Origin of the sequence: Pseudomonas sp. JUb42 (assembly GCF_024807945.1) — a bacterium.
In the GTDB taxonomy this organism is placed as follows: domain Bacteria; phylum Pseudomonadota; class Gammaproteobacteria; order Pseudomonadales; family Pseudomonadaceae; genus Aquipseudomonas.
In genome coordinates, this window is sequence record NZ_JANUFD010000018.1 from 1 (window position 1) to 113,491 (window position 113,491).

The 113,491-nt window shown below is 61.9% G+C and carries 109 protein-coding genes and 2 pseudogenes (1 of these 111 cut by a window edge); 45 read left to right on the plus strand and 66 right to left on the minus strand.

Annotated features, from left to right (window positions below; translation table 11 throughout):
• Positions 1-201 precede the first annotated feature (201 nt).
• On the minus strand, positions 202-1,101 hold the full coding sequence (locus tag M2401_RS28680) for a polysaccharide deacetylase family protein (protein ID WP_259108945.1): 900 nt from the start codon (positions 1,099-1,101) through the stop codon (positions 202-204).
• A 278-nt stretch (positions 1,102-1,379) separates the two neighbouring features.
• On the opposite strand from M2401_RS28680, the gene M2401_RS28685 reads away from it, so the two are divergent.
• Together M2401_RS28685 and M2401_RS28690 are read left to right on the plus strand one after the other, a co-directional pair.
• Positions 1,380-2,573: a GAF domain-containing sensor histidine kinase gene (locus M2401_RS28685; protein WP_259108947.1), complete on the plus strand. Its 1,194-nt coding sequence runs from the start codon at positions 1,380-1,382 to the stop codon at positions 2,571-2,573.
• A 129-nt stretch (positions 2,574-2,702) separates the two neighbouring features.
• Complete coding sequence (locus M2401_RS28690) at positions 2,703-4,406, plus strand: amidase (protein ID WP_259108948.1); 1,704 nt, start codon at positions 2,703-2,705, stop codon at positions 4,404-4,406.
• A 137-nt stretch (positions 4,407-4,543) separates the two neighbouring features.
• Here M2401_RS28690 and M2401_RS28695 read toward each other — a convergent pair whose 3' ends face one another.
• A complete protein-coding gene (locus M2401_RS28695) occupies positions 4,544-5,407 on the minus strand; it encodes an aldo/keto reductase family oxidoreductase (RefSeq protein WP_259108950.1) in 864 nt (287 codons plus the stop codon).
• Between the two features lie 98 nt (positions 5,408-5,505).
• On the opposite strand from M2401_RS28695, the gene M2401_RS28700 reads away from it, so the two are divergent.
• A complete protein-coding gene (locus M2401_RS28700) occupies positions 5,506-6,426 on the plus strand; it encodes a LysR family transcriptional regulator (protein WP_259108952.1) in 921 nt (306 codons plus the stop codon).
• A gap of 92 nt (positions 6,427-6,518) precedes the next feature.
• Here M2401_RS28700 and M2401_RS28705 read toward each other — a convergent pair whose 3' ends face one another.
• On the minus strand, positions 6,519-7,445 hold the full coding sequence (locus tag M2401_RS28705) for a LysR family transcriptional regulator (RefSeq protein WP_259108954.1): 927 nt from the start codon (positions 7,443-7,445) through the stop codon (positions 6,519-6,521).
• 131 nt (positions 7,446-7,576) lie between these two features.
• On the opposite strand from M2401_RS28705, the gene M2401_RS28710 reads away from it, so the two are divergent.
• Positions 7,577-7,981, plus strand: a complete 405-nt coding sequence (locus M2401_RS28710) for a RidA family protein (protein ID WP_259108956.1) — start codon at positions 7,577-7,579, stop codon at positions 7,979-7,981.
• 3 nt (positions 7,982-7,984) lie between these two features.
• Here M2401_RS28710 and M2401_RS28715 read toward each other — a convergent pair whose 3' ends face one another.
• A complete protein-coding gene (locus M2401_RS28715) occupies positions 7,985-8,878 on the minus strand; it encodes a LysR family transcriptional regulator (RefSeq protein ID WP_259108958.1) in 894 nt (297 codons plus the stop codon).
• A 100-nt stretch (positions 8,879-8,978) separates the two neighbouring features.
• Here M2401_RS28715 and M2401_RS28720 point away from each other — a divergent pair, with 100 nt between their 5' ends.
• Both M2401_RS28720 and M2401_RS28725 read left to right on the plus strand, forming a co-directional pair.
• Entirely contained in the window at positions 8,979-9,419 is a 441-nt protein-coding gene (locus tag M2401_RS28720) for a GFA family protein (RefSeq protein ID WP_259108959.1), read from the plus strand.
• Positions 9,420-9,442: 23 nt separating this feature from the next.
• Complete coding sequence (locus M2401_RS28725) at positions 9,443-9,895, plus strand: GFA family protein (RefSeq protein ID WP_259108961.1); 453 nt, start codon at positions 9,443-9,445, stop codon at positions 9,893-9,895.
• Here M2401_RS28725 and M2401_RS28730 read toward each other — a convergent pair.
• Together M2401_RS28730 and M2401_RS28735 are read right to left on the minus strand one after the other, a co-directional pair.
• A complete protein-coding gene (locus M2401_RS28730) occupies positions 9,887-10,195 on the minus strand; it encodes a hypothetical protein (RefSeq protein WP_259108963.1) in 309 nt (102 codons plus the stop codon). The two genes, M2401_RS28725 and M2401_RS28730, sit on opposite strands and share 9 nt — an antisense overlap.
• A gap of 117 nt (positions 10,196-10,312) precedes the next feature.
• A complete protein-coding gene (locus M2401_RS28735; protein ID WP_259108965.1) occupies positions 10,313-10,753 on the minus strand; it encodes a hotdog fold domain-containing protein in 441 nt (146 codons plus the stop codon).
• A 144-nt stretch (positions 10,754-10,897) separates the two neighbouring features.
• Between M2401_RS28735 and M2401_RS28740 the strand changes: the two genes are divergently transcribed.
• Complete coding sequence (locus M2401_RS28740; protein WP_259108967.1) at positions 10,898-11,515, plus strand: TetR/AcrR family transcriptional regulator; 618 nt, start codon at positions 10,898-10,900, stop codon at positions 11,513-11,515.
• 131 nt (positions 11,516-11,646) lie between these two features.
• Here M2401_RS28740 and M2401_RS28745 read toward each other — a convergent pair whose 3' ends face one another.
• Positions 11,647-13,089 (minus strand): amidase, encoded by a 1,443-nt coding sequence (locus M2401_RS28745; protein ID WP_259108969.1) that lies wholly within the window; start codon positions 13,087-13,089, stop codon positions 11,647-11,649.
• A gap of 101 nt (positions 13,090-13,190) precedes the next feature.
• On the opposite strand from M2401_RS28745, the gene M2401_RS28750 reads away from it, so the two are divergent.
• Positions 13,191-13,769, plus strand: a complete 579-nt coding sequence (locus M2401_RS28750) for a TetR/AcrR family transcriptional regulator (protein ID WP_259108971.1) — start codon at positions 13,191-13,193, stop codon at positions 13,767-13,769.
• 3 nt (positions 13,770-13,772) lie between these two features.
• Here the strand turns inward: M2401_RS28750 and M2401_RS28755 are convergent, their stop codons facing one another.
• From M2401_RS28755 to urtA, 11 genes are all read right to left on the minus strand, one after another.
• Complete coding sequence (locus M2401_RS28755; RefSeq protein ID WP_259108973.1) at positions 13,773-14,636, minus strand: urease accessory protein UreD; 864 nt, start codon at positions 14,634-14,636, stop codon at positions 13,773-13,775.
• The gene (gene ureG / locus M2401_RS28760) at positions 14,633-15,286 is read right to left on the minus strand and encodes an urease accessory protein UreG (RefSeq protein WP_259108975.1); all 654 of its coding nucleotides are present in this window, start codon (positions 15,284-15,286) and stop codon (positions 14,633-14,635) included. The genes M2401_RS28755 and ureG overlap by 4 nt, the downstream gene beginning before the upstream one ends.
• A gap of 24 nt (positions 15,287-15,310) precedes the next feature.
• Positions 15,311-17,023 (minus strand): urease subunit alpha, encoded by a 1,713-nt coding sequence (gene ureC, locus M2401_RS28765; protein ID WP_259108976.1) that lies wholly within the window; start codon positions 17,021-17,023, stop codon positions 15,311-15,313.
• Between the two features lie 2 nt (positions 17,024-17,025).
• On the minus strand, positions 17,026-17,721 hold the full coding sequence (locus M2401_RS28770) for an urease subunit beta (RefSeq protein WP_259108985.1): 696 nt from the start codon (positions 17,719-17,721) through the stop codon (positions 17,026-17,028).
• A 30-nt stretch (positions 17,722-17,751) separates the two neighbouring features.
• Positions 17,752-18,477 (minus strand): urease accessory protein UreF, encoded by a 726-nt coding sequence (locus M2401_RS28775; RefSeq protein ID WP_259109327.1) that lies wholly within the window; start codon positions 18,475-18,477, stop codon positions 17,752-17,754.
• Entirely contained in the window at positions 18,471-18,917 is a 447-nt protein-coding gene (ureE, locus tag M2401_RS28780) for an urease accessory protein UreE (protein WP_259108986.1), read from the minus strand. Before ureE ends, M2401_RS28775 begins: the two co-directional genes overlap by 7 nt.
• Positions 18,918-18,927: 10 nt before the next feature.
• Positions 18,928-19,617 carry an urea ABC transporter ATP-binding subunit UrtE gene (urtE, locus tag M2401_RS28785; RefSeq protein ID WP_259108987.1) on the minus strand — a complete coding sequence of 230 codons (690 nt, stop codon included), beginning with the start codon at positions 19,615-19,617 and terminating at the stop codon, positions 18,928-18,930.
• Between the two features lie 2 nt (positions 19,618-19,619).
• Entirely contained in the window at positions 19,620-20,357 is a 738-nt protein-coding gene (gene urtD / locus M2401_RS28790; RefSeq protein ID WP_259108988.1) for an urea ABC transporter ATP-binding protein UrtD, read from the minus strand.
• The gene (gene urtC, locus M2401_RS28795; RefSeq protein ID WP_310504161.1) at positions 20,354-21,487 is read right to left on the minus strand and encodes an urea ABC transporter permease subunit UrtC; all 1,134 of its coding nucleotides are present in this window, start codon (positions 21,485-21,487) and stop codon (positions 20,354-20,356) included. Before urtC ends, urtD begins: the two co-directional genes overlap by 4 nt.
• 1 nt (position 21,488) lies before the next feature.
• Complete coding sequence (gene urtB / locus M2401_RS28800; protein WP_259108998.1) at positions 21,489-22,391, minus strand: urea ABC transporter permease subunit UrtB; 903 nt, start codon at positions 22,389-22,391, stop codon at positions 21,489-21,491.
• Positions 22,392-22,460: 69 nt separating this feature from the next.
• Positions 22,461-23,639 (minus strand): urea ABC transporter substrate-binding protein, encoded by a 1,179-nt coding sequence (gene urtA / locus M2401_RS28805; RefSeq protein WP_259109000.1) that lies wholly within the window; start codon positions 23,637-23,639, stop codon positions 22,461-22,463.
• A gap of 898 nt (positions 23,640-24,537) precedes the next feature.
• Between urtA and M2401_RS28810 the strand changes: the two genes are divergently transcribed.
• From M2401_RS28810 to M2401_RS28825, 4 genes are all read left to right on the plus strand, one after another.
• Positions 24,538-25,683, plus strand: a complete 1,146-nt coding sequence (locus M2401_RS28810; protein ID WP_259109002.1) for a transporter substrate-binding domain-containing protein — start codon at positions 24,538-24,540, stop codon at positions 25,681-25,683.
• On the plus strand, positions 25,680-26,309 hold the full coding sequence (locus M2401_RS28815) for an ANTAR domain-containing response regulator (protein ID WP_259109003.1): 630 nt from the start codon (positions 25,680-25,682) through the stop codon (positions 26,307-26,309). Before M2401_RS28810 ends, M2401_RS28815 begins: the two co-directional genes overlap by 4 nt.
• Positions 26,310-26,491: 182 nt before the next feature.
• On the plus strand, positions 26,492-28,030 hold the full coding sequence (locus M2401_RS28820) for an amidase (protein ID WP_259109005.1): 1,539 nt from the start codon (positions 26,492-26,494) through the stop codon (positions 28,028-28,030).
• A 60-nt stretch (positions 28,031-28,090) separates the two neighbouring features.
• Entirely contained in the window at positions 28,091-28,669 is a 579-nt protein-coding gene (locus M2401_RS28825) for a HupE/UreJ family protein (RefSeq protein WP_259109007.1), read from the plus strand.
• Between the two features lie 146 nt (positions 28,670-28,815).
• Here M2401_RS28825 and M2401_RS28830 read toward each other — a convergent pair whose 3' ends face one another.
• Positions 28,816-29,511: a DUF4214 domain-containing protein gene (locus tag M2401_RS28830; protein WP_259109009.1), complete on the minus strand. Its 696-nt coding sequence runs from the start codon at positions 29,509-29,511 to the stop codon at positions 28,816-28,818.
• 170 nt (positions 29,512-29,681) lie between these two features.
• On the opposite strand from M2401_RS28830, the gene M2401_RS28835 reads away from it, so the two are divergent.
• Positions 29,682-30,113 carry a GFA family protein gene (locus tag M2401_RS28835; RefSeq protein WP_259109010.1) on the plus strand — a complete coding sequence of 144 codons (432 nt, stop codon included), beginning with the start codon at positions 29,682-29,684 and terminating at the stop codon, positions 30,111-30,113.
• 86 nt (positions 30,114-30,199) lie between these two features.
• Here the strand turns inward: M2401_RS28835 and M2401_RS28840 are convergent, their stop codons facing one another.
• Positions 30,200-31,561 carry a tetratricopeptide repeat protein gene (locus M2401_RS28840; RefSeq protein ID WP_259109012.1) on the minus strand — a complete coding sequence of 454 codons (1,362 nt, stop codon included), beginning with the start codon at positions 31,559-31,561 and terminating at the stop codon, positions 30,200-30,202.
• A gap of 97 nt (positions 31,562-31,658) precedes the next feature.
• Between M2401_RS28840 and M2401_RS28845 the strand changes: the two genes are divergently transcribed.
• A complete protein-coding gene (locus M2401_RS28845) occupies positions 31,659-32,573 on the plus strand; it encodes a LysR family transcriptional regulator (protein WP_259109014.1) in 915 nt (304 codons plus the stop codon).
• Between the two features lie 9 nt (positions 32,574-32,582).
• Here the strand turns inward: M2401_RS28845 and M2401_RS28850 are convergent, their stop codons facing one another.
• Entirely contained in the window at positions 32,583-33,026 is a 444-nt protein-coding gene (locus M2401_RS28850; protein ID WP_259109017.1) for a helix-turn-helix domain-containing protein, read from the minus strand.
• Positions 33,027-33,134: 108 nt separating this feature from the next.
• Between M2401_RS28850 and M2401_RS28855 the strand changes: the two genes are divergently transcribed.
• Entirely contained in the window at positions 33,135-34,358 is a 1,224-nt protein-coding gene (locus M2401_RS28855) for an MFS transporter (protein ID WP_259109019.1), read from the plus strand.
• 112 nt (positions 34,359-34,470) lie between these two features.
• Here M2401_RS28855 and M2401_RS28860 read toward each other — a convergent pair whose 3' ends face one another.
• Entirely contained in the window at positions 34,471-35,292 is an 822-nt protein-coding gene (locus M2401_RS28860) for an AraC family transcriptional regulator (protein ID WP_259109021.1), read from the minus strand.
• Positions 35,293-35,416: 124 nt separating this feature from the next.
• Between M2401_RS28860 and M2401_RS28865 the strand changes: the two genes are divergently transcribed.
• Positions 35,417-36,145 (plus strand): cysteine hydrolase family protein, encoded by a 729-nt coding sequence (locus M2401_RS28865; protein WP_259109022.1) that lies wholly within the window; start codon positions 35,417-35,419, stop codon positions 36,143-36,145.
• A 123-nt stretch (positions 36,146-36,268) separates the two neighbouring features.
• Here M2401_RS28865 and M2401_RS28870 read toward each other — a convergent pair whose 3' ends face one another.
• Positions 36,269-37,132: a LysR family transcriptional regulator gene (locus M2401_RS28870; RefSeq protein ID WP_259109024.1), complete on the minus strand. Its 864-nt coding sequence runs from the start codon at positions 37,130-37,132 to the stop codon at positions 36,269-36,271.
• Between the two features lie 70 nt (positions 37,133-37,202).
• Here M2401_RS28870 and M2401_RS28875 point away from each other — a divergent pair, with 70 nt between their 5' ends.
• From M2401_RS28875 to M2401_RS28885, 3 genes are all read left to right on the plus strand, one after another.
• Positions 37,203-37,346, plus strand: coding sequence for a hypothetical protein (locus tag M2401_RS28875; protein ID WP_259109025.1), 144 nt, complete (start codon positions 37,203-37,205; stop codon positions 37,344-37,346).
• 13 nt (positions 37,347-37,359) lie between these two features.
• On the plus strand, positions 37,360-38,355 hold the full coding sequence (locus tag M2401_RS28880; protein WP_259109027.1) for a quinone oxidoreductase: 996 nt from the start codon (positions 37,360-37,362) through the stop codon (positions 38,353-38,355).
• Between the two features lie 289 nt (positions 38,356-38,644).
• On the plus strand, positions 38,645-40,024 hold the full coding sequence (locus tag M2401_RS28885) for an NAD-dependent succinate-semialdehyde dehydrogenase (RefSeq protein WP_259109029.1): 1,380 nt from the start codon (positions 38,645-38,647) through the stop codon (positions 40,022-40,024).
• Positions 40,025-40,036: 12 nt separating this feature from the next.
• Here M2401_RS28885 and M2401_RS28890 read toward each other — a convergent pair whose 3' ends face one another.
• Positions 40,037-40,951 (minus strand): LysR family transcriptional regulator, encoded by a 915-nt coding sequence (locus M2401_RS28890; protein WP_259109030.1) that lies wholly within the window; start codon positions 40,949-40,951, stop codon positions 40,037-40,039.
• A gap of 28 nt (positions 40,952-40,979) precedes the next feature.
• On the minus strand, positions 40,980-41,177 hold the full coding sequence (locus M2401_RS28895) for a DNA-binding protein (protein ID WP_259109032.1): 198 nt from the start codon (positions 41,175-41,177) through the stop codon (positions 40,980-40,982).
• 296 nt (positions 41,178-41,473) lie between these two features.
• Here M2401_RS28895 and M2401_RS28900 point away from each other — a divergent pair, with 296 nt between their 5' ends.
• From M2401_RS28900 to M2401_RS28915, 4 genes are all read left to right on the plus strand, one after another.
• Positions 41,474-42,475 (plus strand): aliphatic sulfonate ABC transporter substrate-binding protein, encoded by a 1,002-nt coding sequence (locus M2401_RS28900; RefSeq protein WP_259109033.1) that lies wholly within the window; start codon positions 41,474-41,476, stop codon positions 42,473-42,475.
• Positions 42,476-42,480: 5 nt separating this feature from the next.
• Entirely contained in the window at positions 42,481-43,314 is an 834-nt protein-coding gene (locus M2401_RS28905; protein ID WP_259109035.1) for an ABC transporter permease, read from the plus strand.
• Positions 43,311-44,024 (plus strand): ABC transporter ATP-binding protein, encoded by a 714-nt coding sequence (locus M2401_RS28910; protein ID WP_259109037.1) that lies wholly within the window; start codon positions 43,311-43,313, stop codon positions 44,022-44,024. The genes M2401_RS28905 and M2401_RS28910 overlap by 4 nt, the downstream gene beginning before the upstream one ends.
• A 340-nt stretch (positions 44,025-44,364) precedes the next feature.
• The gene (locus M2401_RS28915) at positions 44,365-44,592 is read left to right on the plus strand and encodes a DUF6124 family protein (RefSeq protein ID WP_259109040.1); all 228 of its coding nucleotides are present in this window, start codon (positions 44,365-44,367) and stop codon (positions 44,590-44,592) included.
• A 156-nt stretch (positions 44,593-44,748) separates the two neighbouring features.
• On the opposite strand, the gene M2401_RS28920 is transcribed toward M2401_RS28915, so the two are convergent.
• The 7 genes and pseudogenes from M2401_RS28920 to M2401_RS28945 form a co-directional block, all read right to left on the minus strand.
• Positions 44,749-45,459 carry an alpha/beta fold hydrolase gene (locus M2401_RS28920; RefSeq protein ID WP_259109042.1) on the minus strand — a complete coding sequence of 237 codons (711 nt, stop codon included), beginning with the start codon at positions 45,457-45,459 and terminating at the stop codon, positions 44,749-44,751.
• 213 nt (positions 45,460-45,672) lie between these two features.
• Complete coding sequence (locus tag M2401_RS28925; protein ID WP_259109044.1) at positions 45,673-46,293, minus strand: response regulator transcription factor; 621 nt, start codon at positions 46,291-46,293, stop codon at positions 45,673-45,675.
• The gene (locus M2401_RS28930; RefSeq protein ID WP_259109046.1) at positions 46,290-47,357 is read right to left on the minus strand and encodes a sensor histidine kinase; all 1,068 of its coding nucleotides are present in this window, start codon (positions 47,355-47,357) and stop codon (positions 46,290-46,292) included. Before M2401_RS28930 ends, M2401_RS28925 begins: the two co-directional genes overlap by 4 nt.
• 223 nt (positions 47,358-47,580) lie before the next feature.
• Positions 47,581-48,885 (minus strand): AAA-associated domain-containing protein, encoded by a 1,305-nt coding sequence (locus tag M2401_RS28935; RefSeq protein ID WP_259109055.1) that lies wholly within the window; start codon positions 48,883-48,885, stop codon positions 47,581-47,583.
• A 24-nt stretch (positions 48,886-48,909) separates the two neighbouring features.
• Positions 48,910-49,644: pseudogene (locus M2401_RS34815) on the minus strand (ABC transporter permease subunit); the annotation flags it as partial.
• A 71-nt stretch (positions 49,645-49,715) separates the two neighbouring features.
• Positions 49,716-50,511, minus strand: a pseudogene (locus tag M2401_RS34820) (ABC transporter permease subunit); the annotation flags it as partial.
• A 441-nt stretch (positions 50,512-50,952) separates the two neighbouring features.
• On the minus strand, positions 50,953-52,047 hold the full coding sequence (locus M2401_RS28945) for a DUF1615 domain-containing protein (RefSeq protein WP_409034002.1): 1,095 nt from the start codon (positions 52,045-52,047) through the stop codon (positions 50,953-50,955).
• Positions 52,048-52,559: 512 nt separating this feature from the next.
• On the opposite strand from M2401_RS28945, the gene M2401_RS28950 reads away from it, so the two are divergent.
• Together M2401_RS28950 and moaA are read left to right on the plus strand one after the other, a co-directional pair.
• Entirely contained in the window at positions 52,560-53,372 is an 813-nt protein-coding gene (locus tag M2401_RS28950) for a formate/nitrite transporter family protein (protein WP_259109059.1), read from the plus strand.
• Between the two features lie 21 nt (positions 53,373-53,393).
• Positions 53,394-54,392 carry a GTP 3',8-cyclase MoaA gene (gene moaA, locus M2401_RS28955; protein WP_259109061.1) on the plus strand — a complete coding sequence of 333 codons (999 nt, stop codon included), beginning with the start codon at positions 53,394-53,396 and terminating at the stop codon, positions 54,390-54,392.
• A 164-nt stretch (positions 54,393-54,556) separates the two neighbouring features.
• Here the strand turns inward: moaA and M2401_RS28960 are convergent, their stop codons facing one another.
• Positions 54,557-55,927, minus strand: coding sequence for a hybrid sensor histidine kinase/response regulator (locus M2401_RS28960; RefSeq protein WP_259109063.1), 1,371 nt, complete (start codon positions 55,925-55,927; stop codon positions 54,557-54,559).
• Complete coding sequence (gene ercA, locus M2401_RS28965) at positions 55,911-57,062, minus strand: alcohol dehydrogenase-like regulatory protein ErcA (RefSeq protein ID WP_259109071.1); 1,152 nt, start codon at positions 57,060-57,062, stop codon at positions 55,911-55,913. The genes M2401_RS28960 and ercA overlap by 17 nt, the downstream gene beginning before the upstream one ends.
• Before the next feature lie 181 nt (positions 57,063-57,243).
• Between ercA and M2401_RS28970 the strand changes: the two genes are divergently transcribed.
• Complete coding sequence (locus M2401_RS28970; RefSeq protein ID WP_259109073.1) at positions 57,244-57,909, plus strand: response regulator transcription factor; 666 nt, start codon at positions 57,244-57,246, stop codon at positions 57,907-57,909.
• A gap of 132 nt (positions 57,910-58,041) precedes the next feature.
• Here the strand turns inward: M2401_RS28970 and M2401_RS28975 are convergent, their stop codons facing one another.
• Positions 58,042-58,383, minus strand: a complete 342-nt coding sequence (locus M2401_RS28975; RefSeq protein WP_259109075.1) for a thioredoxin family protein — start codon at positions 58,381-58,383, stop codon at positions 58,042-58,044.
• A 147-nt stretch (positions 58,384-58,530) separates the two neighbouring features.
• On the opposite strand from M2401_RS28975, the gene M2401_RS28980 reads away from it, so the two are divergent.
• From M2401_RS28980 to M2401_RS28995, 4 genes are all read left to right on the plus strand, one after another.
• Positions 58,531-59,079, plus strand: a complete 549-nt coding sequence (locus M2401_RS28980) for a helix-turn-helix domain-containing protein (RefSeq protein ID WP_259109077.1) — start codon at positions 58,531-58,533, stop codon at positions 59,077-59,079.
• On the plus strand, positions 59,079-60,221 hold the full coding sequence (locus tag M2401_RS28985) for an HlyD family secretion protein (RefSeq protein ID WP_259109079.1): 1,143 nt from the start codon (positions 59,079-59,081) through the stop codon (positions 60,219-60,221). The genes M2401_RS28980 and M2401_RS28985 overlap by 1 nt, the downstream gene beginning before the upstream one ends.
• The gene (locus M2401_RS28990; protein WP_259109081.1) at positions 60,218-61,822 is read left to right on the plus strand and encodes a DHA2 family efflux MFS transporter permease subunit; all 1,605 of its coding nucleotides are present in this window, start codon (positions 60,218-60,220) and stop codon (positions 61,820-61,822) included. The genes M2401_RS28985 and M2401_RS28990 overlap by 4 nt, the downstream gene beginning before the upstream one ends.
• 106 nt (positions 61,823-61,928) lie before the next feature.
• Entirely contained in the window at positions 61,929-63,446 is a 1,518-nt protein-coding gene (locus tag M2401_RS28995; protein WP_259109084.1) for an efflux transporter outer membrane subunit, read from the plus strand.
• A 45-nt stretch (positions 63,447-63,491) separates the two neighbouring features.
• Here M2401_RS28995 and M2401_RS29000 read toward each other — a convergent pair whose 3' ends face one another.
• Entirely contained in the window at positions 63,492-64,313 is an 822-nt protein-coding gene (locus M2401_RS29000; protein WP_259109086.1) for an alpha/beta fold hydrolase, read from the minus strand.
• 277 nt (positions 64,314-64,590) lie between these two features.
• Here M2401_RS29000 and M2401_RS29005 point away from each other — a divergent pair, with 277 nt between their 5' ends.
• Positions 64,591-65,157, plus strand: coding sequence for a DUF4865 family protein (locus tag M2401_RS29005; RefSeq protein ID WP_259109088.1), 567 nt, complete (start codon positions 64,591-64,593; stop codon positions 65,155-65,157).
• Positions 65,158-65,241: 84 nt separating this feature from the next.
• Here the strand turns inward: M2401_RS29005 and M2401_RS29010 are convergent, their stop codons facing one another.
• The 6 genes from M2401_RS29010 to M2401_RS29035 all read right to left on the minus strand — a co-directional run bounded on the left by M2401_RS29010 (position 65,242) and on the right by M2401_RS29035 (position 70,029).
• Entirely contained in the window at positions 65,242-66,093 is an 852-nt protein-coding gene (locus M2401_RS29010; protein WP_259109106.1) for a LysR family transcriptional regulator, read from the minus strand.
• 63 nt (positions 66,094-66,156) lie between these two features.
• Positions 66,157-67,065 carry a glutaminase B gene (glsB, locus tag M2401_RS29015; protein ID WP_259109108.1) on the minus strand — a complete coding sequence of 303 codons (909 nt, stop codon included), beginning with the start codon at positions 67,063-67,065 and terminating at the stop codon, positions 66,157-66,159.
• 184 nt (positions 67,066-67,249) lie between these two features.
• Positions 67,250-67,738, minus strand: coding sequence for an Lrp/AsnC family transcriptional regulator (locus M2401_RS29020; RefSeq protein WP_259109110.1), 489 nt, complete (start codon positions 67,736-67,738; stop codon positions 67,250-67,252).
• A 52-nt stretch (positions 67,739-67,790) separates the two neighbouring features.
• On the minus strand, positions 67,791-68,447 hold the full coding sequence (locus M2401_RS29025; RefSeq protein ID WP_259109112.1) for an HAD family hydrolase: 657 nt from the start codon (positions 68,445-68,447) through the stop codon (positions 67,791-67,793).
• Between the two features lie 75 nt (positions 68,448-68,522).
• Entirely contained in the window at positions 68,523-69,818 is a 1,296-nt protein-coding gene (gabT, locus tag M2401_RS29030) for a 4-aminobutyrate--2-oxoglutarate transaminase (RefSeq protein ID WP_259109114.1), read from the minus strand.
• A gap of 64 nt (positions 69,819-69,882) precedes the next feature.
• Positions 69,883-70,029 (minus strand): hypothetical protein, encoded by a 147-nt coding sequence (locus tag M2401_RS29035; protein WP_259109336.1) that lies wholly within the window; start codon positions 70,027-70,029, stop codon positions 69,883-69,885.
• On the opposite strand from M2401_RS29035, the gene M2401_RS29040 reads away from it, so the two are divergent.
• Positions 70,028-70,954 carry a 2-hydroxyacid dehydrogenase gene (locus M2401_RS29040; RefSeq protein WP_409034003.1) on the plus strand — a complete coding sequence of 309 codons (927 nt, stop codon included), beginning with the start codon at positions 70,028-70,030 and terminating at the stop codon, positions 70,952-70,954. The genes M2401_RS29035 and M2401_RS29040 overlap by 2 nt on opposite strands.
• Before the next feature lie 163 nt (positions 70,955-71,117).
• Here the strand turns inward: M2401_RS29040 and M2401_RS29045 are convergent, their stop codons facing one another.
• The 13 genes from M2401_RS29045 to M2401_RS29105 form a co-directional block, all read right to left on the minus strand.
• Positions 71,118-72,197, minus strand: coding sequence for a tartrate dehydrogenase (locus M2401_RS29045; protein WP_259109116.1), 1,080 nt, complete (start codon positions 72,195-72,197; stop codon positions 71,118-71,120).
• 29 nt (positions 72,198-72,226) lie between these two features.
• The gene (locus M2401_RS29050) at positions 72,227-73,684 is read right to left on the minus strand and encodes an NAD-dependent succinate-semialdehyde dehydrogenase (protein WP_259109117.1); all 1,458 of its coding nucleotides are present in this window, start codon (positions 73,682-73,684) and stop codon (positions 72,227-72,229) included.
• A 121-nt stretch (positions 73,685-73,805) separates the two neighbouring features.
• Complete coding sequence (gene argE / locus M2401_RS29055) at positions 73,806-74,963, minus strand: acetylornithine deacetylase (protein WP_259109119.1); 1,158 nt, start codon at positions 74,961-74,963, stop codon at positions 73,806-73,808.
• Entirely contained in the window at positions 74,960-76,144 is a 1,185-nt protein-coding gene (locus M2401_RS29060; protein ID WP_259109121.1) for an FAD-binding oxidoreductase, read from the minus strand. Before M2401_RS29060 ends, argE begins: the two co-directional genes overlap by 4 nt.
• Entirely contained in the window at positions 76,141-77,517 is a 1,377-nt protein-coding gene (locus M2401_RS29065; protein WP_259109122.1) for an NAD(P)/FAD-dependent oxidoreductase, read from the minus strand. Before M2401_RS29065 ends, M2401_RS29060 begins: the two co-directional genes overlap by 4 nt.
• Positions 77,499-77,807, minus strand: a complete 309-nt coding sequence (locus M2401_RS29070; protein WP_259109123.1) for a (2Fe-2S)-binding protein — start codon at positions 77,805-77,807, stop codon at positions 77,499-77,501. Before M2401_RS29070 ends, M2401_RS29065 begins: the two co-directional genes overlap by 19 nt.
• Complete coding sequence (locus M2401_RS29075) at positions 77,804-79,645, minus strand: ABC transporter ATP-binding protein (RefSeq protein ID WP_259109125.1); 1,842 nt, start codon at positions 79,643-79,645, stop codon at positions 77,804-77,806. The genes M2401_RS29070 and M2401_RS29075 overlap by 4 nt, the downstream gene beginning before the upstream one ends.
• Position 79,646: 1 nt before the next feature.
• Positions 79,647-80,522, minus strand: coding sequence for an ABC transporter permease (locus tag M2401_RS29080; protein WP_259109127.1), 876 nt, complete (start codon positions 80,520-80,522; stop codon positions 79,647-79,649).
• Positions 80,519-81,475 carry an ABC transporter permease gene (locus M2401_RS29085; protein WP_259109129.1) on the minus strand — a complete coding sequence of 319 codons (957 nt, stop codon included), beginning with the start codon at positions 81,473-81,475 and terminating at the stop codon, positions 80,519-80,521. Before M2401_RS29085 ends, M2401_RS29080 begins: the two co-directional genes overlap by 4 nt.
• Before the next feature lie 34 nt (positions 81,476-81,509).
• Entirely contained in the window at positions 81,510-83,147 is a 1,638-nt protein-coding gene (locus M2401_RS29090; protein ID WP_259109137.1) for an ABC transporter substrate-binding protein, read from the minus strand.
• 82 nt (positions 83,148-83,229) lie between these two features.
• Positions 83,230-84,504, minus strand: a complete 1,275-nt coding sequence (locus M2401_RS29095; protein WP_259109139.1) for an FAD-binding oxidoreductase — start codon at positions 84,502-84,504, stop codon at positions 83,230-83,232.
• Positions 84,505-84,559: 55 nt separating this feature from the next.
• On the minus strand, positions 84,560-85,228 hold the full coding sequence (locus tag M2401_RS29100) for a haloacid dehalogenase type II (protein ID WP_259109141.1): 669 nt from the start codon (positions 85,226-85,228) through the stop codon (positions 84,560-84,562).
• A 440-nt stretch (positions 85,229-85,668) separates the two neighbouring features.
• A complete protein-coding gene (locus M2401_RS29105) occupies positions 85,669-87,141 on the minus strand; it encodes an aldehyde dehydrogenase (protein ID WP_259109149.1) in 1,473 nt (490 codons plus the stop codon).
• Positions 87,142-87,369: 228 nt separating this feature from the next.
• Between M2401_RS29105 and M2401_RS29110 the strand changes: the two genes are divergently transcribed.
• Together M2401_RS29110 and M2401_RS29115 are read left to right on the plus strand one after the other, a co-directional pair.
• On the plus strand, positions 87,370-88,227 hold the full coding sequence (locus tag M2401_RS29110; RefSeq protein WP_259109151.1) for a GNAT family N-acetyltransferase: 858 nt from the start codon (positions 87,370-87,372) through the stop codon (positions 88,225-88,227).
• 24 nt (positions 88,228-88,251) lie between these two features.
• Complete coding sequence (locus M2401_RS29115) at positions 88,252-88,965, plus strand: cupin domain-containing protein (protein WP_259109153.1); 714 nt, start codon at positions 88,252-88,254, stop codon at positions 88,963-88,965.
• A 360-nt stretch (positions 88,966-89,325) separates the two neighbouring features.
• Here M2401_RS29115 and M2401_RS29120 read toward each other — a convergent pair whose 3' ends face one another.
• Both M2401_RS29120 and M2401_RS29125 read right to left on the minus strand, forming a co-directional pair.
• Positions 89,326-90,831 (minus strand): HAMP domain-containing sensor histidine kinase, encoded by a 1,506-nt coding sequence (locus tag M2401_RS29120; protein WP_259109155.1) that lies wholly within the window; start codon positions 90,829-90,831, stop codon positions 89,326-89,328.
• Entirely contained in the window at positions 90,828-91,544 is a 717-nt protein-coding gene (locus M2401_RS29125) for a response regulator transcription factor (RefSeq protein ID WP_259109157.1), read from the minus strand. Before M2401_RS29125 ends, M2401_RS29120 begins: the two co-directional genes overlap by 4 nt.
• 319 nt (positions 91,545-91,863) lie before the next feature.
• Here M2401_RS29125 and msrB point away from each other — a divergent pair, with 319 nt between their 5' ends.
• Genes msrB through msrA form a run of 3 tightly spaced genes read left to right on the plus strand, consistent with a single transcriptional unit; the run spans position 91,864 to position 95,040 of the window.
• The gene (gene msrB, locus M2401_RS29130; RefSeq protein ID WP_259109159.1) at positions 91,864-92,379 is read left to right on the plus strand and encodes a peptide-methionine (R)-S-oxide reductase MsrB; all 516 of its coding nucleotides are present in this window, start codon (positions 91,864-91,866) and stop codon (positions 92,377-92,379) included.
• A gap of 36 nt (positions 92,380-92,415) precedes the next feature.
• Positions 92,416-94,254: a cytochrome c biogenesis protein DipZ gene (locus M2401_RS29135; protein ID WP_259109161.1), complete on the plus strand. Its 1,839-nt coding sequence runs from the start codon at positions 92,416-92,418 to the stop codon at positions 94,252-94,254.
• Positions 94,255-94,314: 60 nt separating this feature from the next.
• On the plus strand, positions 94,315-95,040 hold the full coding sequence (msrA, locus tag M2401_RS29140) for a peptide-methionine (S)-S-oxide reductase MsrA (protein ID WP_259109163.1): 726 nt from the start codon (positions 94,315-94,317) through the stop codon (positions 95,038-95,040).
• A 92-nt stretch (positions 95,041-95,132) separates the two neighbouring features.
• Here the strand turns inward: msrA and M2401_RS29145 are convergent, their stop codons facing one another.
• A complete protein-coding gene (locus tag M2401_RS29145) occupies positions 95,133-95,429 on the minus strand; it encodes a hypothetical protein (RefSeq protein ID WP_259109165.1) in 297 nt (98 codons plus the stop codon).
• Positions 95,430-95,585: 156 nt separating this feature from the next.
• Positions 95,586-96,893 carry an Nramp family divalent metal transporter gene (locus tag M2401_RS29150; RefSeq protein WP_259109334.1) on the minus strand — a complete coding sequence of 436 codons (1,308 nt, stop codon included), beginning with the start codon at positions 96,891-96,893 and terminating at the stop codon, positions 95,586-95,588.
• A 361-nt stretch (positions 96,894-97,254) separates the two neighbouring features.
• Between M2401_RS29150 and M2401_RS29155 the strand changes: the two genes are divergently transcribed.
• Entirely contained in the window at positions 97,255-98,667 is a 1,413-nt protein-coding gene (locus M2401_RS29155) for an MFS transporter (protein ID WP_259109167.1), read from the plus strand.
• Between the two features lie 3 nt (positions 98,668-98,670).
• Here M2401_RS29155 and M2401_RS29160 read toward each other — a convergent pair whose 3' ends face one another.
• On the minus strand, positions 98,671-98,895 hold the full coding sequence (locus tag M2401_RS29160; RefSeq protein WP_259109169.1) for a DUF6555 family protein: 225 nt from the start codon (positions 98,893-98,895) through the stop codon (positions 98,671-98,673).
• 121 nt (positions 98,896-99,016) lie between these two features.
• Complete coding sequence (norR, locus tag M2401_RS29165; RefSeq protein ID WP_259109171.1) at positions 99,017-100,570, minus strand: nitric oxide reductase transcriptional regulator NorR; 1,554 nt, start codon at positions 100,568-100,570, stop codon at positions 99,017-99,019.
• A gap of 250 nt (positions 100,571-100,820) precedes the next feature.
• Here norR and M2401_RS29170 point away from each other — a divergent pair, with 250 nt between their 5' ends.
• From M2401_RS29170 to M2401_RS29195, 6 genes are all read left to right on the plus strand, one after another.
• Positions 100,821-102,272: a UbiA family prenyltransferase gene (locus M2401_RS29170; protein ID WP_259109173.1), complete on the plus strand. Its 1,452-nt coding sequence runs from the start codon at positions 100,821-100,823 to the stop codon at positions 102,270-102,272.
• A complete protein-coding gene (locus M2401_RS29175) occupies positions 102,269-103,585 on the plus strand; it encodes an FAD-binding oxidoreductase (RefSeq protein ID WP_259109175.1) in 1,317 nt (438 codons plus the stop codon). The genes M2401_RS29170 and M2401_RS29175 overlap by 4 nt, the downstream gene beginning before the upstream one ends.
• A complete protein-coding gene (locus tag M2401_RS29180; RefSeq protein WP_259109177.1) occupies positions 103,582-104,322 on the plus strand; it encodes an SDR family oxidoreductase in 741 nt (246 codons plus the stop codon). The genes M2401_RS29175 and M2401_RS29180 overlap by 4 nt, the downstream gene beginning before the upstream one ends.
• Positions 104,323-104,333: 11 nt before the next feature.
• Positions 104,334-105,299 carry a lysylphosphatidylglycerol synthase transmembrane domain-containing protein gene (locus tag M2401_RS29185; RefSeq protein ID WP_259109180.1) on the plus strand — a complete coding sequence of 322 codons (966 nt, stop codon included), beginning with the start codon at positions 104,334-104,336 and terminating at the stop codon, positions 105,297-105,299.
• A 56-nt stretch (positions 105,300-105,355) separates the two neighbouring features.
• Positions 105,356-106,771 (plus strand): protein O-mannosyl-transferase family, encoded by a 1,416-nt coding sequence (locus M2401_RS29190; protein WP_259109181.1) that lies wholly within the window; start codon positions 105,356-105,358, stop codon positions 106,769-106,771.
• A 207-nt stretch (positions 106,772-106,978) separates the two neighbouring features.
• Positions 106,979-107,911, plus strand: coding sequence for a LysR family transcriptional regulator (locus M2401_RS29195; RefSeq protein ID WP_259109183.1), 933 nt, complete (start codon positions 106,979-106,981; stop codon positions 107,909-107,911).
• 3 nt (positions 107,912-107,914) lie between these two features.
• Here M2401_RS29195 and pstB read toward each other — a convergent pair whose 3' ends face one another.
• From pstB to pstS, 4 genes are all read right to left on the minus strand, one after another.
• A complete protein-coding gene (gene pstB, locus M2401_RS29200; protein ID WP_259109185.1) occupies positions 107,915-108,694 on the minus strand; it encodes a phosphate ABC transporter ATP-binding protein PstB in 780 nt (259 codons plus the stop codon).
• Entirely contained in the window at positions 108,694-109,572 is an 879-nt protein-coding gene (gene pstA / locus M2401_RS29205; RefSeq protein ID WP_259109187.1) for a phosphate ABC transporter permease PstA, read from the minus strand. The genes pstB and pstA overlap by 1 nt, the downstream gene beginning before the upstream one ends.
• Positions 109,569-110,564 carry a phosphate ABC transporter permease subunit PstC gene (gene pstC, locus M2401_RS29210; RefSeq protein WP_259109188.1) on the minus strand — a complete coding sequence of 332 codons (996 nt, stop codon included), beginning with the start codon at positions 110,562-110,564 and terminating at the stop codon, positions 109,569-109,571. Before pstC ends, pstA begins: the two co-directional genes overlap by 4 nt.
• Positions 110,565-110,636: 72 nt before the next feature.
• Positions 110,637-111,656, minus strand: a complete 1,020-nt coding sequence (gene pstS, locus M2401_RS29215) for a phosphate ABC transporter substrate-binding protein PstS (protein ID WP_259109190.1) — start codon at positions 111,654-111,656, stop codon at positions 110,637-110,639.
• Positions 111,657-112,093: 437 nt separating this feature from the next.
• Here pstS and M2401_RS29220 point away from each other — a divergent pair, with 437 nt between their 5' ends.
• Positions 112,094-112,513, plus strand: a complete 420-nt coding sequence (locus M2401_RS29220) for a cupin domain-containing protein (RefSeq protein WP_259109192.1) — start codon at positions 112,094-112,096, stop codon at positions 112,511-112,513.
• Here the strand turns inward: M2401_RS29220 and M2401_RS29225 are convergent, their stop codons facing one another.
• Positions 112,514-113,491, minus strand: the 3' portion of a protein-coding gene (locus M2401_RS29225) for a VRR-NUC domain-containing protein (RefSeq protein WP_259109194.1). 672 nt of this gene lie beyond the right edge of the window; 978 of the gene's 1,650 nt are visible here — the last part of the coding sequence; its start codon lies off the right edge, out of view; its stop codon occupies positions 112,514-112,516. It lies immediately after the preceding gene.

Genomic DNA, 113,491 nt, shown 5'->3' on the forward strand with positions numbered 1-113,491 from the left:
ACGTGTGACATGACGATGCTCCGAATAGTGACTCCTGTGAAAGTCTAGAGCCGTTCACAGGAGTCGAGCCGGGGGAACCATTTCATTAGATTTGCCCTCTGCCTCGGTTAGTGTTTACTGCGTGACAGCGCGGCGTCGCAGACGGCGCGGGATCTCCCACAGACTCACCTCCCACTCTGAGGATTACTGTGGCACCGAATCTCAATGCGAATCCCCATCCCACCACCAGCCCCAGAAGCCCGGTAACTCCACGGGCTGGGCACTGCTCTGCACCGTTCGCACCATGGCCGCGCGCAGCAGCGCGTCGCTGTCGTCGTAGAACGGCTTGTCGGCGGTCTTCACCCCTGTCTCTCGCGCACTGTCCATGAGGATCTGCAGATACTCCTGCATATGCCGGGCGCTGTAGCGATTGAGATCGTGAAAGGTCACCACCACCGGAATCACCCCGTCGACCACCGGCATCTCCCCCGCCGCAATTCGTTCGCGCACTTCAGCCAGGTGTTTGAGCAGATTGGCCCGTCGTTGCGGGCTGGCGTTGAAGCCCCAGATCTTGCCGTCATTGGCGCTCAGGTCGGTCAGCAGTACGTGCATGCCATGGCGTTGATAAGCCGCGAACGTCGCCTTGTCGTAGTTCCAGAACGGCGGACGCAACAGCACCGGCGGCGCCCCGGTAATGGCCGCAATATCGCCGCTGCCGTCGATCAGTGACTGCTCCAGCACTTGCGGGCTCAGCGAGCGGTGATTGGTGTGCCAGGGCGTGGCAGTATGGAAGCCGAGGATATGGCCTTCGGCATGTTCGCGCCGCATGACGCTGCGGCCGATATCACTGTTGCCGGCTCTCGGCGCACGGGTCTGCACAAAGAATACGGCCTTGATTCCCGGCAGTATCGGGTTATGGGCCAGGTCATCGAGTACCGACAGCGACGGGTTCCAGAAACTCGAAGCACTGGGGCCATCGTCAAAGGTCAGCAAGAAACGAATTGGCGGCTGCGCCTGCAGGCGTTGCGCAGTCTGTGGCGTCAGGGCCAATGGCGGCCCGATGCAACCGCTCAGGCTCGCGGCAAAGGCGAGCCCGGATAGAAAAGTCAGAATGGATTTCAAGGGTCTGGATAAGTCTGGAAGGGCAAAACAGGACCAAGATGAATTCAAGCCGCCGGGCAACTGGCAGGCATTGAGTCAGCATCTCATCAATGGAGTGGCACTTGCTCCTTGCCCCTGCCGTTCAGCCGGGGACCACTGCGGCAGGGAATGTAACAGAAAGTTTCAGTCACAGGGCATACCCACCGGCCATCCACGCGTTTGCTGTATGGCGCCTGTCTATTAGCCAAACCCGGCAATTAGCGATAGCCTCTGCTGCACTTCAACAGAACCGTGCTGCCATGAGCCCCACAGACTTTTCACCCGATATCGAAGCGGTCCACCGCATCGAGGCTGTACCGGTCATTCTGAGCATGGTCAAGCACCTGACCGGCATGCGTTTCGCGGCGGTGGCCAGGGTTACCGAAAAAAACTGGGTGGCCTGCGCCGTCGATGACTCCATCGATTTCGGCCTCAAGCCTGGCGGCGAGCTGGTACTGGAATCAACCATCTGTCACGAAATCCGCCAACACCGCCAGCCGGTGATTTTCGGCCATGCCAGCCGGCACCCGCTGTTTTCGGCCCATCACACCCCCAAGACCTATGGTCTGGAGAGCTATATCTCCATTCCCATAGTCACCGCCAATGGCGCGTTTTTCGGTACCCTGTGTGCGATCGATTCGGTCCCGGCCAACCTCGATGATCCGGCCATTGCCAAGACGCTGACGCTGTTTGCCCAGTTGATCGCCATGAGCCTGGACACCCAGAACAACCTGGAGTTGACCCAGGCCGCACTGGTCAGCGCCAATGAACATGGGCGCCTGCGCGAGCAGTTTGTCGCGGTGCTGGGCCATGATCTGCGTACGCCGCTGAGCGCTATCCGCATGAGTGCGGACCTGCTGGAAAGCAAGACCAGCGACAAGCGTTCACTTAGCCTGATCTCGGCTATCCGCAGCAGCTCGACGCGCATGGGCCTGCTGATTGAAAACGTCCTGGACTTTGCCCGTGGCCGCCTGGGCGGTGGTATTCCCAGCAAGCGCCAACTGGTCGATGACCTGGAACAGACCCTGCGCCAGACCCTCGACGAAGTTCAGGCATCCCATCCCCAAGCGTCATTCAGCCATTCGCTGACGCTGCCTTCGGGTATCCATTGCGATCCGCTGCGCATGGGCCAACTGCTGTCCAATCTGCTGGGCAACGCCGTCACCCATGGCTCGGTGTCGACGCCAATCGTGGTGCAGGCCTATGCCGAGGCCAACGAGATCGTCATTTCGGTGACCAACCAGGGGCCGCCGATCCCCGCCGAACTCATGCCGCTGCTGTTCGAGCCCTTCACCCGCTCGGAAGCCGGGTATCGCGGTGAAGGCCTGGGATTGGGCTTGTACATTGCCGCGCAGATTGCCAACGCCCACCACGGCAGCTTGAGCGTGACCTCCACACTGGAGTCCGGCACCTGTTTTGTTGCAAGATTTCCGGCTCAATTCAAATGGTTGTGAACCCTTTACGTTAAACAGAGCGACAGGGCCATCGACCCGGCCCGTGGTGTCGCACAATGCAACGAGAATCGCTATGAACCGCCATTTCAACAACCATGACGCCCTCCTCCTGCTGACGGGAGTACGCGCATGATCGAAGTCACCGAAGTCTCCATCGCCCAATTGCGCGCGGCGCTGGAATCCGGCCAGACCACGGCGGTGGAGCTGGTCCAGGCCTATCAGGCGCGGATCGCCGCCTACGATGGCGCCGACACGGCCACTGCGTTGAATGCCCTCGTCGTCGCCAATCCCGAAGCGCTCAACGAAGCCCGCGCCTCCGATGCCCGCCGGGCCAGGGGCGAAACGCTGGGGCCACTCGACGGTATACCCTACACGGCCAAAGACAGTTATCTGGTCAAGGGCCTGACCGCTGCTTCGGGCAGCCCGGCGTTTGCCAACCTCGTCGCCCATCGCGATGCCTTCACCATCGAACGCCTGCGCGGCGCCGGGGCGATCTGCCTGGGCAAGACCAATATGCCGCCCATGGCCAACGGCGGCATGCAACGCGGCGTCTACGGCCGGGCCGAAAGCCCGTATAACGCCGCCTACCTCACGGCGCCCTTCGCCTCCGGCTCGTCCAATGGCGCGGGTACGGCGACGGCTGCCAGCTTCGCTGCCTTCGGTCTGGCCGAGGAGACCTGGTCGAGCGGTCGCGGCCCGGCGTCGAACAACGGTTTGTGCGCCTACACGCCTTCGCGCGGTGTGATCTCGGTGCGCGGCAACTGGCCGCTGACCCCGACCATGGACGTGGTCGTGCCCTTCGCCCGGACCATGGCCGACCTGCTGGAAGTACTGGATGTCGTCGTCGCCGAAGACCCGGACACCCGTGGCGACCTGTGGCGCATGCAGCCCTGGGTGCCGATTCCCAGCGTCGCTTCGGTACGCCCGGAGTCCTACGCCTCACTTGCGGTGAGCGCCGAATCATTGGCCGGTAAACGCCTGGGCGTGCCACGCATGTATATCAATGCCGACCCCGATGCAGGCACCTCCGACAGCCCTGGCATCGGCGGGCCGACGGGCCAGCGCATCAATACTCGCCCATCGGTGATTGACCTGTGGAAAGCCGCACGCCAGGCCCTGGAAGCCGCGGGTGCCGAAGTGATCGAGGTGGATTTCCCCTTGGTCTCCAACTGCGAAGGCGATCGCCCCGGCGCACCGACCGTATTCAATCGCGGCCTGGTGTCCAAGGAGTTCCTGCATCATGAGCTATGGGACCTGACCGCTTGGGCCTTCGATGACTTCCTCCAGGCCAATGGCGACCCGGCCCTTAACCGCCTGGTCGACGTCGATGGCGCACTGATTTTCCCCCACGACCCCGGCACACTGCCTAACCGTGAAGGTGATCTGGCGGCGGGCATGGACGAATACGTACGCATGGCCGAACGCGGCATTACGCCTTGGGATCAGATCAGCACAGTGCCCGACGGCCTGCGCGGTCTGGAGCAGACCCGGCGTATCGATCTGGAAGAGTGGATGGACAGGCTGGGGCTCGATGCGGTGCTGTTCCCGACCGTCGCCGATGTTGGCCCGGCCAATAGCGATGTTGATCCGCAGTCAGCGGATATCGCCTGGAGCAACGGCGTCTGGGTGGCCAACGGCAACCTCGCCATCCGCCACCTGGGCGTCCCCACCGTCACCGTGCCCATGGGCGTGATGGCCGATATCGGCATGCCGGTAGGCCTGACCTTTGCCGGGCGCGCCTATGACGACTCGACCCTGCTACGCCTGGCCTCGGCCTTTGAAGCGAGCGGATCGAAACGGCAGATTCCGCCGCGGACGCCACCGTTGGCATAACCGCTGTTATTGGAATTGGCTTTTGTGGGACCGGCTTTAGCCGGGAAGAGGTCAGTGAAGTCGATATTTCTCTATCGTATGCACGGCCCCCTTCCCGGCTAAAGCCGGTCCCACCTATTCAAAACCTCACGGGTTATTTAAGCCAACGCATCCAGCTCAGCCAGCAACTCGGGTGCAATCACCAGCTCGCTGGCACTGAGGTTTTCCTGCAAATGTGCCACCGAGGAAGTCCCCGGGATCAACAGCATATTCGGTGCCCGTTGTAGCAGCCACGCCAATGCCACACGCAGCGTTGAGGCTCCCAACTGCGCCGCGACTTTGGACAGCACGTCCGATTGCAGCGGCGTAAAGCCACCCAGCGGGAAGAACGGTACATAGGCAATGCCCTGGCGTCCCAGATCGGCGATCAGCGCTTCGTCTGCCCGGTGAGACAGGTTGTAGTGGTTCTGCACGCAAACGACTTCGGCAATGCCCTGGGCTTCCTTGACCTGGGCTGCAGTGACGTTACTCACCCCCAGATGACGGATCAGGCCTTGGCGCTGCAACTCGGCCAAGTGACTGAACGGCGCTTCGATGGACTCCTCGCCCGGCGAATGCATATTGCCCCACGCCCGAAAATTCACCACTTCCAGCACATCCAGACCGAGATTGCGCAGGTTGTCATGCACGGCCTGGGTCAGCTCGGCCGGGCTTGACGCAGGACTCCACGAAGCATCTGCGCCGCGCTTGGCACCGATCTTGGTCACGATCACCAAGTCATCCTGATACGGGTGCAGGGCTTCGCGGATCAACTGGTTGGTGACATGAGGGCCGTAGAAGTCGGAAGTGTCGATATGGTTGACCCCATTGGCCACCGCTTCACGCAGTACGGCAAGCGCGGCCTGGGCATCTTTCGGCGGCCCGAAGACACCGGGACCTGCCAGTTGCATGGCGCCGTACCCCATGCGATTGACGGTGCGACCGCCCAGTTGAAACGTACCTGCCTGGCTGGCGTTGCTCATTTGCTGTACCCCAATCATGTGTGTAGGCCCACTATAGGCCTTGACCATTGTCTTGATAATCGAGTGCAATCGGCACAGGTCGTACGGGAAATCGAACAATGGCGACAGATATTCAGGATTTGCTGGCCTTCGTGGCCGTGGTCAATGCCGGTGGTTTTCGCGAAGGCGCGCGCCTGAGCGGCAAATCGGCGTCCAGCCTCAGTGATGCGGTGCGGCGCATGGAGGCCCGACTCGGCGTGCGCCTGCTCAACCGTACTACCCGTAGCGTCGTGCCGACCGAAGCCGGGGCGCGGTTGATGGAGCGGATCGTCCCGGCCTTGGGCGAAGTCGAAGCAGCGCTGGACGTGGTCAATGACTTCCGCGACCGCCCCTCGGGCACCCTCCGGCTCAATGTGCCGGTCAGCGCCGCGCGGCTGGTACTGCCGTCGATCATTACGCCCTTTCTCAATATCTACCCGGATATCCGCCTGGAAGTCATTACCGAAGAGAGCTTCGTCGATATGCTCGCCGCCGGTTGCGATGCCGGGATCCGCTACGACGACCGCCTTGAGCAGGACATGATCGCCGTGCCCATCGGGCCGCGCGTGCAGCGCTTCACCACCGCCGCCTCCCCGGCCTACCTCAACGCCCACGGTCGCCCGCAACACCCCCGCGACCTGCTTCAACACGCCTGCCTGCGCGGCAAGTTTCCCAGTGGCGCCATACCGCTGTGGGAATACGAGCGTGATGGCGAGAGCATTCAGGTCGACCCCAGCGGCCCCCTGATCGTGCGCATCGGCGGCGCCATGGACCTGGCGGTACAAGCGGCACTGGACGGCCTGGGGATTGTCTTTCTGTTCGAAGACTGGTTGCAGCCCTACCTCGATAGCGGCGCCCTGGAAGCGGTGCTGCAACCCTGGCAACTGAGTTTCAGCGGGCCGTTTCTCTACTATCCGGGCCGCCGTTACCTGCCTTCGCCGTTGCGGGCGTTTATTGATTTCATCAAGGCTAATGAGAGCGAAATACCGCCGCGCCTCTGAACACAACACAATCAACCTGAAACACCTGTCTGTAGGACCGGCTTTAGCCGGGAGGACGTGCTCGCGGCTAAAGCCGCTCCTACGGACTGCCGTTAAGCATGCGCCCCCTCGACAACCGGTCCGTGCACCGCCATCAACCCGGCGACCCACTCGATAAACACCCGCAGCTTGAGGCTGATATGCCGATTCGGTGGAAACGCCACATACAGCGGCATCGATTCAAGTTGCCAGTCCTCGAACAACACCACCAATTCACCCCGCGCCAGATGCTCCCGGGCCATGTAATCCGGCAGCCAGAGTACGCCCATCCCGGCCAGGCCCGCTGCCAGGTAGGCGTTGCCATCGTCCACCGCCAGCACGTGTCGCCCGTGGATATTCAGGCTTTCGCCGTTGCGCTGCATGGCATAGGGCAGCGCCTTGCCCGTGCGGGCCCAGAGGTAGCCGACGATGCGATGGTGAGAATCTTCCAGTTCGCGAGGATGCTGAGGCGTGCCGGCCCGTTGCAGATAGCTCGGCGCCGCATACACGCCCAGTTGCAGGTCGCCGATGCGCCGGGCCATGAGTGACTGGTCGGTGATTTCCCCGCCGCGCACCACGCAATCGACGTTCTCGCCGATCAGATCGACCTTGCGGTCGCTGACGCCCATATCCAGTTGGATATCCGGGTAACGGGCGTGAAATTCCGGCAGCGCCGGCATCAGGATCATCCGCGCCAGGGGGCTGGGCACATCAACCCGCAAACGGCCCCGAGGCAGCGCGGCGGCAGCGGACAGGCTGGTCTCGGCGTCGTCCAGATCGGCCATCAGCCGCACCACCCGCTCGTAGTAAACGGCACCATCGGCGGTGACATTGACCTTGCGCGTGGTGCGATTGAGCAGGCGCACCCGCAGGCGCGCTTCCAGTTGCTGCACCAGTTGCGTGACCGTGGTCTTGCTCATGTGCAGGGTGTCGGCGGCCTTGGTGAAACTGCCGGTCTCGACGACCCTGGCGAACGCCTGCATTGCATCAAAACGATCCATTCCGGCCTCGATTGTTTGGGATTTACAAACAGTGATGGCTACAGTTGCTCGTTTATCCCGTCCAGGCAAGCCCCTACAGTCGCTCCATCGTTAATTGCGGACCGCAACCGGCCCGCCAATGGAGGCAGCACATGACTCATCGCGACGTGGTTTTTCCACCGGGGCGCCAGGCCCTGTACGAGCGCAATCGCTATTCACCGGCGATCCGCAGCAATGGCTTTCTGTTCGTATCCGGGCAAGTGGGCAGCCGCGAGGACGGCTCACCGGAGCCGGACCTTACCCGGCAGGTACGCCTGGCATTCAGCAACCTCAACGCCATCCTCGCCGAGGCGGGCGGCAGCTTTGATGACGTGATCGATGTCACGGTCTTTATCGTCGACCCGCAGACCCGCTTCGAGCAGATCTGGAGCGTGGTACAGGAGTTCTGGGGCGAGGCGCCACACCCCACCGTGACGGCGGTGGGCGTGACCTGGCTGTACGGCTTTGACTTCGAAATCAAGGTCATTGCCAAGTTGCCGGAAGCCGATAAAGACTGATCATCAGGAGCCGCTGAGAAACCGGCTCAAGGACTGCGCCAGAGCATCGAACACCAGGGCGATACGGCGCACACGGCGCACGTCCTGATGCATCGCGATCCACACATCCACGGCAAAATCGACCTGATCCGGCAATACCCGGACCAGGTTATGAAGCTGCGCAAACTGCCTGGAACACACGCCAATCCCCAGCCCGGCCCGCAGCGCAGCGAACTGGGCCAGATGGTCGTCGGTGCGGATCAGCGTCTGCTGCGCCGCACAGGCGAACCCTTGCTGGCCAAGAAATTCGATCTCCTTGAGATTGCGGTCCGGGCCGATCAGCGGATAGCGGCGCAGGTCCTCGACATCCCCTGGCACGCCATACTGCTCAAGCAAATCTGCGGTGGCGTACAGGCCCACCTGCAAATCGCCAAGATGACGTGTCACCACTGCGGCTTCGGTAGGCCGACGAATGCGTATTGCCACATCAGCCTCCTGCAATGCGAGGGCCTCAACACGATTTGAAACGCTGAGTTCAATAGCCAGTTGTGAATGTTGGCGGCGAATATCGCGCAACATCGACGGCAACACTTCGATGCCGATCAAGCGACCGCAGGTGATACGCACGGTGCCGCCCGGCACACTGGCCTCAGCCGACGCCGCGCGGGTAAAGGCCTCGGCGGCCAGGGCCATGGACTCGACATGGCTGATCAACTCCCGGGCCATATCGGTGGGCAGCAAACCGGCGGGCGAACGAATGAACAGGCTGACCCCGACACTCTGCTCCAGCGTCTCGATACGGCGGCGGGCAGTCGCCTGGGCAATACCGAGCAGGCGCGCCGCCCCGGAAAGGCTGCCGGTGCGCAGCACGGCGAGAAACGCCCGCTGGGTTTCCCATTGCAATTGAGGGGGGGTCATACATTTCCTATGAGCCGGTAAGCTGTTTCAGGCAATTTTAATCCAACCGAAACTGTCCCATGCTTTGCCGCACTTGCACAGCCACCGAGGAATACTCGCCATGACACTGACCGGTACATGCCGTTGCGCCGCCATCACCTATAGCCTAAGCAGCGACGCCCCCATCGCGGTCTATGCCTGCCACTGCACTAATTGCCAGACCTGGAGCGGCAGCAGCTTCGCCCTGCACAGCCTGCTGCCCGAAGGCGCGCTGACGCTCAGCGGCCCACTGACCGAATACGCCTACGAAGAGAATGGCCAGCACGCCCGCCATTACCTGTGCGGCACTTGCCATACGCGGATCTACAACACCACGTCGGCGGCGCCGGGCCTGTGGGTGCTGCGCGCAGCGACGCTGGACAACAGCCCGCAGCTGACGCCCATGGCGCATATCTGGACCCGGCACAAACAAGCCTGGCTAAACCTGCCCCAGGATATTCCGAACTGGCCGCAAAGCCCGACGCCGCAAGCCTTTATGCAGGCCCTGGCCGCCCTTCGTTGAAATCCCGTTGAAATGAGGTGTTTATGAGCGACATAGCGACTATTCAAGGGGCCTGCCGTTGCGGCCAGGTGACCTTTGCCCTCAGCGCCCGGCCGGTGGTGACCATGGCCTGCCATTGCGTGGGCTGCCAGAAAATGTCCGCCAGCGCCTTCTCCCTGAGCGCTTTGTTCCCGGTCGAGAGCTTCAAGGTGACCTCGGGCGAACCGGTGATCGGTGGCCTGCATGGTGAAGCCCGCCATTACTTCTGCCCGCACTGCATGAGCAGGCTGTTCACCCGCCCTGCCGGCGTCGATGCCTTCATCAATGTGCGCAGCACCCTGCTGGACCATCCGGAGCAATACGCACCGCTGATGGAGACCTGGACCGCAGAGAAGCTGCCCTGGGTGACGACCGGAGCGACCCGTAGCTTCCCCGGCTTGCCTGACCCGCAGGATTATCCAGGGCTGATGGAAGAGTACGCCCGGCGCTCAGCGTGACAGCAATAGCCGCTCCAGTTGCGCCCGCTCCCATACGCTGAGAAAGCTCAGCGGGTCGGTACCGAAGCGCGGCCAGGCCTGCATCTGGTTCGCCACTCGCCCGTCGGCGGCCCGGCACTCGGTGCAGTGATCGAGGCCGCCGCCATCAAGCCCCAGCAGCAACTGCCAGCCATCGATATCGATGCTTAACGTGCCGTTGCTGGTTGCGCTGAGGGTGCGTAATTGGCGCACGCCCAGGGCAAGTTCCTTGAGCAACTGATAGACCTCGCGGGCGGTCAGGTCGGGTTGTGGGTTATTCATGGGTAGCGGCTTTCCTGTGGGACCGGCTTCAGCCGGGAAGACAATATGCCAGGCGCTGGAAATACGTCGATCATACCCGAGCCTTCCCGGCTGAAGCCGGTCCCATAACCCGCTCTGTCACCCCAACTTCACATTCATGGTAATCCGCGCCGTAAACACCTTCACCCCGCCCTCATCGAAGATATCCACCGGCACCACCTGGTCGCCGCCGCTGGTCCAGTCAATCGCGCTGCCATCGGCCACGGCGCGGATATCGCTCTTTGCCTTGGCCAGGTATTCCACGGTCATGCCCTTGGGAATCCATTTGGCTGCGGCCGGGATCGACACATCGGTCATCACCCCGCCCGCCAGTTCGGCAGCGTTGCACAGGGCAATCGCATGGACCGATGCCAGGTGGTTGGTGATCTCCTTGCGAAATGGCACCAGCACCACCGCATGCCCAGGGCTCAGCTCACTGATTTCGGGGTTGATGGTGCTGAAATACGGCGCCATCTGGCAGGCCATTTTGCTGAATGCGGCGGGACCTGCGCTGTTGAACAACTCAAGAAACTGACTCATGGGGATGCCCTCTGGTTTTGGTGATTTCAATTTACAGAATATTATTCTGTTACGGAACAATATTCTTTTTGCGAAAAAACTGTCAAGCTGCCCTGCCTCGGTTTTTCCCCAACCGGTAAGATTTGCATTTTTTGGTCAGTGTCCATGCCCTCATCCGACCTGCTTGAACGCACCTATCCTGGAAGACGCAGCGAGCTCAAACGCAGCATCCTGCGCACGGCGTTGTCCTGCTTCAATGCGGCAGGCATCGAAGCCACCACCATCGAAGTCATCCGCGCCGAATGCGAGACCAGCGTGGGCGCCATCTACCATCACTTTGGCAACAAGGAAGGCCTGGTCGCCGCCCTGTTCTTCGCGGCACTGGACGATCAGGCGGCGCTGCGCAACAGCTACCTGGAACAGGCACAAAGCGCCGAAGCCGGGGTACTGGCGTTGGTGCACAGCTATGTCGACTGGGTCGACGGCCAGCCAGAGTGGGCGCGGTTCATCCTGCAAGGGCGTTTCGCCGTGGCCAGCGGACCGTTCAAGGAAGAACTGGGCGAACGCAACAAACAGCGCAACAAGATGCTGTTTGACTGGATGCGTGCAGAGGGGCGCAGCGAGCAGTTCAGCCATATTCCTGCCGAACTGCTGCTGTCGCTGATCATCGGCCAGACGGAAAACTACTGCCGGGCGTGGCTGTCCCAGCGGGTCAAAAACAGCCCTGCGCACTATCGGGACATGTTGGGCAAGGCGGCGTGGCGTTCGATCAATCTCGAATGAGAACAGCACGCTATCGCTGATTAAACCCTTGGCATGGGTTGGATTGAATAGTGTGGGAGCGAATTCACCGGCCTCTTCGCGAATGAATTCGCTCCTACAGAGTTCGCTCCTACCGGGAATGCATCATCGATTCAGGAATGGGCGTGCCCCGCCCACACCTCAGGCCGCCGCCCCGCCCAGGGCAAGGCACTTTCCAACTGTGTGGCCAGGCTCAGCAGCATTCCCTCGGCCCCGAACGCGCCCATGAACTGCATGCCAATGGGCAACCCACTCTGTGGATCCTGCGCCAGGGGTACGGACATGGCCGGGGCGCCAATTACATTGGCCAAGGCGGTAAAAGGCGACTGTTCGAAGACCCGGTTCATCCAGCCACGACCATCCAGATGTTCCTGGCCTTCGTTGTAGACACCGATAAGCGGCGCCAGGCCTGGCAGGGTCGGTGACAGCAGCACATCGTATCGCTCAAAGAACCGACCCATGTGCCGGGTAACGATATTGCGTTCGAACAAGGCGCCCAACAGTTCGGTGGCGCGCAGGCTCTTGCCTTGGCGATACAGGGCCAGAGTGGCGGGTTCCAGATACTCCGTGTCGATACTGCGCCCCGTGGCAGCGGCAATGGCATCGATCCAGGCGGCGGTGTTGGAAGACCAGAAGCGCCCGTTCAACTCAACGAAGGCTTCCCAGCTCAGGCCGATGTCGGGCCGGACTTCCTCGACCCGATGCCCCAGGGCCTCCAATTGCCTGGCCGTGTGCTGCAAGGCCTGCTCCACCGCCGGGTGCAGGGCCTGACCATTGAGCGGGCGGCTTTGCAGGCCAATGCGCAGGGAACCCGGTGCTTGCGTCGCCGCAGCGGCAAAACTGCGCTCGGGCACGGCAATGCGAAACGGATCGCCGCTGGCCGGGCCATGGATGGCATCGAGCACGGCGGCGCTGTCGCGTACCGAGCGGGTCAGCACGCCATGTACCGCCAGACCGCTCCACACCTCGTCCACCTCCGGGCCCATGGGCACGCGGCCACGGCTGGGCTTGAGGCCGAACAGCCCGCACAGCGACGCCGGCACACGGATCGAGCCGCCGCCATCGGTGGCATGGGCTACCGGCACCAGCCCCGCCGCCACCGCAGCACCCGAACCGCCACTGGAGCCACCGGCGCTGCGCTGGGTATGCCAAGGGTTGCGGGTGGGTCCGCACAGACGGCTTTCGGTGGTGGTGCTGGCGGCGAACTCCGGGGTGGTGGTCCGGCCCAACGGCAGCAAGCCCGCACGGCGCAAGCGTGTCATCAGTTCCGAGTCTGCTTCGGCTGTGCAACCTTGGGCCAGGGCGCTGCCCAACTCATTGCGACGCCCGGCTGCGCTGATCCCCAGGTCCTTGATCAACAACGGCACGCCCCGCAGCGGCCCTTGCGCCGCCGCCGGCTCATCCGCCCAGGTTTCCACCAAGGCATTGATCTGCGGGTTGATCGCCTCGATGGCCTGCAAGGCCGCGTTGCGCACCTCTGCCGCGCTGACCTGCTGCTCATGGATGAGACGGGCCAGGCCCACGGCGTCTTGCTCAGCGTATTCGGACAGGTACATGACAGTCTCCAAATCGGTATGATGAATACTCTTCGGTATCGAACGATACCGATAAGTATCATGCGATACTATACGGTATCGCTGTCAAGTGGAGAGTGTTCATGCGTCCGGACCGGACCCCGCAATTGCCGCCCCGTGAGCGTATCGTCGACGCCGCCCAGGCGCTGTTTCTCGAACAGGGCATCAGCCGGGTCAGCGTCGATGCCATTGCCGCCCTGGCTGCCTCGACCAAGATGACCGTCTACCGGCACTTCGAAAACAAGGATGCCCTGGTGCTGGAATGGCTGGAGCGCCTGACCGAGAGCTACAGCGATGTGCTCGATCAGCTGGCGCAGCAGCACCCCGAGTCCCCCCGCGAGCAGTTGCTAGGCTTTCTCGGTTTTATCGTCACCGATCTGGAACGGGCCGGTTATCGCGGCTGCCCGTTCACCAATACCCTGGCCGAGCTGCCGGAGGCCGACCATCCGGCCCGGGCGCTGATCCAGGCCCACAAGCAGCGCCAGTTCGCCCGCCTGCATGGCCTGTGCGCCGAACTGGGCCTGCACGCCCCCGAACAGGTGGCCGAAGAACTGACCCTGCTGATGGAAGGCGCCCAGGTGGTGGCGCAGAACAAGGGCATCGAACAGGTCGGCGAACGCCTGACGCGCATGGTCCGGCAACGCCTGGATGCCCGCGCCTGAGCGTTATTTACGCCGGGGCCGTGGGCGTATGCCGGTGGACCACTGACGCACGCTGGCCCAGCCCTGATGCAAGGCATGGCGCAGGGCCACGGCGTCTTCGGCCAGTACCCGCAGGCCCACCCCGGCGTCATTGGGCAGGGCGCTGACACCAAGGTAGCAGCCGTTCAGCTGGCCTGTATCAGCGCGTAACAGCGTGACGATTTCCTCGACCGGCAGGTCCTGGCCGATCAGCATCAGGTTGCCCCAGGCCCGATAAGGCCCCGAGACGCCGAGCTGCCCGGCCTGCCACTGCCCTCCTTCAACCCGCAGGCGATCGGCGACCAGCACCTCGGAGTCTGCCGTCTGTACCCGAACATCGCTGCGGTACTCGCTGAATACGCCCTCGCGTCCACCGGGAGCATGGCTGCAAAAGGCATCGCACAGTAGCAGGCGGCCGCCCTCCTGCAAGGTCACCTCAACGCGGTTGTGCAATCGCGACCGGGGAAACAGGATGGTCGCCATGGGCAAGTATTCGAGCCAGGCGCCAGCCCCCACGCCAAGGCTGACTCGCTGCTGCGCCGGCGCCTCGTCCATGCTGTGGGCCACTGTCGCCGCGCCACTGGCGACGTGGGCCATGCAGCCCGGCCCGGCACTGATGCTCAGGTGCAGGCGCTCCCCGGCAAATACCCCGCCGGAGCAGGACTGCAGATAGGCCGCCGCCATTTGCACCGGATCATCCGGCAGACGCAACTGCCGCCCCAAGTGGAAGGGATAACCGACCTGCTGCCGGGCAATGTAACTGCGCCCGTCCGGTGCCCGCTGGAACGCCAGCAGCGCCTGGGGCCTGTCGTTGAGGATCGCTGAATGAATCGGAGCGATGGCGTTCATGGGCGATCGAACAGCACGGCCTGGCTGATAGCGTCGACCACCGCATCGACGCCCTCCCCGGTCGCGCAATTGGTAAACAGCACCGGCCGGCCGCCGCGGGCCAGGGCCGACTCTTCGCGCATGCGCGCCAGATCGACGCCGACATGGGGCGCCAGGTCGTACTTGTTGATCACCAGCAGGTCGCAACCGAGCACGCCGGGCCCGCGTTTACGCGGTATATCGTCGCCCCCCGCGACGTCGATCACGAAAATCCAGTAGTCCACCAGGTCCAGGGAAAAGGTCGAGGCCAGGTTGTCGCCGCCGGACTCGATCAGTACCAGGTCGAGGCGCGCGAAACGGCTCTCCAGTTCATCGGCCATTTGCAGGTTCAGGGTCGGGTCTTCGCGAATCGCCGTGTGAGGGCAGGCGCCGGTTTCCACGGCGCGTACCCGCTGCGGATCGATCAGGCCGCTGCGCTGGATGCGCTCAGCATCCTCGCGGGTCGCCAGGTCATTGGTAATTACCGCCAGTTCGGTGCCACGGGCGATAAAACGCGGAATCAGTTGTTCCAGCAGGCGGGTCTTGCCCGAGCCCACCGGGCCGCCGATGCCGACCCGGGCGGCACCGGGATGTGCGTCAGATACAGGGGTTGCCAGTGCGATTGCAGTCATTTCCGGTTCTCCAAAACAGGGGGTTCAGCGCAGCATGTAGCGCTGGGCCAGAGGCACTTCGCTGACCGGCTCGCAGGTCAGCAGCTCGCCGTCGGCGTAGACATCGAAGGTCTGGGCATCGACGCGGATATGCGGGCAGGCATCGTTATGCAGCATGTCCGACTTGCGCAAAGTGCGGGTGCCGAAGGCCGGCAGCAGCGGCTTGTGCAAGCCCAGGGCCTTGCCGGTATCGGCTTCCACGGCCAGGCGATTGACGAAGTTCACCGACAACGCCTGGGGTGCGCGGCCGAACGAACCCCATTGCGGGCGCATCACCAGGGGCTCGCAGGTGTACAGCGAAGCGGCGGAGTCGCCCATGGCACCATGTACGATAAAACCGCCCTTGATCACCAGCTCCGGCTTGATACCGAAGAACGCCGGGCGCCACAGCACCAGGTCGGCCAGCTTGCCGGGCTCGATGGAGCCGATATAGCTGTCGATGCCGAACACCCGGGCAGCATTGATGGTGTATTTGGCGATGTAGCGCTTGATCCGTTCGTTGTCACCCAGTGCCGTGGTTTCTTCCGGCAGGCGCCCGCGCTGGTCCTTCATCTTCGACGCCAGTTGCCAGGTGCGGGCAATCACCTCGTTGATGCGGCCCATGCCCTGGCTGTCCGAGCCAAGAATCGAGATCGCCCCGGTGTCATGCAGAATGTCTTCGGCGGCGATGGTCTGGGGCCTGACCCGTGATTCGGCGAACGCCACATCCTCCGGCACGGCCGGGTTGAGGTGGTGGCAGGTCATGATCATGTCCAGGTGTTCGTCGAAGGTGTTGATCGTGTAGGGGTTGGTCGGGTTGGTCGACGACGGGATGCAGTTGGCTTTGCCCGCCACACTGATGATGTCCGGGGCATGGCCGCCGCCCGCGCCTTCGGTGTGGTACATGTGAATGGTCCGGTCGCCAATGGCGGCCAGGGTGTCTTCGAGAAAGCCCGACTCGTTGAGGGTGTCGGTGTGCAACTGGACCTGGAAGTCGTACTCGTCGGCGACCTTGAGGCAGGCATCGATCACCGCAGGCATAGCGCCCCAGTCCTCATGAATCTTCAAGCCCAGGCAGCCGCCGCGCAGTTGGCCAATCATCGAATCCGGCTTGCTGGTATTGCCCCGGCCGAGAAAACCGAAGTTGATCGGCCAGGCTTCGGACGCCTGGAGCATCTTGCCGACGTTCCATTCGCCACCGCAGTCGATGCCCACGGTGATCGGCCCGAGGGAGCCGCCGATCAGGGTGGTCAGGCCCGCCGCCAGGGCATGCTCGCACAGCTGCGCCGAGTCGAAATGCACATGCACATCGATGCCGCCGGGGGTGACGATCATGCCCTCGGCATCGCGCACCGTGGTGGCGACGCCGCAGATCAGTTGCGGGTGCACGCCGTCCATGACTTCAGGATTGCCGGCCTTGCCAACGGCGACGATCTTGCCGTCCTTGATCCCGATATCGCCTTTGATAATACCGATCACCGGGTCGATGATGAGTGCGTTGCAGATCAGCATGTCCAGGGCGCCGTCAGCGCTGTCATGGCCGGGCATCAGGCCCATGCCGTCGCGCAGGGTCTTGCCGCCGCCGTGCAGGCATTCATCGCCGGGCACGGCATGGTCGAACTCGACCTCGGCCAACAGCGAGGTGTCGCCGAGCCTGACCGCATCGCCCACGGTAGGGCCGAACATGGCCGCATAGTCTTGTCGCGTCATCGTCGCCATGTTCAGGCTCCCTTGAAGTGTTGGGCGCGGGCACGTTCCAGCGCCAGGGCCTTGCAGGCAGGATCGTGCAGGTTGCCGTTGGTCAAACCGCTGAAGCCGTGGATGTCGCCGCTGCCGCCGAACTGCACCAGGGCGACTTCGCGCATCTCCCCCGGCTCGAAGCGCACGGCCGTGCCGGCGGGGATATCCAGGTGCATGCCGAAGGCGATTTGCCGGGGAAATTCCAGGGCCTTGTTGACCTCGAAAAAGTGGTAGTGGCTGCCGACCTGAATCGGCCGGTCGCCGGTATTGACCGCACGCAAAGTGGCCTGCGGTCGCCCGGCATTGAGGGCGATATCCCCCACCGGGCTGATGATTTCTCCCGGCGTCAGCATGGGTATTAGCGGTTGGCTGCCGGGGCGGATCGGCTGATGCACGGTGATCAGTTTGGTGCCATCGGGAAAGGTGCCCTCAACCTGCAGAATCGGCAGCAGATCGGCAACGCCGGGCATCACATCGTCGGTATTGAGCAGGGTCGAGCCGTAGCCGATCAGCTCGGCGACGCTGCGGCCTTCCCGGGCACCTTCGAGCAGTTCGTCGGCGATCAGGGCACAGGCTTCCGGATGATTCAGGCGCAGGCCCTTGGCCCGGCGCTTGCGCGACAGCTCGGCGGCAGTAAAGAGCGTCAGGCGCTCCAGTTCAGTGGGGGTCAACAGCATGGGCGATGTCCTCTGAGACAGGGCGTCGGTTCAGTTAGCGAACAGGCGCAAATCCTGGGTTTCGTGACGCATGACGGCGATCTCGGCCATGGGGATGAAACTGGCGGCCTGTTCCGGCTCGGGCGCTGCGGCGGCGAGCACTTCGCGCAACGCAGCTTGCAGCCCGGCCAGCACGCGCTGGGCATCGACATGCCCCAGCACGCCGAGGCGCAGGGCGGCGCTGACCAGGCCGGTACACAGGCCATGCACGGAGGCCGCTTCGGCGTGTTCCAGGGGCAACCCCAGATGGCGCCAGAGCAACCCCTGAATCACCGGCACATGGGCTGGAGCCTGCCCGGCATTGACCCGGGCCAGATAGTCCCCGGCCGCAGCAGTGCCCAGTGCGGCATGCACGCCGAGCAAGGCCTGACCGATCCGCCGCGAGCCCTGGCGTGCCTCGGTCGCCAGGGTCAACGTCTCGACTTCACGATCCAACTGATTGACCCGTTCGAGATCGTCAGCAGCCAGCCAGGCGGCGCGCAGAAAGGCCCGGTCGAAACTGGCCCAGCGATAACGCACCTGGCCGTCGATAAAGGCCTGGACCTCGTCGCCGCGAGGATCCCTGGCCCGCTCGCGACGTCGTCCAGCGGGTGCCTGGGCGCCCAGCGCCGATTCATTGACCAGGGTCTCCAACCCCCAAGACCAGGCCACCGCACCACTGGGGAAAAAACTGTCGGCCTGCTGCATGGCCAACAGGGTCGCGGCCAGACTCATGATTCGCTCCGGCGTACCCGGCCGTCCGTCAGCATGGGCGCCAGCCGTTCCAGATAATCCTGCTCCGGGCCGTGCAGCTGGATCTGCAATTCATTGCCGGCAAAGCGCACTTTCCAATGCATGTTGCCAGCGAAATAGCCCAGCTCCAGGGCGGCGGCGCTATCCCGTGGCAGCAGGGCCAGCCAGGCCTGCTCCTGCATCTGCACAACCACGGCGCGACGGGCGTCGAGCATCAGCACCGCGCCATTGCGCAGTTGCTCGTGGCGCTCCAGGCGTATCGCATAGTCAGTGCCGCGATCACCCCGCACGCGCAGGCGGTGGCGCTGCATATCGGCACTGCCCAAGGTGACGGTTTCGACGTTGCCTGCGTGTTCCAGGCTGTGCAGCTGTTCGTGAATGGCCGGGTCGCTGGCCAGGCCGAGGATACGTTCGAGAATCAGCATGGTTCGGCCCTCAGATCGTCAGGTAGCGCAGGATGCGCTCGCGGTCGACGGTTTCGCGCACCTCGCTATGGACGAACTCGCCCTTCTCGATGATCAGGTAACGGTCGGCCACGGCCATGGCGAACGACAGCACCTGCTCGGAGACGATCAGGGAAAACCCGCGTTCCTTCTTCAGCTTGTTCAGGGCCTGGGCGATGTCCTTGATGATCGACGGCTGAATGCCTTCGGTGGGCTCGTCGAGAATCAGCACCTTGGGGTTGGAAACCAGTGCTCGGGCGATGGCCAGCTGTTGCTGCTGACCGCCGGAGAGATTGCCGCCCTTGCGTCGGCGCATCTCGAACAGCACCGGAAAGTACTCGAAGATGTAGTCCGGAATGTTCGGCTCGGGGGTGTTCTCCATACCGGTGCGGATATTTTCTTCCACAGTCAGCAGCGGGAAGATCATGCGCCCCTGGGGCACGAAGCCGATCCCGGCGGCGACCCGTTGATAGCTCTTGCGCCCCAGCAGTTCCTCCCCCGCCAGCTGGATGCTGCCGCTGCGGGCCGGGAGCATGCCGACCAGGCTTTTGAGCAAGGTGGTCTTGCCCATGCCATTGCGGCCCATGATCGCCAGGGATTCGGCAGGCGCCAGTTGCAGCGACAGGTTGCGCAACACATGGCTCTGCCCGTAGTACACGTTGAGTTCGTTGACATTCAGCATGTTCAGTGCCCCAGGTAGACGTCGATGACTTGCGGATCGTTCTGCACCTGATCCATGGAACCGTAGGCCAGGGTCTTGCCCTGATGCAGCACGGTGACCTTGTCGGCCACGGCCTTCACGAATTCCATGTCGTGCTCGATGATCACCATGGCCCGGCCCTGGGCGATGCGCTTGAGCAGGCCGGCGGTCTTCTCCCGCTCCCCGGCGCTCATGCCCGCCACCGGCTCGTCGAGCAACAGCAGCTCGGGGCGCTGCATCAGCAGCATGCCGATCTCCAGCCACTGCTTCTGGCCGTGGGACAACAGCCCGGCCTTGAGGCCCAACTGGTCCTTGAGGAAGATCAGCTCGGCGGTGCGTTCCACCTCTTCCTGAAGGGCCTTGTCGCGCCGGGAAAACAGGCAGGTAAACAGGCCGCGCTTGTCCGGCGAGGAAATGTCCAGATTCTCCCGTACCGTCAGGTCTTCGTAGACCGAAGGGTTCTGGAACTTGCGCCCGACCCCGGCGCGGGTGATCTGGTACTCGATCATCTGCGCCAGCTCCATGTCCTTGAAGCGGATACTGCCGGCGCTGGGCCGGGTCTTGCCGCAGATCATGTCGAGCAGCGTGGTCTTGCCCGCGCCGTTGGGGCCGATCACCACATGGACCTGATTTTCCTCGACATAAAAGTTCAGGCTGTCCACTGCCTTGAAGCCGTCGAACGAAACGCTAAGGTCCTCGACCGCCAGTAGAATCGCACTCATGACCGCTCTCCCCGCTTGCTCAGGCGTTCCAGCAGACCGGCCAGGCCAGACGGCAGGAACAGCACCACGCCCATGAACAGACCGCCCATGAAGTACTGCCAGAAGTTGACGAAATTTTCCGAGAGGTAGCTCTTGGCGACGCCGATCAGCAGCGTGCCGTAGATGGCCCCGACCAGGGACAGACGCCCGCCCAGCGCGGCATAAATCACGATCTCGGTCGACGGAATGATCCCCACCAGGGACGGCGAAGCCAGGCCCACCTGCAAGGTGAACATCACCCCGCCCAGAGCCGAGATCAGCGCCGCCACGGCAAAGATAAAGGCCTTGAACAGCGCGGTGTTGTAGCCGGAAAAACGCACCCGGTCTTCGCGGTCACGGATGGCGACAATCACCTTGCCAACCCGGCCATGGATCACGAACTTGCACAGCAGCACACAGAGCAGCAACAGCACCGTGGTGATCAGGTACAGCACCATGGCGGCGGTCTGGCTTTGCAGGTCGAGGCCAAATACCGTCTTGAAGTCGGTCAGGCCGTTGACCCCGCCGGTATAACCCTGCTGGCCGATGATGGTGATGGACATGATCGCCGCCAGGGACAGGGTGATGATCGAGAAATACACCCCGCCCACGCGCTTCTTGAAGTAGGCATAGCTGAAGCCGAAGGCCAGCAGCGCAGGCACCAGCAGAATCGCCAGCACGGTGAAGGTCGGCGACTGGAACGGCTTCCACCACCAGGGCAACGCCTCGATGCTGTTCCAGATCATGAAATCCGGCAGGTTCGAGCCGTAGAACGCCGCCAGGGCGCTGGCTGCTTCGTCGCTGGCCGTGGCTTCGAGCTTGAGGTACATGGCCATCATGTAGCTGCCCAGGCCGAAGAAGATCCCCTGCCCCAGGCTGAGGATGCCGCCATAGCCCCAGATCAGCACCATGCCCAGGGCACAGAACGCCAGGCTCAGGTATTTGCCCGCCAGGCCCAGGCGAAATGCGCCCAGGCACAGCGGCAGCACCACCAGCAGCAACACCGACAACCAGATCAGGCTGTGCCGTTCAACAAAGTACAGGATGCCCTGCCAGCGCTGCCGGTTGGGGTCGAACAGGGAGTCGGAGAGACTCAGGGTCTTGTCAGTCATATCAGCGTCTCACTTTCGCGGCGAACAGGCCGTTGGGACGGAAGAACAGCAACACGATGACCACCAGCAGGGTGATGGCCTTGGCCATGGAACCGGTGGTCAGGTACTCCAGGGACACCTGGGTCTGGCCGATGCCGAAAGCGGACAGGAAGGTGCCCAGCAGGCTCTCGACGCCACCGAAGACGACCACGATAAAGGTGTCCACCAGGTACTGCTGGCCGGTGACCGGCCCGGTCGAGGCGAGCATGGTAAAGGAGCTGCCCGCGACCCCGGCGAGGCCGCAGCCCAGGGCGAAGGTCACCGCATCCACCCGCGCTGTATCGATGCCTGCGGCACCGGCCATGGCACGGTTCTGGGTCACCGCGCGGATGCGCAGGCCCCAACGGCTGCGGTAGAGAAACAGGAACACCGCCCCGGCAATCAAGAAGGTCAAGCCGATGATGAAAATGCGGTTCAGTGGTAGCGACAGGCCTTCGGAAATCTTCCACGCACCTTGCAGCCACTGCACCGTGGGCACGCTGACTTCCTTGGGGCCGAACACCTGGCGATAGACCTGCTGCAGCACCAGGGACAGGCCCCAGGTGGCCAGCAGCGTGTCCAGTGGCCGGTTGTACATGAAACGGATAAAGCAGCGCTCCAGCAGATAGCCGAAGGCGAAGGTCACGGCGAACGCGACAAAGATGCCGACGATGAAATAGGCGCCCATCAACCCCGGCAACCAGCGCTCGAACACCAGTGCGGTGAGGTAAGTCATGTAGGCGCCCAGGGCCATCAGCTCGCCGTGGGCCATGTTGATCACGCCCATCAGGCCGAAGACGATGGTCAGGCCGATGGCCATGAGCACCAGCACGGAGAACAGCGAGAAGCCGCTGAACACCTGCATTATCAGAATATCGAAAGTCATAGCACTACCTGTGATGGCTTGGCTGTCGTCGCTTGGCACGCCGGGCCCGCTGCCGGGCCCGGCAGGCCGTTACAGTTTCGGGAACGGGTTGGGCTCGATGGGCGCCGACTCGTAGATCACGTCGACCTGGCCCTGAGCGTTGATGCTACCGATGCGCGCCTGCTTCCACAGGTGATGGTTGTCCTTATGGATCTTCACCGGACCTTCCGGGGCGTCCCAGGTCAGCTCCGAAGACGCCGCGATGACCTTCGGCACGTCGAAGCTGCCGGCTTTTTCAGCTGCGGCTTTCCACAGGTAGACGCCGGTGTAGGCCGCTTCCATCGGATCGCCAATCACCCGGTTCTGCCCGTAACGGGCCTTGAAGGCGGCGACGAACTTGTCGTTCTGCGGGTTCTTCAGGCTCTGGAAATAGCTCATGCAGGTGAGAAAACCGGTGAGGTTTTCGGCGCCGATGCCGGTGACTTCTTCTTCCGTGACGGCCAGGGCCATGAGGGTCTGATTGGAGCTGTCGATACCGGCAGCCTTGAGCTGCTTGTAGAACGCCACGTTGGAGCCGCCGACGATGGTGGACAGGATGATGTCGGGCTTGGCCGCCTTGATCTTGTTGATCACCGAAGAGAACTCGATGTGACCCAAAGGCAGATAGTCTTCACCGACAATCGAGCCGCCCTTCTTGCTGATCGAAGCCCGGGCCAGCTTGTTGGTGGTGCGCGGCCAGATATAGTCGGAGCCGACCAGATAGACACTCTTGCCCTTGTTCTGCATCAGCCAGTCGACCGCGGCCAGGGTCTGTTGCGAGGCTTCCTGGCCGGTGTACATGATGTTCGGCGACTTCTCCAGGCCCTCGTAGAAGGTCGGGTAGTACAAAAGGCCCTTGTCCCGTTCGAACACCGGCAGCACTGCCTTGCGTGACGCCGAGGTATAGGCGCCGAACACCGTGGCGACGTGGTCCTGTTCCAGCAGCTTGCGGGCTTTTTCGGCGAAGGTCGGCCAGTCACTGGCGCCGTCTTCCACTATCGGCTCGATGGTCTTGCCCAAGACACCGCCCGAGGCGTTGATCTCATCGATGGCCAGCTTCTCGGCGTCCACCACCGAGGCCTCGCTCATGGCCATGGTCCCGGTCAACGAATGGATAATGCCGACCTTGACCGTGTCCGCACTGGCATAGCTGGCCATGGCCAGCGGCATCAGGGTCATTGCACTGAACAACAGTGCGCGCTTCAGCAAACTGCGTGGATCATCGCTCATTACTTTTCTCCAGAAATAAAAAAAGCCCGACCGCCCGTGATTTAAAAAAAACGGGGTGTCAGGCTTCTTGTGCCGAATCTGGCGGGACAACTTTGTCCGATCCAGTCATTCGCCGGGGCATTCCCTACTTGCCAAGTGGGCGTAGGGCAATGGTGCGGCGTTCGAGTGTTGCAGGAAGAAACTTAGCAAGGGCAGTGCCAAGTTCGTACGCAGTACTTTGTCAGGGTCCTTACAACAAGTTGTCCGAAGGGACAGATAGGCACTCGATGGTTTGCCCAGAGAGGCGGTATATCGAGGTATCGCCGCAATTTTTGCTTTACCTGGCAACTAATCCCGGGGCGTCACGGGGCGTGTTTCCTGCTTTAGTTGCCATATTTATTTTGGCCTGATTATCCGGTCTGATTCGCCGCGCAGGAGGGATTGAGCAGCTGCACCATTGCGAGGCTCGATGCACCGAAGCCGGGCAGAAGTATCTGTGGGAGCGAGGCTTGCCCGCGAAAAAGTTAATGCGGTGTATCAGGTGTGTCGCGTCGAGGCCTTCGCGGGCAAGCCTCGCTCCCACAAGGACCAAGTCGGTCAGCCAACGGCTATTTGTCCCCCGCGCTTATACGGCGCATGCGCCACTTGGCCCGCAAAATGCTTCCACTGCTGGCATATCCCCGCAGGATGTCTTGCCCTACGCCCTTCTCCGGCAGGTAGGGAAGATCCTCGCAAGACTGGCCGCGACAGCGTTGTCGTTCCAGACCAGGCGCAAACAGCCTCGATTGCCCTCGACCCGACGGCATGGCCCCATCCATTACTCCCGACCTGCGGCACCGCGGCCTCTTGCTGCGGTGCGCGGTACGGTATTGGCGACAGCGCAAGACGCAGTTTGGCCGATTTGCATAAGGCTCAAGGTATGGCTAATCAAGCAATCAGAATTGGTGGACTGTTTTCCGACTCCGGTATTACCGCCGCCTCGGAACGCTCCATGTTACGCGGAACACAATTTGCCATTGAGCAAGTCAATGCCGAGGGCGGCGTCAATGGCCGGCCCTTTGAATTGATCGTGCGTAATACCGAATCCACACCTGCGCTCTATGCCATGCATGTCGAATCATTGATTCGTGAGCAAGGCCTGAAGTTCTTCCTCGGTTGCTATACCTCCAGTACCCGCAAGGCGGCGATTCCCGTATTGGAGCGCTATGACGCGCTGTTGTTGTACCCGGTGTTCTACGAAGGCTTCGAATATTCACGCAATGTGATTTATACCGGAGGTACGCAAAACCATAACACCGTGCCTTTGGCCCGCTACATGCTCGAACATTACGGCAATCGGGTGCTGATGATCGGCTCGGAATATGTCTACCCCTATGAAACCAATCGCCTGATGAGCGACCTGCTGTACGAGCACGGCGGCACCAAGCTGGGCGAGTATTACCTGCCGCTGAGCGCCGGCCCCCATGACTTTGACAAGTTGATCGAAAAGGCCCGCCAGCTGCAGCCTTCGTTCATTTTCGCCACTGTGGTCGGGCGCAGCATGAATCACCTATACCGCGCCTATGCCGAGGCCGATCTGGACCCGGCGCGCATGCCGATTGCCAGCCTGGTCACCACGGAAACCGATATCCAGGAGATGGGGCCGGAGCTGGCCATGGGGCATATTTCCGCCGCCAGTTATTTCCAGTCGGTGGACACCCCCCTCAACCGCCGTGTCATTGCCGAGTATCGCGAGCGCTTCGGCCAGCATCAGGTCACCGACCGCTGCTGGGAGTCGGCCTATTTCCAGGTCCATCTGTTGGCCAAGGCTCTGCGCCAGGCCCAGGGCGAGGATGTCGAAGATGTACTGCAGGCCATGCGCGGGCTGGAGCTGGATGCCCCGCAAGGGCGGGTGCGGGTCGATCCGGACAATCATCACACCGCACTGTTTTCCCGTATCGGCCGGGTCAACCGCGACGGCCAGTTCGACCTGCTGCGTGAAAGCCGCCAGGCCATCAAGCCCGACCCTTATGCCATCGCCCCTGGCCTGAACGACTGGTCCAGCACGCCGGAGAGCCAGCCATGACCCTGCGTGCCGCGAAGAAGCGCTATCGCCCGGAGAGCAGCGGCGGCATCAAGGACTTGCGCGAGATCAGCGTGCTGGTCCTGCACCCCGATGACGAAGACGGGCGCAACCTGATCGCCCAGCTCAAGCGCATCGGCTGCCAGGTGCGGGTGCAGTGGCCAATTCCGGAGCGCCTGCCCGGCGAGGTCGAGGTGATTGTCCTGGCCGTATCGCCGGAGAGCCTGGCGACCAACACACCCTGGCTGTTCCAGAACGGCACGCCGCCGATCATCCCGGTGATTGCCTACGAGAACCCGATCATTGTCGAAGCCCTGTTGCAGCTCAATGCCAGCGCAGTAATCCCCTCGCCGGTCAAGTCGTTCGGCCTGCTGGCGGCCCTGGCGATCACCCTGAACCAGTCGCGCAAGGCCCGGGAACGGGAGAAACACGTCAAGCGCCTGGAAGGCCGGATGGCGGTGATGCGCACGGTGCAGCAGGCGAAAATCATCCTGATCGAAACCAAGGGTATGTCCGAAATAGACGCCTATAACGCTCTGCGTGACCAGGCCATGGCCAAGCGTGAACCGGTGGAGAAAATCGCCGAGGCCCTGGTCAAGGCCCATGAACTGTTCCAGCAAACCAGTTAACGACAGCCTGTGCGCTGTCGCCTGAAGGCGGCAGCCTTTCTGCGCGGAAGTTGCCATACGCCCGTCTTCGGCAGGTATGGAGCACCGCGTAGCGACCGGCGTGGACAACGGCGTCCTCCGGAAAACGACAACGCCCTCCCCTTTGTTGGGCGCCCGTCATCATTTTCTAACGGAGAAACACCATGTCCATTCCACGTCCCGTCAAAACCGACATCCTGCTGGCCGCCCAGGACCACGGCTACACCCTGGATGACGCCGAGGTCGAAGCCTTCCTGCGCCTGTCCGACGGTGCCTTGAACAGCTATGACAGCGTTGATGCGCTTTACCAGAGCCATATCGCCAAAGTGGCGCCACAGCGGGAGTTTTCCCGCCCCGAAGCCAAGGACAACAGCCACCGCGCCTGGTACGTGCAGACCCAAATCAAAGGCAGCGGTCAGGGTCCCCTGGCGGGCAAGACCGTGGTCATCAAGGACAACGTCTCGGTCGCCGGCGTACCCATGGCCAACGGCTCCATGAGCATCGACGGCTATGTGCCCAGCGAAGACGCCACGGTGGTCAAGCGCCTGCTGGCGGCGGGCGCGACCATTGTCGGCAAATCCGTATGTGAAGACCTGTGCTTCTCCGGCGCCAGTTTCACTTCGGCGTCCGGCGCAGTGCTCAACCCCTGGGACAAGACCCGCAATGCCGGGGGGTCCTCCAGTGGCAGCGCGGTGCTGGTAGCCACGGGCGAAGCGGACCTCGCCATAGGCGGCGACCAGGGCGGTTCGATCCGCATGCCTTCGGCCTGGAGCGGCATTGTCGGGCACAAGCCGACCTACAGCCTGGTGCCCTACACCGGCGGTTTCCCCATCGAACGCACCATTGACCACCTCGGCCCCATGGGCCGCAGCGTGAAAGAAGTGGCGGTGATGCTCGACGTGCTGGCCGGGGCCGATGGCCTGGACCCACGGCAGAAAAAAGTCCCGGAACACACCGACACCGTCTCGACCCTGCATCTGGGCGTGGCCGGCCTGAAGATCGGCCTGCTCAAGGAAGGCTTCAACGTGCCCGGCGTCTCCCAGGAAGCGGTGGACGCACTGGTCAAGGCCGGGGCGGCGAAACTTGAAAGCCTGGGCGCCAGCGTCGGCGAAGCCAGCGCACCCTGGCACAGCGGCGTGGCCATGGACCTGTGGAATGTCATCGCCACGGACGGCGCTGCTTACCAAATGCTGCAAGGCAACGGCTACGGCATGAACTTCGACGGCTACTACGATCCGGACATCATGGCCTGGTTCGGCAAAAACCGGATCAAGCATGCCAACCAGCTCTCCGCTACCGTGCGCTCGGTGGCCCTGACCGGTCACTACAGCCTGAAGAACCTCTACGGTGCCTACTACGCCAAGGCGCGCATGCTGGTGGCCGAGCTGACTCGCCAGTACGACGAAGCGCTCAAGCAATACGACGTGCTGATCATGCCGACCATCCCCTTCGTCGCCACGCCCCTGACCGCCGCTGATGCGCCTATCGAAGAATACTTCGTCAGCGCCCTGGACATGCTCAGCAACACTGCGCCGTTCGACCTCTCCGGCCACCCAGCGACATCGGTACCGGCAGGCCTGGCCGACGGCCTGCCGGTGGGTCTGATGATTGTCGCTGCGCGTTTCAACGATGCGCTGGGCCTGCGCGTTGCCGCTGCCTTTGAGCAAGTGCGTGGCCCGTTTGGTTTGCCCAAGCAAGGCTGATTGAACAGTGGGGCATCGACGGGATGCCCCACTCCACCACACCATTGAAGGAGTACCCGAATGCAACAAAGACTCTGGAAAGTCGGCCTGAGCGCCGCGCTGTGCATATTGCCCGGCCTGGCCCTGGCCCACCCCGGCCACGATGAATCAGGCCTGCTCGCGGGGATCAGCCACCCGCTAAGCGGCCTCGATCACCTGCTGGCGATGGTTGCCGTCGGGCTGTGGGCGGCCCAGCAACAAGGTGCCCGCCGCTGGCAACTACCGCTGACATTTCTCGCCAGCATGCTGCTGGGGGGCCTGCTGGGTTTTGCCGGTTGGTCGTTGCCTGGGGTCGAGTCGGGCATCGCCGCCTCGGTCCTGGCCTTCGGCCTGATCGTGATGATCGGCGCGCGCCTGCCCGCCCTTGTGGCCTTGGGGACTACCGCAGTATTTGGTATCTGCCATGGTATTGCCCACGGTATGGAACTGCCTGAGATGAACAGCCCGTGGGCCTACGCCGCAGGCTTTCTGCTGGCAACTGCGGTCCTGCATGGCGCAGGTTATGCCGTGCTGCGCCTGTTGCCGAAAAGCAGCGTGGCGATCGCTCGTTGGGCGGGTGGGGTTTGTGCAGTGTTCGGGATCGGGTTGCTGGTGGGTTGAGGCAGTGAACTCTGTGGGAGCGAATTCATTCGCGACGACGGCATTCCAGGCAATGAAAATATAGTGACTGTACTAGCCCCTTCGCGGATGAATCCGCTCCCACAGTCCTCTCTCACAGTCCTCTTCCACAGAGTTATCTGGCTCGCTTACAAAATCAAACCACCATTTGCCGCCGTGGCAGCCGACAGATCCTGCGCCCCCACTACTTGCACTGCCGAGTCATCAACGGCAGTGAAAGTGCCTCCGCTGTCCTGCAAGGCATCGGTCAGGATGAACGTCTGTCCGGGCGCTGTGGTGGTATGGGTCACGCTGGCAACGGTATTGGCCAGAGCCGCCGCGCCTGTTGCGGTGGCCAGTGACGCAGGCGTGGCATCCACGCTGCTGAGGAAGGTACGCGCGGCAGCCGCCGCCGTGGCACCCGAGTAACCGGCGATCTCGGCACTGGTGTCCAGTTGCGCAGTAAAGGCCTTGGCCGCTGTCAGCTTATTGGCCACTGCCGTGGCATCGCCAGCGCCGGCCGAGCTCTGAATCTGATAGGCGGCCTGGGCCTGAGTCACCGCGCCAGCATCGATCTGCGCCACCCAGAAAGCCAATCCGGCGGACTCAGGGCTGCGGTTGAACAACGACAGATAAATCGACGACACTTTCTGCGCCGTAGTGGTACCGGCAAACAGCACCTGGGATTCGGTTGACGCGGAAAACCCGGCGACGATCCCGGCCACGCTGCCACCGGAGGCATCGATATTGGCCGCCCAATACGCCAGGCCTACCGGGTCGGCCGGGCGACCGAAATAGGCGATATAAAGCTGCTGGACCTGATCGAAATACGTCGAAGCCGCCATCGATTGAACACTCCACTCTACGGACAAATTGCTTGAAAAAATGCGCTGCCCCGCTGGCAACAGGCTAGCAATGGCAGATTAGCACACCACCCAAAAGGCCCAAGCGTGGGACGCCGAACGGACAGGCTGTTCATAAAAGCGATGGGACTGAACGGATCACGAGGCCAGAAATGAACAAAGACATCAGCGAAATCGACGGCAGTTGCCATTGCGGTGGCGTGCGCTTCCATGTGCGCCTGGCCGACGGTCTGCACAGCGCCCGCCGCTGTGACTGCTCCTACTGCCGCATGCGCGGCGCGGTGGTGGTCAGTGCGCGACTCGAAGACTTTCAGATTACCGCCGGGGCCGAGCTTCTGACGCTGTATGAATTTCATACCCGCACGGCCAAACATTATTTCTGCTCACGCTGCGGGATCTACACCCACCATCAACGGCGCTCCGACCCGCAACTCTACGGGATCAATGCGGCGTGCCTGGAGGGGGTCAGTCCGTTTGATTTTGCCGAAGTACCGGTGAATGACGGGACGGTGCACCCTTCTGACCATCCGGACCGCAAAGGGGATGGGGTGATTGGGGTATTGAGGTTTGTGCCAAAGGCTTGATCAGCCGCTGAAAATCGTAGGAGCCTGCGTGCCGGCTCCTACAAGTCCTCATGCCAAATCAGCTGACTGCACCCTGTTTCAGGTTATCAATCAGGCTCGCTATTCAAGCCCTGTCCTTGTTGATCCATCTGTTCCAACTCGCTGCGCGCCGCCGCGTGGTTTTGCCTGGCCGCCAGGGTCAGCCAGCGCCGGGCCTGATCATAATTGGCGTCCACACCTAAACCATATCGATACAAATAACCCAACCGGTACTGTGCAGCGATCTTGCCCTGCTGCGCCGCCAATCGATACAGACGTGCCGCCTCGGAATAATTGCGGACGACTCCCTCTCCCGACTCGTACAACCAGGCGAGTTGCATCTGACCTTCCTTGTTGTTCACGTCAGCGGCCTTTTTGAACCAGGTATACGCCTGGAAATCATCACGCGGGACTTCAGCGCCAATCTTGTAGAGGGAAGCCAGCTTGAGCATCGCCTGCTCGTTCCCCTGATTTGCAGAAAGGCTCAGATATTTGATTGCCTGTCCGATATCCGGCGGCCCGGCGCGCTCATCTCGATACTTCTGGCCCAGATTGTACTGGGCATCGGCATCGCCCTGCTCCGCTGCGAGCCGATACCACTGCATCGCCAGAGGGAGATCCTGACGCACACCGATACCGAACTCGTAGAATCGACCGACATTATTTTGTGCAACTTTCCAGTTCTGCCTGGCGGCGGACTGGAACAAGTCCATGGCCGCGCTCAAATCCTTGGGCATGCCAAACCCATTTTCATAGTTGAGGGCAAGATTGCTTTGTGCCGGAGCATTGCCCTGATCGGCGGCAAGACGCAGCCAACGGTTACTTGCAGCGTAGCTCTGCTCTACCCCCATGCCCGCGCCATAACAAATACCCAGTATACCCTGCGCCTCTGCCAGACCTTGTTTGGCCGCCAACTCAAACAGTCTTGCGGCTTCACGCGGATCCCTGGGCACGCCTTTACCGCTCAATAACAGACTTCCCAGCGCATACTGGCCCTCGGCATCGCCCTGGGCTGCGGCTTGCTGGTAAAGCCATATGGCGTGCTGCATATCCTTCTCGACGCCATCGCCCAGCTCGTACTTGAGCCCCAGGCGCGCCTGTGCACGCGCATAGCCATGTTCATCAGGCAGCTTGAGTTTTAAAGCGGGCACGGGGCCAATGGGCTTGTCAGGCGTAAGCGAATCCTGCGATTCAGCCTGGACAAAGAGGGCGAATACGCAAAGCAAAAACATCAACGATAGAGATGAGAGGCGCACGTTCGATCCTTGTGTGCGGAGTTCGTAATACGATCCATGTAGTCCTGATAGTGCCAGCGAAAACATAGCAATCAAGTGGCCACTATGATCGCTGCTTTTCCGATTTCTGTCTTGCCTCACATCGGTGGCGCATTCGGCAGGCGTCGCGGACGCTGGAAAACTAATGAGCAGCATTCATCAGTTCATGCCAAATAGTGCAATTATCAGCTGCCATCGTTATGTTCTAGCATCACAGGCCCCCGCCATACCATCGGCCGTATCGAGGAACCCCATGCAACTCAACCGCGCCAATCTGGTGGATATCGTGTATTTCCTCGCCATTGCCCGTCAGAAAAGCTTCAGCCGGGCCGGGTTGGAAGTCGGTATCAGTGCTTCGGCCTTGAGCCACGCCATGAAAGGCCTGGAAGCCCGGCTGGGTGTACGCCTGCTCAACCGCACCACCCGCAGCGTTACCCTGACCGCCGCGGGTGAGGAGCTGCAAAGCCTGATCAGCAGCCCGCTCAACGAGATCGGCCAGGCTCTGGAGGCCCTTAACCGCCTGCGGGACGAACCCGCCGGGCGCATTCGTCTGAATGCCCTCAGCGATGGCGCGGCCTTGATTCTGGGGCCGGTGCTGCCGGTATTTGTCGAGCGCTACCCCGGTATCGAAATCGATCTGACCGTCAGCAATCGCATGATCGATGTAATCGGTGATGGCCACGATGCCGGAATCCGCTTCGGCGGCACGGTGCCGGAGGACATGATCGCCCAACGGCTGTCTCCGGATATCCGCTGGGCCGTGGTCGGCACGCCGGAGTACTTACAGCGTTTCGGCACGCCACAGCATCCCGAGGAATTGAAACGACACCGCTGTCTGCGCATCCGCCTGGGCAATGCACGGATGTACAACTGGGAGTTCGAGAAGGACGGCGAGCAACTGGAGATTGATGTCCCCGGTGCTATCACCATCGACGAAAGCCGCATCGGCCTGGAACTGGCCTGCCGGGGTGCGGGCCTGATGTACGTGCCGGAGCCGGTGGTGACGCAACTGATCGCCGACGGCACGTTGCAGGCGGTACTGACAGACTGGGCCAGCACCGATCCCGGCTTTCACATCTACTATTCCAGCTTCCGTCAGGTGCCCGTGGGCCTGCGCCTGTTGATTGAGCTGATCCGCGAATTACAGCCCCTTGGCCAACTGCCCTGATATTGACGGTCAAGGTTTCTGCACCTGCGTCTCCCCCGCCGCAACCACCCTGCCCTCTGCCGTTACCGGCTGCATCAATCCCAGCGGCTGGCCGCTGTGCGTCTCGACCAGTTGCGAGCGCGCTTCACCGGGCTGGAACAGGTAGCGCTCACCCCATTGCCGCAACGCCACCACCAGCGGGAACAGGCTCTCGCCCTGCGGCGTGAGCTGGTACTCCTGATAGGCCGTGCCATCCGAGGCCGGTGCCACCGCAAGAATCCCCGCGTCGACCAAACGTTTGAGGCGGTCGGCCAGGACACTGCGAGCCACACCCAAACCCTGCTGAAAATCGCCGAAGCGCCGAGTGCCGTCGAAGGCATCGCGCACGATCAACAACGACCAGCGATCACCGATCAAATCGAGGGAACGCGCCACCGGGCAGGTTTCGCCGTGGGCGGGTTGATGCTTGGCCATAAGGACTCCTTTTGCTGTGGGCACAGTGTACATCCAGTTTCAATTAAAGACTGGTTACCCTAGAATAAAACAAGTCTTGATTTGAAACCGGATTGCGGAGCGTCGCCAATGCCCTTCGACATAACCTTGACCGCCACCCTCCCCGGCGCGCGCTTGCCCCGCGCTCTGGTCGCCCTGTTTGCCTGTGCCTGCGGCTTGAGCGTGGCCAACGTGTATTACGCGCAACCGCTGCTGGATGCCCTGGCCGCGGAGTTCGCCATTGGCCCGGGCGCTGCGGGCGCAATCGTCACCGCGACACAACTCGGCAGTGCCATGGCGTTGTTGCTGCTGGTGCCGCTGGGCGATCAACTCAATCGGCGGCACCTGATCCTCATGCAGACAATCGCCCTGATCAGCAGCCTGCTCTGGGTCAGCCTGGCCCAAGACACTGTCACCCTGCTGATCGGCATGCTCATCGTAGGCCTGTTGGGCACAGCCATGACCCAGGGCCTGATTGCCTACGCCGCGACCTGTGCCTCGTCCGAAGAGCGCGGCCAGGTGGTGGGCACGGTGCAGGGTGGTGTCTTCATGGGGCTGTTACTGGCACGGCTGTTCGCCGGATTTATCAGCGATCTGGCGGGTTGGCGCGGGGTGTATCTGACATCGGCGCTGATGATGGCCGTGTTGGCCGTCATGCTCTGGCGAGTGCTGCCCGATCAGCGCCCCTCGGCGCGGCCCCTGCCCTACCCGCAACTGATTCTGTCGATGTTCAGCCTGCTGCGCGAGGAACCTGTATTGCAAGTGCGTGGCCTGCTCGCGCTGTTGATGTTTGCGGTGTTCAGCATCTTCTGGAGTGCCCTGGTCTTCCCCCTGAGCACCCCGCCTTATGCACTGTCCCACACGGCTATTGGCACTTTTGGCCTGGTCGGCGTGGTCGGTGCGCTGGCGGCGGCCCGTGCCGGGCGCTGGGCGGATCGCGGATTGGGACAATGGGTCACTGGCCTGGCCCTGTTACTGCTGGCGCTGTCCTGGCTGCCCCTGTGGTTCACCCTTCACTCCATGGCCTGGCTGGTGCTGGGCATCATCGCCCTGGACCTTGCCGGACAGGCCATTCATGTCACCAACCAGAGCATGATCCTGCACGCCCGACCCGATGCCCAGAGCCGGGTGATTGGCGGCTACATGCTGTTCTATGCCGCAGGCAGCGGATTGGGGGCGGTTGCGTCCACGGCGACCTATGCAGCGTTTGGCTGGTCGGGCGTGTGTTTGTTGGGGATGGGTGTCAGTTTGATCGCGCTATTGTTTTGGGCCGCAACTTTGCGATATCAAACACAAAGTAACCAGCTGAGATAAAGAACACTTTTGTGGGAGCGAATTCATTCGCGAAAGCGGTATTTCAGACGATACAAGTGCATTGGATGTACCGGCCTATTCGCGAATGAATTCGCTCCCACAGGGTCTTTTCTCAGCCCTGCCGCTTAAGCCACTCCCCCGGCGGCAGGCCCATTTCCTGGGTGAAAGCCCGGCTCAGCGCCGCTTGTGAGCCATAGCCCACCGAAGCGGCGACTATCTTCAGTTTCACCCCCTGCTTCATAAGGTCCCGGGCCAGTTTCATGCGCCAGGCGGTCAGGTAGGCAATCGGCGATACCCCCACCACTTTGAGAAACTGCGCCGAGAATTTCGTGCGCGACATACAGGCCAGCTCTGCCAGTTGCCTGAGGTTCCAGTCCTGCTCGGGGCTCAGGTGAATGGCGTTGATGGCCTTGCCCAGTTGCGGATCGACAATTGCACTCAGGCCACCTTTGGCGATCATGCCCTCGCTGAGCGCCCGTCTTACCAGCACGATGAGGACGTATTCGAACAGCACGCCAAGGCCCTTGCGATGCCCGGCGTCCTTGCCGCGGTACTCCGCCAGCAGGGCATTGATCACCGGCAGCAATGCGTCGCCGTCGAGCAACGGGAAGACCAGGGTATCGGTCACGCCCAAGGGAAAGGAGCGGGCCATGCTGACGCCGAACTCGAAGGTCGCGCAGATGATCTCGGCACCTTCATCGCGATTGGGCTCCAGCTTGTAGCGGCAGGTACTCGGGCAGAGCAGCACTGTGGGGCCGTCGAGGGCGATGGAGGGATGGCCCCGACGCACCAGATCAAGGCCGCCGCGCTCAACGATATGGATAAATGCGGTGCCGTCCGGCTTGTTGATATCCAGGGTGTCGAACACCGTGCCGGCATAGAACAGCCGACCGGTCATCTGGATTCGATCGAAAAACTCGGAAAGCGCGTCCATTGAGTCTCTTCAGGTAAAAAACGCGGACGTCAGGTCAAAACCCGTGCGGCGCGAAGGGGCAGGATAAACCCACTTGCAGGCAGTCGCGCCGGCAAGAGGTTATGCCAATCCGAGGAGCCTCACAATGAGCACTGAATCGAGCAACCCGCGCCCTGCATCGCCCTACTACGAAGACCCGGCCAACCCTGCCCTGGGTGCCACCGGCCTGCAACTGGACCTGTCCCGCGCAGCGCTGGTGGTGATTGATCCGCAGATCGACTTCCTCAGCCCCGAAGGCGTGACCTGGCCCCTGGTTGGCGACAGCGTCACCGAAAACGGCGTGGTCGGCCACCTGGGCCAATTGTTCGAAGCGGCGAAGAAAGCCGGGATCACCGTCGCCGTTTCACCGCACTATTACTACCCCTGCGATCACGAATGGGAACATGGCGGACCGCTGGAAAAGACCATGCATGAAATCGGCATGTTCGACCGCAAGTCGCCCCTGAGCCTTGAGGGCTTCGAAAACTCCGGCGCCGACTTCATGCCGCAGTACAAACCGTTCATTCTCGACGGCAAGACCATCATCTGCTCGCCCCACAAGGTCTACGGCCCGCAGACCAACGACCTGACGCTGCAGTTGCGCAAGAAAGGCGTGTCTCAGGTGATACTCGCCGGCATGGCCGCCAACCTCTGCGTCGAGTCGCACCTGCGCGACCTGGTGGAACAGGGTTTTGAAGTCATCGTCGTGCGCGACGCCACCGCCGCACCGCGTATCCCTGAAGGCGATGGCTACCTGGCCGCGCTTATCAACTACCGCTTTATTGCCAATGCACTGTGGACCACTGAGCAGGTGATCGAGAAGCTCAAAGGCTGATCCCTGTCACAGCGCTGTCGTGCGGCAAACACCTGACTTGCAGGACCGGCTATAGCCGGTTCTACAGAATCGCGTTCCAATTCAAAAAGTCGCGTTGTGTTTGACAGGGCCCGTGTGCATCACTCAATACCGCAACAATGGCTCTTGCTGCACGCACTCCACCAGAAAATCCATCACTGCCTTCACCGATGGCGAGCGGCGCAGGTCCGGGTAGGCCGTCAGCCAGATATCCCTGACCGGTGCTTCGCTGTCCACCGGCAGGCGCTGCAATGCCGGGTCGTTGTCACCGACGAGAGTCGGCAACACCACAGCTCCCACGCCGAACCGCGCAGCCATCTGTTGCGAGGGGATATCGCCTGCGCAAAATACCACCGGCCTATGTCGTCTGATCTGATGCAGCCACTGCTGTTGCGGCAGTTGATCGCGGCCTTCGTCGTAGCCGATGAAGGTCCACTGCTCGGCAGGACGCGCCTTGAATGCTTCACTCCCATACAAGGCAAAGCGCACGGCGCCGATCTTCCTACGCACCAGCGCTTCTTCCTCGGGGCGCAGGGTGCGCAGGGCGATGTCGGCTTCGCCTTTGTCCAGCGATGCCAGGGATAACGACGGCAACAGGACTACATTCAACTTGGGATGCTGCTCGCGCAAGGCGCTGATGCGCGGGGCGATGCAATGGATGGCCATGGACGGCGGCGCACTGACCCGCACGGTACCGGCCACCTCGATGGACGCGAGGCGCGACATCTGTGCGATCTCCGTGGAGATCCCCGCCATGGCCCCGGCGATCCGCGCCAGTGCCCGGCCGTCCGCCGTCAGGGGCCGGCTGCGGGGCAAGCGGTCGACCAGGCGCAGGCCAAGGGATTTTTCCAGCGCGTCGAGGCGACGGCCCACCGTGGCGTGCTCGACCTGTAGTTCCCTGGCAGCAGCCGACAGGGACTGGGTGCGGGCCAGTACGGTAAAGAAATACAGATCCTGCCAGTCAAACATCGGGTTATTTCCGATCAGATATAGGGAATTTTTCGGGAGTTCTCGAACCGTACGCCAGGTTTTACCATGAATGACACTGCTGCTGGCCTTCACCTGCGTGCTGCGCGCGGCCATTGCAGTCGGCACACCAGTGGAGTTTCCTGGCGACAGCGCCGGCTCTCTGAGCACCCTGCCCTTTGTTCTGAACCTGCCTATGAGCGCCATCAGCCTATGAGAGTCATTACCCCATGAAAGCCATCACCATCCAAACCTATGGCGGCCCGGACGTCGTGCAGATTCGCACCGACATGCCCAGGCCCACCGTCAGCCCCGGCCATGTTGTAGTCAAGGTCGCCTGCGCCGGGATCAACTTCATGGATGTGCATACTCGCCAAGGCAAGTACGCCACCTCCGTCACTTATCCAGTGCGCCTGCCCTGCACCCTGGGCATGGAAGGCTCCGGCGAGATCGTCGCAGTCGCTGAAGGCGTCGAGCATCTGGCTCTTGGCGACCGGGTCGCCTGGTGCATCGCCTGGGGCAGTTACGCCGAATACGCCAGTATCCCGGCGGCACGGGTGGCAAAAATTCCCGACGCCATCCCGTTCGATATGGCCGCGGCGGCCATCTTCCAGGGTGCCACGGCACACTATCTGGTCGAGGATATCGCCCGCCTGCACGAAGGCAGCACCTGCCTGATTCACGCCGCTTCCGGGAGCATTGGTCAGTTACTGGTACAGATGGCCAAGCGTCGCGGCGCCCGGGTCTTCGCAACCGCCAGCACCCCGGAAAAATGTGCGATTGCCCGGCAACGCGGCGCCGATCAGGCCATGTCTTATGACGGTTTTGCCGAACGTATTCACGAGGCCACACAGGGCGTGGGCGTCGATGTGGTATTCGACTCCCTCGGCAAAAGCACCCTGCGCGAGAGTTTCCGCGCCTGTCGCACCCGTGGCCTGATCGTCAACTACGGCAATGTCTCAGGCTCCATTACCGACCTGGACCCCATCGAGCTGGGCGAAGCCGGTTCACTGTTTCTCACCCGACCACGCCTGGCCGATCACATGAGCGATGGCCCCACCGTGCAACGCCGTGCCGATGCGGTATTTGCAGCGATTCTCGAAGGCTCCTTGAGCATCGAGATCGAAGGGCATTACACGATGGACGAGGTGCAGGACATCCATGCCCGCATCGAAGCCCGGCAACAGATCGGCAAATCGGTGATGCGCATCAACACCACTGACTGACGCCTCCACCGGCAGTAATCCGGCACCACAGACAACCACGGGCGCCCGTCGCTAGTGGCGCTTGTATGCGCGTGCGTGGTTGTGATGCCTGGGACAGACAGACCCGTGTAGGAGCGCCTTTAGCCACGAGGGCCTCCTCCCGGCTAAAGCCGGTCCTACATCTGCAACCTCATCGGATTAGGCAAGCCCCGCAGATAAACCGGCATTCGCCGCAATGACCATCGGCCTTACCTTGAATGCACCCGGCGCGACTTCCTCGCGCCAAGGTTTATCCTCTGGAGATCACGCCATGCTCATTGTCTATAACCCCGCCGATGGCAGCGAAGTGGGTCGTGTTGCACAAAGCGACGCTGACGCCGTTCGCAGCGCCGTGGAACGCACCTGCGCCGCTTTTCCTGAATGGTCAGGGAAACTGGCCAAGGAACGCAGTGACATCCTTCGCCGCTGGCACGACAGCGTCAAGGCCGACAAGGAAGCCTTCGCCGAACTCATGGTCAAGGAAAACGGCAAATGCCTGACCGAAGCCCGTGGCGAAATCGACTATGGCCTGGGCTTTATCGAGTGGTACGCCGAAGAAGCCAAGCGCGTCTACGGCGATACTATTCCGACCCACGACAAGAATGCCCAGGTGATGGTCACCAAGGAGCCCATCGGCCCGGTGGCGGCAATCACGCCGTGGAACTTCCCGTTCATGATGATCACCCGCAAGGTCGCCACGGCCCTGGCGGCGGGCTGCACCATGATCATCAAACCCGCCGAAGACACGCCGCTGACTGCCTTCAAACTGCTGGAACATGCACGAAAAGCCGGCATTCCCGAAGGCGTACTGGAAATGCTGGTCGGCGATCCAAAAGAGATCGGCGTGATCCTCACCGCCGAGCCGCGCATCCGCAAAATCTCCTTCACCGGCTCGACCAACGTCGGCAAGTTGCTGGCCGCCCAATGCGCCCAGACCATCAAGAAAATGACCATGGAACTGGGCGGCAACGCGCCCTTTATCGTGTTCGACGACGCCAATCTGGATGAAGCGGTCAAGGGCCTGGTCGGCGCCAAACTGCGCAACTCCGGGCAGGTGTGTATCTCGCCTAACCGCATCTTTGTGCAGCAGAGCATCCTCGAACCTTTCCTCGCCAAGGTGAAGGCCGCCGTCGAAGCCATCGATGTCGATCAGGGCCTGCGCGCCGATTTCGTGGTCGGGCCGATGGTCAACAAGATGGGCTTCGACAAGGTCGTCAGCCTGGTGGAACAGGCCAAGGCGGCCGGGGCCAAAGTGCTGCTGGGCGGCAAGCCCCACGCCAAGGGCGGGCTGTTTTACGAGCCGACGATTCTGACTGGCCTGAGCGACGATTCGCCTCTGGCGCAGAACGAAATCTTCGGCCCGGTGTTCGCCATCTACCCCTTCGCCAGCGAAGAGGAGGCCATCGAACGCGCCAACCAAACCGAGTTCGGCCTTGTCGCCTATGCCTATACCAGCGCCCTGGGACGCTCATTGCGCCTGTCCAGGCAGTTGGAAGCAGGCATGGTGATTCTCAACTCGGGCTCGGTCGGTACTGTGTCAATTCCCTTTGGCGGCATCAAGCAGTCCGGCTACGGGCGCGAGGGCAGCTACTACGGCATCGAGGAGTATGTGCATGTGAAATACGTGCTGCTGGCAGGGGCGCAGTTGTAGCGCGGGCTGTTTTCAGCCCTGCTGGAAACATTCCTGAATCGCAGCCTTGGCCTCGATCATCGGGGCCTCGGTCAGCTCCTGGGTGCGCCAGCCCAGTTCGATGGGATAACGGCGCATCTGCAGCGGACAGGCCAGCACCTGCAGGCCGCTGATCCGGGCGATGGCTTCGGCGGCATGATCGGGAATGGTGGCAATGGCGCGGGTGCCCTTGAGCAAATAGGGCAATGCGGCAAAGTGAGTGGTCGAGGCCACCACTTTGCGCTTGAGGCCCAAGGGCGCCAGCGCCTCATCGACCATGCCGATAAAGCCGCCGGAAGACACCAGTATCTGATCGTGCTCGACGAATTGGCCTACATCGAAAGTCGCCGGGTCCAATTGCAATTGCTCGGGATCGACCAGGCAACTGTAGCCACCCTCCCCCAGCAACTCGCGGCTCAGGGTACGGCTGGAAAGGCCACCGGAAGACACCGCCAGGTCGATACTGCGACTGAGCAACGCTTCGCCGATGATCTGACTGTGACTCTGGCGAAAGATCACCCGCAGTTGCGGCGCACGCCGGGCGATGGCATCGAGCAAGCGGCGGCCGATGGCAATCTCAAAATCATCCGACAGGCCGATGGTCACCGAACGCCCGTAGAAACTGGTGGGCATGGGCGAGGCCATGCTCAGGGTCTGCCGGCATTTATCCAGGGCTTCGGAGACCACCGGCTTGAGCTGATTGGCCAGCAAGGTCGGGGTCAGGCCGCGGCCGGTGCGCAGGAACAACTGATCGTCATACAGCACCCGCAACCGCGCCAGCGCCGCACTTACCGCCGACTGCGTTACGCCCAACAGAATCGCCGCACGGCTGGCGCTGCCCTCATCGTGCAACGCCTCGAAGACCTTGAGCAGATTGAGGTCGGTGTTGGCGATATTCATGGGATTCATATCCAGGGAGGCGATGTGAGGCTAGGTACTATAGCGAAATGACTGAGTGCAGATCATCTGCGCCCAGGCTTTCCTCGGGCTGCGCGGCGCTATCGTCAGGTGTTCTTGCAATACAGGCTTGCTCGAATTCGCGCAGGGTCGCGTCATCAATCGCTCCGACGTCCCGCAGCGCCCGGGCGGACTCGTATACGGATTGCAGTACGTGGCTTTTGAATTTTTCACTCATGAGTGATCTCCAAAAAATTTACCCATCTACATTTCTCTGATCTCGTGCAAGGCAGTAAGAGCCACCCGGCGGCGTTCCTGACACACCGCATCAACCCTGCTCGCCAACCACTTGGCTCCTGCCGCACCGCGTCGAGCCGTGCCGTCCATCAACCGCATATTTTAAACCGCCGCGAAGCTCAATCAGGCATACCCTAATACCTAAAGGTTATTTATTTCCTTCCCGTTAGATCATTTAGCCTGCACCTCTTACCTGATCTTTCGACATAGCCGATAAAAAAACCAAGGAACGCCTGCATGCACGCCCATCCATTATTGCTGTTGCTCAAGCGCTGGACCCGCCCTCTGATCACTGCGACCCTGCTTTCGGGCGCCTTGGCCAGCGCGACTCAAGTGCAGGCGGCGGATCCGGCCGAAGTCCATCTGGACTACGCCTATTACTCCCCCACCAGCCTGGTGCTCAAGCACTTTGGCTGGCTGGAACAGGCCCTGCCCCAGACCAAGGTCAGCTGGGTATTGAGCCAGGGCAGTAATCGCTCACTGGAATACCTCAACAGTTCCAGTATCGACTTCGCTTCGACCGCCGGGCTTGCGGCCGTGCTGAGCCGTGCCAACGGCAGCCCGATCAAGACGGTGTATATCGCCAGCCGCCCGGAATGGACCGCGCTTGCCGTCGCCAAGGACTCGCCGATCAAGACAGTGGCCGACCTCAAGGGCAAGAAAATTGCCGCCACCAAAGGCACTGATCCTTACCTCTTCACCCTGCGCGCCCTGCAACAGGCCGGTTTGACCAAAGATGACGTCGAACTGGTGCACCTGCAGCATCCTGATGGTCGCGTCGCGCTGGAGAAAGGCGATGTCGACGCCTGGGCCGGGCTCGACCCGCACCTGGCCGCCAGTCAGGTGCAGGCCGGTTCGCGCCTGCTGTACCGCAATGTCGATTTCAACAGCTATGGCGTGCTGAGCGTTACCGACGCCTATGCCAAGGCCCAGCCACACACCATCGAGACCGTGCTCAAGGCCTACGAGAAAGCCCGAGCGTGGGCACGCCAGAACCCGGACGAGTTGGCCAAACTGCTCGCCACTGAATCGGGCCTGCCCCTGGAAGTGGCCAAGTTGCAATTGTCGCGCACCGATTTCAGCAATGCTCAACCGGGCGCCGAACACATTGCCGCACTGAAAGCTGCCGCGCCGATTCTCGTGTCCGAGGGGCTGGTGCGCAAAGGCGTGGACGTCAACCAGGTGGTTGATCAGTTGATCGATCCGCAGTTCAGCGCTGCCGTTATCGGGAAAAACTGAAGGTCATGGCCGTGCCGAGCAAATCCCTGTCCGACACCTCGCCCCGGCGACTCAGGACGCCACGCCTGCAGTGGGCTGCAAGACTGAAAGGTTGGGCATTACCCCTGCTGATCATCGCAGTCCTTGAAATCACCGCGCGGGCGGGCGTGCTGCCCACCTACCAGATGCCCGCCCCCAGCGACGTGGCGCTGACCCTGTTGGAACTGGGTCACGGCGCGCTGGGCAAACATGTGCTGGCCAGCGTGCTGCGGGTACTGGGCGGATTTGCCATCGGTGCGAGCCTGGCGCTGCTGTTCGCCGCCTGGGTCGGCCTGAGCCGGGAAGCCGAGGCCTGGCTGGAGCCGACCTTCGCCGGGCTGCGGGCCATCCCCAGCCTGGCCTGGGTGCCCCTGCTGCTGCTCTGGCTGGGTATCGACGAAACCTCCAAGATCGTGTTGATCGCCATCGGGGCGTTTTTCCCGGTGTACGTCAATGGCGTGGCGGCCATCCGTGATGTCGACCGGCGCCTGGTGGAAGTCGGCCAGATGTACGGTTTCAGCCGACGCCGCCTGATCTGGCGAATACTCTTGCCCGCCTCGATGCCCGGCCTGTTTACCGGATTGCGCAGCGGCCTGAGCATGGCCTGGATGTTTGTCGTGGCAGCGGAACTGATCGCCGCCACCCGGGGTTTGGGTTACTTGCTCAGCGACGGCCGTGAAACGTCGCGGCCGGACATCGTCCTGGCCGCGATTATCGTCCTCGCGGTACTGGGCAAGCTCAGCGATGGCCTGCTCGCCGCGCTGGAGCGTCGCTGGCTGCACTGGCGCGACACCTTTACTGGCCAGGGAGACGACGCATGAGCGAGGCATTGCTGGATATACAGGTCAACCGCAAGGACTTCGGCCAGACCCGCGTACTGCAAAACGTCAAGGTGCGCCTGCATCCCGGTGAAGTGGTCAGCCTGCTGGGCCCCAGCGGCTGCGGCAAAAGCACGCTGTTGCGGATCATCGCCGGGCTTGAACAGGACTACAGCGGCGAACTGCAGCAGAGCACCGATCAGGTGGCGTTCGTCTTTCAGGAACCGCGCTTGATGCCCTGGCTGAGCGTGGCGCGCAACGTCGGCTTTCATGATGACACGGCATTCGATGCGGCCTGGGTCGCCCAGTTACTCGACGAAGTCGGCTTGGGCGGCTTTGCCCAGGCCCTGCCCAAGCAATTGTCCGGCGGCATGGCCCAGCGCGTGGCGATTGCCCGTGGCTTGTATTCGCGCCCTCGTGTGCTGCTGCTCGATGAGCCTTTCAGTGCGGTGGACGCCTTTACCCGCATGAAGCTGCAAGACCTGTTGCTCGACCTGGCAAAGCGGCATGACATCGCCCTGCTGATGGTCACCCACGATATCGACGAGGCGCTGTACCTGAGCGATCGCGTGTTGATCATGGGCAATCGCCCCAGCCATGTGCGCCTGGAACTGGCGGTGGAGCTTGCCCATCCCCGTGATCGCCGGGACCCGCTGCTGGCAACCCTGAAGGCAGAGTCCCTGACCGAATTGCATCAGGCCCAGGTGTTCTGAATCTGACGCCGACCGGCCACACAACTGGCAATACTTGTCAGGCGTTAAACCGCCCTGCTGTAGGACTCTTCTGAAGTTTTTGGCTATGCTGCGCAACCTCTTGAAGATGCCTGAAGAGGCGACTAATTTGCCGCCTGTCGCTGACTGCAGCGACGGGGTTTAGTCGCCCTTCTTGCAAAGTAGCTCTCCAATGCATCGCCGATCTGGCGATCTATGGTGGCTGTGTATGGGGCGCCTTCGGGCGCGCCGTGTCCTTTGCAACGGTCGACTAACCCGTGCACAGCCGCCACCCTTTGTTTAGTCGCGAAGTGTGAGGGCCCGAACTTGCAAAGGAATCTTTATGAACACACCGATACCCAATCTCTTCATCCTCAACCCCGATATCCCCACCGAAGAACTGCTGATATTCGCCAGCGAATACCTCGACAGCACCGCCGCCATCGTCTACGAAACCGCCGACAATATTTCCTCCGAGTACCGGCCCCTGGCCCGGGCGGCGGTGCAGCAGATGCATGTGTTACGGACGATGTTCGATGCGGTGGCGGTGAGGGTGCAGGGGCAACAATAAGTCGATCTATAGCCTTCGCGGCGGTGCGGCAATCCGACAAGCCACGCTCCAACGGTTACGCGTAATCCTGTGGGAGCGTGGCTTGCCCGCGAAAAGGCCGGTATATCCGACACCTTTGTTGGGCATTGCATACCGTTTCGCAACCTGCGGCAGCGCCTACAGGCCCTCGTCACCCAGCCAATTCTGGAGCAATTCCAGGGTCCGCTCAGGATGCTCCAGCGGCGGCAAATGCCCGCATTGCGCAATCACCACCAGAGTCGAGCCGGCAATGCTGCGGTGCATCAGTTCGGACTCTTCCCGCGGCGTCACCCCATCCTCGGCCCCGACCACGATCAGGGTCGACACCTTCACTTGCTGCAGCACCGGCATATAGTCCGGGCGGTCGATAATGGCTTGCTGCTGACGGATGAAACCGTCCTTGCCGATGGTCTCGGCCATATCCAGAACGGTCTGTGCGGCAGGCGTGCCCAGGCTGCGGGCGTGCATCAGGCGGGGCAGCAGTTGCGGGGTTACGCCCTTGAATTTGCCCAGCTCGGCCAGGTTAAGCATGCCCCGTCTCACCTTGGCGCGAGCCTCGCTATCGGGCCGGGCCATGGTGTCGAACAGCGCCAGTTTGAGCACCCGCTGCGGCGCCAGACGAAGGATTTCCATGGCGACATAACCGCCCATGGACAACGCCGCCAGGGCGAATTGCTCAGGTGCCTGATCGAGAACCCGACGGGCCATGGCTTCGAGGCTGAGGTCCTGGGTCAGGTCCGGGATCAATACCGGCCGCGAGGCTGCCAGGGCCGGTTGCTGGTGCTGCCAGAGGCGATGATCATTGAGCAGACCTGGGAGCAGGACGAGGGGAATGGGATTGGCGGGCAAAGCGGGGGCTCCAAAGAGAAGGGGTTTCAGCGTAGGGGCGGTTTTATGCAGGCCACTGCATTCGAGCGAATTATGTGGGAGCGAATTCATTCGCGAAAGCGGTGTGAAGGCGCTACCTGTGCGTTGAATGTCCCGGCCTCTTCGCGAATGAATTCGCTCCCACGATATTTCTTACACAGGTTCGCAACCACAGGTCTTCCAGTTGGGTCCGGTTCAGCCACCCGCCTTAAGCCGCTCGGAAATCTTCACCAGTTCAGCCAGGGAGTCGGCGTTCATCTTGCGCATCAGCGCGCCGCGCCGCACTTTCACCGTGACCTCGCTGACCTCCAGCCGCGCCGCCACCTGCTTGTTGAGCAGGCCGGTCACCACCAGGTCCATGACCTGGCGCTCGCCTTCGGTGAGGCTGGCGTGGCGCCTGAGCAGTTCACTGTGCACCGAAGCAGTTGCCCGGCGTTCACGGTCTCGCTCCAGCCCCTGATGGATGGCGTCGAGCAGGTCCTGTTCGCGGAACGGCTTGGTCAGGAACTCCAGGGCCCCGGCTTTCATGGCCCGCACCGACATGGGGATATCGCCATGGGCGGTGATGAAGATCACCGGCAAAAGAATGCCGTCGCTGGCCATGCGGTCGATAAAATCCAGGCCGCTCATGCCCGGCATGCGCACATCGAGTATCAGGCAGCCCGGCGCATCCGCCCGCTCGGCCGTGAGGAACGCCTGGACCGAGGCGAACAGCCGGGCATTCAGGCCGATGGACGCCAGCAGGTCCTCCAGCGAGGCACGGATCGAGGCATCGTCATCGACGACATAGACAATGGATTCTGCGTCGGCGGTCATGTTGGCTCCATGGCATTGCCAGGCAGAGTGAAGTGAAAAATCGCCCCGCCGCCGGGGTTGGCGCTGGCCCAGATACGGCCGCCATGGGCTTCGATGATCGAGCGACTGACCGCCAGGCCAATGCCCATGCCCTCGGCCTTGGTGGTGTAGAAGGCTTCGAACAGGCGCTCGGCAGATTCTGTATCGAGGCCGATGCCCGTGTCGCAGACCGCGAAGCCAAGTTGCCCGGACGGTTGCTGATCGACACGAATTTCCAGCTCACGACGCTCATCCCTGGCCGCATTGATGGCTTCGCTGGCGTTGAGGATCAGGTTCAGCAGCACCTGCTGGACCTGTACACGGTCGGCCAGCAACGGCGGCAGCCCCTCGGGGATCTGCAGGTTGAGCTGCACCCGCTGTTGCTCCAGCTCGCTGTGCACAAGAGCCAGAATACCGGTAATGGTATCGGCGACGTTCAGCCATTCCTTGTGCGGCGGCGCACGTTTGGCCAGGGCGCGGACCCGGGCGATCACTTCGCTGGCGCGGTGGGCGTCGCTGATGATGCGCTCCACCGCCTGACGCGCCTTGGGCAGATTGGCCGGTTCTCCTGCCAGCCAGCGCAGGCAGGCATTGCCGCTGGTAGCAATGGCCGCCAGCGGCTGATTCACTTCGTGGGCAATCGAGGCCGTCAGTTCGCCGAGCATATTGACCCGGCCGATCTGCGCCAGATGCGCCCGCGCCTCATGCTCTGCGCGCGTGGCCATGGCCATGCGCAGGCTCAGGTAGGTGGCGGCGATGATCGCTGCCAGGCTGATCAGGCAATTGATCAGGCCCGAACCGTGGTCGCCGGATTTGGTGGCCAGGAAACTGATGACCGTCAGGATCAGGCACAGCACGGCAATCCGCGCTACGCCCTTGGGCGACAGGAAGCTCATGGCCAACAGGACGACGGCGACATGAAATACCCCCACCGCGATCTCCATATCAGTCAGGGTATCGACCACGGCAATGCCGAACGCCAGCGCCAGCAACGCGCTCAAGCGCAATGCCCCACGCGCCCTGCTGTAGTTTTCCTTCTCGCCCATGGCGCAGATTCTCTCGATGATGCGGAATGTGAAAGCTATTGGGAGCGAATTCTGTGGGAGCGAATTCATTCGCGAAGACGGATTTGCAGCGATACATTTTTATTAGAGTACTGGCCTTTTTTCGCGAATGAATCCGCTCCCACAAATTCACTGCCACAAATCCGCTGTCACAGACTCGCTCCCACAATATCAAGTCCAGGCACTTGCCACATATGTCATCACGTCAGGAGGGATTATCCAGGCTGAACAAATCCGTCACTTCATCATAGGCAAACAGTTCGGCATAGCGGCCCCACTGGGTCACCACGTCCAGGGTCTGGGCGGCATCGTTTTCCGACATGGAGTCTTCCAGTTCATCGCGAAAACGCCGGGCCGGGGCGCTGCGGCTGGAGCGGTCGTCGAGGACGCGGCGCACATGTGCCACCAGCGGTACGAAGTTCATCAACTGCTGGGCGAACAGTTGTTTGCGTTCATCAACGTCGGATAACGCATAGCGTTCGGCGGCCGGGAGCAGACGGATGTCGCCGCCCTTGAGCTCGGCCAGACGCAGCAGTTGCAGCACTTCAGCAATCGGGAACAGCTCGTCGGCAGTGTAGTGCAGCTCGCTGGCCAGCTCCGGCAGGTCGGCCTTGCCACCGTAGGCCGGGGCATGAATGGCTTCGATCAGCCCGGCCAGGGTGTTAGTCGACACCTGAGGCAGGACCATGCCCAGGCCGGTACCGGGAAACGCGCCCGGACGCGTGACGCCGACCGCATCGTCGCCGGTCATCTTCACGTAGATTTCTTCCACCAGCGCACGGAATGCCGGGTCGTGACGGTTGCGCGGCTGCGGCAGATCGACTTTGATCTCGCTGATCACCCGGCCGGGATTGGCCGAGAACAGCATGATGCGGTCGCACATCAGCACCGCTTCGGCGATGTTGTGGGTGACCATCAGGATCGATTTGATCGGCATGCGCCCTTCGCCCCACAGATCGAGCAAATCGGTACGCAGGGTTTCTGCGGTCAACACGTCCAGGGCGGAGAACGGCTCGTCCATCAGCAGCACGTCCGGGTCCACCACCAGGGCGCGGGCCAGGCCCACCCGCTGGCGCATGCCGCCGGATAACTCCTTGGGATAGGCGCTTTCAAAGCCGTCGAGGCCGATAAGGTCGATGGCCGCCAACGCGCGCTTGCGACGAATCTCGGCGGGCACATTGCGCGCCTCCAGGCCGATTTCGACGTTCTCCAGCACAGTCAGCCACGGAAACAGGGCGAAGCTCTGGAACACCATGCTGACATGGCTGGGTAGGCCGTCCGCGCCAGGCGGGAAGTCCACCACGCCACTGGTGGGCTGGACCAGCCCGGCAATGGAGCGCAACAGCGTCGACTTACCGGAACCGGAACGCCCCAGCAGGCCGACGATTTCGTTGTCGTAAAGGCTCAGGCCGACGTTATCCAGCACCAGGCGTTCACTGCCGCCGGGTGTGCCATAGACATGCTGGACCTGACGGACATCGACCAGGCAACGTTTTTCGAGAGTGATCATGGCTACTGTCCTCAATAAAGACGTTCAATCAAGACGCAGGCGTCGTTCGGCGAATACGTACAGCGGGCGCCAGAGCAGGCGGTTGAAAGCCATGACGAAGATCGACATGACCACGATACCCAGGGCGACCTGGTGGTAGTCACCGGCTTCGGTGGCATTGGCGATATACGACCCCAGACCTGTGGCCTGCAGGTGCTCGTCGCCCCAGGACACCGCCTCGGCGACGATACTGGCGTTCCAGGAACCACCGGCGGCAGTCAGGGCGCCGGTCACGTAGTAGGGGAAAATCCCCGGCAAGGCCACCCGCCGCCACCACTGCCAGCCACGGATACGGAACATCTGTGCGGCCTCGCGCAGGTCGGTGGGCAAGGCCGAGGCCCCGGCGATAACGTTGAACAGGATGTACCACTGAGTGCCCAGCACCATCAGCGGCGACAGCCAGATATCCGGGTTCAGGTGTAGGCCGACAATGGCGATCACCGCAAACGGGAACAGGATATTGGCCGGGAACGCCGCCAACAGTTGAGCCACCGGTTGCAGGCGCTCGGTCCAGGCCGGACGCAGGCCGATCCAAACGCCGATGGGCACCCAGATCAGACTGGCGATGGCGATCAGGATCACCACCCGCAACAGCGTCGCCAGGCCCAGACCAAAGGTGTGCAACACATCGCTCAGGGCCTGGGTTTCTCCAATAAAACGCACCAGCCAGACCGTAGCCAGCACACAGGCCAGTAGTACGGCAGCCAGCCACAGCCGATCCAGCGCCAGGCTCAAGCGTGGGCGCGGCCGCAGCGTCCGGACTTTCGGCCAGCGAACCATGGCCAGCAGTTCACCGGGCCAGGCCAGCACAGCCAGTATGCCGGGCACCAGGCGGGTATTGCGTACCAGGTCGTAGACCCAGGAACGTGGGCGCTTTTGCGAAGCAGTCTGCTCGAAGCGGAATTTGTCGGCCCAGGCCACGATCGGGCGGAACAGCAGTTGGTCGTAGAGCAGGATCACCACTGCCATGGCCAACACCGCCCAGGCAATCGCCGCGAGGTTTTTCTGAGCGATGGCCAGGGCCAGCCAGGAGCCGATACCGGGCAGATCGATGGTGGTATTGCCCACGGTGATGGCTTCCGACGCGACGACAAAGAACCAGCCGCCGGACATCGACATCATCATGTTCCAGACCAGGCCTGGCGTTGCGAACGGCAACTCCAGGCGTACAAAGCGCCGCCATGGCGACAGGCCGAACTGTTGGCTGACGTCGTTCAAGTCTTTAGGCACGGTGCGCAGGGACTGATAGAAGCTGAAGGTCATGTTCCAGGCCTGGCTGGTAAAAATCGCGAAAATCGCCGCGCACTCAACCCCCAGTTGTCGACCGGGAAACAGGCCCATGAAAAAGGTCACGGTAAAGGTCAGGAAACCCAGTACCGGCACCGATTGCAGGATATCCAGGGCGGGCACGATGACCATTTCGGCCTTGCGACTCTTGGCGGCCAGCGTGGCAACCACCAGGGTAAAAAGCAGCGACGCGCCGAGGGCAACGAACATGCGCAGGGTGGTACGCAGCGCGTATTCCGGCAGGCGCCACGGCGACAGCTCGACAGGCTGCGCATCGAGCACGGTGAGGGACTGACTCATCTGCTCGGCGCCATAAATGACCAGCACCGCCGTCACCGCCAGCAGCAGGAAGAACACGATATCGGCGCCATAACGCGAGCCACGCCCCGCAGTGGCTGTGGGGACAACAGTTTTGCCGATGAAAGTATCGAAGGAGGAACGCATGGCTCACCTCGCATAACGTCGCATCGCACTGACGGTTCAGGGCAAAGCGAAGGGCTTGAAATATGCTGAGAAGGTTAAGCGGCGAGGTGGCGCGCGGCCATGGATATAAAGGACGGCTGGCTATACCAAGGTATATCTGCTGATTGGATGCAGACCCGTGGGAGCTAGTTATGTGGGAGCGAATTCATTCGCGAAGAGGCCGATACACTCAATCCATGTCGATTGTCTGAAATATTGCCTTCGCGGATGAATCCGCTCCCACAGGTTCTTGCACCACTTCACAACGGCGACGCTTGCTCAATCCCCGCCACCCCGCTGCACACAACGCGCCCGGCGCTCGTCCACGCGCTCGGCAAACCAGGCGGTGGTCAGCTTGCGGGTGATTTTCGGGCTTTGCAGGGTGATGCCCGGCAGGATCGCCCGGGGCAGTGGTTTGCCGGTTTTCTGCTCGGCCATGGCGAAGATCCTTTGGTATAGATCGCCCTCTTCGAAGGCCAGGGTTTCACCCTGTTTCAGCTGATTCCAGATCGCCGAATTGTTCATCCCCAGTTTTGGCCCCAGGGAGCGCACGGCCAGTTCCGTGGCGCCGGGCGACGTCGAGTCATAAAGAATCAGGTCACCGTCCAGGGCCAGTTGGCTGCCGGTCAGCAGATTGACCGCACTCTGGAATGCGGCATTGCGGCTGGCATACCAACCGGCGTTGAAATCGGCAAAGCGGTACAGCGTCTTCGGATAGTTAGCCGGGTAGCCGAGCAGGTGCAGAGTGCCGAAATACACCCCGCCACGGCGGCTGAATACCTCGTTGCGCAGGCTACCCGGCACGGGATACGGATAGTCCTTGGCCTGCTGTTGCGCGAACTCGACGCTGACCTGCATGGGGCCGGCGGTATGCACCGGGTTGAAACGGCCGAACAGGGTCTGGCCCAGGGGCACGCGGTCGATAAAGTCGTCGAAGATCGCGCTGAGCTCCTGTTCACTGCGCGCGCTGTCCAGGCGTTGGCCGTAGCTCTTGCCGGTGCTGGAGGGCAGTTTCAGTGCGGTATTGATCAAGGCATCGGGGATATACAGCTTGCTCGCCCGACGATTGATTTCGTCCCGGGCGATACGGCCCAGGCCTGGCACACCGGGGTCGGTCTGGAAAGTGGACTCCTGCTCGATCACGGCCATGACCGCGCAGAGATTTTCGGTGGTGGCCGCCAGTTTCTGCGCGGTGAAGGCGCCCTGGATATCCCGGGCCCAGCCTTCGCGATCCTGAACCTTGGCGGGGATCAGCCGAACGATTTGCGCCTGGATTTGCGCCGGAGTCAGCTCGGGCGCCTGGGGCGTTTGTTGGGCGCAGCCGCTCAACAGGATTACCGCAAGAGTCAGGATGGAGCGGAAAGATGAATGCACGCGCGCGTCTTCCTTGTGATCGGCGATCAGTAGACCTGTTTTTATCGGTAAAGACTCACATACTACGTACACGCGCCGGGAAGCTCCTACAGACCTTCATTCCGATTCAGATTCACCGAACACAGATTGGACCGCATCAGCTAACAAAAATATTTGCAGTGCAGTTACTCAAAACCGACCTCCACGTAGCCCGCGCCAATACTGGCCCGCAGTACCATCATTGATCCGGTCGATCAATCCATTGGAACAAGCGATTGGACTGCGACATTTCGACTCAGTAGCTTGCTTGCTAATTCAGCCAGTGAGCTGATCGTTTGCCGCCCCTGTTGCCTGGGGCCTTTGTCTCCTGCCGCTGTACAGGGAATCGCTGACTTGTCGCTTGAGATCAAAACAAGCACAAGCCGCGCCTCAAGACCGGATTCTTGAAACCCATTTTTTTCCAGGTACCCCAGTCGGGGTCAGGCGCCCGTGCGCGCTGAAAACGACTGGAACCGTGCGCGAGTGCCTTGCCAATGTCCATCAATACCCCACAACAAATCGCTGAAATCGCCATCGAAGCGGGCGCGAAGAAGGCGCATCTGCCATTGCTGTCGATTCTGGTCCTGGGCTTTCTGGCCGGGGCGTTCATCTCTCTGGGCTTTCTGCTGGATATCCATGTCAGCACCATGATTCCCCCAGCCTGGGCTTCGCTGGGCAACCTGCTCGGCGCGGCGGTGTTCCCCATCGGCCTGATCCTGGTGATCCTGGCCGGCGGCGAGCTGCTCACCGGCAATATGATGAGCCTGCCCATGGCCCTGTTCGCCGGGCGTATCGGCGTGTACGCCGTGGTCCGTAACTGGGTGCTGGTGACCATCGCCAACCTGCTCGGCGGCCTGTTCGTTGCCTATTTCTTCGGCCACCTGCTGGGCATGACCGAAGGGCCATTCCTGGCCAAGACTCTGGCGATTGCCAATGCCAAGGTCAGCGCCGACTTCGCCCACGTATTCATTTCCGGAATCGGCTGCAACTGGCTGGTCTGCCTGGGTGTGTGGTTGTCCTATGCAAGCAAGGATGTGGTGGGCAAGATCGTCGGCATCTGGTTCCCGGTGATGTCCTTCGTTGCCATCGGCTTCCAGCACGTCGTGGCCAACATGTTCCTGATCCCGGCGGCGATTTTCGCCGGTGCCTTGAGCTGGTCCCAGTACGCCGACAACTTCGTCGCGGTGTTCCTGGGCAATGCGGTGGGTGGCGCGGTGTTCGTCGGCCTGGCGTACTATGTGTCGTATAACCGGACAGCCACTGTCCAGCCGTTGCCTGTGGAAACCGGTGCGGTGCAAAAAGCCTGAAAAACAGGGTGAGAAGCCAAGATGTCTGATCGTGTGCTGATGGATGGCTATGCCCGCAAGGTGGATTACCTGCGGATGTCGGTGACCGACCGCTGCGATTTTCGCTGCGTGTACTGCATGGCCGAGGAAATGACCTTCCTGCCGCGCCAGCAGATCCTGTCACTGGAGGAAATCCATCAGATCGCCGAACGCTTCGTCGCCCTGGGCACCCGCAAGATTCGCCTGACCGGCGGTGAGCCGCTGGTGCGGGCCGGGATTGTCGGTCTGTGCGAGAAAATCGCCGCCCTGCCCGGCCTGCGCGAATTGTGCATGACCACCAATGGTTCGCAACTGGGCAAGCTGGCCAAGCCGCTGTTCGATGCCGGGGTCAAGCGCCTCAATATCAGCCTCGACAGCCTTGATACCCAACGCTTTCGCGAGCTGACCCGCACCGGTGATCTCGCTCAGGTGATTGCCGGGATCGATGCGGCCAACGCTGCCGGTTTTATTCATACCAAGCTCAATTGCGTGGTGATGCAGGGTCGCAACGATCACGAGATCAACGACCTGATCGCCTTCGCCATCGAGCGCGGCCTGGATATCAGCTTTATCGAAGAAATGCCTCTGGGCATCATCAGCGAGCACAGTCGCGCCGAATCGTTCTTCTCCAGCGAACAGGTGCGCGAGCGCATTGCCGAGCGCTATACCCTGCTGCCGTCCACCGACTCGACCCAGGGGCCGTCGCGCTATTGGCGCCTGGCCGAAGCGCCGGATATCCGCGTCGGTTTTATCTCGCCCCACAGCCATAACTTCTGCGGCACCTGCAATCGCGTGCGCCTGACCGTCGAAGGCCGTCTGCTGCTATGTCTGGGCAACGAGCATTCTGCCGACCTCAAGAGCGTCCTGCGAGCCAACCCCGGTCAGCCAGAGAAACTGGAAAAGGCCATTATCGAGGCGATGAAGCTCAAGCCGTACCGGCATGATTTTCAGCTCAATGATGAGGTGCAGGTGGTGCGGTTCATGAATATGACCGGTGGCTGAGAAACACACCGCTCAAGGTTCTTCAGGCAGGAGCTGTGGATTGGGTGGGAGCGAATTCATTCGCGAAGAGGCCGGTACATTCAAAGCATCTTCATCGCCTGGAACACAGCTTTCTCGAATGAATTCGCTCCCACAATGGGCTCTCCATCCACCCAATACAGCTCCTACCCCAACAACTGACTTAACACCGCCCGCAACTTGCCTGGCCTCACCGGTTTGTTCAACAACGGCGCGCCAAGCTTGCGCAGGGCGTGACGGCATTGTTCGCTGCGGTCGGCGGTGATCATCACCGCAGGTATGCGCAGGTTGAAATGCCGACGCAGGTCGTTGACCACTTCACAACCGGTCACACCGTGGTCCAGGTGGAAGTCGGCAAGGATCAATTCCGGCGCCGAGCCCTGCAATACGCTGCAAGCGCTGCCCAGGTCGCTGGCGGTCAGGACCTCGCAGCCCCACTGTTCCAACAGCGCGGCCATGCTTTCGCGGATGCTCTGTTCGTTGTCCAGCACCAACAGGCGACGCCCCGGCAGCGGATTGCCGGTGCCGGGTTGTTGCAGCAGCAGACTGACCGGCGCAGGCACCTCATGGGACAGCGGCACATCGATGCTGAAACACGAGCCACGACCCGGCTGCGAGCGGACCTGCACCGGGTAATCGAGAATCCGCGCGATACGCTCGACAATCGCCAGGCCCAGGCCGACACCCTTGCGATCAGCGGCGCGACCGACATCCAGTTGATTGAATTCGAGGAAGATCGACTCCAGGCTGTCTTCGGCGATACCGCGGCCGGTGTCCCAGACCTCCAGGCGCAGGCAATCGCCACGCCGCCGCGCCCCCAGCAGAATGCGGCCGCTGTCGGTGTAGCGGCAGGCATTGCTGAGGAAGTTGCGCAAAATTCGGCTGAGCAGGCGCGAGTCGGTGCGAACAGCGAAATGCCCCATGCGCACCCGCAAAGTGAGGCTCGACGCCTCGGCCACCGACTGGAATTCAGACGCCAAAGGCGTAAGCAGTTCGTCCAGGCGATACAAGCCGATATCCGGCTTTACTGCTGCCTGATCGAGACGGGAAATATCCAGCAGGTCATTGAGCAAATCTTCGGCGCTTTCCAAAGCCAGGTGGCTGCGTTCCACCAGCGTGCGCTCGCTCTCGGGCAGGCTGCGCTCACGCAACGTAGAGATCAGCAGGCGCGCGGCGTTGAGCGGTTGCAGCAGGTCATGACTGGCGGCGGCCAGGTATTTGTCCTTGCTGCGATTGGCGGCCTGGGCGGCGTCCCGTGCGTCGCGAAGGTCCTGCTCAATGCGCTCGCGCTGGATGATTTGCTGTTGCAGGTTGTGATTGGCTTCGAGCAATTCATCGGTGCGCGCGGCGACCCGCTGCTCCAGTTCGTCGTTGAGCTGTTGCAGGCGTTGTTGCGCCAGCTCCAGCTCTTCCAGACGCATGGTCAGTTCCGGGTAGTGACTCTTGCGCGTCGAGTGATTGCCCAGCCCCAACAGCGCATCCAGTGCCCGTTTGCGCTCGTCAGAGGGCCTCGCCATAAACGACCTCGACATCGCGCTGATTGGACTCGCGCGGATTGGTGAGGATGCACGGATCGCCCATGGCATGGCGCGACAGGAACGGAATGTCTGCCATGCGCACGCCATGCCCGCCGAGGGTTTCGTGGAAACCCACGGCCTGCTTGAAGGCCGTCAGGTGTTCGATCAGGCGTTTGGCGATCTGCACCTGATTCAAGCCACGGCAATCTATGCCCAGGGTCTCGGCAATGACCTTGAAGCGATCCGGCGCCGACTGATAATTGAACGCCACCACATGCTCGATCAATACCGCGTTGCACAGGCCATGGGGCAGGTCGAGAAAACCGCCCAGGCTATGGGACATGGCATGTACCGCACCGAGGATGGCATTGGAGAACGCCAGCCCCGCCTGCATGCTGCCGAGCATGATCTTCTCGCGCAGGGCAAGGTCCGTGGGGTTGTGGATCATCTGCACCAGGTTGCCGTTGATCAGGCGCATGGCTTCCAGGGCATGGGGATCAGTCAGCGGCCCGTGACCGGTGGAGACAAACGCCTCGATGGCATGCACCAGGGCGTCGATACCCGTGCAGGCGGCCAGAAACGGGTCCATGCTCAGGGTCGTCTCCGGGTCGATCAGGGCCACGTCCGGCACCGCCGCCTTGCTGACGATGGAGAACTTCATGCGCTCCTGCTGGTTGGAGATGATCACGAATTGCGACACGTCCGCCGAGGTGCCTGCGGTGGTCGGGATCAGGATCAAGGGCGGGCTGGGCACGCGAATCATGTCCACGCCCTCGAATTCGAGAATGCTGCGGCCATGGGCGACGACAATGCCGATGGCCTTGCCGCAGTCCATCGGGCTGCCACCGCCAACGGCGACAATCACGTCGCAGTGCTGCTCGCGATAGACTTCGGCGCCGCGCATCACTTCCTCGACCCGGGGATTGGGTGACACCGCGCTGTAGATGCAGTAATCGATGTCCAGGGCCTGCAGGCTGGCCTCGATATCGGCGACCCAGCCACAGGCGATCACGCCGGGGTCGGTGACCAGCAGCACCTTGCGGGCGCCGAAGGTTTTCGCGTAATTGCCGACGCTGTGGCGGCTACCGGCGCCGAAAATGATTTCCGGGGAAACGAACTTGCGCAGCTGGCTCATGGGAGGCTGTCTTTTTATGGTCGGCCAAAGCGGCTAATGGGCGCCAGCCTAGAGCATCCGACGCGGGATGCAACGGTACCTATCTACTACTTTGGTACTGGTTTTCCTTGCTAATGTCCTATTCCCAAAGAATCAGCCATGGCCTGTAATGCACGCCATAACAAGAAACAGGTAACGCCCCATGTACAAGATCCTGATTGCCGATGACCACCCGCTGTTCCGCGAGGCGATTCACAGCGTCATCAGCGACGGCTTTCCTGGCAGTGAGGTGATGGAAACCGAAGACCTCGACAGCGCCGTGCAGATGACCCGCCAGCACGACGACCTGGACCTGATCCTGCTCGACCTCAACATGCCCGGCATGCACGGCCTCAACGGCCTGATCAACCTGCGCAACGAAGCGCCGACCATTCCGGTGGTGATCGTTTCCGCCGAGCAGGACAAGCACATCGTGCTGCAAGCCATTACCTACGGCGCCGTCGGCTTCATCACCAAATCCTCGCCGCGCCTGCAGATGACCCAAGCCATCGAGCAGATCCTCAACGGCAACGTCTACCTGCCCTCGGACATCATTCGCTCGCAGAAAACCAGTGTGCGCCGCACCCTCAGCGAACCGGCAGGCCTGGCCCCGGAACTGCTCCAGGCCCTGACCCGCAAGCAGCTGCTGGTACTGGAACGCATGACCAAGGGCGACTCGAACAAACAGATCGCCTACACCCTGGAAATCGCCGAGACCACGGTCAAGGCCCATGTCTCGGCGATCCTGCGCAAGCTCAATGTACATAACCGCGTACAGGCGATTCTCAGTGCCGGAGACATCGATTTTTCGGCCTACCTGCGGCGCTGAAAATCCTTCGGGCGCAATGCCAGGCAGGTGGGAGCGAGGCTTGCCCGCGAAGAGGCCGGTACATCCACAGAATATTCCCGGCCCTATAAACCGCCTTCGCGGGCAAGCCTCGCTGCTACAAGATTTATGTGCTTACAACCCCTTCTTTTCCTGCCCCAACCACTTGTCGAAAACCTCGGCAATCTGCCCGTTCTCGGTCGGCCTCACTAGCCGATCAACCTCCTGCCCGTCAGTCAGAAAAATCATCGTCGGCCACAGCTTGACGCCATAGCTGCGCCCCAACCGCCGGCCGCTGCCGTCTTCGACACGGATATGCCGCACACCGGGAAAGCCGCTGATGACCTGTTCCAGCAACGGCTGCGCCGCCTTGCAGTGGCCGCACCAGTTGGTGCCGAACTCGATCAGCGTGGGCCCGGACAAGGCATCGACTTCTTCGCGGCTCGGGGCGGCTTCGACATAGGGCAGCAGACTCATGGATGGCTCTCCGTTTTGATGTGATTTGCATCATGCCATCTTTTTGCCCTACGACCGACGGCTGGAAAAGTGACTTGCATGATGGAAGTCACTCAATTAGATTATGATCATAATTTAATGACAGCAGGACCTCCGAGGGCCTTGTCCATGAAGCACAAAAGCTTTGAACACATGAATTGCCCGGTGGCCTTGAGCCTGGAGCACGTGGGTGAATGGTGGAATATCCTGATCCTGCGTGACACCTTCTATGGCCTCAGCCGCTTCGACGAATTCCAGAACAGCCTGGGCATCGCGCCCAACACCCTGACCCGCCGCCTCAACGAACTGGTCGAAGCCGGTGTGCTGGAGCGTCGCGCCTATAGCGACAAACCCCTGCGTTACGACTACCTGCTCACACCCCGTGGTCGTGAGTTCCGCCCGGTGGTGCTGATGATGATGGCCTGGGGCGGCAAGCATTTCGCCAATGGTCAGCCAGCGATTCAACTGGTCGACGATCAGAGCGGCGAGCCCGTTGAACTGATCCTCACCGATGCCCGGACCGGCAAGCCGATCAGCTTCACAACCCACAGCCTGCGCTCCCTGCCCCACGCCAGCGAACAGAACCGCTGGCGCATGGAAACCGGCCGGGAGCGCCGCCAGGCCTATCGCAATGCCCTTCTCAACGTCCCCACCCCGTCTTCCACAGGTAAACCGTGATGAACAGCTCTCTTTCGGCCGCCGACATGGCCCCTGCCAGCACCCCTGAAAAGCCGAAACCACCGCTGCTCAAACGTCTGGTGCTGGCGCTTGTGGTCATTGCGGCCCTGATCGCCGCAGTCTTTTACGGCCTGCACTGGTGGACCACCGGACGGTTTATCGAATCCACCGACGATGCCTATATCGGCGGCGATGTCACGGTGATCGGGCCCAAGGTTTCGGGCTATATCACCGAACTCAAGGTGATCGACAACCAGTTCGTGCATGCCGGTGACCTGCTGGTGAAGATCGACGATCGCGACTACCTCGCCACCCTGCATAAAGCTGAAGGTGCCATCACAGCCGAAGAAGCACTGCTGGCCAATCTGCAGGCCACCGAGCAACTGCAACAGGCCGTGATCGGCCAAGCCAAAGCCGGCATCGATGCCGCCAGCGCGGAAACCGTGCGGTCCCGTGACGACAACGTGCGCTACAAGGAACTGGCCAGCCGCTCGGCGGTGTCCCTGGAAAGCGCCCAGCGCGCCGACGCCACCTTCAAGACCGCCCAGGCCAATGGCGCCAAGGCCCAGGCCTCGCTGCTTGCCGCACAACGCCAACTGGACGTGATCGCCACGCAGAAACAACAGGCCCGCGCGGCGCTGATGCAGGCCAGGGCTGAGCGTGACCTGGCGCAACTGAATGTCGGCTACACCGAACTGCGTGCGCCCATCGATGGCGTGATCGGCAATCGCCGGGCCAGGGTCGGCGTCTTTGCCGGGGCTGGCACCCAATTGCTGGCGGTCGTTCCGGCCAGCGGCCTGTGGGTCGATGCCAACTTCAAGGAGGACCAGTTGGCCGAGATGTTGCCCGGCCAACCGGTGAGCATTCATGCCGATGTACTGCCGGGCCGGGTCTTCCACGGTCATCTGGACAGCCTGGCCCCGGCCACCGGCGCGCAATTCAGCGTATTGCCGCCGGAGAACGCCACCGGCAACTTCACCAAAATCGTCCAGCGCGTGCCGGTGCGGGTACGTCTCGATGCGGCCGATAATACCCTGGGCAAATTGCGCCCCGGCCTGTCGGTGACCGCTGAAGTCGATACCAAGACCGGCTCCGTGGACGAACCCGCTGTCGCCGCCGCCAACGCCAGCAAACTGCAATGAGTAGCGTCAGCGCCACTGCGGGCCGCCCTGCCCCGGCACATTTCGACGCGGCCTCGATGCCCACCGCGCAGAAGGTATTTGCCTTCGCCACCATGTGCATCGGCATGTTCATCGCCCTGCTGGATATCCAGATCGTCTCCGCATCGTTGCGTGACATCGGCGGCGGCTTGTCGGCGGGCGCTGACGAAACCGCCTGGGTCCAGACCAGTTACCTGATCGCCGAAATCGTCGTTATCCCCCTGTCTGGCTGGCTGTCCCGGGTATTCTCCACCCGTTGGCTATTCTGCATGTCCGCCGTGGGTTTCACCCTGACCAGTATGCTCTGCGGCGCGGCCTGGAATATCCAGAGCATGATCGCCTTTCGCGCCCTGCAAGGGTTTCTCGGCGGCTCGATGATCCCCATGGTGTTCACTTCGGCCTTTATGTTCTTCACCGGTAAACAGAAGGTCATCGCGGCGGCAACCATCGGCGCCATCGCCTCCCTGGCCCCGACCCTGGGCCCGGTGATCGGCGGCTGGATCACCGAAGTGTCATCCTGGCACTGGCTGTTCTATATCAATCTGGTGCCGGGCGTGTTCGTTGCCATTGTTGTGCCGATCCTGGTACGGATCGACGAGCCGGATCTTTCTCTGCTCAAAGGCGCCGACTACCTGAGTATGGTGTTCATGGCACTGTTCCTCGGCTGCCTGGAATACACCCTGGAAGAAGGACCGCGCTGGAACTGGTTCAGCGACCAGGTCATCCTGACAACCGCCTGGGTGTCCGGGATCTCGGCACTGGCCTTTATCAGCCGCACGCTGATGGTCAAGAACCCCATCGTCGACCTGCGCGCACTGAGCGAGCGCAACTTCGCCCTCGGCTGTTTCTTTTCCTTCGTCACCGGCATCGGCCTGTTTGCCACCATCTATCTGACGCCGCTGTTCCTGGGCCGGGTCCGTGGCTACAGCGCTCTGGATATCGGCCTGGCGGTATTTTCCACCGGGGTATTCCAGCTGTTGTCGATCCCGGTCTACGCGATGCTCGCCAACCGCATCGACCTGCGCTGGATCATGATGTTCGGCCTCGGCCTGTTCGCCCTGTCGATGTGGGACTTTTCGCCGATCACCCATGACTGGGGCGGCAAGGAACTGATGCTGCCCCAGGCCCTGCGCGGTATCGCCCAGCAAATGGCGGTGCCACCGGCCGTGACCCTGACCCTGGGCGGCCTGGCCATGTCCCGGCTCAAGCAGGCCTCGGGGCTGTTCAACCTGATGCGCAACCTCGGCGGCGCCATCGGCATCGCCGCCTGCGCGACCATTCTCAACGACCGCACCAACCTGCACTTCACCCGCATGGCCGAACACCTGAACAGCAGCAACGAGGCCATGAACCAGTGGCTCAGTCAGGTCGGCAGCAACCTCGCAGCCTTGGGCCAGACCGGCAGCGAAGGCAGCACCGCCGCTCTGCATCAACTGTGGTTGCTGACCCTGCGCGAAGCCCAGACCCAGACCTACTCCGATGCGTTTCTGGCAATCATGGTCTGCTTCATCGTCGCCACGCTGATGGTGCCGCTGATGCATAAGGTTGCACCACCTGCGGCGCCTTCGGCAGATGCGCACTAGGTCATTCAACCGTAGGAGCTTTAGCCGGGAGAGCGAACCCGCGGCTAAAGCGGGTCCTACGGACGCCGTGTTAATCCAGATGGTTATTTTTGACGAGAGTGCCGCCATGTTCCTGTCCAGCTTTCATCGCTTCGCCCTGAGTGCCCTGTTCCTCGCCATCACTGGCTGCACCGTTGGCCCGGACTATCAGGCACCCGGCAATACCCTGACCGCGCAATACGACAACCAGGCCCGACTGCAGCAGCGCGTCGGTGAAACTCCGGCTCCCGCTCTGGACACCTGGTGGAGCGGCTTTGCCGACCCGGAGCTGAGTCGTATCGTCGACCGCGTCCTGGCGCAGAACCTTGACCTGCAAGTGTCCCTCGCAAGGGTCGAACAGGCCCGTGCCGTGGCCCGGCATGCCGGTGCCGAGCGCCTGCCCCAGGGCGCCCTGGATGCCCAGGCTGTGCGCCAGCGCCAATCACTGAACAGCCCGCTGGGTGAGATCGGCAGCGCCTTCCCCGGCTACAAACGTAACCAGACCCTGGAAAATCTAGGCGCTGGAGCCAGTTGGGAAGCCGATCTGGCCGGTGGCCTCAAGCGCGGCGAAGAAGCCGCCAGCGCTGAAGCCGAGGCGGCCGAAGCCAGTCATGCCGGGGTGCGTATTTCGGTCGCCGCCGAAGCCGCTGATGCCTATTTCCGCATTCGTGGTGCGCAGCAGCGTATCGCTCTGGCCGAGGAGCAAGTCAAGACCGAGTCGGGCTTGCTGGCCCTGGTCAATGATCGTTTTCGCAGTGGCCTGGCCACTCAACGCGAGCAGGCCCAGGCCCAGGCATTGGTGTCCCAGGCCCGCGCCACCCTGCCGCCGCTGCGCACCGAACAGGCCCTGCAACTCAACCGTCTGGACGTATTGATGGGCGCGCAACCCGGCACCTACGCCAAGGAACTGCTGGCCACGGCCCAGACCTACAAGGTGCCGACCATCAGCGACAGCGAAGGCCCGGCCAGCCTGTTGCGCCGCCGCCCCGACGTGATCGCCGCCGAACGCCGCCTGGCCGCCAGTAATGCGCGCATCGGCGAATCCATCGCCGAGTACTACCCGAAAGTCTCGCTTTCCGGCCTGCTGGGCTTTGAAAGCCTGCATAGTGGCTCGCTGATCGGCTCTTCCTCCTTCCAGCCACAGGCGGCGATTGGCTTGCACTGGCTGCTGTTCGATTTCGGCCGTGTCGACGCTGAGGTCGCCCAGGCCAAGGGCGCCAATGCCCAGGCCCTGGCCGAATACCGCCAGGCCATGCTCAAGGCCACCGAAGACGTGGAAAACGCTATCGTCACCCTCACAGAACTGGAAGCCCAGCGCCTGGATGTGAATCAGGAAGTCGAGGCCCACCAGGTCGCCCGCACCGCCGCCGAAGACGCCTACAAGGGTGGCGCCATCAGCCTGGTGGAAGTGCTCGACGAAGATCGCCTGCTGCTCACCTCACGGGATCAACTGGCGCAACTGCACGCCAACGACGCCAGGGCAGCGGTGTCGACGTTCAGAGCATTGGGAGGGGGTTGGCCCGCAAGAACGGTGGGAGCGGATTTATCCGCGAAGGCGTCAGCACAATCAGTATCATCGACACTGACAGACCGCATTCGCGAATAAATTCGCTCCCACCTAATTTGCGTCCACCTCAGGGTGAGGCGTAGATCAGCCCTTGATAAAGCCCAGCAGAATCTCGTTGATCTCATCAGCCATCACAGTGCACATACCGTGGGAACCACCGGCTACGATCTTCAGGGTCGAACCACTGATCAACTTGGCGGATTTCTTCCCGGATGCATCAATCGGCACGATTTGATCGTCATCACCGTGCAGGACCAGAGTCGGCACGTCGATCTTCTTCAGGTCTTCAGTGAAGTCGGTTTCCGAGAACGCCTTGATGCAGTCCAGCTCGCCCTTGATCGAACCGAGCATGCCCATGCGCCAGAAATCGTCGATCACGCCTTGAGAGGTCTTGGCACCTTCACGGTTGTAGCCATAGAACGGCACCGGCAGGTCCTTGAAGAACTGTGAACGATCCGCCTTTACACCGGCACGAATGCCATCGAACACTTCAATCGGCAAACCTTCGGGGTTACTCGCACTCTTGAGCATGACCGGTGGCACAGCGCCGATCAGTACGGCCTTGGCCACGCGGGAAGTGCCATGACGACCGATATAACGCGCCACTTCACCACCACCGGTGGAGTGGCCGATCATGATTGCGTCTTTCAGATCCAGCGCGTTGAACAGTTCAGCCAGGTCGTCGGCGTAGGTGTCCATCTCGTTACCTTCCCACGACTGCCCCGAACGGCCATGGCCGCGACGGTCATGGGCGATGACCTGATAACCCTGCTGGCCGAGGAACACCATCTGCGCATCCCAGGCATCGCCATCCAGCGGCCAGCCATGGGAAAACACGATCGGCTGCCCGGTGCCCCAGTCCTTGTAGTAGATCTCGGTGCCATCTTTGACCTTCAGCGTCGCCATGGATGCGTCCTCTTTATGGTTGAGCGGGATGAGGGGATAAAGACTAGACCTGGTCTCCAAGGGCGCCTTGAATGGTTGTGCTGTTTAAGACCGGAGGTCGAAAGGGCAACGGTCGTCAAGAGCGCTTTGCACGCGATCGGCACCGAGGCTCCCACAATGACGGTGCATGCTCACCCATCATTTCGAAAACCCATCACACCTATGCCCGCAGCGGTCTGTTACTCCAACCGGTCGCACCGCACTCTGGCTCCTGTCATCCATTCACAGGAGCTTGACCATGCTAACCATGCAGTATTCCCATCGCCTACCCGCCGACTACGACCTGCAATTGATCCGCCGCCGGGCGGCCGAGCGCGGGCCGTTGTGGGACGATCGCCAGGGCCTGGCCTGCAAAGCCTTCGTCGCCACCGAAAAAGACCGCCACGGCGCCAACGGCAACCTGTATGCCTCGGTCTATCTGTGGCGCGACATATCCGCTGCGACGGCCTTTCTGACCGGTGAGAGTTTTCAGGGGGTGATTGATTCGTTTGGTCGTCCGCAGGTACATACATGGCTGACCCTCGACGCCCAGCTTGGCCCGGCGCGCGAGGCCTTGGCCCTGTATGAGGAAGTCGTGCCCCTGACCGCCTCGGCAGATCGCCAGCAAGTGCTGAACCTGGAGATCGAGCGCAACCGGCTGTTGGCCGACAGCAGCGATACCGTGGTCGCCTGGACTGCACTGGATCCCGATGCCTGGCAATTGCTGCGTTTTCGCCTCTCGGCGGCGGCGGCGCAAACGCTCGAAGGTCAGAGTGTCTATGAAGTGCTGTACCTGGCCCAACCCGAGCTGGAGCAGTTGCGATGAACGCAGAACTGCGCGCTCATCTATTGGGTTTGCTGGTCGGCGCGGCGCTGATCATCGGCCTGACCCTGCTGCTGATGCTGCTGATCAGGCATTAGCCGTCGAACGCACCGCCGACGCCAGGGTCTGCAAGACACCGCGAACCTGTGGCGTCGAGGCGCTGGAATAGAGGATCACTTCGCGGCTCGGTAGGGGCGGCAAGCCCAGTTTCGCGCCAACATCCACCAATCCGGCCGGGGCCACACGCCGCGCCAGAGCCGCCACCGCCAATCCGGCGCTGACCGCTGCGGCGATGGTGCTCATGCCGCCGCCGACAAACACTTCGTTCCAGGCAATCCCCGCTTCGTCCAGCAGCGAAGTGGCCATCGCCCGCATGCTGCACGGCGCAGGCTGGGTGGCCAGACGCAGGGGCTCACCGGGGCGATGGTCGTAGTCATCAGCAGCCATCCAGGCAAACTGCTCCTTGAATACCACTTCACCGTCCTGACGGCGATTGTCGTAGCCCAACACCAGGGCACCGCCGAGCAGGCCGCGGTCGAAGGCATCGCGAATATCCCGGGACGTGCCGATATGCAGTTCGATCTGCAGATTGGGTTGCGCAGCCTTGAGGTGCTTGAGCAGCAGCGGCAGTTCAGCACCAATGATGTGATGGCTGATGCCCACCACCAAGCGCTGTTGCGGCTGCTCGAATGAACCGATGGCGCCTTGATAGGCCACCAGCAGGTTGCGCGCGGCGGCGAGGAAGGTGCTGCCCTCGGCGGACAGCCTGACCTTGCGCGGCGTGCGCTCCAGCAGGCGACGACCGAGGGCGTCCTCCAGACGTTTGATTTTCAGGCTGACCGCCGACTGAGTGGTGTCGATGATCTCTGCCGCCCGGGTGAAACTCTTGAGGTCGGCCACCAGCACAAAGGCCTGCACCGCATCGATATCCAGCGCCATGATTGATAATCCCTGGAAATGACTGAGCTATCCAAAGATATGATTCTGCCATGATTGAGCGAATCAGAACACCGACCAGTTGATCCGCGCGCTCAGTTTTTCCAGGGCGGCCATGCCCACCAGGGAATTGCCCGCAGCATTCAGCTCCGGCGACCAGACACACACCGAAAACTGCCCCGGCACCACGGCGACGATACCGCCGCCTACGCCGCTCTTGCCCGGCAGGCCGACGCGATAGGCAAAGTTACCGGCCTCGTCGTACAGCCCGCTAGTGGCCATGATCGAGTTGAGCTGGGTGGTTTGGCGCGGCGTGAGGATCTGCTCGCCGCTATGGACGCAGAAGCCTTCGTGGGCCAGAAAACTGAAGGCTTTGGCCAGGTCGATGCAGCTCATGCTCAAGGCGCAGTGATGGAAATAGCTGCGCAGCACCGCTTCGACATCGCCATGAAAATTATCGAAGGACTTCATCAGGTAGGCCGCCGCCGCGTTGCGCGAGCGGTGCTGATACTCGGACTCGGCCACCATCGCATCGGAGACGATCTTCGGGTTGCTGCACAGACGCCGGACAAAATCGCGCATCGACAGCGATGGCGCGGCAAAACGCGACTGGTTGATATCGCAGATCACCAAAGCCCCGGCGTTGATGAACGGATTACGCGGCCGCCCGCGCTCGAACTCCAACTGCACCAGGGAATTGAACGGCTGGCCGGAAGGCTCGTGGCCCAGACGCTGCCAGATATCCTCGCCGGTGTGACCGATGGCCTGGACCAGGCTGAACACCTTGGAAATACTCTGGATCGAGAACAGCGTGCCGGCATCGCCAGCGTGATACAGCTCGCCATCGTTGCTGTACACGGCAATGCCCAGTTGATTCGGCTTGACGCCGCCCAGGGCCGGAATGTAGTTGGCGACCTTGCCCTGACCGATCAGCGGACGTACTTCGTCGAGGATTTCGTTCAACAGCGACTGCATGGATGACCCCGGTGTTTTTGGGGCAGCATCAGACCCTATTGCGCACTCAAGCACAAGCCCGCTGGAGCGAGGCTTGCCCGCGAAATCGATACTCCAGGCTCAGAAACCTCAAGGGAGACGCTGGCCCCTTCGCAGGCAAGCCTCGCTCCAACAAAATGGTAAAACCGGGCTGTCCCGTCAGGTATCAATGCCGCAACAACTTGCGCAACGGCACCCCGTCCTTCATCACCGGCGACTTGATCACGATATAGCTGAAGTACTTGGAGATACCGATATTCTTGTCCAGCAGCTCCTCCACCACTTCCTGATAGTGCTGGATGCTGCGGGTCATGAAGCGCACCAGGTAGTCGTAACCGCCGCTGATCAGGTGGCATTCGAGCACTTCGTCGACCAAGCGGATATTGGCTTCGAATTTAGCGAAATCTTCGCGCTTGTGGTCGCTCAGGGAGACTTCGGTGAAGACCGTTACCGAGTCGGTGATCTTGGCCAGGTTGAGGTGGGCCTTGTAGCTGGAAATGTAGCCCGCCGACTCCAGGCGCTTGACACGTTGCAGACAAGGGCTGGCCGACAGACCCACGGCATCCGCGAGGCTGACGTTGGTCATGCGGCCGTCTTTTTGCAGTTCGACCAGGATATTGATATCAATCCGGTCCAGTTTGACCAACCCTTCCATCACGCGCCTCTTGCTTGGTAACTATTCAGTACAGAAGTACCTTCTAACAAAATCAGCACCTTAAAGACAACTGATGCTGTCGCACGAGGTCCGCCATGCTGTTGATACAGAAGTCTGCCGGGCAGGTTTTGCGGTGCTCGGCGGCTCCCCGACGGATCAGGCACAGGCCGCCTTCACCCAATGCCTGGGCCGGTGGCCGTGACAGCAACAGGGTGTCGGCAGGGTCGATGTCCAGTTCCGCCAGCCAGTCGCCGCCATCCAGCGGATTGTCCGCCAGGGACAGCAAGTGCTCGGGCAACAGCCCCAGGCGTTCGCACAAGACACCACGATCCTCCACATCACGGTCGGCGTATACCCGCAGGTGATAAAACTTGCGCAGATACAGCATTGCCCCCGGTACATCCTCGAACAGGGTCCAGCCCGGCACCGAACGGGCGAAGCTCATGCCCTCCTCCCAACTGGACTTGATCTCCAGGCGCTCGGCCATCTGCCGATGGGCAAAGCACAGCATGCCGCTGAAGCCAAGTTCCGCGTAGCGCGGATACAGCGAGCGAATCACGTCCTTGTACTCGGCCAGGATCTGCCCCTTGTCCGGCGCCTCAAGGCGGTTTTCCAGCAGCGGCTGCAAGGCCGCCCAGACGCCCGAATCCCGATCCACCAGCACTTCGTCGCAGTCGATCAGCAATGCGCGGTATTCAGTCAGCCCCATGGCAGATACAACCTCCAGTTCATCCCGGTATGCCCGCTGGCCGATCCTTGTTGAACCGGCCAGCGATGCCAGTGGTCAGGCGATCAAGATACGTGCCAGCGCACCGTCGAGAATCTCCAGTGCTTCGTCGATCTGCGCTTCAGTAGTCACCAGCGGCGCAAGGAAACGCATGACGTTGCGATACACCCCGCACTTGATCACCAACAGACCGCCAACACGGGCCTGATCGATCAGTTGCTGGGTCAGGTCGGCATCCGGGCTGCGTTCGGCGTCGGCCTTGATCAGCTCAATGGCCACCATGAAACCGGTGGCACGTACGTCGCCGATACGCGGGTAGCGTGCCTGCAACCTGAGCAGGCCGTCGCGCAGGCGATCGCCCAGCACCTGGCCGCGCTCGACCAGTTTTTCTTCGGCATAGGTGTCGATCACCGCCAGCGCCGCCGCGCAGGCCAGGGCATTGCCGCCGTAGGTGCCGCCGAGACCACCGGGCAACGGTGCGTCCATGATCTCGGCACGGCCGACCACACCCGACAGCGGGAAGCCTCCGGCCAGGCTTTTGGCCACGGTAACCAGGTCCGGCTGGATGCCTGCGTGCTGAAAGCCGAACATCTTGCCGGTGCGACCGAAGCCGGTCTGGATCTCATCGAGGATCAACACAATGCCGTGCTGCTCAGTGAGTTTGCGCAAGGCCTTGAGGAACGCCACCGGCGCGGCAAGGAAACCACCGTCGCCCTGTACCGGTTCGATGATGATGGCGGCGACGCGATCGGCGGCAACCTGGGTCGCCAGCAGCTCATTCAGCGCAGCCAGGGCCATGTCGCTGCTGAAGCCGCGGTACTCGTTCGGGTACGGGGTATGGAAGATCTCCGGGGCAAACGGGCCGAAGTTCTGTTTGTACGGCTGGCTCATGCCAGTCAGAGTGGTGCCCAGCAAGGTGCGGCCGTGGAAGCCGCCACGGAAGGCAATGACGGCCGAACGATTGGTGTGGGCACGGGCGATCTTGATGGCGTTTTCCACCGCTTCGGCACCGGAGGTGAACAGCACGGCCTTGTGCGCCACCTCGCCACCGACCATCTGCGACAGCCGCTTGGCCAGTTCGATATAGGGCTGGTAGGCCGCTACCTGGAAACAGGCATGGGTGATCTTGCTCAGTTGGCCCTGCACTGCCTTGACCACATTAGGGTGGTTGTGACCGATGTTGAGCACGCCGATACCGCCGACGAAATCCAGATAACGCTTGCCATCCACGTCCCACAGCTCCGAGCCCTGGGCGCGATCGATGACCAGTGGGTGCGCATTGACGATACCGCGCGGTACGAACTGATCACGCTGACGCAGTAAATGGTGTGCTTCGTCGACTTTGCTGTTCATGGTGGTTCCTGTAGGTAATGAGCCGCGCATTGAGCCCGGCAGCGGCAAGTGGTTGCGATGCTGTTCAGGTTAATCGTTCGGCGAAATGATCTACGCCGAACTTGCCGCCCGAGATGCCCGGATCCACTGTTTTACCCCGTGCTTTCAACAGATCATGCTCCGCCGTTGCGGCATCATGAATGCCCCTCTTCTTTACCCAGGAAATGCCCATGGCGCTGCTCTATAAAGCTGACCCTGCGCGCGGCGAACAATGGCAGGCGCTGTTTGCCGAACACGCCCCGGATATCCAATGGCGCGCCTGGCCGGACGTTGGCGATGGCACGCAAGTCGAGTACCTGGCTGCCTGGCAGGCACCGGACGATCTCGAGAACGTGCTGCCCAATCTCAAGGTGTTGTTCGCCTTGTCGGCGGGAGTCGATCAACTGGACCTGAGCCGCATTCCCCTGAGCCTGCCAGTGGTGCGCCTGCTTGATCCTGGCATCAGCCAGGGCATGTGCGAGTACGCCAATTGGGCGGTGCTCAGCCTGCACCGCGACATGCTGCGCTACCGTCAGCAGCAGGTCGCCGGTCACTGGCAGGCTCATCGACTGCTGCCCGCGAGCAAGCGCCGGATCGGGGTCATGGGCCTGGGGCTGCAGGCACAACATATTCTGGCGAGCCTGAAATCGTTCGGCTTTGCCCTTTCGGGCTGGGCCCGCAGTCAGCATGAGATCGAAGGTGTGACTTGTCATGCCGGGGTCGAACAACTGCCGGCCTTTCTCGCCCAGTGCGATATTCTGCTCTGCGTGTTGCCCCTGACCGAACAGACCGAAGGCATCCTCAATAAGGCGTTGTTCGCACAACTGCCCAAGGGCGCGGCGCTGATCAATATGGGCCGTGGCGGGCATCTGCGTGAGGACGACTTGCTCCAGGCCCTGGACAGCGGCCAGTTGAGCGCGGCGATTGTGGATGTGCTGCAGCAGGAACCCGCAGCAATGGATCATCCATTCTGGAAGCATCCGCAGATCATGCTGACGCCCCATATTGCCGCCATGACCCAACCAGAAAGCGCCTTTGCCGGGCTACTGGAGAATATTCGCCGGTTCGAGCGCGGCGAGAAGATGCTCGGGCAAGTGGATCGCGGGCAGGGTTACTGAACCTTACTCTTTAGGGCGAACGATGGGAGCGAATGATGTGGGAGCGAATTCATTCGCGAAGACGGTAGTACAGACAATACAAATTCGTCGGATGTAGTAGCCTCTTCGCGAATGAATTCGCTCCCACAAATCACTACTCCGGTCATTTACCCTCCCATTAAATCTAAAGAGCAGCAGCAATCGCCTCGCCCACCGACTGCGTCGATCCGGTCCCGCCCAGGTCCGGGGTTTTCGGCCCTTGGGCAATGGTTCGTTCGATAGCCTCAATGATCCCGTCATGGGCCGCGCGATAGCGTTCGTCGCCGTTACCGAGGAAGTCCAGCATCAGCGCCGCCGACCAGATCATCGCAATGGGGTTGGCGATGTTGCGGCCGAAGATATCCGGGGCCGAACCGTGCACCGGTTCAAACAGCGACGGGAAGCGCCGCTGCGGATCGAGGTTGGCCGAGGGCGCGATGCCGATGGTACCGGCGCAGGCCGGACCTAGGTCGGAGAGAATATCGCCGAACAGATTTGACGCCACCACCACATCGAAACGGTCCGGCTGCAGGACAAAGCGCGCGCAGAGAATATCGATGTGCTGCTTGTCCCATTTGATCTCGGGATAGTTCTGCGCCATCAGTGCCGTGCGCTCGTCCCAGTACGGCATGCTGATGGAAATGCCATTGGATTTGGTTGCCGCAGTCAGCACCTTGCGCGGCCGGCTCTGAGCCAGGTCGAAAGCGAACTTGAGAATGCGGTCGACGCCACGCCGGGTGAACACCGACTCCTGCAGCACGAACTCATGCTCGGTGCCTTCGAACATCTTGCCGCCCACCGAGGAGTACTCGCCTTCGGTGTTTTCCCGCACCACGACAAAGTCGATATCCCCCGGCTTGCGCCCGGCCAATGGGCACGGCACGCCGGGGAACAGGCGCACCGGGCGGATATTCACGTACTGGTCAAAGTCACGGCGAAACTTGAGCAACGAACCCCACAGGGAAATGTGATCCGGCACCTTTTCGGGCCAACCCACGGCACCGAAGAAGATCGCATCGAAACCCTTGAGCTGGTCGAACCAGTCGTCGGGCATCATCTTGCCGTGTTCTAGGTAATAGTCGCAGTTGGCCCACTCGACGACTTCTACCTCAAGTTCCAGCTGCCATTTCTGCGCGGCCTTTTGCAGAACGCGCAGCCCTTCGGGCATGACTTCCTGACCGATACCGTCGCCGGCAATCGCGGCGATCCTGAACGTTTTACCCATGAATCCGTGCTCCCCTGTGCAATCGGTGATTAAAGGCCGCCAACATGAAAGGCCTTTACTTCCAGATACTCATCCAGCCCATAGCTCGAACCTTCGCGGCCCAGCCCCGACTGTTTGACACCGCCGAACGGCGCCACTTCCATGGAGATGATCCCGGTATTGAGGCCGACCATGCCGAACTCCAGGGCCTCGCCGAAACGCCACGAACGACGCAGATCCTGGGTGAAGTAATAGGCGCCCAGGCCATAAGGCGTTGCATTGGCCAGGGCCAGCGCCTGGGCTTCATCAGTAAAGCGCATCAGCGGCGCGACGGGGCCGAAGGTCTCTTCGTTGGCCAGCAACATACCGGCATGGGTATCGCCCAATACCGTGGGCTGAACGAACTGGCTGTCACCTGTAGGAATGCCACCGCACAACAGCGTCGCGCCCTGGCTCAAGGCATCGTCGATATGCCGGGCGACCTTGCTCACCGCTGCCGGGTTAATCAGCGGGCCGATGGTCACGCCGTCGTCCATGCCGTTGCCGACCTTGAGCTTGGCCACCTCCTCCACCAGGCGTTGGGCGAAGCGCTCGTAGATGCCGTCCTGCACGAGGATGCGGTTGGCGCAGACGCAGGTCTGCCCGGCATTGCGGAATTTGCTCAGCATGATCCCAGCGATGGCCTGCTCCAGGTCGGCATCATCGAAAACGATAAACGGCGCATTGCCGCCCAGCTCCAGGCTCAAACGCTTGATGTGCTCGGCGCTCTGGCGCATCAGCAGACGGCCCACAGAAGTGGAACCGGTGAAGGATATCTTGCGCACCGCCGGGTTGCCGGTCAGCTCTTCACCGATGCCCACCGGCATGCCAGTGATGACGTTGAAAACCCCAGCCGGAATCCCGACGCGCTCGGCCAGCACCGCCAGGGCCAGGGCCGACAGCGGCGTCAGGTCCGAGGGCTTGACGATGATCGGGCAGCCCGCCGCCAGGGCCGGCGCACATTTGCGGGTGATCATCGCGTTCGGGAAATTCCACGGCGTGATGGCCGCACACACACCCACCGGCTGCTTGAGGGTCATCAGACGGCGGTCAGCACTGGGGGCCGGAATGGTCTCGCCATAGGAACGACGGGCCTCTTCGGCGAACCATTTGACGAAGCTGGCGCCATAGCGAATCTCGCCCTTGGCTTCGTTGAGCGGCTTGCCCTGCTCCAGGGTCATGATCAGGCCGAGGTCGTCGACGTTATCGAGCATGGCCTGATACCAACGCTCCAGCAGTGCCGCACGTTCAGCCGCCGGGCGCGCACGCCAGGCCGGCCAGGCCCGTTCAGCGGCTTCGATGGCGCGGCGGGTTTCCGTGCCTTGCAGGGCCGGAACCCGGGCCAGCAGCTCACCCGTTGCCGGGTTGTTCACGTCGAGGGTGGCACCGTCATCGGCACCGAGCCACTGGCCGTCGATGTAGGCAAGTTCGACTAGAAGGCTGGGGTCCTGCAATTGATGTTTGAGCATGCTCGAGTCCTGATCCGGAGGATGTGTCAGTCGCCAGTCTAAGCAGGCGCTCCGGAGCAGGATGCTGAAAGCGCCGCGGCAGCAGCGTCGGCTGCTGAATTTCGCGGCGCCACGGCAGGCTCTACTGCTTAAGCGAAGCGAGCAGGCTGTGCAGAAAGCGCTCGCCGGCGAGCATCTGGCTGTCATCGATAAACTCGTCGGGCTTGTGCGCCTGCTCGATGGAGCCTGGCCCGCAAACCACCACCGGCACATTCAGGCGGTTGGCGAACAACCCGCCTTCGGTGCCGAAGGACACCTTGATATGTTCGGTGCCGGCGGCGGCGAAGTTATGCAGCAAACGCACGGCCTCGACGCTGGGGTGGGTGTCCAGCGCCGGATATTCGTTCATCACTTCGATTTCGATATCAGCCACGCCGGAGACCTGCCGCGCTTCCCGCACCAGGGCTTCGGCACGCTCGCGCAGTTCGCTCAACAGCAGATCCGGATCGTCCTGTGGCAGGTTGCGGAATTCGAATTCAAGGGTGCACAGGTTGGGCACGATATTCAGCGCCTTGCCGCCGTCGATACGACCGATATGCACGGTGCTATAGGGGATGTCGTAGCCCTCGTCGCGCTGACCCTGTTGTTCGACGCGCTTCTGACTGTCGCGCAATACCGAGATGAAATCGCTGGCCAGATGGATCGCGTTGATCGCCCGTGGCGCCAGGGACGAATGCGCTTCCTGGCCACGGCAATAGGTACGGTAGGAACTCTTGCCCTTGTGGCCGACAGCGAACTGCATCTGGGTCGGCTCGCCGATGACGCAGAGAAACGGCCGCAGGGTAGCCATGTCCAGTACATCGATCAGGCGCCTTACGCCGACGCAGCCGATCTCCTCGTCATAAGACAGCGCCAGTTGCAGCGGGCGGGTCAAATTCAGCTCGGCAGCATCGAGCATGGCGTCGATGGCCAGGGCGATAAACCCCTTCATGTCGCAGGTGCCACGGCCATAGACGCGACCGTCCTTCACCGTGGCTTCGAACGGCGGCACGGTCCAGGCCTGCCCCGCCACCGGCACCACGTCGGTGTGGCCCGAGAGCAGGATGCCCTGCTGCTCCTTCGGCCCGGTGCTGGCGAAAAGATTGGCTTTGCGCCCGGTCTCGTCCTTGACGATCAGCGATTCGATGCCCTTGCTCGCCAGCAGCTCACGCACGTATTCGATCAGCGCCAGGTTGGATTCGGATGACACCGTGTCGAAACCGATCAGGCGCTTGAGGATATCCAGTACACGGGGTTTCATAAGACTTTGCTCGTCAGTTGCAGGCTCGGCGATTCAGCCGATGACAGGATTGGCGCCGGGCTGAAGCGCCGGATATCAAAGGGTGCGATATGGGTGCTGGTCTGGCCGGTGCTGATCAGCTCCGCCATGACATCGCCCACTCCCGGGCCGAGCTGGAAGCCATGACCGCAGAAGCCAAAGGCATAGAACAGCCCGTCGACCTTGCCGCTGGCGCCGATCACCGGCAGGGAGTCCGGGGTGTAGCTTTCGATACCACTCCAGACCCGGATGATGTTCAGGTTGACCGCTGCCGGCAGCAGGCGGCGCATCTGCTGGATCTGATTGAGGGTACTGCGCGGCTCGACATGAGCGCGGCGCGTGAGCATGTCCGGGCGGCTGCGATAACCGCCACCGATGACGATATTGCCGCGCTCGATCTGACGGAAATAAATCACTTCCTCCGGGACCTTGGTATAGACGCCAATCACCGTCGGCAGGGAGTACGGCACCGGTTCGGTGACCGCCATCTGCGGGCCGTGGGTCTCCAGCGGGACCGCTTCACCGAACTGCTCGGATAACTTTGAGCCCCAGGCACCAGCGGTAATCAACAGGTTGGCGGCAGTGAACAGACGGCCATCGGCCGTGGTGACCTGAAACTCGCCAGCGACCTTCTGTACGTCCAGCACCTCAACGCCCTCTTCGACCCTGGCCCCGGCGCGCACGGCGGCACGGGCAAAAGCAGGAGCGGCCAGACGCGGGTTGGCGTGGCCATCGTGAGGGGCATAGGAACCGCCCCTGACCTCAGGCCCGAGGAAAGGGAAGCGCTCGTGCAATGCCTTGCCCGCGATCACTTCAAGGTCCAGTTCACGGGCCTCGGGCGCGGCGGCATAGGCGTGCAGATCGTCGATAAGCGCCTCGTCGTAGCACACCCGCATATGTCCGCTGGGCAGGAATTCGAGATCTTCGCCAATCAGCTGCGGCAGGCGTTTCCACAACGCCCAGGAACGGTTGGCCAGGTCCAGCTGGGCCAGGTGACGGCCCTGGCGGCGGACGTTGCCGAAGTTGACGCCACTGGCGTACTGGCCGATCTGATCCCGCTCCAGCAGGGTCACCGAGTGGCCGCGCTGGCACAGGAAGAACGCCGATGCGCTGCCCATGAAGCCGCCGCCGACAATCAACACATCGCTTTTTTGCGCGGTCATGAAATCACCTCTTCCATCTGCATCGACAGCGGCTTGACCGGCGCCTGGCCGCGCTGGCGACCGACCTCTACCACCGGTATGCCGACTTCGGCGGCAATCACCTCGGCGCCGCCCTGGGAGCAATATCGGCCCTGACAACGACCCATGCCGACCCGGCTGAAGGCCTTGGCACGGTTGACCTCGCAGGCGCCCTTCTGCCGGACCACCCCGCGCAGTTCACCGGCGGTGATCATCTCGCAACGGCAGACAATCGCCTCATCGGGCAGTGCCTTGGCCTGGGCCACAGGCCAGGGGAAGGCCTCAGACAAGCCAACACGAAAACGCTCCATCACCGCCAGAGACGCCTTGTGCTGTTGGCGCACGGCGGCATCCACCGGCAACTGCCGGTCAGCCAGCAACGCCATGGCCGCCAGGCGCCCGGCCTGTTCGGCGGCATCGGCGCCACGAATCCGCGCGCCGTCGCCGGCGGCATAGACCCCGCGCACTGAAGTGCGGCCTTCGTCGTCAACGGCCAGCAGCCACTGGCCGGACACTTCGTCGAACTGCAGCTGGCAACCCGCCAGATCAGCCAGCTGGGTTTCCGGGCGCAGGTGATAACCCAAGGCCACGGCATCGGCCTCGATCTGCATCACACTGCCGCTGCCGGTCTTGAAACTAACACCGCTGACGCCGCTGTACTCATCCCCCAACACTTGCAGGGGCTGCACCCCGAGATGCACCTTGACCCTGGCCAGGTATAGGCGCGCCAGCAGCGTCATGCCGGTCAACAACAACGCCGGGCGGGCCAGCAACTTGGGTAGCGCGGCGATGCGCTTGCGCAGCGGCGAGGTGTCGAGCACCGCCGCCACATTGGCCCCGGCCTTCACATATTGGCTGGCGACCAGGTACAACAACGGCCCGCTGCCCATGAACACCACACTGTGGCCGATGGACACCGACTGCGCCTTGAGGGCGATCTGCGAGCCGCCAAGGCTGTAGGTCCCCGCCAGCTGCCAGCCCTTGAGCGGCATCAGCCGGTCGGTGGCGCCGGTGCAGAGGATCAGCGCGTCGTATTCGATGGTCGAATGACGGCCCTGGCTGACACAGAACAACTGCCCCTCGGCGATATTCCACACCAGGGTATCGGGGCGATAGTCGAGCTGACTGCGCAGGCGGTCGAAAGTCTGATGCAGAGCGCGGGCCTTGTCCGCTTCACTGCCGTACAGGGTGGCGTAGTCGCGCTTGAAGCCTTCCGGCTGGCGGCGATAGATCTGCCCGCCATCGCGGCGGTTTTCGTCGATCAGGATCGGCTTGATACCGGCGCCGAGCAGGGTTTCGGCGCAACGCGTGCCGGCCGGGCCCGCGCCGACTATGACTACCCGTGGAGTGGCCATTTCGCCTCCGGTTGTGTAGTGACAATATCCAGCCCGTCGCGCACTTCATTGGAGCAGGCGCGCAGGCGCTCGCCGCTGCGGGTCCAGACCCAGCAGTCCTGGCAGGCACCCATCAGGCAAAAACCGGCACGGCGTCCGGAGTCGAACTCCGATTGACGCAGCGCGGTGCCTTGGGTCAGCAACGCGACCATCAAGGTGTCGCCCTGCAAGGCGCTGATCGGCGTGCCATCGACCAGCAGGCTGACCGTAGGTCGCTCGCGCTCGCCCAGTCTTACGAAACGCCCTTTCATGCGTAGGCTCCCACAATCATATTGTTCGAATGGACCTGGCTGCGCTCAAGCTCGGGGCTGTCCAGGTGGCAGAGGATTTCACTGTTACCGCTGATGACCCGGCGGCCTGGCGCGGTCTTGTTGCACAGACCGTCGACCCGAACCGGGCAGCGATTGAGAAAGGTGCACAGTTCCATGGTGTTGCTCGATGCACCGATCGGCGGCAGCCTGCCACTGGTACTGCCGCAGCTTTCCAGCCAGCCCTGGCGCAGCTCCGGCACCGAGTTGACCAGCAGGTCGGTGTAGGGGTGGAACGGCGCACGGCTGAAGGCCTCCTGGCTGCCCTCCTCGACCTTGTGGCCGCTGTACATCACCACGATGTCGTCGCACAGGGCGCGCACCGTGGAAATGTCGTGGCTGATAAACAGATACGACACGCCCAGTTCACGACGCAGGTCGCGCAACAATTCGAGAATCGCCGCGCCGACCACGGTATCCAGTGCCGAAGTCACCTCATCGCAGAGAATCAGGTCGGGCTTGGCCGCCAGGGCCCGGGCCAGGTTGATCCGTTGCTTCTGCCCGCCGGACAGTTCGTTGGGGCGACGTTCGGCCAGGTTGCGCGGCAGGCGTACCAGATCCATCAGCTCATCGATGCGCTGGCGCAGGGCCGCGCCCTTGAGGCCGAAATACATCTTCAAGGGCCGCGACAGAATGGTGCTGACGCTGTGCATCGGGTTCAACGCCGTGTCGGCATTCTGGAAGACCATCTGGATACGCCGGAACTGATCCGCCGTACGCCCGGCCAGGGTGCCGGACAACGGCTTGCCGTCGAACAGCAGCTCGCCCTTGGCTGGATCGAGCAGACCCGCAACCACCCGCGCCAGGGTCGACTTGCCCGAGCCCGACTCACCGATCACCCCGATGGCCTGGCCCCGGCGCACCGTCAGGTCGATGTCTTCGAGCACGCGTATCATCGGCATGCCCTGCAGGTTCTTCTTGCCGTAGCCTGCGGTCATGCCCTTGATGGTCAGCAGCGTCACGTCCTGGGCCACTTCACTGGCCGGGGACAGCTTGGCGTCCGGGCGAGCAGCGGCCAGCAGGCTGCGGGTGTACTCCTCGGCCGGGCCGCGCAACAAGGCTGCGGTGCCGCTCTGTTCGATGACCTGGCCGCCATTGAGCACAACGATCTGGTCGGCCATCTGCGCCACTACCGCCAGGTCGTGGGAGACATACACCGCCGTGGCGCCGCGCTCCTGCACCACGCGCTTGAAGGCGCGCAGCACGTCGATCTGGGTGGTGACGTCCAGGGCCGTGGTGGGTTCGTCCAGCACCACCAGCAGCGGATCGCTGATCAACGCCATGGCCGCCATGACCCGCTGCAACTGGCCACCGGAAACCTGATGGGGATAGCGCTCGCCGATCTTGTCCGGGTTGGGCAGGGACAGGTCACGAAACAGGCCGATGGCCTTGGCGGTCAGCGCACTGCGAGTGCCCAGGCCATGGATCAGGGCGCCTTCGATGACCTGATCGATCAGCTTTTTCGCCGGGTTGAACGCCGCTGCGGCGCTCTGGGCAATATAGGACACCCGATTGCCACGCAGGCGCTGCAACTGGCCTTCATCCAGGCCGAGCATATTGTGCTCGCCGACCTGCACCACACCGCTGGCCAACCGGCAGCCACGCCGGGCATAGCCCAACAGCGCCAGGGCAATGGTGGTCTTGCCGGAACCGGACTCGCCGATCAACGCCAGCACTTCACCTTTCTCCAGGGAAAAGCTCACGCCCTTGACGATTTCGCTCTCGCCGCGCTCGCCCGAGGCGACGACGCGCAGGTCTTGGACCCGAATCAATTGCGTCATCTCAATGCCCTCCCGAACGGCGACTGCGACGTGAGGAAATCCGGTCGATGAACAGGTTGACGCCAATGGTCAGGGTGCCGATGGCCAGGGCCGGAATCACCAGGGCCGGAGCGCCCTGATTGAGACCGCCGATATTTTCCCGTACCAGCGAGCCAAGGTCGGCATCCGGCGGTTGTACGCCCAGGCCGAGGAAACTCATGCCGCTGAGCAGCAGGACGATGAAACCAAAACGCAGGCCCAGGTCGGTGAGCACCGGGTTAATCATGTTCGGCAGGATTTCCACACAGGCGATATACAGGCGCCGCTCGCCACGGGTGCGGGCGACCTGCACGTACTCCAGGGCCTCGATGTTGACCGCCAGGCTGCGGGCAATACGGAAGGCGCCGGGCATGAAACTCAGCACCGCCGTACAAATCAGCAGCACCACCGAGGAGCCGAAGGCGGAGACCATGATCAGGGCGAGCATCTTGCTCGGAATTGAGATAAAGGCGTCCATGAATCGGCTGATGGCTTCGTCCAGCCATTTCGGCGCCATCACCGACAGCAGCGCACAGGTGGTCCCCAGACCACTGGCGAGGACGGCGGAAATCAGCGCCAGGCCAACGGTGAATCGGGCGCCGACCAGCACCCGGCTGAGCATGTCGCGGCCCAGGTAATCGGTGCCGAACGGCTGGGCCAGACTGAGCACGTCAAAGACGTTGTCCGACACCACTTCGCCCACCGGATGGGGCGCCAGCGAAGGCCCGAACAGCGCCACCAGCAGCCAGAAGAAACACATGACGGCGCCCAGCAGGCCGAGCCATGACGGGCCGTGAGAGATCTTGCCCAGGGCCAGGTCGGGAGTCGCCGGCGTCGATGTCACAATGAGTTTGTTCATTGGGTTCGCAGCCTCGGGTTGGAAAGAATGGCGCACAGGTCGGCCAGCAGAACCAGACCCAGATAGGCCGTGCAGAACAGCATGGTGCAGGCCTGAACCAGTGCGATATCACGGTTGGTCACGGCATCGACCATCAAACTGGCGATGCCGGGATAATTGAAAATGGTCTCGACGATCACCACTCCACCCAACAGGTACGACAGGCTCAACGCCACGGCGTTGGCAATCGGTCCGATGGCATTGGGCAAGGCATGGCGCAGGACAATCCGCACGGGGCTGACGCCCTTGAGCCGGGCCATTTCCACGTAGGGGCTGTCGAGTTGGTCGATCACCGCGGCACGGGTCATGCGTGCCATCTGCGCGACGATGACGAAACACAGGGTCATCACCGGCAGTGCGTAGGTACGCAGGAATTGCCAGGGCGAATGAATGTCGGCGGCATAGGACAAGGCTGACAGCCAGCCCAGATTGACGGCGAACACCAGCACCGCCAGGGTCGCCACCAGAAACTCCGGCACTGCAACCAGGGCCAGGGTGATGAAGCTCAGGATGCTGTCGATGCGCCCGCCCCGACCCATGGCCGAACCGATGCCCAGGGTCAGGGCCACCGGCACCGAAACCAGCGCGGTGACCGCGGCCAGCATCATGGTGTTGGGCACGCGGCCCGCCATCAGTTCGCTGACCGGCATGTCACTGGACACCGAATTGCCCAGGTCGCCGCTGAGCAGGCCCAGCAACCAATGCAGGTAACGCATCACACCCGGCTGATCCAGGCCCATCTTCACACGCAGTGCCGCCACCTGTTCGGGGGTCGAGAACTGCCCGAGGGCCTGCTGCGCCGCGTCTCCGGGGAGTACGGCAGTGATGGCGAAGACCACCATCGACACGATCAATAAGGTCACGATCGCCGCGCCGAAGCGCCTGCCGATCAGCCACAGTGTGTTGCTATTCATAGTCCTGCTCCGCATCACTCGGTTCGTGGCGCAATCACGCGTCCAGCCAGACCTGCTCGCTGAACATGTACCCCATGAAACCGCCCAGGGGGTTGCTGCTGTAGCCCTTGATACGCTGGTCGACACCGTCGATGTTGCTGATGAAGACCGGGATGCCGATGCCGCAGTTGTCGCTGACCAGAGTCTGCATGTCGGCGTACATCTTCGCGCGCTTGGCGTCGTCGGTTTCGCCACGGGCCAGCATCAGCAATTGGTCGAACTGCTCGTTCTTCCAGCCCGACTCATTCCACGGCGCGGTGGACTGGAAGAACTGCGAAAAGATCACGTCGGCATTGGGACGCGGGTTGATGTTGCCGAAGCTCAGCGGATGCTTCATCCAGTGGTTGGACCAGTAGCCGTCGCTGGGCACGCGGTTGACGTTCAGGTTCAGGCCCACGGACTTGGCCGATTGCTGCAACAGCACGGCGATGTCCACGGAACCGGTCGCGGCCGGAGAACAGACCACCGGCATGCTGATCTTTTCCATGCCGGCTTTCTTGAGCAGGAATTTGGCTTTTTCCGGATCGTAGGCGCGTTGCGGCAGATCGGCGTTGTGATAGCGCGAGCCCGGTGCAATCGGATGATCATTACCGACCACCGCGTAGCCACGGAACACCGCCGATTTGACCTGTTCGCGGTCCAGCAGGTACTTCATGGCCTGAGTGAAGTCGGCGTTCTGCCCTGGCATCTGGTCCTGGCGGATGATCAGGTCGGTGTAGTTGCCCGACGGCGCATCCACCACCCGGTGCCCGGCACTGGCGGAAATACGCTGGGTCGAACGCGGGTTGACCTCGTTGATCATATGCACGTCGCCGGACAGCAAGGCGTTGACCCGGGACGGCTCGTCGCCGATGGCGATGAATTCGATCTCGTCCAGGTACGGCAGGCCCGGCTTCCAGTAGCCCGGGTTGCGCACGCTGACCGAGCGCACGCCCGGCTTGAATTCCTTGACCTTGAACGGCCCGGTGCCGACGCCCAGATTGAAGTCGGTGGTGCCTTCGGGAACGATCAACAGGTGCGACACGGCAAGGATCGACGGCAGCTCGGCATTGGGTGCTGTCAGGGTGATCTGCACTTCCAGCGGGCCAGTGGCCTTGACCTCGGCGAACTGGGCCATCAGCGGCATGACCTTCGAGCCGGTGGCCGGGTCCTTGTGACGATTGAGGGAGAACACCACGTCGGCGGCGCTCAAGCCCTTGCCGTTGTGGAAAGTGATGTCCTTGCGCAGGGTGATGGTCCAGACCGTGGCCTTGTCGTTATCGATGCGCTCGGCCAGCTCCAGTTGCGGGACCAGGTGGCTGTCAAAACGGGTCAGACCGTTGTAGAACATGAAGTGACGCACGTAGTCGGTGGACAGCGCGCCCTTGGCCGGGTCCAGGGTGTCGGCAGTGGAGCTGGACATGCCCGCAACCCGGATGCGCCCGCCCGGCTTGCCCTTGAGCGGTGTGGCCGCGTCATCGGCAAAGACTTTGCCTGCGGCCCCGAACAGGCTGCCCGCGCCCGCCGCAGCGACCCCGGCAACCCCCAACATACGCAACGCATCGCGGCGCGACAGGCCACGATTGAGTCCTTCAAACACGCGCAGGCTTTCTTCGCCTGAAATCAGTTGGGGTTCGACTTTCTTGTCAGCCATATCAGTTCTACCTGTCGAAAATGGAGATGCCCGGTTGACCGGAGTGTCCTTGAAGCGCAAACGACAACGGTGAAGCAAAAAATCAGTAGCGGCTGTCCTGGTAGCGATAGTAGGCGCCGACCAGAGGCAGGAACCACGGTGTGCCGAAATGGCCGGGGACCGCAGGCCAGTCAAGTTCGCGCCAGGGATTGGCGTGGGTGTTGCCGTCCATGACGTCGGCCATGACCTTGCCCATGTGCACCGACATCTGCACACCATGACCGCTGTAACCCATCGAGTAGAAAATCCCGTCGTGCTCACCGGCACGGGGCAGACGGTCGGACGTCATGTCCACCAGGCCGCCCCAGCAGTAGTCGATGCGGGTATCGGCCAGTTGCGGGAACATCTGGCTCATGGCCGCCTGCAACACTGCGCCGCTCTTGGTATCGGAGCTGCCGCCGGACATGGCGAATCGGGCGCGACCGCCGAACAGCAGGCGGTTGTCCGGGGTCAGGCGGAAGTAGTTACCGATCAGGCGACTGGTGACATAGGATCGTTGCCGGGTGAACAGTTGCTCGGTCAGCGCTTCGGGCAATACCTCGGTGGCGACCACGAAACTGCCTACCGGCACGATGCGGCGGCGATACCAGCCGGGACCGCCGTGCTGGCAGGCGCCAGTGGCCAGCAGAATCTGCTTCGCCTGGATCGAGCCCTTGGCGGTGTTGACCTGATAACCGCCTTTATTAGCTTTCCAGTCTTTCACCGCGGCGTTCTCGTAGATCAGTGCACCATGCCGCACAGCAGCTTCAGCCAGGCCGACGCCGAAGCGACCGACGTGGATCTGTACGCCGTTGCGTTGCAGCAAACCGCCATGGAACTCATTGGAGCCGACTTCGGCACGGGCCTGGGCCGCCGTCAGCAACTCGACGTCGGCGTCCACCTCCCGACGAATCAGCTCACAGGTTCGGGCCATGCCCTCGTAGTGCATCGGTTTGGCCGCCAGCTTGAGCTTGCCGTTACGCTTGAGATCGCAGGCAATGTCTTCTTCCTCGACCAGGCTGACCACGCTCTGCACCGCACTCTCGTAAGCCCGATAAAATTCCCGGGCCTTGTCCGGCCCCAAGCTGGCGCTGAGTGCCGAATAATCCTGGGCGACCCCGGTATTGCACTGGCCGCCGTTGCGCCCGGAGGCTTCACCTATTACCCGTCCGGCTTCCAGTACCGCCACACTGGCACCCTTGAGGGCCAAAGCGCGCGCCGCCGCGAGCCCGGTAAAGCCGCCACCGACGATCACGACGTCCACCTGCCCGGCTACCGCGCCCGTCTGGGCGCCGGTAAAGACCGGTGCGGTATCAAGCCAGTAGGATTCATTGCGCATTTCGTTCCCCTTCGTTACTCAGTCATGCGGGCCTGGAAAGTGCCGGATGGGTTGCTTACAGGCCGACCAGCGCCGCCAGGCCGCCGATGTCCGGAATCTGCCGGTAGCCGTAGAACTCGTTGGCCGGCACTTCATGGCCACGGGCGACGAAGGCCTTGTTCTTGATCTTCATGTCGTGGGCCGGGAACAGGTCGTAGCGGAAGCTCGACGACACATGAAGGATGTCTTGCGGGCCACAACCGAGGTTGTCGAGCATGAACTCAAACGCGGCCAGGCGTGGCTTGTAGGCTTGCGCCTGTTCTGCGGTGAAAACCTTGTGGAAAGGCGCGCCGAGCTTGTCGACGTTGGACATGATCTGACTGTCGCTGGCGTTGGAGAAAATCACCAGGGGGATCTTGTCGGCGATCTTCGACAGACCTGCCGGTACGTCGGCATGAGGGCCCCAGGTCGGCACAGCGTCGTAGTAGAGCTGGCCTTCTTCGCGGTATTCAACGCCCCAACGCTTGCAGGTGCGGGCCAGGGCAGTCTTGAGAATCTCGTCATAAGGCATCCAGTCTCCCATGACCTGATCCAGGCGATACGCCGAGAAATCCTTGACGAACTGGTCCATCTGCTCGGCGGGCACACGGTCGGCGAACAGCTCGCGGGTCATGGTGCCCATATGGAAGTTGGTCAGCGTACCGTAGCAGTCGAACGTAATGAATTTAGGTCGAAGAAAGCTCATTTTGTGCGGTCCTGAAAGTATGTTTGGGTCATGGTCCGGCGGGCTGCCGGAACCGTGATTGCAACGCTGCAACACACCTTCATTACAACACCGTGAAATCAGCAGATGGCGTTAAAAGCGCGGGCTGGTTGGTAGAAACAGCCGTTTTGCAGGCCGCCCTCAGCAGACTTTGCGGGGCGCTCCAGCCTTGGGCAAAGCCCTTATTCATGCGCTTTTATGGATCCTTTCGCGGGCTTTTCGCTCAAGGACCGGGGTTTGCGCCGCAGAACCTGCTCCGGCGCGCAATGAAAAACGGGCGCCATCCAGAGGAGACGCCCGCCGTGTGCAGAAGACTGTCGTTGCAGCGAGGCTTGCCCGCGAAAGCCATACTCCAGATTCAAAAATATATCGGCTGCCCCTGCCCCTTCACGGGCGAGTCTTGCCCCCACAATGCGACGCTGTCAGGCACCGATATCGATCAGCACACTCTTGAAGCGCAGGTTGGCCTCGAACGCTTCGCGCCCCAGGTCCTTGCCGATGCCCGAACGCTTGTAGCCGCCGGTGGGCAGGATGTAGTCGTTGCTGCGGCCGTAGCGGTTGACCCACACCGTGCCCGCTTCCAGCCGGCGAATCAGGCGCAGGGCGCGGTTGAGGTCGGCGGTGTGCACACCTGCGGCCAGGCCATAGGTGTCGTGCCCGGCCAGTTCCAGGGCCTGTTCTTCGTCATCGAAGGCCTGGATGGTCAGTACCGGGCCGAAGATTTCTTCCCGCACAGCCGGGTTTTGGCTGTCCACGCCCGTCAACAGGGTCGGTTGGTAATAGGCCCCGCCGAGACCTTCGAACAACCCGCCACCGGCCAGCACTTCGGCACCGGCCTGGCGCGAGCGTTGAACAATGCCGTCGATGCGACTGGCCTGCAGGCGGGAAATGATCGGCGGCAACGTGCTGTCCGACGCCCAGGTCGGGCCGGGTTTGAGGGCATTGAAGAAGCCCTGCAAATGCTCGATGAACGGCGCCATGATCGACCGCTGGATAATCAGTCGCGAGCCCGACACGCAGACCTGCCCGGCATTGCCGGTAATCGCCAGGGCCACCGTGCGCGCGGTCTTGACCAGGTCCGGCACATCGGCGAATACCAGCTGCGGGCTCTTGCCACCCAGCTCCAGCGTCACCGGTTTCGGGCCGATCAGCGCGCAGGTCGACATGATGCTCGAGCCAGTTGCAGTGGAACCGGTAAAGGTCACTTTCGCCACACGCGGATGACGGCACAAGGCATCGCCAGTCACCCGGCCATCGCCCTGCACCACGTTGAAGATCCCGGCCGGCATGCCCGCCTGCACGGCCAGCTCGGCAAAGCGCAGGCTGGAAAATGGCGTCAGCTCAGACGGTTTGAGCACCACTGCGTTCCCCGCCGCCAGGGCCGGAGCGACTTTCCATGAGGCCATGCTCAGGGGGAAGTTCCACGGTGCAATGGCGGCGATGACACCGTAGGGCTCAGCGATCTGCATGCCCAGACGGTCGCTCTGGGTCGCGGCCACTTCGCCGCCATGCTTGTCCGCCAGTTCGGCGAAGAAACGAATGCCTTCGGCGACATAAGGAATGTCCCAGGCCAGCACATCCTTGTGCGGTCGCGTCGAGCCCACGGCTTCCAGCGGTGCCAGGATCTGGCCGTCGGCTTCGATCAGATCAGCCCAGCGGCGCATCACCCGAGCGCGCTCGCGCGGTGGTCGACTCGCCCAGTCGCTGGTCCTGAAGGCCTGCCAGGCGTTGCTCACGGCCTCGTCCACCAGGTCGGCATCGGCGATCGGCAGTCCGGCGTAGACCTGGCCATCAGACGGCCGCGAGACCTCCATGCCAGCCTGGGCATCCCGGTATTGCCCGGCAATGAAATGAGCGCCGCGCACCGCGACAAGACGAGGATCGAAGCTATCCATGAAGGACTCCAGCCAGTGAAAAGCGAGGCCTCCATGCTAGAAAAAATCCCCAAGCATTTGCTGCCGACCTTGCCGGGCAATTAAGCAGTTACTGTGGTCGTGGCAGCGGTGAATTGGTGAATCTACCGAATCGCTGCGCGCCCCTTGCCAGTCTTTTCAGCAGGTGGGATACAGCACTCCAGTGCAAGAACCTTAAAGCCTGTGCATGCCTTTGAATGGAGACCCGCCATGTCGGTTTCGCAACCTCCCGCTTATGTCTATCGCCCCATGACTGCTGATGACGTCGGCAACGCTCACGGCCTTTCGGTGGCCCTGAAATGGCCGCATCGCCTGGAAGACTGGGCCATGCTGCAACGCGTCGCCCAAGGCTTCGTCGCTGAAGACAATGGCAGATTGATCGGCAGCTCGTTCGCCTGTCATCAGGGTGAGTTCTCCACCATCGGCCTGGTCATCGTCAGCGATGACTATCAAGGCAAAGGCATCGGTCGTCGCTTGATGGATCTGGCGTTGGCTACCGCTGTGCCACGGACCGCCATTCTCAATGCCACCCAGGCCGGTGCGCCGCTCTACGAGAAGATGGGCTTCAAGTCCTTCGGTGAAATCCAGCAGCGCCAGGGCCAGGCACCCTCGCTGCTGCCCATGCCACTCAAGGCAGGCAACCATTGCCGCAACCTGACCGACGCCGACAGCGCGCGCCTGATCGAACTGGCCAATGCCGGCAGTGGCCTGGATCGCAGCAGCGTCCTCGCCGATGTCCTGCCGGGCATCGAACGCGGCATCGGTATCGAGCGCGATGGCCTGCTGCGCGCCTTCGCCCTGCTGCGCCCGTTCGGTCGTGGCCTGTGCATCGGCCCGGTACTGGCCGAGAACGCCGATCAGGCCCGGCACATGATCGAAGAACTGTTGAGCAAGGTGCCCTACGCCTTTGTCCGCATCGATATTCCGGCCGACTGCGGCCTGACGCACTGGCTGGAAGACATCGGCCTCAAGCGCGTCGACAGCGTTACCCCGATGAGCCTTGGCCCAGTGCCTGCGGCCGCAGATGGCGTGCAGCAGTTTGCCCTGGTCACCCAGGCCATCGGCTGATTCATTTTTCCGGAGAGATTGCCCATGTCCCAAGCCACCGTCCTGCTGCTGGCCCGTGCCGATAACAGCCCCGTAGACACCCCGTTCAGCCAGGGCCGTCTGAGTGCCAACGATCCATTCGCCGAGCAGCGCCAGACCGCCTTTACCGACGATCAGGGCATCGCTGCCGGAATCGTCCGCGCCAGCGGTGCATTGACGCTCAAGGATTATCCCTACACCGAGATGCTGGTGGTGCACCGTGGCCTGGTCACCCTGACCACTGCCGACCGCAGCATCAGCCTCGAACCGGGCCAGAGCGCGGTGATCGGTCGCGGCACCGCCGTGCAACTCAATGCCCAGCACGACAGCCTGTGGGCATTCTGCGCCGCGACCCAGGCCAGCGGCCCGGACAAATCCGCCGTCGCCCTGATCGATCATCGCGCCGTGCTGGCGCCCTCGGCCGCACCGGAAGAGGCGATCCTGATCGGGCCGACGCCGCAGTGCCGCGCCAATAATATTTTCGAAGACACCGCCAGCCCGCTACGGATCGGCGTCTGGGACTCGACGCCCTACGCGCGCCACGCCCGGGCGCACAAGGTCCACGAACTGATGCACCTGCTCGAAGGTGAGGTCGAACTGAGCGTGGACAATGGCCCGAGCCTGCTGGTCAAGCCTGGCGATACGGTGTTCCTGCCCCAGGGCACGCCCTGCGCCTGGACCAGCAAGGTGTATGTGCGCAAGTACTACGTGGTCAATTGAGCGAAGGGCTGATCAGAAAACGATCACCTCCACCCAGACCATGCTCCCTGTGCCCTGCATAAAGTTATCCACAGACATGTCCACGTATTTCGTGGACAACCTTGGACGATAAGCTGCTGAATTGCTGTGGTTTCTAATGCGCAGGGGAAGTTACTTGAAAGCAAATTGTGGGAGCGAATTCATTCGCGAAAGCGGTGTTCCAAGCGATGAAGATGCGTCGAATGTACCGGCCTCTTCGCGAATGAATTTGCTCCCACAGATTTGCTCCCTGTCTCGGTTAGGGTTTGCTGCGTGACAGCGCGACGTCGTAGATGGGGCGGGATATCCCACAATAATTAGCCATATCCATCCAGAAAGTCGTTAACTCTTCAGCAAGTCAACTGCCAACGCCTCCTCCACTGGCAAGGCAAACTGAAAGGTCGCGCCCTGCCCTTCGATATCCAGCAGCTCAATCTTCAAGCCGTGCAGCTGCAGAATGCGGTGGCAGATGCGCAAGCCCAGCCCGCCATCACGGCGCGCGCCACCGATATTGAACGGGCGCAGGAATACGCTTTCGCGCAATTGCGGGGCGATGCCGGGGCCGCTGTCGCTGACCGTGACGTCAACGTAACGCCCCTGGAGCGCCAGGGCCACGCGCACGTCACCGCCCACCGGGGTATGGCGCAGGGCATTGTCCAGCAGGTTGGTCAGCACTCGCTCGATGAGGCCGAGGTCGGCGAACACCCCCGGCACCGAGGGCGCGAACAGCGGTGTGAGGCTGATGGAGCGGGCTTCGGCGGTCAGTTCGAATTTCTGGAACACGTCCTGAACCAGATCGGTCAGAAAAAACCGCTCCAGCACCGGCTCGACGAAACCATGCTCCAGACGCACCAGTTCCAGCAGCGACTGGGCCAGACCACCGACCTTGCGGCTCTGATCCAGGGCAATGCCCAAATAGCGGCGGCGCTCTTCGGCGGTCAGGGAAGCGTCCTTCATCGACAGCACTTCCAGATAGCCGTGCAACGAGGCCAGGGGCGTGCGCAGGTCGTGGGAAATATTGGCCACCAGTTCGCGGCGTTCCTGATCCTGGCGGGTCAGGCTGCGCCACTGCTCGTTTAAGCGGCCCTGCATCTGCCGGAAGGCACCATCGAGCACGGCGATTTCATCCTGACTGCCGTCCTTGGCCACAGGCTCCGCACGGCTCGGTGGCGCTGTCGGCGCGGGAGCGGGAACGCCATCGATATCGAAGGCTGCGACCGATTCGGTCAGGTGCCGCAGTGGCCGGGTGATCAGGCGAAAGGCCGTCAGACCGGCGACCAGACAGAGCAAGGCAATCAAGGCAATGGCCCACAGCGCCGTGTTCAGCGCCTCACTGGTGGCGCCGCGCTCGGCCAGTCGATCATGAGCCTCACCCAACAAGACAACATAGAGGAAGCCTGCCGGTTGCCCGGCGACCATCAGCGGCGCGGCGCTGAACACCTTGCGCGCCGTGGCGCTGCGCGGGTCATCGCCAAGGATCGGCAATGGCTCGTCGGCGAACAGACGCCGTAGCGGTGCCAGATCGACCCGGTCACGGAGCAGATGATCCTTGGGCGCGGCGTCACCGACGATGCGCCCTTCCTTGTCCAGCAGATACACCTCGACGCTGGGGTTGACCAGCATCAACTGACTGAACAGCTCGCGCACGGCATCGGGCTTGAGGCCGTTGGCGTCCATCAGCTGCGTGTCCCTGGCGATATGCCGGGCCAGATCACGGGACAGGCCCTGCACCACTTCCAGCTCATGCATGCGACTTGAGCGCACCTGCAACCACACCGAGGTGCCGCAGCACACCAGCAGCAACAGGGCGAAGACCACCGACAGGCGTTGGCTCAGGGTCAGGCTCACGAGGTCTCTCCCGCCATGGCGAACTTGTAGCCCCGGCCCCAGACCGTGAGGATACGCAGGGGCTGCGCAGGATCGGCCTCGATCTTGGCGCGCAGGCGATTGATATGGGTGTTGACCGTGTGCTCGTAGCCTTCGTGGTTATAGCCCCAGACAGAGTTGAGCAGGTCCAGGCGCGAGAACACCTTGCCCGGTTCACGGGCGAAGAAATACAGCAGGTCGAATTCCCGTGGCGTGAGCTCAAGCAGGCGGCCGTCGAGCTTGACCTCACGGGTCACCGGATTGATGAACAGCCCGTCGTGGGCCAGGCTGCCGTTATCCAGATGCAGGTTGCGGCTCATGGCATCGACCCGGCGCAGCAACGCCTTGACCCGCGCCACCAGTTCCATCATCGAGAAGGGTTTGGCCAGGTAATCGTCGGCGCCCAGCTCCAGGCCCAGGATGCGGTGCATCTCGCTGGAACGGGCACTGGTGATGATGATCGGCGTATAGCGCGTCATGGCCCGGGCCCGACGGCAGATCTCCAGGCCGTCGACGCCTGGCAGCATCAGATCGAGGATCAACGCATCCCAACCGCCCTGCTCCAAAAGCCGCAGGCCTTCGTTGCCGTCGGCGCTGTGGACCACCTCGAAGTGCTCGTCACGCAGATGCAGCACGATCAGGTCAGCGATATGTCGGTCGTCTTCGACGACGAGGACGCGTTTGGGGGAATCCATCTGTTATTTACCCTTATCAACAAAATATAACCCGCTGAAATACAGAGGCTTTTGTGGGAGCGAATTCATTCGCGAAAGCGGTATGTCAGACGATAAAACTGCACCGGATGTACTTGCGCTTTTCGCGAATGAATTCGCTCCCACAACGCCCGCGTCCACACTGCCTGGTGACCGCTACTTGATCGCGGCGTACCAGCCATTGTGCGGCTTTTCCCACCACCGAGTTATCACGAATTGTTTAACTCTGCGTGAGGATTTGACGATCCGCCAGCCCTTAACCTGCCCTCATTGAAGTTGAGCAGGCAAAGCGGAGGTCGGCATGCTTTCACGTAGACAATTTATCTGGATCGGCGGCAGCGTCGGGGTTGCGGCGCTGGCGGGCAGTCTGCTGCCGTCCCTGGCCAACAGCGCCAGCCAGGTGCCGCAGGATTCGGGCGTGGGCACCTTCGAAGTGAGCCACGATGATGCCCAGTGGCGCGAGCTGCTCAGCGCCGATCAGTATCAGGTGCTGCGCCATGAAAATACCGAGCGCCCTTACAGCAGTCCGCTGAATGCCGAGCACCGGAACGGCACCTTTGCCTGCGCCGGTTGCCAGCTGCAGCTGTTTTCCTCCGCGACCAAGTTCGACAGTCATACCGGCTGGCCGAGCTTCTGGCAGCCCCTGGATCAGGCGGTGGCCGTGCGCACCGACACCTCCTTTGGCGTGTTGCGCAAGGAAGTCCACTGCCGTCGTTGCGGCGGGCATCTGGGCCATGTGTTCACCGACGGCCCGAAACCCACCGGCCTGCGCTACTGCATGAACGGCGTCGCCATGAACTTTGACCCGGCGGCCTGATCGCCTCCCTCTCTGACCTTTTCCAGGACGAGTCCTATGTTGCTGCTGATCCTTGCTTATCTGGGCGGTGTGCTGACCATCGTCAGCCCCTGCATCCTGCCGGTCCTGCCGTTTGTCTTTGCCCGTACGGGGCAGCCCTTCGTGCGCAGCGGCCTGCCGCTGCTGGCGGGCATGGCCCTGACCTTCGCTCTGGTCGCCTCCCTGGCGGCGGTGGGGGGTGGCTGGGTGGTGCAGCTCAATCAATACGGTCGCGGCCTGGCCCTGGTGTTCGTCGCGCTATTTGGCCTGACCCTGCTGCTGCCGAAACTGGCCGAACGTCTGACCCGGCCTCTGGTTGCGGCGGGCAGCCGCCTGTCCGAAGCGGCAGGCAACGATGCCCGGCCACGTCCTGGCGCCTCGTTCCTGATCGGCGTCGCCACGGGCCTGTTATGGGCACCCTGTGCCGGGCCGATCCTTGGTCTGGTGCTGACCGGCGCGGCCCTGCAGGGCGCCAGCATCGGCACCACCCTGTTGCTGCTGGCCTATGCCGCAGGTGCCGCGACGTCCCTGGCCGTCGCCCTGCTGCTGGGTGGCAAAGTCTTCGCCGCGATGAAACGCTCGATCGGCGCCGGTGAGTGGATGCGCCGGGTGCTTGGCGGCGCCATGCTCGCCGGGGTTGCGGCCATCGCTCTGGGTCTGGATACGGGCATTCTGGCGCGCTTTTCCAGCGGCTCTACGGGCAGTCTGGAGCAGGTACTGGTGGGCAAGCTGGCCGGGGACAAGAGTGGCGGCGCGATGATGGCGCAGAACAGTGGAGCCATGATGGCGCAAGATTCCGGGGCTATGAAAGCTCAAGACAATGCCTCCGGCGCGATGATGGCGTCGTCGGCCATGATGATGAAGGCCGTGGACAAACAACCGGCCAGCCTGCCCGTGGAAGGTCAGTTGCCCTCCCTCGACGGTGCCGTGCAGTGGCTGAACTCCACGCCCCTGAGCGCCGCCCAGCTCAAAGGCAAAGTGGTGCTGGTGGATTTCTGGACCTACTCCTGCATCAACTGCCTGCGCACCCTGCCCTACGTCAAGGCCTGGGCCGAGAAGTATCACGACCAGGGCCTGGTGGTGATCGGTGTGCATGCGCCGGAATTCGCCTTCGAGCGTGACGTCAACAACGTCAGCAAGGCGATGCGTGACCTGGGCATCAATTACCCGGTCGCCTTGGACAATGACTACAAGATCTGGCGCTCCTTCGATAATCAGTACTGGCCCGCCCACTACTTCGCCGACGCCCAGGGCCGCATCCGCTATCACCACTTTGGCGAAGGCGCCTATGCCGAGTCCGAACAGGTCATCCAGCAACTGCTGCGCGAAGCTGGCGCCGGCAAGGTGGTCAGTGATGTGATCGATATCAACGGCCAGGGCGTGCAACAGGCCGCCGACCTGCGCGATGTGCGCTCGCCGGAAACCTATGTCGGCTACGAGCGCGCCGCCCAGTTCGCCTCCCCGGGCGGCGCCCAACCGGATCGTCTGGCCCAGTACCAGCTGCCGGGCAAACCGGCGTTGAACGACTGGGGTCTGGAAGGCCGATGGAATATCGGCTCGGAACAGGCGTCTCTCAACAGCGCGACCGGCAAGATTGCCTATCGCTTCCACGCCCGTGACCTGCACCTGGTGCTGGGCCCCGGCGCGGATGGCAAGCCGGTGCGCTTCATGGTCACCGTCGACGGCAAGGCGCCCGGCGCCGCCCACGGCATGGACGTGGCGCCTGATGGCAGCGGCCAGGTCAAGGAACAACGGCTGTATCAACTGGTGCGCCAACCCGGCGACGTCGCCGATCACACCTTCACCATCGAATTCCTCGATGCCGGTGTAGCGGCCTACGCCTTTACTTTCGGCTGATCGAAGCCAATCATCGGCACCTGAAAGACGGGTGCCGCTTTGCAGATTCAGGAGACTTCCATGAACCACGACAAGACTGTTTCCCCCTTCAACTGGCGCCGCGGCCTGCTGAGCATCGGCACTGGTCTGCTCTTGCTGCAAACCGCCGCCTGTTCCTTTGCCGGCTCCGAAGATGCCGTAGTGATTGCCCCGCCCGTGCAGGATGAAGTGGTCAGCAACGGCGGCGAAGAGACAGCGGTGTTTGCCGGTGGCTGTTTCTGGGGCGTGCAGGGCGTGTTCCAACACGTCAAGGGCGTGAAGAATGCGGTGTCCGGCTATACCGGGGGTGCGGCCACTACCGCGCAGTACGAGCAGGTCGGCGACGGCAATACCGGCCATGCCGAATCGGTACAGGTGACCTTCGACCCGAGCCAGGTCAGCTACGGCAAGCTGTTGCAGATCTTCTTCTCGGTAGCCCACAACCCTACCGAACTGAATCGGCAGGGCCCGGACAGCGGCACGCAATACCGCTCGGCGCTGTTCCCGCAAAGCCCGGCCCAGGAAAAAGTCGCCCAGGCTTACATCGCCCAGCTCGATGCCGCGCACTCGTTCAGCCAGCCGATCGTGACCAGGGTGGAAACCGGCAAGAGTTTCTACCCGGCCGAGTCCTACCACCAGAACTTCCTGACCCTGCACCCGAACCATCCGTACATCGTGGTCAACGACCTGCCCAAGGTCGACCAGTTGCACAAACTGTTTGACGGGCAGTACAGCAATGAGCCGGTATTGGTAAAGAACACGTTGTAATCACCGGACACATACAGGACCGTAGGAGCGGCTTCAGCCGCGAGCGCGCTCTCCCGGCTAAAGCCGGTCCTACAGGTCAGGTACCGAAGGCGCTAGACCAACAACTCTTCGTAAAACGCCCCGTAACCCTGAGCCTTGTTCAGCATCGCGATGTTGTCGTCCAGTGCAGCCTGGCGCCGGGCGATTTCCGCCCGTGCCGCTTCGATTCGCAGGCGGCCGTGTTCGATGGCCTGCTCCCGTGAGGCGAACAGGCAATCAGGCAGATACCACTTGCCCTTGGCGGTACGCTCGTGTTGCCCGGACCCCGTGGTGCCCACCAGTTCCACCTTGACCACGGCGAAGGTGCGGGTCAGCAACCAGGCTGTATAGGGGTAGATACGCCCTGACATATCGGGCCTCCCAGTCATTGCGTGAACAGTCGGCGGCCGCTGCCAGCGGCGCCGTCGAGGTCTCCATGATAACTATCGCTATATACAAAACAATATAGCGATGAGCGAAAGATGCTCTGGCCCGATGTCCGGGCCAGAGAAATAACGATTGAAAGGTCAGTTAATCCAGAAGAACAGCAACGCCAGGTTCGCCGCCGAAATCAGCCCGAACAGGCTCCAGGCCAGGATCCGCACCCAGGCGCTATTGACGAATGGCCCCATCAGTTCGCGGTCGCTGGTGAAGCGGATCAGTGGCCAGAGAGCAAACGGCAGTTGCAGGCTGAGCACCACCTGGCTCAGGACCAGCATCTTGCCCACCGCGCCATCGCCGAGCCAGATCACCCCGATCAGCGCCGGAATCAGGGCCAGGGCACGAGTGATCAAGCGGCGTTGCCAACACGGGATCTTGGCGTGGAGGAAACCCTCGAGCACCACCTGGCCGGCGATGGTCCCGGTAAAGGTCGAGCTCTGCCCCGCCGCCAGCAGCGCCACGCCGAACAACACACTGGCCAGGGTCCCGCCCACCAGTGGGTCGAGCAGATGGTAAGCGTCTTCGATTTCCACCACATCGGCATGCCCGCTGTGATGGAACGCGGCCGCCGCGAGGATCAGGATCGCCGCATTGATCAGCAGCGCGATGCTTAGCGAGCCGAGGGTGTCGAAACGGGCGAAGCGAATGGCGCTGGCCTTGCTCGCCTGATCACTGCCATTGACCCGGGTCTGCACCACCGAGGAATGCAGGTACAGGTTATGGGGCATGACCGTAGCCCCCAGAATACCGATGGCGATATACAGCGGCTCCTGCTGGCTGAGCACGTCCCAACTGGGTTTAAGGCCGGCGGCCACATCCGGCCAGAACGGCTTGATCAGGATCAGCTCCACCGTGAAACACGACGCAATGGTGACAATCAGACCGAGAATAATGGCTTCCAGACGGCGGAAATTGGCGCCCTGCAAGGCCAGCACGATGACGGTATCGAAGGCGGTCAGGGCCACGCCCACCGGGATGGACACTCCCAGCAACAAGTGAAAGGCCAGGGCTGCGCCGAGGACTTCGGCAAGGTCCGTGGCAAGGATCGACAGCTCCGCCAACAACCATTGTCCCTTGGCCACTTGCGGGCTGTAGCGCGATGCTGACAGTTGCGCCAGATCGCGCCCGGTTGCAATGCCCAGGCGCGAACAGAGATTCTGCAAAACCATGCCCGACAGGCTGGCCAACACCACCACGAACAACAACGAATAGCCGAACCGTGAACCGGCCTCGATGGCCGTCGCCCAGTTGCCGGGGTCCATATAGCCGATGGAAACCATCAGGCCAGGGCCAATAAACAACAGCATTTTGCGCAGCAACGACGCGTTGGCCGGGATGGCAATGCTGTCGGTGACGGCGGAGGGGCAGAACGGCGCGGTAGCGGTGGTGGGCAGTTTGTACTTCACGGGAACCCGGCGGGCAGAGGATTAAAGGAGGCATCTTAAAGATTCGTGACATGCCTTGATACATCATTGACTTGGATCGCTCGATGGTTGTGGGAGCCGCCTTGGTTGCGATCGAGTACGCAGCGCTCGCAAGGGGTCAGCGGCGGGTACACCGCCATCGCCAGCATGCCAACTCTTATAAAATCGCAGCTGCCGCAGTCCAGGGCGGGTACAGCAGATAATTTCTATAAATTATTTTTCAGCGCAATAAATCGTCGAGATTCCCGTCACATCAGCCCAATCCAGCAATTGCGACAAAATGTAAAAAAGCTACCATAGAGCCATCCTCAAAGTTCTGGAACATCTCCCCATGGTTTCGCTCTCCCCCGCTGCCGACGGCATCGACCTTTCGCGTGCGGCCCAGGTTTCGGCGCGCATCGACCGCCTGCCTGCGGTCGCGACTCTGTGGCGCCTGGTGGCACTGTTGTCCATTGGCGGCTTTTTCGAGCTGTATGACCTGTTCCAGACCGCCTATATCAGCCCCGGCCTGATTCGCGACGGCATTTTTGCCACCGGCAACCTCGGGGTGTTCGGTTTTTCCGATCAGGCCGCTTTCGCCTCGGCCACCTTCCTTGGCCTGTTTCTCGGCGCCAGCCTGCTAAGCCCGATTGCCGACCGCTTCGGCCGCCGGGCGATCTTCACCTTTGCCCTGATCTGGTACACCGTCGCCACCGTATTGATGGGCGTGCAGAGTTCGGCACTGGGCATCATCTGCATGCGCTTTCTGGTGGGCATTGGTCTGGGTATCGAACTGGTGACCATCGACACCTACCTGTCGGAACTGGTGCCCAAACGCATGCGCAGTTCGGCTTTTGCCTTTGCCTTTTTCGTGCAATTTCTTTCCGTACCCGCCGTCGCACTGATGTCCTGGTGGCTGGTACCTCAGACGCCGTTCGGCTATTCCGGCTGGCGTTGGGTGGTGATTGCCAGTGCGGTATTCGCCCTGTTTGTCTGGTGGTTGCGTGCGCGTCTGCCAGAGTCGCCACGCTGGCTGGCGCAACAGGGACGCTTCGCCGAGGCCGAGGGCATTCTCGACCGGCTTGAAGCCCGCTGCGTAAAAGAGCACGGCCAAGCCCTGGAAACCCCGGTGCCGGAAGCCGTGAGCATCGAAGGCCATGGCCGCTTCGCCGATATCTGGCAAGCGCCCTATCGCCGCCGCGCCGTGATGCTGATCGTGTTCCATGTGTTCCAGGCCATCGGTTTCTTTGGCTTTGGTAACTGGCTGCCCGCCCTGCTTTCGGGCCAAGGCGTCAGCGTCACCCACAGCCTGGGCTATGCCTTCGTGATTACTCTGGCGTACCCCTTGGGGCCGTTACTGTTCGTGCGTTATGCCAACCGTTTCGAAAACAAATGGCAGATCGTCGGCTCGGCCCTGGGCACCATGATCTTCGGCAGCCTGTTTGCCTTCCAGACCACCGCCACGGGCCTGATCGTCTGCGGGGTGATGATCACGTTCTGCAACGCCTGGTTGAGCTTTGCCTATCACTCGTACCAGAGCGAGCTGTTCCCGACCAATATCCGTGCCCGTGCGGTGGGTTTCTGTTACTCGTTCAGCCGTCTTTCAACCGTGTTCAGCAGTCTGCTGATCGGCTTTTTCCTTGACCATTTCGGAACGCCGGGGGTGCTGACGTTTATCGTCTGCAGCATGTTGATCGTGATGATCACCATCGGCCGCTTCGGCCCCCGCACGCGCAATCTGGCCCTGGAAAATATCGCTCACTAAGCCTCAGGCCTGAGTCCATTCAACATTGGTTACGCCGAAATGTTCGGCATAAGGTTTAGTGACACGGGGCACTTTCTCGGTGCGGTACTTGGGTATGCGGCCCAGTCCCGCATCGATACTGGCGTGATGCCACGCCTCACTGTTATCCATATGTTGAGCACTGATATAGAACGACTTGAACGCACCGTTTAATAAGTAATCAATGCGGTAGTGTTTGCTCTGGGACATCTGCGTTGCGCCTCCGTTAGTGGCATCCTTGGAATTACAACGGACCGGCGGGCAATTAAAAAAATTCCGTCTTTTTTAAAGTCGGCAGACCAATAGCATCTGCCGACTTGAATAACCGCGCTCAGCGAATCCCCAGGCGCTTGGCCAGTCGGCTGAGATTGGCTCTATCCACGCTCAGCTCACGGGCAACTAGCGCCCATTTGCCTTGATGCCGAACCAGGGCGTCGTCGATGAGCACTTTCTGGTAGTGGTCGACAGCGCTTTTCAGGCTCTCGCCCTGATTGACCGAAACTGGCCTGTCCTGCCCAATCTGCGGCTCGCTGACAGGTTGTTCCTGCGCAAGATCCAGGGCAGCGGCTTCGATGGTGAGGATGCGCGGGCGCTCACTGTGCTCGGCCAGGGACTTGAGCACGGCGCGGCTGATCAGGTGCTCCAGCTCACGGACATTGCCGGGCCAGGAGTAGCCGACCAGCAGTTTCTGCGCCTCGGGGTTGAGCCGCAGGCTGCGCAGGCCCATGCGTGCGCGGTTTTCTTCGAGGAAGAAACCCGCCAGCAGCAGGACATCTCTGCCGCGCTCGCGCAGTGGCGGAACACGCAGGGGATAGACACTCAAACGGTGGTACAGGTCAGCGCGAAAACGCCCGGCGCGTACTTCCTCGGCCAGATCGCGGTTGGTCGCAGCGATGATGCGTACGTCGACGTGATGTTCCTGATCAGAGCCGACCCGCTGCAACTGGCCGCTTTGCAGCACCCGCAGCAGCTTGGCCTGAACCGGCAGCGGCAGTTCGCCAACTTCATCGAGAAACAGCGTACCGCCGGCAGCCAACTCGAATTTGCCGCTGCGCCCGCTGACCGCACCGGAGAACGCGCCCTTGACGTGACCGAACAGCTCACTTTCCACCAACAGCTCCGGCAAGGCCGCGCAGTTGAGGCTGATCAGCGGTTTCTGCGCCCGTGGCGACTGGCGGTGAATGGCTTCGGCCACCAGCTCCTTGCCGCAACCGGTCTCTCCGGTGATCAACACGGTCAACGGGCTGTTGCCCACCAGCTGGATCTCCTCCTGCAAACGCTTGTGCACCGGGCTCTGACCGATCAGTTCACGGGGGTTGCGACCACCGGCAGCGCGTTTATAGATTTCCGCGAGCTGGCGCTGGTCCTCGAAATTGCGCGCCAGTTGCTGGATGCGTTCGCTGGCCATCACCGTGGCCGCCGCCAGGCTGGCAAAGGCTTGCAGGTTATCCAGGTCGGCCTGACCGAAGCTGGTCGGGTCAAGTGAGTCGAGGGTGATCAGGCCCCAGAGCTTGTCCTGCACGTACAGCGGGCAGCCCAGGCAGTCGTGCACTTCAAGATGCCCGGCCAGGCCCTGGACCAGGCCGTCGTAGGGATCCGGCAGTTCGCAGTCGCTGGCAAAGCGCGTCGGCCCGAGGTTTTCCATGATGATCTTCAGGCGCGGATGCTCATCGACCTTGAAGCGCCGCCCCAGGGTATCCGGGCTGAGCCCCTCCACCGAGAGCGGCACCAGCACGCCACCTTCCAGCTTGAGCAGGGCCACAGCATCACTGGGCAGCAACTGCCGCAGCGAACTCAGCAGGCGTCGGTAGCGCTCATCGTCCGGCAACTCACGGGACAGGTCGGCCACCAGGGGCACCAGGGCGGACAGCAAGGGATGTGTCATTACGACTCCAGGGCAACGGCCATGCAAGGGGTCATTATGACCCTGATCACGGGCCGCGTGAATGGATAATCCGCCTGCAGACGACGGACTATCGACTGCATATTGTTAATCAATTGAAACAGCAACAACGTCGACATTTCTGACGCCAGCCCACTGACGAACAAGTTGCAGGGCTATTGATTTTATTGAGATGGAGAATTCGCAGTTACGTTACATAGTGCCCCTGTCCCCCCGGCCGGAGTGCTGATCAATGCCCAGAATTCAGGGAAGAGTTCTCGAAACTTACCCACCCTTAGTTGTCGATCTCGACGGCACTTTATTGCGCTCTGACTTGTTGCTGGAAACAACAATGGCATTCGTTCGAAGCCATCCCTTGCAACTTTTCAAACTGTTTGGGTGGCTGATCCACGGCAAGGCAGCACTCAAGCAAGGTCTGGCCCTGGCCACTCAGCTCGACGTTACGGTATTGCCCTACGACCCGGCCGTCATCGAGCTGATCGAGACCGAGCGAGCCGGTGGCCGCATGATCATCCTCGCCACTGCCGCCCACGACAGCCTGGCCCGGCGGATTGCCGAGCACTTGCAATTGTTCGATCTGGTCTGGGCTTCCGACGCCGAACGCAATCTGTCGGCGGACAACAAGCGCGATGTGCTGGTGGCGCATTACGGTGAGGGCGGCTTCGACTACATGGGCAATTCCCGGGATGACTTGAGCGTCTGGCAGGCATCGCGCAAGGCCATTGTGGTCAACCCCGAGGCCGGTGTGCAAAGCCGCGCTCAAGCGCAGGGCAATGTCGAGCAGGTGATCGAGTCGAACCGGGCCAGCCTAAAGGACTGGCGCAAGGCCCTGCGCCTGCACCAATGGATGAAAAACGCGCTGATTTTCGTGCCATTGCTGGCAGCGCATCAGCTCAATCAGCCGCTGCAAGTGCTCAACGGCCTGCTGGCCTTCCTGTTTTTCGGCCTGTGCGCCTCCAGCGTGTACATCCTCAACGACTTGCTGGACCTCACCGACGACCGTCATCACCAGAGCAAGCGCAATCGGCCGTTCGCCAGCGGGCGTCTGTCGATCAGATCCGGGCTGGTGCTGGTGCCGCTCTTGCTGCTCGGTGCCTTCGGCGGCGCCGCGCTGCTCCTGCCCTGGCAGTTCTGCGCCGTGCTGGGGGCCTATTACCTGCTGACGCTGGCGTATTCGCTGTCGCTGAAACGGCAGATGACCCTCGACGTGATCGTCCTCGCAGCGCTCTATACCTCACGCATCCTCGCCGGTGCCGCCGCCTTCAACCTGCCGCTGACGTTCTGGATCCTGGCCTTTTCCATGTTCATGTTCCTCAGCCTGGCGCTGGTCAAACGCTATGCGGAACTGCGCGAAGCCCGGCTCAAGGACCTCAAGGACAAGACCCGCGGCCGCGGTTACTACCCCGCCGATCTGGACATGATTGCTTCCCTCGGCGCCACTTCCGGGCATCTGGCGGTCATGGTCCTGGCGCTCTACATCCACGAAGGCACCACGGTGGCGCTATACAGCCATCCCCATGTGATCTGGCTGGCCTGCCCGCTGCTGCTGTTCTGGATCACCCGGGTGTGGATGCTGACCCATCGCGGACAAATGAATGATGACCCGGTGGTGTTCGCCATTCGCGACCGGGTCAGCCAGTTGATCGGTGCGTTGTTCGCCCTGGTGTTCTGGATCGCCGCATGAATACCGACCTGCATTCGTGGGGGCGCTACCCCCTGGCCGCGCAACAGGGCCATGCCTGCCCGTGGATCGACGACCTCAGCGGCCATGTCAGCCAGGTGATCCGCGATCACGGCAGCAGCCTGCCCTACGGCAATGGCCGCAGTTATGGCGACAGTTGCCTGGCCGCCAGCGATCAGGTGCTGCAGATGCGCAGCCTCGACCGTTTTATCCGCGCCGACTGGTTAAACGGCACAATCCGCGTCGAGGCCGGCATCACCTTGGCCGAGGTCCTCGCGGCGGCGATTCCCCAAGGCTGGTTTCTGCCAGTGACCCCCGGCACGCGCTTCGCCACCATCGGCGGCGCCATCGCCAACGACGTACATGGCAAGAACCATCACCTGCGTGGCACTTTCGGCCGCCATGTATTGCGCTTTGGCCTGCTGCGCCATGGCGAATCGGCGCGCATCTGTTCGGCGCTGGAAAATCCGCAGCTGTTCGCCGCGAGCATCGGCGGCCTGGGCCTGACCGGAGTGATCAACTGGGCCGACCTGCAACTGATGCCGATCCAGGCCAGTCAGATCGATACCCAGATGGTGCGCTTCGCCAACCTGGCGGAGTTCTTCAGCCTGTCCGCTGAACTGGATCATTTGCACGAGTACAGCGTGGCCTGGGTCGACTGTCTGGCCAAGGGCAGCGAAACCGGCCGTGGCGTATTCATCGTCGGCGATCATGCCCGCTATGGCAGCCTCGACGTCTGCCATGGGCGCTTGCTGAGCGTGCCCTTCACGCCGCCCTTCTCGCTGATCAATCGTCTGTCGCTACAGACGTTCAACACCCTGTACTGGCACGCCCACCCGGCCAAATCCAGCCAGCAGCGCAGCGCCTATGAGCCGTTCTTTTATCCGCTGGATCGGCTGCAGCACTGGAACCGCATCTATGGTCCGAGGGGATTCCAGCAGTACCAGTGTGTGATTCCCGAGGCAGCTGCTGAAGTCGCCATGGCCGAACTGCTGGGGGCCATTGCCGACTCCGGCCAGGGTTCGTTTCTGGCGGTGCTCAAGCGCTGCGGCGACATGACCTCGCCGGGCTTGCTGTCGTTTCCGCTGCCGGGCACCTCCCTGGCCCTGGACTTCCCGCAGCACGCCGATCTGACCCACAGCCTGTTTCCGCGCCTGGATGCCATCGTTCGGGCAGCGGGCGGCCGACTTTACCCGGCCAAGGATGCGCATATGAGTGGCAGCGATTTTCGCCAGGCCTATCCCGCCTGGGAGCAACTGGAAGCGCTGCGCGACCCTTCCCTGATGTCCCGCTTCTGGAAACGAGTGATCCTATGAAACGAGTCCTGATCATTGGCGCCACTTCGGCCATTGCCACCGCCTGCGCCCGCCTGTGGGCCGCCGAAGGCAGTGATTTCTTCCTGGTCGCACGCCAGGCCGACAAACTGGAAATCACCGCCGCCGACCTCAAGGGTCGCGGTGCGCAAAAGGTGGTCGGACACAGCATGGACGCCACCGATATCGCCGCCTACCCGCAGATGCTCGCCCTGTGCCTGCAAGCCCTGGGGCAGATCGATGTGGCGCTGATCGCCCATGGCACCCTGCCCGATCAGAAAGCCTGCGAGCAGGATGTCGACTTGGCCATGCAGGCGTTCGCCATCAACGGCACCTCGGTGATTGCCCTGCTGACGGTTCTGGCCAGACAGTTCGAAACCCAGCGCTGCGGCACCCTGGCGGTGATTTCTTCGGTGGCAGGTGATCGCGGGCGCCCCTCCAACTACCTGTATGGCGCGGCCAAGGCGGCGGTCACGACCTTTAGCGAAGGCTTGCAGGCGCGGCTGTTCAAGGTCGGCGTGCATGTGCTGACGATCAAGCCGGGCTTTGTCGATACACCCATGACCCGCGGCCTGAACTTGCCGGCGGCGCTGGTGGCGCAACCGGCCCAGGTCGCCGAGCGCATTGTCCATGGCATTACCCACAAGGTGCCGAGCCTGTATGCGCCGGGGTTCTGGGCCTTGATCATGCTGGTGATCCGCGCCATTCCACAGCCGCTATTCAAGAGGCTGAACCTGTGAGCGAGGCATCGGTGAACAAAAGCCTTAGCCTGTCCGGCTGGCGTTACCGCGCCGTGGTGCTTTCCGTAGTGGTCTCGGCTCTTGGCTATTTGGGATTTTCCCTGTGGGGCGGCTGGCAGGCGGTCAGCAACGCCATTGCCGAAGTCGGCCTGATCGGGATTGTGATTGCCCTGGGCATGTCATCGCTGAACTATGCCCTGCGCTTCATCCGCTGGCAGATCTACCTCAATGTGCTCGGCCACCGCCTGCCCTGGCGACCAAGCCTGAATATCTACCTGGCCGGCTTTGCCCTGACCACCACCCCCGGCAAGGCCGGCGAAGCCCTGCGTGGGGTACTGCTCAAGACCTGGGACGTGCCCTACCCCCACAGTTTTGCGGCGTTTTTCAGCGAGCGCCTGTCGGACCTGTTCGCCGTGGTACTGCTGGCGCTGTTCGGCCTGTCCCTGTACCCGGCGGCGCAAACCATGGTGGTCGCGGGCGTGGCGCTGATCGTCATGGCCTTGCTGATGCTCTCCCAACGGCGCCTGCTTGAGCGTCTGGCCCAGGCCAGTGCCCATGGGGACAGCCGTCTGCATCGGCTGTGCGGGCATCTGTTGGAGGTGTTGTTGCAGGCCCAACACTGCCATCGCCTCAAGCTGCTGCCCGGCGTGACCCTGCTCAGCGTGCTGGCCTGGGGCGCCGAGGCGGTGGCGTTTCACTGGATCCTCGGCTGGATGGGTGCCGATATCAGCCTGACCTTTGCCGTGTTCGTCTATGCCCTGGCCATGCTCGCCGGGGCCATCAGCTTCATGCCCGGCGGCCTGGGTGGTGCCGAGGCTGTGATGGTCGCGCTGCTGATGTGGAAAGGCATGGCCAGCGCCGATGCCATTGCCGCCACCGTGCTGATTCGCCTGGCGACCCTGTGGTTTGCCGTGGGCATCGGCGCGTTGATGCTGCTGCGCATCAGGCGCACCGGGCAAACGGAGGAGGCGATTTGAGATTTTATCGATTGAGCGCAGCCAGGACGGTTGCGACACGGCATAGGAGCGAAAGTATGACCCAGACCCTGCGCATGGCCCTGCTGTTGCTGGCGGCGGCCGTCGTCGCCAGCTTTGTCGCCTCCAGCGGCCCGATCCAGTGGATGGACAACGGCGCATTCCTCGCTGACGCGACTCAAGGCCATTACCTCAGCGAGAGCCTGGGGCCGCTGGAGCACCCGCTTTATCAGTTCTTCAACAGTTTGTTCTATGCCCTGTTCGGCTCCTGGCTGCTGAGCCTGCTCAATTCGATCCTGCTGCTGCCCATGGCCTGGTTGATCTACCTGCTGGCCCTGAATGTCGGCGCAGACCGTCGCCTGGCCCTGCTGGCGGCAACAGCGGCAGTGCTGTCCCATGCCGTGTTCTGGATCTCGACCAAGGCCGAGGTCTACATCTTTCACTCACTGTTCGTGTTGCTGGCGTACTGGATTCACCTGGACCGGCAGTCGCACCTGAGCAGCCTGAAAAAACTCTTTCTGATCGGCCTGGTCACGGGATTGGGGGCGTCGGTGCATCAATTGACCTTCGTGGTGTTGCTGCCGCTGTATATCCAGTTACTGGCACGCTACAAAAGCCGGGTCCTGATCACCCTGCCCGGCTTCGCCCTGGGTTTTGCCCTGGCCTGGCCGGCGATTGCTCACGACCTTGGCGATGGCCTGAACCTGATCGACATCGCCCGGCGCTATATGACCGGCACCACTGCCAAAGCCAGCACAGGTGGATGGCAAGGCAGCCTGTTTCGCTTCGACGATATGTGGCACGAGAAGAACTCGGTGTTCCTGTTGCTGTTGTCGCTGCTGGGCCCGCAACTGCTGGGCTTGATCATGTTTCCCGGCGACAGCCGCCAGCGGCTGCTGTGGAGCGCGGCGGCGCTGAACTTTGTCTTCGCGGTGTCCTACAACGTCACCGACCGCTTTACCTTCTTCCTGCCCGGCGTGCAGTTGCTGTGCATCCTCGGCATTCTGCGCCTGCACAGCCTGCTGCCGACAGACCGCCAGGGCAGCGCGCTACTGCATCTGTCGGTGCTGACTTCGCCGGTGGTGCTGCTGCTGGTGTATACGCTTTACAGTTGGGGGGCGATCCGTTTACCCAGCCATACCGAGCCGCTGCCGGTGCGCAACGATATCCACTATTTTATGGTGCCCTACCTGCCGGATCGTTCAGCAGAAAACTTTATTCGCGCCTACGCCACGACCATTCCCGAAGGCGCGCTGATCCTAGCCGACTGGACCCCCATGGGCGCCCTGCGCTCGGCCCAGGCCAGCGGCGAGCTGCGCGGGCGCAGCCTGTTGCAGTGCGACGAGGCCGGCAATATCGACCCCTACCTGCAAGGCCCCGGCGCCTGGCTGGTGCGCACCAGCTATTGCGCCATGGTCGGCGAACGCTATGCCCTGGAGCAGCGGGCGCTGGGGTATGTGTTGCATAAAAAATAGGCGCGCGATTGCCGAAACCTGCGACATTCTGTGGGACCGGCTTCAGCCGGGAAGGCGTATTCCCGGCTAAAGCCGGTCCCACTGTATGCCCACAGAGTTAGACCAAAGAACCTACACCGCGCTGGACGCCGGACCTCGGCCCTTCTTAGACTGTGTCGCTGCATGACGAAATGTTGCGAAGCATGTCAAGGTGAGGAATAGGGCTCGATGAATCGAAATGAACTGCGCAAGGCGGACATGAACCTGATGGTCGTGTTCGAGACCCTGATGCAAGAGCGCAATGTGACCCGTGCCGCTGAAAAGCTGTTCCTTGGCCAACCCACCATCAGCGCCGCGCTGAACCGTCTGCGGGCATTGCTCAACGATCCGTTGTTCATCCGCGTCGGCCACCGCATGGAGCCGACTGCCCGGGCCCACGAGATCCTGCGGCATCTGTCCCCGGCGCTGGACGCGATGTCCATGGCCCTGGGCCAGACCCGTGAATTCAATCCCGCCGATAGCAACATGACCTTCCGCATCGGCATGTCCGACGACGTCGAGTTCGGGCTGTTTCCGGCGATGCTGCGTGCGTTGCGGGTCGAGGCGCCAAAAGTGGTGATCGTGGTCAAGCACGTGGACTACTGGAATATTTCCGACCTGCTGGCGTCCGGCGAAATCACCGTCGGCGTCTGCCTGACTCGGGAGCTGCCGGCCAATGCCAAGCGCAAGACCCTGCGCCGCATGAAACCCCAGGTGGCCCGTGCCGATGGCTCGAGTGAGCCGCTGACCCTCGACGAATACTGCTCGCGCCCCCATGTGGTGGTGTCCCATGTGGCGAATATCAGCAGCTTTGCCGATGACTGGCTCAGTGCCCTGGGACGCAAGCGCGAGGTGGTGTTGTCGGTGCCGCAATACAGCACCCTGCCGGCCTTGATGGCAGGCACCAACCTGTTGGCCAATATTCCGGCGTATACCGGGCGGTCGATGATGGATTTGGGATTATTGAGGCATGAACCCCTGCCCTTCATCACGCCGGCGCTGGAACTGTCCATGGCCTGGTTGAGTGTGATGGACAACGATCCGGCGGAACGCTGGCTGCGTTCGCAGATGGAGAAGCACATGGGGGACGAATCCAGTTCGGCCCCCATGCAGCCTGAGTGAGGCTTAGCCGAAACGACCGGTGATGTAGTCTTCGGTCTGGGTTTTCGACGGCTTGGTGAAGATGGTGTCGGTGTCGCCGTGTTCGATCAGTTCGCCCATGAACATGAACGCGGTGTAATCCGAGCAGCGCGCCGCCTGTTGCATGTTGTGGGTCACGATGACCACGGTGAACTGCTCTTTGAGCTCGGTGATCAGCTGTTCGATACGACCGGTAGAGATCGGGTCGAGTGCCGAAGTCGGCTCATCCAGCAGCAACACTTGTGGACGCAGGGCGATGGTGCGGGCGATGCACAGACGCTGCTGCTGACCACCGGACAAGCTCTGGGCGCTCTGCTTGAGCTTGTCCTTGACTTCATCCCACAGCGCAGCACCCCGCAGGGCCTCTTCCACACGCTCTTCCATCTCGCGACGGGAGAGTTTTTCGTGGTGTTTCACCGCGTAAGAGATGTTGTCGTAGATCGACATCGGGAACGGCACCGGCTTCTGGAACACCATGCCGACGTGGCTGCGCAGGCGGTTCATCGAGTAGTTAGGGGCCAGGATGTTTTCGCCGTTCAGAATCACTTCGCCCTTGGCTTCCTGCTTCGGGTACATCGAGTAGATACGGTTGAACACGCGCAGCAGGGTCGACTTGCCGCAACCCGATGGGCCGATGATCGCGGTGATGCGTTTCTCGGGAATGGTCATGTCGACCGATTTCAGTGAGCGAACACCGTTGTAGAAGAAGTCCAGGCCGCGTACCTGAATCTTGGTTTTTTCGTCGGCAAGGGAAAGGTTATTCATCAGGACGCCCTATTGCGCAAAAGGAGTAAACGGGAACTCAGACTCAGAATCAGTACGAACAGCGTCAGGATCAGTGCACCGGCCCAGGCCAGGGAGTGCCAGTCATCGAACGGGCTCATGGCGTACTGGAAGATCACCACTGGAACGCTGGCGATCGGCTTGAGCATGTCGCTGCTCCAGAACTGGTTGCCGAATGCGGTAAACAACAGAGGTGCGGTTTCGCCGGTGATACGGGCCAGAGCCAGCAGCACACCGGTTACAACACCGGCCTTGGCGGCGCGCAGAACGATCTGCAGGGTCAGCTTCCACTGCGGTACGCCCAGCGCCAGCGCAGCTTCACGCATGGTGGTCGGTTGCAGTTGCAGCATTTCATCAGTGGTGCGGACCACGACCGGGATCACCAGCAGCGCCAGGGCCAGAGCACCGGCAATTGCCGAGAAGCCGACCTGGTGATTGGTGATGGCGTTGAGCGGCAGGATCACCGCGGTGTAAACGAACAGACCCAGGACAATCGACGGGGCCGACAGCAGGATGTCGTTGACGAAGCGTACGGCGTTGCCCAACTTGGTGTGGCGAGCGAACTCGGCCAGCCAGATACCCGCCATCAGACCAATCGGCGTACCGATCAACAGGCCGATACCGGACATCAGGAAGCTGCCGTAGAAGGCGTTGGCCAGACCACCGGAGGAACCCGGTGGCGGGGTCATCTCAAGGAACAGGCGGGCATTGAGCGCCGCGAAGCCATTGATGATGGTGGTCAGCAGGATCCACACCAGCCACAACAGACCAAACACCGTGGCGCCGCAACTGAGGACCATCGCGACTTTGTTCTTGATGTCCCGCTTGCGGTACAGATTTTCGTTAGCGGCCTTAGTCATAGCCCCTCCTTGCGCGATAGACGAGACAGCATCAGGCGGGCGATCGCCAGAACGATGAAGGTAACCACGAACAGCAGGAAGCCCAGGGCAATCAGCGACGAGCGATGCAGGTCGGTGTAGGCCTCACTGAACTCGTTGGCGATTACCGAAGCGATCGAGCTGCTCGGCATCATCAGCGATGCGGAGAACTGGTGGGCGTTACCGAGAACGAAGGTCACCGCCATGGTCTCACCCAGTGCCCGGCCGAGACCAAGGAACACGCCGCCGACGACTGCCGAACGGGTATAAGGCAGGACGATATCCCAGACCACTTCCCAGGTCGTACCACCCAGCGCGTAGGCCGACTCCTTGAGGGTGGTCGGTACGCTGCGGAACACTTCAGTCATGACCGAAGTAATGAACGGGGTGATCATGATCGCCAGCACGATACCGGCGGTCAGCATGCCGATACCCAGAGGCGGACCCTGGAAAATCGGACCGATCAGCGGCAAGGCGCCCAGGTAATCATTGATCCATGGGGCCAAATGTTCAGCCATGAACGGGCCGAATACGAACAGGCCCCACATGCCATAGATGATCGAAGGAATACCCGCCAGCAATTCGACGGCGGAGGCAATCGGCATCCGCAACCATGGCGGCGCCACTTCGGTCAGGAAAACTGCGATGCCGAAACTCACCGGTACGGCGATCAGCAGCGCGAGAAAGGATGTCACCAGGGTGCCGTAGATCGGGACCAACGCGCCAAAATGGCCGTTGACTGCATCCCACTCGGTACTGGTAAGAAATTCGAAGCCAAAGGTCTTGAACGCCAGGGCACCGCCCCAGAGTGTGGAACCTGCGATACTCGCCAGCAGGACCAGCACCAACAGCGCCGCGCCCAGCATCGTTCGACGAAACCAGGCGTCGTGACGATGATCGCGTGCTGCGCGTTTCTCGCTTTCGGATATAACGTCAGGGACGACAGCAGACATATATTGGGTGTTTTCAGTCATGGTGGGGTCCACTCGAAAAGAAACCCTGCCATCGAGTGGTCGATGGCAGGGGTTAAGCCGGATTACCTGAAGTTACTTCTTGAACTCGGTTTTCCAGTAGTCTTCGATCTTGCTGACCAGCGACTTAGGCAGCGCTACGTATTCCAGCGCTTCAGCCTGAGACTGGCCTTTTTCCAGGGACCATTTGAAGAAGTCGAAAGCAGCAGCGCTTTTCTCGGCGTTCTTCGGTTCTTTGTACATGATGATCCAGGTGGTGGCGGTGATTGGCCATGCAGCATCACCTGGAGCGTTGGTCATGATCAGGTTGAAGTCTTTGGCATCTTCCCACTTGGCGCTGTCAGCAGCTGCGGCGAAAGCCTTGGCGTCTGGTTTGATGAACTTGCCAGCAGCGTTCTGCAGTTGGGTGTAAGCGATTTTGTTCTGAGTTGCGTAGGAGTACTCAACGTAGCCGATCGAACCCTTGATCTGTTTTACGTAGGCAGATACACCTTCGTTACCCTTGCCGCCCACGCCCACTGGCCATTGAACAGCCGAACCAGTACCCGGACCGCCTTTCCAGTCTTCGCTGACTTTGCTCAGGAAACTGGTGAAGTTGAACGAAGTACCCGAGCCGTCCGAACGGTGAACGACGGTGATAGCGGTTTCAGGCAGTTTCACGCCCGAGTTCAGTGCGACGATCGCTGGATCGTTCCACTTGGTGATCTTGCCCTGGAAGATATCAGCCAGAACCTTGCCGCTCAGTTTCAGAGCGTTTGCGTCGATGCCTTCCAGGTTAACCACTGGAACGATACCGCCGATGACGCTTGGGAATTGACCCAGGCCAGCGGCTTTCAGATCGTCAGCCGACAGAGGAGCGTCGGAAGCGCCGAAGTCAACGGTAGCGGCCTTGATTTGAGCGATACCACCGCCCGAACCGATGGACTGGTAGTTGATGCGATTGGCGGAATCCTTGCTGTAGTCCTGGGACCACTTGGAAATAACCGGGAAAACGAAACTCGAACCAGCGCCTGTAACATCAGTCGCGTGTGCCATGCCGCTCAGGCACATCGAAGCCAGAAGCAGCGACAAACGTTTTTTAGTCAACAGAATCACGGTGATACCTCAATCCAAGAGAGTTTGTGGGTGGTCCACACTTAAGAAGGCCCGAGGCGGATTTAAAACCTGAAATGTTGCTGTTTAATGACAGTCTCTCGTTCGCGGCTGAAATCGAGGTTTTTTGTAGCCGATTTCCTACCCTAGGCTCTCTTTGGATAAATAAAATTTTCTATTTAAAACAATAAATTATGATCATCCACCGAATACATCAAAACGCCATCATCGCGTTACTGGCGCTTAGCCAGCCTCTCCCCCGCGCTCCCTTGGTTACCCGCTTTTTTGCACCGATCCAGAGGTTGGATGGCTCTAAAAGCGAATGATAAGGGGTGGTATTAAAAGGGATTGGTCTAGCAGTCTTTCCAGGTATTGGCGGTGTAACGCTCGCTGGCGCGCCTTTATTTTAGGGAGTCTTTTCACGAACCGAGTAAGCGCCCATGAACACCCGTCATTTGATTACCGTCAGCCTTGTCAGCCTGTCGCTGCTTGCCGGCTGGGGGGCAAACGCCCATGACACAGGCTCCGCGAGCGAAAAGATCACCCTTCTCGACCAGCAGCCGATGCTCAATGCTCCGGGTCTCAAGGCCATGGTGTTGACGGTGGAATATGCTCCGGGCCAAGCCTCCATCGCCCATAGCCATACCGGCAGCACCTTCGCCTACGTGCTGGAAGGCGAGGTGGTCTCCCAGGTCAATGATGGCAAGGCCATTACCTATAAGCAGGGCGAGACCTGGTACGAACCGGCGGGCTCGAAACATTACGTTTCAAAAAACGCCAGCACCAGCAAACCAGCGAAGATTTTGGTGTACATGCTGCTGGGTGATCAGGACAAAGTGCTGGAGCCCTTGGCCAAATAACTAAGACTCCAGTGCCTGCCACTGCACATAGCACACCACCACCGGCATACCGTGCTCGGCGCAGAAGTCCAGCCAGCGCAACTGGTTGTCCTGCAGGCGATCCCCCGGCCCCTTGACCTCGATCATGCGGTAACTGCGCTGTTCGGGAAAAAACTGGATCAGATCCGGCATGCCCGCGCGGTTGGCCTTGATATCCAGCAACAGGCGGCGAAACCAGTGGCGCAGATGCTCGGCGGGCAGGCAGTACAGGGCCTGCTCCAGCAGCTCGGCGCTGAGCACGCCCCAATAAACGAAGGGCGACTGCAGCCCGGCTTTGCTCACGAAGTGCTCGCGGATGGTGTCCTTGTAGGCCTCGGAGTCCAACTGTGCCAGGCAGGCGTCAAAGAGTTCGGCCCGACGTGGATAGAAATCCGGGCTGTGGAGGTCGCTGGGGCCGCTGTGAAACGGATGAAAGAACGCCCCCGGCAGCGGCGCGAACACCGCCTGCCAGCACAGCAGGCCAAACAACGAGTTGATCAGGGCATTCTCGACGTAATGTACCTGCGCGCCCTCCTCGTGCAGATGCAACTGGATCAACTGCTCGACACTCAGGTCTGCCTGAGGCACGACGCTCAGATCCAGGCGAATGACGTCCCGCACCGCTCGCCGCCGCTCAACCGGCAGACCCAACGCCCGTTGCAGCCGTGGCAATACCCGGACCAGATGCTGCAACTCAGCGTCGCTGCGCGGTTCGGCCCGCACCAGTTCCACCAAAGCCATGGCTTGGGCATGGTCGCCATTGAGCTCCAACACGCGAATGTGCCGCGAACGGGCGCCGGGATACTCGCAAGCGGCATACAGCTCCAGGGCCTGGGGCCAGTCCTTGAGCCGCTCGGCCTGCTGCCCCAGCTGGAACAGCAGCTTGGCCCGGCGCATTTGCAACCAGGGATTGTGGCTTTCAATGGCACAGGCATGCTGCGCCAGCAGGCTCAGCTCGGC

Coding starts and splice junctions, on each gene's coding strand:
- M2401_RS28685 (WP_259108947.1), top strand. CDS start 1,380: ATGAGCCCCACAGACTTTTCACCCGATATCGAAGCGGTCCACCGCATC.
- M2401_RS28690 (WP_259108948.1), top strand. CDS start 2,703: ATGATCGAAGTCACCGAAGTCTCCATCGCCCAATTGCGCGCGGCGCTG.
- M2401_RS28695 (WP_259108950.1), bottom strand. CDS start 5,407: ATGAGCAACGCCAGCCAGGCAGGTACGTTTCAACTGGGCGGTCGCACC.
- M2401_RS28700 (WP_259108952.1), top strand. CDS start 5,506: ATGGCGACAGATATTCAGGATTTGCTGGCCTTCGTGGCCGTGGTCAAT.
- M2401_RS28705 (WP_259108954.1), bottom strand. CDS start 7,445: ATGGATCGTTTTGATGCAATGCAGGCGTTCGCCAGGGTCGTCGAGACC.
- M2401_RS28710 (WP_259108956.1), top strand. CDS start 7,577: ATGACTCATCGCGACGTGGTTTTTCCACCGGGGCGCCAGGCCCTGTAC.
- M2401_RS28715 (WP_259108958.1), bottom strand. CDS start 8,878: ATGACCCCCCCTCAATTGCAATGGGAAACCCAGCGGGCGTTTCTCGCC.
- M2401_RS28720 (WP_259108959.1), top strand. CDS start 8,979: ATGACACTGACCGGTACATGCCGTTGCGCCGCCATCACCTATAGCCTA.
- M2401_RS28725 (WP_259108961.1), top strand. CDS start 9,443: ATGAGCGACATAGCGACTATTCAAGGGGCCTGCCGTTGCGGCCAGGTG.
- M2401_RS28730 (WP_259108963.1), bottom strand. CDS start 10,195: ATGAATAACCCACAACCCGACCTGACCGCCCGCGAGGTCTATCAGTTG.
- M2401_RS28735 (WP_259108965.1), bottom strand. CDS start 10,753: ATGAGTCAGTTTCTTGAGTTGTTCAACAGCGCAGGTCCCGCCGCATTC.
- M2401_RS28740 (WP_259108967.1), top strand. CDS start 10,898: ATGCCCTCATCCGACCTGCTTGAACGCACCTATCCTGGAAGACGCAGC.
- M2401_RS28745 (WP_259108969.1), bottom strand. CDS start 13,089: ATGTACCTGTCCGAATACGCTGAGCAAGACGCCGTGGGCCTGGCCCGT.
- M2401_RS28750 (WP_259108971.1), top strand. CDS start 13,191: ATGCGTCCGGACCGGACCCCGCAATTGCCGCCCCGTGAGCGTATCGTC.
- M2401_RS28755 (WP_259108973.1), bottom strand. CDS start 14,636: ATGAACGCCATCGCTCCGATTCATTCAGCGATCCTCAACGACAGGCCC.
- ureG (WP_259108975.1), bottom strand. CDS start 15,286: ATGACTGCAATCGCACTGGCAACCCCTGTATCTGACGCACATCCCGGT.
- ureC (WP_259108976.1), bottom strand. CDS start 17,023: ATGGCGACGATGACGCGACAAGACTATGCGGCCATGTTCGGCCCTACC.
- M2401_RS28770 (WP_259108985.1), bottom strand. CDS start 17,721: ATGCTGTTGACCCCCACTGAACTGGAGCGCCTGACGCTCTTTACTGCC.
- ureE (WP_259108986.1), bottom strand. CDS start 18,917: ATGCTGATTCTCGAACGTATCCTCGGCCTGGCCAGCGACCCGGCCATT.
- urtE (WP_259108987.1), bottom strand. CDS start 19,617: ATGCTGAATGTCAACGAACTCAACGTGTACTACGGGCAGAGCCATGTG.
- urtD (WP_259108988.1), bottom strand. CDS start 20,357: ATGAGTGCGATTCTACTGGCGGTCGAGGACCTTAGCGTTTCGTTCGAC.
- urtC (WP_310504161.1), bottom strand. CDS start 21,487: ATGACTGACAAGACCCTGAGTCTCTCCGACTCCCTGTTCGACCCCAAC.
- urtB (WP_259108998.1), bottom strand. CDS start 22,391: ATGACTTTCGATATTCTGATAATGCAGGTGTTCAGCGGCTTCTCGCTG.
- urtA (WP_259109000.1), bottom strand. CDS start 23,639: ATGAGCGATGATCCACGCAGTTTGCTGAAGCGCGCACTGTTGTTCAGT.
- M2401_RS28810 (WP_259109002.1), top strand. CDS start 24,538: ATGGCTAATCAAGCAATCAGAATTGGTGGACTGTTTTCCGACTCCGGT.
- M2401_RS28815 (WP_259109003.1), top strand. CDS start 25,680: ATGACCCTGCGTGCCGCGAAGAAGCGCTATCGCCCGGAGAGCAGCGGC.
- M2401_RS28820 (WP_259109005.1), top strand. CDS start 26,492: ATGTCCATTCCACGTCCCGTCAAAACCGACATCCTGCTGGCCGCCCAG.
- M2401_RS28825 (WP_259109007.1), top strand. CDS start 28,091: ATGCAACAAAGACTCTGGAAAGTCGGCCTGAGCGCCGCGCTGTGCATA.
- M2401_RS28830 (WP_259109009.1), bottom strand. CDS start 29,511: ATGGCGGCTTCGACGTATTTCGATCAGGTCCAGCAGCTTTATATCGCC.
- M2401_RS28835 (WP_259109010.1), top strand. CDS start 29,682: ATGAACAAAGACATCAGCGAAATCGACGGCAGTTGCCATTGCGGTGGC.
- M2401_RS28840 (WP_259109012.1), bottom strand. CDS start 31,561: ATGCTGCTCATTAGTTTTCCAGCGTCCGCGACGCCTGCCGAATGCGCC.
- M2401_RS28845 (WP_259109014.1), top strand. CDS start 31,659: ATGCAACTCAACCGCGCCAATCTGGTGGATATCGTGTATTTCCTCGCC.
- M2401_RS28850 (WP_259109017.1), bottom strand. CDS start 33,026: ATGGCCAAGCATCAACCCGCCCACGGCGAAACCTGCCCGGTGGCGCGT.
- M2401_RS28855 (WP_259109019.1), top strand. CDS start 33,135: ATGCCCTTCGACATAACCTTGACCGCCACCCTCCCCGGCGCGCGCTTG.
- M2401_RS28860 (WP_259109021.1), bottom strand. CDS start 35,292: ATGGACGCGCTTTCCGAGTTTTTCGATCGAATCCAGATGACCGGTCGG.
- M2401_RS28865 (WP_259109022.1), top strand. CDS start 35,417: ATGAGCACTGAATCGAGCAACCCGCGCCCTGCATCGCCCTACTACGAA.
- M2401_RS28870 (WP_259109024.1), bottom strand. CDS start 37,132: ATGTTTGACTGGCAGGATCTGTATTTCTTTACCGTACTGGCCCGCACC.
- M2401_RS28875 (WP_259109025.1), top strand. CDS start 37,203: ATGACACTGCTGCTGGCCTTCACCTGCGTGCTGCGCGCGGCCATTGCA.
- M2401_RS28880 (WP_259109027.1), top strand. CDS start 37,360: ATGAAAGCCATCACCATCCAAACCTATGGCGGCCCGGACGTCGTGCAG.
- M2401_RS28885 (WP_259109029.1), top strand. CDS start 38,645: ATGCTCATTGTCTATAACCCCGCCGATGGCAGCGAAGTGGGTCGTGTT.
- M2401_RS28890 (WP_259109030.1), bottom strand. CDS start 40,951: ATGAATCCCATGAATATCGCCAACACCGACCTCAATCTGCTCAAGGTC.
- M2401_RS28895 (WP_259109032.1), bottom strand. CDS start 41,177: ATGAGTGAAAAATTCAAAAGCCACGTACTGCAATCCGTATACGAGTCC.
- M2401_RS28900 (WP_259109033.1), top strand. CDS start 41,474: ATGCACGCCCATCCATTATTGCTGTTGCTCAAGCGCTGGACCCGCCCT.
- M2401_RS28905 (WP_259109035.1), top strand. CDS start 42,481: ATGGCCGTGCCGAGCAAATCCCTGTCCGACACCTCGCCCCGGCGACTC.
- M2401_RS28910 (WP_259109037.1), top strand. CDS start 43,311: ATGAGCGAGGCATTGCTGGATATACAGGTCAACCGCAAGGACTTCGGC.
- M2401_RS28915 (WP_259109040.1), top strand. CDS start 44,365: ATGAACACACCGATACCCAATCTCTTCATCCTCAACCCCGATATCCCC.
- M2401_RS28925 (WP_259109044.1), bottom strand. CDS start 46,293: ATGACCGCCGACGCAGAATCCATTGTCTATGTCGTCGATGACGATGCC.
- M2401_RS28930 (WP_259109046.1), bottom strand. CDS start 47,357: ATGGGCGAGAAGGAAAACTACAGCAGGGCGCGTGGGGCATTGCGCTTG.
- M2401_RS28935 (WP_259109055.1), bottom strand. CDS start 48,885: ATGATCACTCTCGAAAAACGTTGCCTGGTCGATGTCCGTCAGGTCCAG.
- M2401_RS28950 (WP_259109059.1), top strand. CDS start 52,560: ATGTCCATCAATACCCCACAACAAATCGCTGAAATCGCCATCGAAGCG.
- moaA (WP_259109061.1), top strand. CDS start 53,394: ATGTCTGATCGTGTGCTGATGGATGGCTATGCCCGCAAGGTGGATTAC.
- M2401_RS28960 (WP_259109063.1), bottom strand. CDS start 55,927: ATGGCGAGGCCCTCTGACGAGCGCAAACGGGCACTGGATGCGCTGTTG.
- ercA (WP_259109071.1), bottom strand. CDS start 57,062: ATGAGCCAGCTGCGCAAGTTCGTTTCCCCGGAAATCATTTTCGGCGCC.
- M2401_RS28970 (WP_259109073.1), top strand. CDS start 57,244: ATGTACAAGATCCTGATTGCCGATGACCACCCGCTGTTCCGCGAGGCG.
- M2401_RS28975 (WP_259109075.1), bottom strand. CDS start 58,383: ATGAGTCTGCTGCCCTATGTCGAAGCCGCCCCGAGCCGCGAAGAAGTC.
- M2401_RS28980 (WP_259109077.1), top strand. CDS start 58,531: ATGAAGCACAAAAGCTTTGAACACATGAATTGCCCGGTGGCCTTGAGC.
- M2401_RS28985 (WP_259109079.1), top strand. CDS start 59,079: ATGAACAGCTCTCTTTCGGCCGCCGACATGGCCCCTGCCAGCACCCCT.
- M2401_RS28990 (WP_259109081.1), top strand. CDS start 60,218: ATGAGTAGCGTCAGCGCCACTGCGGGCCGCCCTGCCCCGGCACATTTC.
- M2401_RS28995 (WP_259109084.1), top strand. CDS start 61,929: ATGTTCCTGTCCAGCTTTCATCGCTTCGCCCTGAGTGCCCTGTTCCTC.
- M2401_RS29000 (WP_259109086.1), bottom strand. CDS start 64,313: ATGGCGACGCTGAAGGTCAAAGATGGCACCGAGATCTACTACAAGGAC.
- M2401_RS29005 (WP_259109088.1), top strand. CDS start 64,591: ATGCTAACCATGCAGTATTCCCATCGCCTACCCGCCGACTACGACCTG.
- M2401_RS29010 (WP_259109106.1), bottom strand. CDS start 66,093: ATGGCGCTGGATATCGATGCGGTGCAGGCCTTTGTGCTGGTGGCCGAC.
- glsB (WP_259109108.1), bottom strand. CDS start 67,065: ATGCAGTCGCTGTTGAACGAAATCCTCGACGAAGTACGTCCGCTGATC.
- M2401_RS29020 (WP_259109110.1), bottom strand. CDS start 67,738: ATGGAAGGGTTGGTCAAACTGGACCGGATTGATATCAATATCCTGGTC.
- M2401_RS29025 (WP_259109112.1), bottom strand. CDS start 68,447: ATGGGGCTGACTGAATACCGCGCATTGCTGATCGACTGCGACGAAGTG.
- gabT (WP_259109114.1), bottom strand. CDS start 69,818: ATGAACAGCAAAGTCGACGAAGCACACCATTTACTGCGTCAGCGTGAT.
- M2401_RS29040 (WP_409034003.1), top strand. CDS start 70,028: ATGGCGCTGCTCTATAAAGCTGACCCTGCGCGCGGCGAACAATGGCAG.
- M2401_RS29035 (WP_259109336.1), bottom strand. CDS start 70,029: ATGGGCATTTCCTGGGTAAAGAAGAGGGGCATTCATGATGCCGCAACG.
- M2401_RS29045 (WP_259109116.1), bottom strand. CDS start 72,197: ATGGGTAAAACGTTCAGGATCGCCGCGATTGCCGGCGACGGTATCGGT.
- M2401_RS29050 (WP_259109117.1), bottom strand. CDS start 73,684: ATGCTCAAACATCAATTGCAGGACCCCAGCCTTCTAGTCGAACTTGCC.
- argE (WP_259109119.1), bottom strand. CDS start 74,963: ATGAAACCCCGTGTACTGGATATCCTCAAGCGCCTGATCGGTTTCGAC.
- M2401_RS29060 (WP_259109121.1), bottom strand. CDS start 76,144: ATGACCGCGCAAAAAAGCGATGTGTTGATTGTCGGCGGCGGCTTCATG.
- M2401_RS29065 (WP_259109122.1), bottom strand. CDS start 77,517: ATGGCCACTCCACGGGTAGTCATAGTCGGCGCGGGCCCGGCCGGCACG.
- M2401_RS29070 (WP_259109123.1), bottom strand. CDS start 77,807: ATGAAAGGGCGTTTCGTAAGACTGGGCGAGCGCGAGCGACCTACGGTC.
- M2401_RS29075 (WP_259109125.1), bottom strand. CDS start 79,645: ATGACGCAATTGATTCGGGTCCAAGACCTGCGCGTCGTCGCCTCGGGC.
- M2401_RS29080 (WP_259109127.1), bottom strand. CDS start 80,522: ATGAACAAACTCATTGTGACATCGACGCCGGCGACTCCCGACCTGGCC.
- M2401_RS29085 (WP_259109129.1), bottom strand. CDS start 81,475: ATGAATAGCAACACACTGTGGCTGATCGGCAGGCGCTTCGGCGCGGCG.
- M2401_RS29090 (WP_259109137.1), bottom strand. CDS start 83,147: ATGGCTGACAAGAAAGTCGAACCCCAACTGATTTCAGGCGAAGAAAGC.
- M2401_RS29095 (WP_259109139.1), bottom strand. CDS start 84,504: ATGCGCAATGAATCCTACTGGCTTGATACCGCACCGGTCTTTACCGGC.
- M2401_RS29100 (WP_259109141.1), bottom strand. CDS start 85,228: ATGAGCTTTCTTCGACCTAAATTCATTACGTTCGACTGCTACGGTACG.
- M2401_RS29105 (WP_259109149.1), bottom strand. CDS start 87,141: ATGGATAGCTTCGATCCTCGTCTTGTCGCGGTGCGCGGCGCTCATTTC.
- M2401_RS29110 (WP_259109151.1), top strand. CDS start 87,370: ATGTCGGTTTCGCAACCTCCCGCTTATGTCTATCGCCCCATGACTGCT.
- M2401_RS29115 (WP_259109153.1), top strand. CDS start 88,252: ATGTCCCAAGCCACCGTCCTGCTGCTGGCCCGTGCCGATAACAGCCCC.
- M2401_RS29125 (WP_259109157.1), bottom strand. CDS start 91,544: ATGGATTCCCCCAAACGCGTCCTCGTCGTCGAAGACGACCGACATATC.
- msrB (WP_259109159.1), top strand. CDS start 91,864: ATGCTTTCACGTAGACAATTTATCTGGATCGGCGGCAGCGTCGGGGTT.
- M2401_RS29135 (WP_259109161.1), top strand. CDS start 92,416: ATGTTGCTGCTGATCCTTGCTTATCTGGGCGGTGTGCTGACCATCGTC.
- msrA (WP_259109163.1), top strand. CDS start 94,315: ATGAACCACGACAAGACTGTTTCCCCCTTCAACTGGCGCCGCGGCCTG.
- M2401_RS29145 (WP_259109165.1), bottom strand. CDS start 95,429: ATGTCAGGGCGTATCTACCCCTATACAGCCTGGTTGCTGACCCGCACC.
- M2401_RS29155 (WP_259109167.1), top strand. CDS start 97,255: ATGGTTTCGCTCTCCCCCGCTGCCGACGGCATCGACCTTTCGCGTGCG.
- M2401_RS29160 (WP_259109169.1), bottom strand. CDS start 98,895: ATGTCCCAGAGCAAACACTACCGCATTGATTACTTATTAAACGGTGCG.
- norR (WP_259109171.1), bottom strand. CDS start 100,570: ATGACACATCCCTTGCTGTCCGCCCTGGTGCCCCTGGTGGCCGACCTG.
- M2401_RS29170 (WP_259109173.1), top strand. CDS start 100,821: ATGCCCAGAATTCAGGGAAGAGTTCTCGAAACTTACCCACCCTTAGTT.
- M2401_RS29175 (WP_259109175.1), top strand. CDS start 102,269: ATGAATACCGACCTGCATTCGTGGGGGCGCTACCCCCTGGCCGCGCAA.
- M2401_RS29180 (WP_259109177.1), top strand. CDS start 103,582: ATGAAACGAGTCCTGATCATTGGCGCCACTTCGGCCATTGCCACCGCC.
- M2401_RS29190 (WP_259109181.1), top strand. CDS start 105,356: ATGACCCAGACCCTGCGCATGGCCCTGCTGTTGCTGGCGGCGGCCGTC.
- M2401_RS29195 (WP_259109183.1), top strand. CDS start 106,979: ATGAATCGAAATGAACTGCGCAAGGCGGACATGAACCTGATGGTCGTG.
- pstB (WP_259109185.1), bottom strand. CDS start 108,694: ATGAATAACCTTTCCCTTGCCGACGAAAAAACCAAGATTCAGGTACGC.
- pstA (WP_259109187.1), bottom strand. CDS start 109,572: ATGACTAAGGCCGCTAACGAAAATCTGTACCGCAAGCGGGACATCAAG.
- pstC (WP_259109188.1), bottom strand. CDS start 110,564: ATGACTGAAAACACCCAATATATGTCTGCTGTCGTCCCTGACGTTATA.
- M2401_RS29220 (WP_259109192.1), top strand. CDS start 112,094: ATGAACACCCGTCATTTGATTACCGTCAGCCTTGTCAGCCTGTCGCTG.